Source organism: Vreelandella lionensis (assembly GCF_002087295.1).
Taxonomy (GTDB): Bacteria; Pseudomonadota; Gammaproteobacteria; order Pseudomonadales; family Halomonadaceae; genus Vreelandella; species Vreelandella lionensis.
In genome coordinates this window covers 1-93,512 of the sequence record NZ_MWVI01000083.1, presented here as the reverse complement: position 1 = coordinate 93,512, position 93,512 = coordinate 1, and the positions used below count along the sequence as shown (strand labels likewise).

68 protein-coding genes and 35 pseudogenes are annotated in these 93,512 nt (G+C 58.3%); 64 read left to right on the top strand and 39 right to left on the bottom strand.

Annotation, left to right across the window (positions count from 1 at the left end; all coding sequences use genetic code 11):
• Window positions 1-164: 164 nt before the first annotated feature.
• Both B4967_RS19565 and B4967_RS12085 read right to left on the bottom strand, forming a co-directional pair.
• Window positions 165-320, bottom strand: a complete 156-nt coding sequence (locus B4967_RS19565; RefSeq protein WP_243470553.1) for a hypothetical protein — start codon at window positions 318-320, stop codon at window positions 165-167.
• 43 nt (window positions 321-363) lie between these two features.
• On the bottom strand, window positions 364-750 hold the full coding sequence (locus B4967_RS12085) for a DUF1016 N-terminal domain-containing protein (RefSeq protein ID WP_243470552.1): 387 nt from the start codon (window positions 748-750) through the stop codon (window positions 364-366).
• A gap of 85 nt (window positions 751-835) precedes the next feature.
• Here B4967_RS12085 and B4967_RS12080 point away from each other — a divergent pair, with 85 nt between their 5' ends.
• Together B4967_RS12080 and B4967_RS12075 are read left to right on the top strand one after the other, a co-directional pair.
• The gene (locus B4967_RS12080; protein ID WP_083025420.1) at window positions 836-1,408 is read left to right on the top strand and encodes a histidine phosphatase family protein; all 573 of its coding nucleotides are present in this window, start codon (window positions 836-838) and stop codon (window positions 1,406-1,408) included.
• 98 nt (window positions 1,409-1,506) lie between these two features.
• A pseudogene (locus B4967_RS12075) lies at window positions 1,507-2,381 on the top strand (pirin family protein).
• A 27-nt stretch (window positions 2,382-2,408) separates the two neighbouring features.
• Here B4967_RS12075 and B4967_RS12070 read toward each other — a convergent pair.
• Window positions 2,409-3,034: pseudogene (locus tag B4967_RS12070) on the bottom strand (DNA-3-methyladenine glycosylase family protein).
• Between the two features lie 130 nt (window positions 3,035-3,164).
• On the opposite strand from B4967_RS12070, the gene B4967_RS12065 reads away from it, so the two are divergent.
• The 5 genes and pseudogenes from B4967_RS12065 to B4967_RS12050 all read left to right on the top strand — a co-directional run bounded on the left by B4967_RS12065 (window position 3,165) and on the right by B4967_RS12050 (window position 6,562).
• Window positions 3,165-4,124 carry a HipA N-terminal domain-containing protein gene (locus B4967_RS12065; protein WP_243470550.1) on the top strand — a complete coding sequence of 320 codons (960 nt, stop codon included), beginning with the start codon at window positions 3,165-3,167 and terminating at the stop codon, window positions 4,122-4,124.
• Window positions 4,121-4,510 carry a HipA domain-containing protein gene (locus B4967_RS21550; protein WP_243470549.1) on the top strand — a complete coding sequence of 130 codons (390 nt, stop codon included), beginning with the start codon at window positions 4,121-4,123 and terminating at the stop codon, window positions 4,508-4,510. The genes B4967_RS12065 and B4967_RS21550 overlap by 4 nt, the downstream gene beginning before the upstream one ends.
• Window positions 4,507-4,827 (top strand): helix-turn-helix transcriptional regulator, encoded by a 321-nt coding sequence (locus tag B4967_RS12060; protein ID WP_083025417.1) that lies wholly within the window; start codon window positions 4,507-4,509, stop codon window positions 4,825-4,827. Before B4967_RS21550 ends, B4967_RS12060 begins: the two co-directional genes overlap by 4 nt.
• Window positions 4,828-4,978: 151 nt before the next feature.
• Window positions 4,979-6,191, top strand: a pseudogene (locus B4967_RS12055) (MFS transporter).
• Between the two features lie 107 nt (window positions 6,192-6,298).
• Window positions 6,299-6,562 (top strand): hypothetical protein, encoded by a 264-nt coding sequence (locus B4967_RS12050; protein ID WP_083025415.1) that lies wholly within the window; start codon window positions 6,299-6,301, stop codon window positions 6,560-6,562.
• Between the two features lie 9 nt (window positions 6,563-6,571).
• On the opposite strand, the pseudogene B4967_RS12045 reads toward B4967_RS12050, so the two are convergent.
• Window positions 6,572-7,266 (bottom strand): annotated as a pseudogene (locus tag B4967_RS12045) (extensin-like domain-containing protein).
• A gap of 135 nt (window positions 7,267-7,401) precedes the next feature.
• On the opposite strand from B4967_RS12045, the gene gmk reads away from it, so the two are divergent.
• From gmk to B4967_RS12025, 4 genes and pseudogenes are all read left to right on the top strand, one after another.
• On the top strand, window positions 7,402-8,034 hold the full coding sequence (gene gmk / locus B4967_RS12040; protein ID WP_083025414.1) for a guanylate kinase: 633 nt from the start codon (window positions 7,402-7,404) through the stop codon (window positions 8,032-8,034).
• Between the two features lie 88 nt (window positions 8,035-8,122).
• Window positions 8,123-8,383, top strand: coding sequence for a DNA-directed RNA polymerase subunit omega (rpoZ, locus tag B4967_RS12035; protein ID WP_083025412.1), 261 nt, complete (start codon window positions 8,123-8,125; stop codon window positions 8,381-8,383).
• A gap of 26 nt (window positions 8,384-8,409) precedes the next feature.
• Window positions 8,410-10,541 (top strand): annotated as a pseudogene (locus B4967_RS12030) (RelA/SpoT family protein).
• Between the two features lie 93 nt (window positions 10,542-10,634).
• A complete protein-coding gene (locus tag B4967_RS12025) occupies window positions 10,635-11,024 on the top strand; it encodes a RidA family protein (protein ID WP_083025411.1) in 390 nt (129 codons plus the stop codon).
• Between the two features lie 96 nt (window positions 11,025-11,120).
• On the opposite strand, the gene B4967_RS12020 is transcribed toward B4967_RS12025, so the two are convergent.
• A complete protein-coding gene (locus B4967_RS12020) occupies window positions 11,121-12,002 on the bottom strand; it encodes an SDR family oxidoreductase (RefSeq protein ID WP_083025429.1) in 882 nt (293 codons plus the stop codon).
• Window positions 12,003-12,152: 150 nt separating this feature from the next.
• Between B4967_RS12020 and B4967_RS12015 the strand changes: the two genes are divergently transcribed.
• Both B4967_RS12015 and recG read left to right on the top strand, forming a co-directional pair.
• Window positions 12,153-13,082 carry a hydrogen peroxide-inducible genes activator gene (locus B4967_RS12015; RefSeq protein WP_083025427.1) on the top strand — a complete coding sequence of 310 codons (930 nt, stop codon included), beginning with the start codon at window positions 12,153-12,155 and terminating at the stop codon, window positions 13,080-13,082.
• A pseudogene (recG, locus tag B4967_RS12010) lies at window positions 13,079-15,157 on the top strand (ATP-dependent DNA helicase RecG). Before B4967_RS12015 ends, recG begins: the two are co-directional and overlap by 4 nt.
• Before the next feature lie 27 nt (window positions 15,158-15,184).
• On the opposite strand, the pseudogene yccS reads toward recG, so the two are convergent.
• From yccS to B4967_RS11990, 4 genes and pseudogenes are all read right to left on the bottom strand, one after another.
• Window positions 15,185-17,372, bottom strand: a pseudogene (gene yccS / locus B4967_RS12005) (YccS family putative transporter).
• 137 nt (window positions 17,373-17,509) lie between these two features.
• Window positions 17,510-17,866, bottom strand: coding sequence for a hypothetical protein (locus B4967_RS12000; protein WP_083025410.1), 357 nt, complete (start codon window positions 17,864-17,866; stop codon window positions 17,510-17,512).
• Window positions 17,866-18,139 (bottom strand): annotated as a pseudogene (locus tag B4967_RS11995) (HU family DNA-binding protein). Before B4967_RS11995 ends, B4967_RS12000 begins: the two are co-directional and overlap by 1 nt.
• Before the next feature lie 95 nt (window positions 18,140-18,234).
• Window positions 18,235-19,431 carry an NAD(P)/FAD-dependent oxidoreductase gene (locus tag B4967_RS11990; protein WP_083025426.1) on the bottom strand — a complete coding sequence of 399 codons (1,197 nt, stop codon included), beginning with the start codon at window positions 19,429-19,431 and terminating at the stop codon, window positions 18,235-18,237.
• A gap of 206 nt (window positions 19,432-19,637) precedes the next feature.
• On the opposite strand from B4967_RS11990, the gene B4967_RS11985 reads away from it, so the two are divergent.
• From B4967_RS11985 to B4967_RS11960, 6 genes and pseudogenes are all read left to right on the top strand, one after another.
• Complete coding sequence (locus B4967_RS11985) at window positions 19,638-20,093, top strand: chorismate--pyruvate lyase family protein (protein WP_243470548.1); 456 nt, start codon at window positions 19,638-19,640, stop codon at window positions 20,091-20,093.
• 33 nt (window positions 20,094-20,126) lie between these two features.
• Window positions 20,127-21,016: pseudogene (gene ubiA, locus B4967_RS11980) on the top strand (4-hydroxybenzoate octaprenyltransferase).
• A gap of 109 nt (window positions 21,017-21,125) precedes the next feature.
• Window positions 21,126-21,815 carry a phosphate regulon transcriptional regulator PhoB gene (gene phoB, locus B4967_RS11975; RefSeq protein WP_083025403.1) on the top strand — a complete coding sequence of 230 codons (690 nt, stop codon included), beginning with the start codon at window positions 21,126-21,128 and terminating at the stop codon, window positions 21,813-21,815.
• 2 nt (window positions 21,816-21,817) lie between these two features.
• Window positions 21,818-23,112 (top strand): annotated as a pseudogene (gene phoR / locus B4967_RS11970) (phosphate regulon sensor histidine kinase PhoR).
• Window positions 23,113-23,430: 318 nt separating this feature from the next.
• Window positions 23,431-23,730: a hypothetical protein gene (locus B4967_RS11965; protein ID WP_192859211.1), complete on the top strand. Its 300-nt coding sequence runs from the start codon at window positions 23,431-23,433 to the stop codon at window positions 23,728-23,730.
• Between the two features lie 574 nt (window positions 23,731-24,304).
• A complete protein-coding gene (locus B4967_RS11960) occupies window positions 24,305-24,625 on the top strand; it encodes a hypothetical protein (RefSeq protein WP_083025402.1) in 321 nt (106 codons plus the stop codon).
• 64 nt (window positions 24,626-24,689) lie between these two features.
• Here the strand turns inward: B4967_RS11960 and cysZ are convergent.
• The 6 genes and pseudogenes from cysZ to B4967_RS11930 all read right to left on the bottom strand — a co-directional run bounded on the left by cysZ (window position 24,690) and on the right by B4967_RS11930 (window position 30,639).
• Window positions 24,690-25,425 (bottom strand): annotated as a pseudogene (cysZ, locus tag B4967_RS11955) (sulfate transporter CysZ).
• Window positions 25,426-25,494: 69 nt separating this feature from the next.
• On the bottom strand, window positions 25,495-26,220 hold the full coding sequence (phoU, locus tag B4967_RS11950; RefSeq protein ID WP_074211261.1) for a phosphate signaling complex protein PhoU: 726 nt from the start codon (window positions 26,218-26,220) through the stop codon (window positions 25,495-25,497).
• A 30-nt stretch (window positions 26,221-26,250) separates the two neighbouring features.
• Window positions 26,251-27,063 (bottom strand): phosphate ABC transporter ATP-binding protein PstB, encoded by an 813-nt coding sequence (gene pstB / locus B4967_RS11945; RefSeq protein ID WP_074211262.1) that lies wholly within the window; start codon window positions 27,061-27,063, stop codon window positions 26,251-26,253.
• Window positions 27,057-28,469, bottom strand: coding sequence for a phosphate ABC transporter permease PstA (gene pstA, locus B4967_RS11940; protein WP_083025400.1), 1,413 nt, complete (start codon window positions 28,467-28,469; stop codon window positions 27,057-27,059). The genes pstB and pstA overlap by 7 nt, the downstream gene beginning before the upstream one ends.
• Window positions 28,469-29,587, bottom strand: coding sequence for an ABC transporter permease subunit (locus tag B4967_RS11935; RefSeq protein ID WP_083025398.1), 1,119 nt, complete (start codon window positions 29,585-29,587; stop codon window positions 28,469-28,471). Before B4967_RS11935 ends, pstA begins: the two co-directional genes overlap by 1 nt.
• 107 nt (window positions 29,588-29,694) lie before the next feature.
• A pseudogene (locus B4967_RS11930) lies at window positions 29,695-30,639 on the bottom strand (PstS family phosphate ABC transporter substrate-binding protein).
• 130 nt (window positions 30,640-30,769) lie between these two features.
• On the opposite strand from B4967_RS11930, the pseudogene B4967_RS11925 reads away from it, so the two are divergent.
• Window positions 30,770-31,149, top strand: a pseudogene (locus tag B4967_RS11925) (acyl-CoA thioesterase).
• An 80-nt stretch (window positions 31,150-31,229) separates the two neighbouring features.
• On the opposite strand, the gene B4967_RS11920 reads toward B4967_RS11925, so the two are convergent.
• From B4967_RS11920 to hexR, 3 genes and pseudogenes are all read right to left on the bottom strand, one after another.
• On the bottom strand, window positions 31,230-32,318 hold the full coding sequence (locus B4967_RS11920; protein WP_083025397.1) for a TRAP transporter substrate-binding protein: 1,089 nt from the start codon (window positions 32,316-32,318) through the stop codon (window positions 31,230-31,232).
• Between the two features lie 124 nt (window positions 32,319-32,442).
• Window positions 32,443-34,640: pseudogene (gene uvrD / locus B4967_RS11915) on the bottom strand (DNA helicase II).
• A 90-nt stretch (window positions 34,641-34,730) separates the two neighbouring features.
• Window positions 34,731-35,584: pseudogene (gene hexR, locus B4967_RS11910) on the bottom strand (transcriptional regulator HexR).
• A gap of 254 nt (window positions 35,585-35,838) precedes the next feature.
• On the opposite strand from hexR, the gene B4967_RS11905 reads away from it, so the two are divergent.
• The gene (locus B4967_RS11905) at window positions 35,839-36,057 is read left to right on the top strand and encodes a PA3496 family putative envelope integrity protein (protein WP_044629316.1); all 219 of its coding nucleotides are present in this window, start codon (window positions 35,839-35,841) and stop codon (window positions 36,055-36,057) included.
• Between the two features lie 49 nt (window positions 36,058-36,106).
• Here the strand turns inward: B4967_RS11905 and B4967_RS11900 are convergent.
• Both B4967_RS11900 and B4967_RS11895 read right to left on the bottom strand, forming a co-directional pair.
• Window positions 36,107-37,448, bottom strand: a pseudogene (locus B4967_RS11900) (sodium-dependent transporter).
• A gap of 155 nt (window positions 37,449-37,603) precedes the next feature.
• Window positions 37,604-38,473, bottom strand: a pseudogene (locus B4967_RS11895) (DUF72 domain-containing protein).
• A 195-nt stretch (window positions 38,474-38,668) separates the two neighbouring features.
• On the opposite strand from B4967_RS11895, the gene hglS reads away from it, so the two are divergent.
• The 3 genes and pseudogenes from hglS to mscL form a co-directional block, all read left to right on the top strand.
• A complete protein-coding gene (gene hglS / locus B4967_RS11890) occupies window positions 38,669-40,039 on the top strand; it encodes a 2-oxoadipate dioxygenase/decarboxylase HglS (protein WP_083025395.1) in 1,371 nt (456 codons plus the stop codon).
• 53 nt (window positions 40,040-40,092) lie between these two features.
• A pseudogene (gene aroQ / locus B4967_RS11885) lies at window positions 40,093-40,539 on the top strand (type II 3-dehydroquinate dehydratase).
• A 111-nt stretch (window positions 40,540-40,650) separates the two neighbouring features.
• Window positions 40,651-41,019: pseudogene (gene mscL / locus B4967_RS21360) on the top strand (large conductance mechanosensitive channel protein MscL); the annotation flags it as partial.
• A gap of 180 nt (window positions 41,020-41,199) precedes the next feature.
• On the opposite strand, the pseudogene B4967_RS11875 reads toward mscL, so the two are convergent.
• The 4 genes and pseudogenes from B4967_RS11875 to hemC all read right to left on the bottom strand — a co-directional run bounded on the left by B4967_RS11875 (window position 41,200) and on the right by hemC (window position 45,635).
• Window positions 41,200-42,463, bottom strand: a pseudogene (locus tag B4967_RS11875) (heme biosynthesis HemY N-terminal domain-containing protein).
• A complete protein-coding gene (locus tag B4967_RS11870; protein ID WP_192859210.1) occupies window positions 42,460-43,899 on the bottom strand; it encodes a uroporphyrinogen-III C-methyltransferase in 1,440 nt (479 codons plus the stop codon). The pseudogene B4967_RS11875 and the gene B4967_RS11870 overlap by 4 nt, the downstream one beginning before the upstream one ends.
• Window positions 43,900-43,942: 43 nt before the next feature.
• Window positions 43,943-44,695 (bottom strand): uroporphyrinogen-III synthase, encoded by a 753-nt coding sequence (locus B4967_RS11865; RefSeq protein WP_083025393.1) that lies wholly within the window; start codon window positions 44,693-44,695, stop codon window positions 43,943-43,945.
• A pseudogene (gene hemC, locus B4967_RS11860) lies at window positions 44,692-45,635 on the bottom strand (hydroxymethylbilane synthase). The gene B4967_RS11865 and the pseudogene hemC overlap by 4 nt, the downstream one beginning before the upstream one ends.
• Window positions 45,636-45,772: 137 nt before the next feature.
• Between hemC and B4967_RS20965 the strand changes: the two are divergent.
• The 11 genes and pseudogenes from B4967_RS20965 (at window position 45,773) to B4967_RS11820 (ending at window position 54,321) form a co-directional block, all read left to right on the top strand.
• On the top strand, window positions 45,773-46,354 hold the full coding sequence (locus B4967_RS20965) for a PAS domain-containing protein (protein ID WP_243470546.1): 582 nt from the start codon (window positions 45,773-45,775) through the stop codon (window positions 46,352-46,354).
• Window positions 46,257-46,754 (top strand): PAS domain-containing protein, encoded by a 498-nt coding sequence (locus B4967_RS20960; RefSeq protein ID WP_340638757.1) that lies wholly within the window; start codon window positions 46,257-46,259, stop codon window positions 46,752-46,754. Before B4967_RS20965 ends, B4967_RS20960 begins: the two co-directional genes overlap by 98 nt.
• Window positions 46,712-47,020: a PAS domain-containing protein gene (locus B4967_RS20955; RefSeq protein WP_340638756.1), complete on the top strand. Its 309-nt coding sequence runs from the start codon at window positions 46,712-46,714 to the stop codon at window positions 47,018-47,020. Before B4967_RS20960 ends, B4967_RS20955 begins: the two co-directional genes overlap by 43 nt.
• Before the next feature lie 43 nt (window positions 47,021-47,063).
• Window positions 47,064-48,221, top strand: coding sequence for a putative bifunctional diguanylate cyclase/phosphodiesterase (locus tag B4967_RS20950; RefSeq protein WP_243470545.1), 1,158 nt, complete (start codon window positions 47,064-47,066; stop codon window positions 48,219-48,221).
• Window positions 48,222-48,315: 94 nt separating this feature from the next.
• Window positions 48,316-49,719: pseudogene (gene argH, locus B4967_RS11850) on the top strand (argininosuccinate lyase).
• Window positions 49,716-49,844 (top strand): LPS translocon maturation chaperone LptM, encoded by a 129-nt coding sequence (gene lptM, locus B4967_RS11845; RefSeq protein WP_074211274.1) that lies wholly within the window; start codon window positions 49,716-49,718, stop codon window positions 49,842-49,844. Before argH ends, lptM begins: the two are co-directional and overlap by 4 nt.
• Window positions 49,844-51,115 (top strand): diaminopimelate decarboxylase, encoded by a 1,272-nt coding sequence (lysA, locus tag B4967_RS11840; protein WP_083025392.1) that lies wholly within the window; start codon window positions 49,844-49,846, stop codon window positions 51,113-51,115. Before lptM ends, lysA begins: the two co-directional genes overlap by 1 nt.
• Window positions 51,115-51,946, top strand: a pseudogene (gene dapF, locus B4967_RS11835) (diaminopimelate epimerase). Before lysA ends, dapF begins: the two are co-directional and overlap by 1 nt.
• A 16-nt stretch (window positions 51,947-51,962) precedes the next feature.
• A complete protein-coding gene (locus B4967_RS11830) occupies window positions 51,963-52,679 on the top strand; it encodes a DUF484 family protein (RefSeq protein WP_083025390.1) in 717 nt (238 codons plus the stop codon).
• Window positions 52,672-53,580 (top strand): tyrosine recombinase XerC, encoded by a 909-nt coding sequence (locus tag B4967_RS11825; protein WP_083025389.1) that lies wholly within the window; start codon window positions 52,672-52,674, stop codon window positions 53,578-53,580. Before B4967_RS11830 ends, B4967_RS11825 begins: the two co-directional genes overlap by 8 nt.
• 2 nt (window positions 53,581-53,582) lie before the next feature.
• Window positions 53,583-54,321 (top strand): annotated as a pseudogene (locus tag B4967_RS11820) (HAD family hydrolase).
• Between the two features lie 10 nt (window positions 54,322-54,331).
• Here the strand turns inward: B4967_RS11820 and yihA are convergent.
• Entirely contained in the window at window positions 54,332-54,976 is a 645-nt protein-coding gene (yihA, locus tag B4967_RS11815; protein ID WP_083025388.1) for a ribosome biogenesis GTP-binding protein YihA/YsxC, read from the bottom strand.
• A gap of 310 nt (window positions 54,977-55,286) precedes the next feature.
• Here yihA and B4967_RS21355 point away from each other — a divergent pair.
• The 10 genes and pseudogenes from B4967_RS21355 to dtd all read left to right on the top strand — a co-directional run bounded on the left by B4967_RS21355 (window position 55,287) and on the right by dtd (window position 64,024).
• Window positions 55,287-55,916: pseudogene (locus B4967_RS21355) on the top strand (c-type cytochrome).
• 116 nt (window positions 55,917-56,032) lie between these two features.
• Entirely contained in the window at window positions 56,033-56,665 is a 633-nt protein-coding gene (locus B4967_RS11805) for a thiol:disulfide interchange protein DsbA/DsbL (RefSeq protein ID WP_083025386.1), read from the top strand.
• Window positions 56,666-56,667: 2 nt separating this feature from the next.
• Window positions 56,668-57,509: pseudogene (locus B4967_RS11800) on the top strand (endonuclease/exonuclease/phosphatase family protein).
• A 102-nt stretch (window positions 57,510-57,611) separates the two neighbouring features.
• Window positions 57,612-58,172 carry a TRAP transporter small permease subunit gene (locus B4967_RS11795; RefSeq protein ID WP_083025384.1) on the top strand — a complete coding sequence of 187 codons (561 nt, stop codon included), beginning with the start codon at window positions 57,612-57,614 and terminating at the stop codon, window positions 58,170-58,172.
• Window positions 58,172-59,576, top strand: a pseudogene (locus B4967_RS11790) (TRAP transporter large permease). The gene B4967_RS11795 and the pseudogene B4967_RS11790 overlap by 1 nt, the downstream one beginning before the upstream one ends.
• A gap of 171 nt (window positions 59,577-59,747) precedes the next feature.
• Window positions 59,748-60,857, top strand: a pseudogene (locus B4967_RS11785) (TRAP transporter substrate-binding protein).
• A 142-nt stretch (window positions 60,858-60,999) separates the two neighbouring features.
• Complete coding sequence (gene thiD / locus B4967_RS11780) at window positions 61,000-61,830, top strand: bifunctional hydroxymethylpyrimidine kinase/phosphomethylpyrimidine kinase (RefSeq protein WP_083025382.1); 831 nt, start codon at window positions 61,000-61,002, stop codon at window positions 61,828-61,830.
• A gap of 120 nt (window positions 61,831-61,950) precedes the next feature.
• Entirely contained in the window at window positions 61,951-62,796 is an 846-nt protein-coding gene (locus B4967_RS11775; protein ID WP_083025380.1) for a universal stress protein, read from the top strand.
• A 78-nt stretch (window positions 62,797-62,874) separates the two neighbouring features.
• The gene (locus tag B4967_RS11770; protein WP_083025378.1) at window positions 62,875-63,492 is read left to right on the top strand and encodes a chalcone isomerase family protein; all 618 of its coding nucleotides are present in this window, start codon (window positions 62,875-62,877) and stop codon (window positions 63,490-63,492) included.
• Window positions 63,493-63,586: 94 nt separating this feature from the next.
• Window positions 63,587-64,024, top strand: coding sequence for a D-aminoacyl-tRNA deacylase (dtd, locus tag B4967_RS11765; protein WP_083025377.1), 438 nt, complete (start codon window positions 63,587-63,589; stop codon window positions 64,022-64,024).
• Between the two features lie 6 nt (window positions 64,025-64,030).
• On the opposite strand, the pseudogene B4967_RS11760 reads toward dtd, so the two are convergent.
• Window positions 64,031-65,975: pseudogene (locus B4967_RS11760) on the bottom strand (ATP-binding cassette domain-containing protein).
• Between the two features lie 29 nt (window positions 65,976-66,004).
• On the opposite strand from B4967_RS11760, the gene B4967_RS11755 reads away from it, so the two are divergent.
• From B4967_RS11755 to B4967_RS11725, 7 genes and pseudogenes are all read left to right on the top strand, one after another.
• Window positions 66,005-66,577, top strand: coding sequence for a TIGR02444 family protein (locus tag B4967_RS11755; RefSeq protein ID WP_083025375.1), 573 nt, complete (start codon window positions 66,005-66,007; stop codon window positions 66,575-66,577).
• Between the two features lie 185 nt (window positions 66,578-66,762).
• A complete protein-coding gene (locus B4967_RS11750) occupies window positions 66,763-67,821 on the top strand; it encodes a TRAP transporter substrate-binding protein (protein WP_083025373.1) in 1,059 nt (352 codons plus the stop codon).
• A 302-nt stretch (window positions 67,822-68,123) separates the two neighbouring features.
• Window positions 68,124-68,702 (top strand): TRAP transporter small permease, encoded by a 579-nt coding sequence (locus B4967_RS11745; protein WP_083025371.1) that lies wholly within the window; start codon window positions 68,124-68,126, stop codon window positions 68,700-68,702.
• A 28-nt stretch (window positions 68,703-68,730) separates the two neighbouring features.
• A complete protein-coding gene (locus B4967_RS11740) occupies window positions 68,731-70,014 on the top strand; it encodes a TRAP transporter large permease (protein WP_083025369.1) in 1,284 nt (427 codons plus the stop codon).
• A 21-nt stretch (window positions 70,015-70,035) separates the two neighbouring features.
• The gene (locus B4967_RS11735) at window positions 70,036-70,479 is read left to right on the top strand and encodes a universal stress protein (protein ID WP_054640748.1); all 444 of its coding nucleotides are present in this window, start codon (window positions 70,036-70,038) and stop codon (window positions 70,477-70,479) included.
• A gap of 151 nt (window positions 70,480-70,630) precedes the next feature.
• Window positions 70,631-71,312: pseudogene (locus tag B4967_RS11730) on the top strand (FKBP-type peptidyl-prolyl cis-trans isomerase N-terminal domain-containing protein).
• A 3-nt stretch (window positions 71,313-71,315) separates the two neighbouring features.
• On the top strand, window positions 71,316-72,383 hold the full coding sequence (locus tag B4967_RS11725; protein ID WP_083025367.1) for an alpha/beta hydrolase family protein: 1,068 nt from the start codon (window positions 71,316-71,318) through the stop codon (window positions 72,381-72,383).
• Window positions 72,384-72,422: 39 nt separating this feature from the next.
• Here the strand turns inward: B4967_RS11725 and B4967_RS11720 are convergent, their stop codons facing one another.
• Together B4967_RS11720 and B4967_RS11715 are read right to left on the bottom strand one after the other, a co-directional pair.
• Window positions 72,423-72,890, bottom strand: coding sequence for an SCO family protein (locus B4967_RS11720; RefSeq protein WP_243470544.1), 468 nt, complete (start codon window positions 72,888-72,890; stop codon window positions 72,423-72,425).
• Window positions 72,871-73,536 (bottom strand): hypothetical protein, encoded by a 666-nt coding sequence (locus B4967_RS11715; RefSeq protein ID WP_243470543.1) that lies wholly within the window; start codon window positions 73,534-73,536, stop codon window positions 72,871-72,873. Before B4967_RS11715 ends, B4967_RS11720 begins: the two co-directional genes overlap by 20 nt.
• Window positions 73,537-73,658: 122 nt before the next feature.
• On the opposite strand from B4967_RS11715, the pseudogene B4967_RS11710 reads away from it, so the two are divergent.
• From B4967_RS11710 to B4967_RS11700, 3 genes and pseudogenes are all read left to right on the top strand, one after another.
• Window positions 73,659-74,575 (top strand): annotated as a pseudogene (locus B4967_RS11710) (AEC family transporter).
• Window positions 74,576-74,881: 306 nt separating this feature from the next.
• A pseudogene (locus B4967_RS11705) lies at window positions 74,882-75,884 on the top strand (2-hydroxyacid dehydrogenase).
• A gap of 18 nt (window positions 75,885-75,902) precedes the next feature.
• Window positions 75,903-76,505: a glutathione S-transferase family protein gene (locus B4967_RS11700; RefSeq protein WP_083025363.1), complete on the top strand. Its 603-nt coding sequence runs from the start codon at window positions 75,903-75,905 to the stop codon at window positions 76,503-76,505.
• Between the two features lie 3 nt (window positions 76,506-76,508).
• Here B4967_RS11700 and trmB read toward each other — a convergent pair.
• The 3 genes and pseudogenes from trmB to thiS all read right to left on the bottom strand — a co-directional run bounded on the left by trmB (window position 76,509) and on the right by thiS (window position 78,315).
• Window positions 76,509-77,259: pseudogene (trmB, locus tag B4967_RS11695) on the bottom strand (tRNA (guanosine(46)-N7)-methyltransferase TrmB).
• A gap of 12 nt (window positions 77,260-77,271) precedes the next feature.
• Window positions 77,272-78,066: a thiazole synthase gene (locus B4967_RS11690; protein ID WP_083025362.1), complete on the bottom strand. Its 795-nt coding sequence runs from the start codon at window positions 78,064-78,066 to the stop codon at window positions 77,272-77,274.
• Between the two features lie 27 nt (window positions 78,067-78,093).
• On the bottom strand, window positions 78,094-78,315 hold the full coding sequence (thiS, locus tag B4967_RS11685; RefSeq protein ID WP_083025360.1) for a sulfur carrier protein ThiS: 222 nt from the start codon (window positions 78,313-78,315) through the stop codon (window positions 78,094-78,096).
• A gap of 142 nt (window positions 78,316-78,457) precedes the next feature.
• On the opposite strand from thiS, the gene B4967_RS11680 reads away from it, so the two are divergent.
• Window positions 78,458-78,838, top strand: coding sequence for a DUF423 domain-containing protein (locus tag B4967_RS11680; RefSeq protein ID WP_083025358.1), 381 nt, complete (start codon window positions 78,458-78,460; stop codon window positions 78,836-78,838).
• Between the two features lie 6 nt (window positions 78,839-78,844).
• Here the strand turns inward: B4967_RS11680 and B4967_RS11675 are convergent, their stop codons facing one another.
• Window positions 78,845-79,603, bottom strand: coding sequence for a glutaredoxin (locus B4967_RS11675; protein ID WP_083025356.1), 759 nt, complete (start codon window positions 79,601-79,603; stop codon window positions 78,845-78,847).
• A 159-nt stretch (window positions 79,604-79,762) separates the two neighbouring features.
• On the opposite strand from B4967_RS11675, the gene B4967_RS11670 reads away from it, so the two are divergent.
• Window positions 79,763-80,203 carry a DUF411 domain-containing protein gene (locus B4967_RS11670; protein ID WP_083025336.1) on the top strand — a complete coding sequence of 147 codons (441 nt, stop codon included), beginning with the start codon at window positions 79,763-79,765 and terminating at the stop codon, window positions 80,201-80,203.
• On the opposite strand, the gene B4967_RS19530 is transcribed toward B4967_RS11670, so the two are convergent.
• The 4 genes from B4967_RS19530 to B4967_RS11655 all read right to left on the bottom strand — a co-directional run bounded on the left by B4967_RS19530 (window position 80,190) and on the right by B4967_RS11655 (window position 84,361).
• Window positions 80,190-81,356: a putative bifunctional diguanylate cyclase/phosphodiesterase gene (locus B4967_RS19530; protein WP_243470542.1), complete on the bottom strand. Its 1,167-nt coding sequence runs from the start codon at window positions 81,354-81,356 to the stop codon at window positions 80,190-80,192. The two genes, B4967_RS11670 and B4967_RS19530, sit on opposite strands and share 14 nt — an antisense overlap.
• Before the next feature lie 40 nt (window positions 81,357-81,396).
• Window positions 81,397-82,710 (bottom strand): MHYT domain-containing protein, encoded by a 1,314-nt coding sequence (locus tag B4967_RS19525; RefSeq protein ID WP_243470541.1) that lies wholly within the window; start codon window positions 82,708-82,710, stop codon window positions 81,397-81,399.
• Between the two features lie 158 nt (window positions 82,711-82,868).
• The gene (locus B4967_RS11660; protein ID WP_243470540.1) at window positions 82,869-83,366 is read right to left on the bottom strand and encodes an NTP transferase domain-containing protein; all 498 of its coding nucleotides are present in this window, start codon (window positions 83,364-83,366) and stop codon (window positions 82,869-82,871) included.
• 5 nt (window positions 83,367-83,371) lie between these two features.
• A complete protein-coding gene (locus B4967_RS11655; RefSeq protein ID WP_083025335.1) occupies window positions 83,372-84,361 on the bottom strand; it encodes an XdhC family protein in 990 nt (329 codons plus the stop codon).
• Between the two features lie 168 nt (window positions 84,362-84,529).
• Between B4967_RS11655 and B4967_RS11650 the strand changes: the two genes are divergently transcribed.
• From B4967_RS11650 to B4967_RS11640, 6 genes are read left to right on the top strand one after another with little or no spacing between them, the layout of a single operon-like run.
• Window positions 84,530-85,096: a 2Fe-2S iron-sulfur cluster-binding protein gene (locus tag B4967_RS11650; protein WP_083025334.1), complete on the top strand. Its 567-nt coding sequence runs from the start codon at window positions 84,530-84,532 to the stop codon at window positions 85,094-85,096.
• Window positions 85,093-85,320: an FAD binding domain-containing protein gene (locus B4967_RS20420; RefSeq protein ID WP_279384709.1), complete on the top strand. Its 228-nt coding sequence runs from the start codon at window positions 85,093-85,095 to the stop codon at window positions 85,318-85,320. The genes B4967_RS11650 and B4967_RS20420 overlap by 4 nt, the downstream gene beginning before the upstream one ends.
• Window positions 85,244-85,564, top strand: a complete 321-nt coding sequence (locus tag B4967_RS20415) for an FAD binding domain-containing protein (protein ID WP_279384708.1) — start codon at window positions 85,244-85,246, stop codon at window positions 85,562-85,564. The genes B4967_RS20420 and B4967_RS20415 overlap by 77 nt, the downstream gene beginning before the upstream one ends.
• A 3-nt stretch (window positions 85,565-85,567) precedes the next feature.
• Window positions 85,568-86,044 (top strand): FAD binding domain-containing protein, encoded by a 477-nt coding sequence (locus tag B4967_RS20935; RefSeq protein ID WP_340638754.1) that lies wholly within the window; start codon window positions 85,568-85,570, stop codon window positions 86,042-86,044.
• A gap of 3 nt (window positions 86,045-86,047) precedes the next feature.
• A complete protein-coding gene (locus B4967_RS20400) occupies window positions 86,048-86,476 on the top strand; it encodes a hypothetical protein (protein WP_279384705.1) in 429 nt (142 codons plus the stop codon).
• Window positions 86,477-86,520: 44 nt separating this feature from the next.
• On the top strand, window positions 86,521-88,230 hold the full coding sequence (locus tag B4967_RS11640) for a molybdopterin cofactor-binding domain-containing protein (RefSeq protein WP_279384704.1): 1,710 nt from the start codon (window positions 86,521-86,523) through the stop codon (window positions 88,228-88,230).
• A gap of 37 nt (window positions 88,231-88,267) precedes the next feature.
• On the opposite strand, the gene B4967_RS11635 is transcribed toward B4967_RS11640, so the two are convergent.
• Both B4967_RS11635 and B4967_RS11630 read right to left on the bottom strand, forming a co-directional pair.
• Window positions 88,268-88,684 (bottom strand): PaaI family thioesterase, encoded by a 417-nt coding sequence (locus tag B4967_RS11635; RefSeq protein ID WP_083025333.1) that lies wholly within the window; start codon window positions 88,682-88,684, stop codon window positions 88,268-88,270.
• 171 nt (window positions 88,685-88,855) lie between these two features.
• A pseudogene (locus B4967_RS11630) lies at window positions 88,856-91,025 on the bottom strand (malate synthase G).
• Between the two features lie 218 nt (window positions 91,026-91,243).
• Between B4967_RS11630 and B4967_RS11625 the strand changes: the two are divergent.
• Window positions 91,244-92,211, top strand: a pseudogene (locus tag B4967_RS11625) (alpha/beta hydrolase).
• On the opposite strand, the gene B4967_RS11620 reads toward B4967_RS11625, so the two are convergent.
• Window positions 92,208-93,512: YifB family Mg chelatase-like AAA ATPase (locus B4967_RS11620; protein WP_083025332.1), on the bottom strand; the 1,305-nt coding region annotated here is incomplete at its 5' end. The pseudogene B4967_RS11625 and the gene B4967_RS11620 overlap by 4 nt on opposite strands.

Here is a 93,512-nt window from a genome sequence, read left to right as displayed (position 1 = left end):
AAGTGTCAATCTATTTCAGGACTAGACAAAGGCGATCTCCACGAACAGCTCTGGCTGGAGCCAGATAGCTACCGGGCGGGAGTACGTTAATAGCTTAAAAAAAAGAGGGAGCTGCTTCGAGAAATCAAAATTTCAGCCGCTGAGATTGTTCGTGAAGCTATCGTTCACTCATCGCCCCGCCCGTGCTGCTGAAGCTGTTCCACTGCCTGAGTTCGTTCGCGCTCTAGCTCACGTTTGAGTTCATCTTCAGAGGGCAGATACGGCATGTATTTCGCTGCAAACAGCTGTTTTTGTTCGGCCAGCACCGAGTACTTCACCACAGCTTCGCTTTTTTCACTGCACAGCACCAAGCCAATAGTGGGGTTATCGTCGCTGCAAATACCAGTCGCGGGCTTGGGCGTTTCCTATTCGCAGAAGGGTGCGGTAGTGAGTCCAGCTCAATTCGGTACGCACTGAGTTCCGCTTTGGAAAGCTTTGATAAAACTGGCGCATATTGCGTAAATTGTTGACATCAATGCCTTTCCCCAGCCGCTCGGTAAGCTGTTGTGAGAGCTGCTGTAGCTGCTGCTTACCATACTCAGCACGACGATTGCCTTGCTGTTCGTGTTCGACAATTAAACGGCCTATTTCCCAGTAGCTTTGTACCATAGCCGTATTCACGGCTTGGCGAACCTGCCCGCGTGCTTGCTCTATCTGTTGAGTCATTGCGCTAACGAGGCGGCTAAAAGCGGTTGGGTTCTGCTCCGGCATAGGCTTAACCCCTGGCGTTATAGAGTAATGTCAGCTGGCTTAGGCTTAACAATATCAAATTTTGCCTATTCAAGGACGTCTCTCCATGCCCACTCTACGCCACCTCACTTTAACCTTGTTGCTCGGTGTGTTGGGTATGTTCCCTATTGCTCAGGCAAACGAAACAACCTGGCAAGCACTTCAAAAGGGCGGTTTGGTCATCCTCATGCGCCACTCCCTGGCGCCCGGTATCGGCGACTCGCCGGGGTTTGTGTTGGAGGCGTGCGAGACCCAGCGCAACCTGTCCAGCGAAGGGCGTGCCCATGCGTTAGCAGCGGGGCAGGCGCTGCGGGAGCGGGGCGTGGTGATTGATGTGGTGTACAGCTCCCAGTGGTGCCGGGCGTTGGAAACCGCTGAGCTGATGGCGCTGGAGGCGGTGGTGCCTGCGCCGTGGCTGAATTCGTTCTTTCGCGGGCGTGGGGATCAGGTGGCCATTACCCAAGCGGCTCGTGAGCGTATTGCGGGGTGGCAGGGGCCGGGGAATATTCTGCTGGTGACGCATCAGGTGAATATCACGGCGCTGACCGGTGGGGGCGTTAGCTCCGGGGAAATGGTGGTCGTGCGCCCGCAAGAGGAGGGTTTCACGGTGGTGGGGCGGCTGAGCGTTCCCAGCCGTTAAGGTTTTCTATTCATTTCCTTCAATGAATCGGGGCAAATTATTCGCTCCTCATCGGTCAGCTGAGGTTTTACGCTGGGCGTATTGATAAGGAGAGCGTTATGTCATCAGCCAATACTCAATCCGTTCGCCGCGTGGTCGCTCAGTATCCTGCCCATCGGGATGATATCGGTGATCTGGTCACCCGCCGGCCGCTGCCAGGGCCGGGGCTGGATCAGCTCGATCCGTTTCTATTCTTGAATCATCACGGCCCGCAGGTTTACCCGGCCAACAACCGTGGGCTGCCCTTGGGGCCGCACCCGCACCGTGGGTTTGAAACGGTAACGTTTATTCTGGAAGGCTCGCTGGCCCATGCTGATAGCGCCAAGCACCAGAGCGTGATTCACGCAGGCGGCATGCAGTGGATGACCGCCGGTAGCGGCATCGTTCATGCGGAAATTTCGCCGGAGGAGTTTCTGCGCGAGGGTGGCCCGCTGGAAATCTTGCAGCTGTGGGTCAATTTGCCGTCACGGCTGAAGATGAGCGAGCCGCGCTACGTGGGCTTGCAGCAAGAGGGCATTCCCGCTGTTCAGCTGGCAGGCGGCGGTACGCTCAACCTGATTGCCGGGGAGTGGCAGGGGCAAACGGGCCCGATTGAATCGCTGACGGGCGTGTTCATGTCGACGCTGGCGCTGCCTGCGGGCGCGCATGAGCAGCTACCCGTGGCCCCTGGGCGGCAGGTGTTTCTTTATGTGGTGAGTGGCGACGTGGCGGTGGGCGGCGAGCCTGCCAAGGCGCACCATTTGATCGAAGTCGACCTGACGGTGAAAGCCTGAGCATTGAAGCAGCGAGCGATGCGCGCCTGCTGTTTGGCCATGGCGAAGTCATCGACGAGCCGGTTTATTCTCACGGCCCCTTTGTGATGACTAACCGCGATGAGATCGTCCAGGCGGTGGAGGATTACCAGAACGGTAAGTTTGGCGGGCTTACGCTTTAAAGACCGTTAATGCTCTAAACACCCGCGCTACACCGGCTCGCCGCGAAGTAGTGCCATAAAAATAGCGACCCCACGCTGCGCCAGGGTGCCCAGTGCTCCACCATCTGGCGCGCCTGTTTCGGCGTGGGTTTGACCTCCATGCCCTTCAAGCGGCCTAGCGCTACCCTTAAGGCGAGGTCGTCGGCGGGGAAAATATCGGGCCGCTGGAGCGAGAACATCAGGTAGATTTCGGCGCTCCAGCGGCCAAACCCGCGCAGTTGGGCAATCGCGGCAATGGCCTCGTCATCGCTAAGATGCGCTAAGCCATCGGCGCTAAACGTGCCCGCCAGCTCTGCGTCGGCCAGCCCTTTGGCATACTCGATTTTACGCCACGATAGCCCCGCATCGCGTAGCGCTTGGCCTTCCACCTCCATCACTGCCTTGGCATGTAGCTCCGGCAGCAGCGTATTCACCCGACCCATGATCGCCCGAGCAGCTTCGGTGGAGATCTGCTGGCTGACGATGGTCGAGAAGAAGGTGGCAAAGCCTGGGTCGCGCTGGCGCGGGTTGGGCGCGCCGACTAAGGGGTAAGCGCGGGCAATATCGGGGTCGGCATTGGCCAGTGCCTGCATGGCGCGTTCAATCATAGCAACGGACGTGTGATCAGACGGCATGATGTCTCCTGGGAAATGGGTAGAAAAATGCTCATTAATCGCATTTTGATCTTAATTTGAGTATTAAAATGCACATTATGGTGCCTTGGGCTACACTTTTGAGCATTAAACTACTCAATTAAGGTGAGCTGTGTTGCTAACCGTTCAAGCCTTCCATCAAGGGCAGTGGCACGATGCCGCCGAGCTGATCATCGAGCAGCCAGAGCGAGGCCGTCGGGGGCCTCCACGTTTGGTCTATCTGACAGATTATGCCCTTGAGTGGTTGGATCGCGACGATGAGCACGCCTGTAGCCTTCGTTTGCCTATTGAGTTGATGAACACCCATCAATCGCCACGCTGGTTCGCTTTTTTAGACGATATCATGCCGTCCGGGGCCAGCCGACGTTACTGGGTCACGCAGTTGGGAATAACGGCGCTTAGCGAAGCGGAGCAGGATGCCGCGCTATTGGCCAAGGGCACAATTGCGCCGGTGGGCAATTTGCGCATCAAAGAGGCTCTTCCTGAGCGCCCTGCTGGCAGCACGCTTGAGCACCAGCGCTTTGCTTTGGCTGACGTCGTCAATCGGGATAGTGATTTTCTTGCCTATGCGCAGCAGTTGGGGGCCGCTGGGGGCGGTGCGACCGGAGCAGGTGGCGAAGCGCCTAAGCTGCTGCTGCGCTGCTCGCCAGATGATCAGGTCTGGATTGATACCTACCAGGATGATCCGACAAATATCGATCAGCACTATTTGGTGAAATTTCCTCGCGGTCAGCGCACCGCGATCGATAACGACATTTTGCGTGCGGAGTATCATTTCTATCACGAGCTAGCGGCATTGGGTGTCGCGACCATCGATACCCAAGGGATGAGGTTGATAGAAGGTGAGCGTTATCCATCGCTATGGTTGCCCCGCTTTGACGTTGGTTATCAAGGGGGGGCGTGCACGCTTTATGGCTTGGAGTCTGTGTATTCATCCGTGGGGAAGGAACTGGGAAGCTTTTTGAATCATTTTGCCGTGATTGAGGCGTTGGTGGGTCTGTTGAGCCAACAATTCCGCGTGCGTGAGCCTGGTGGCATTTCGATACGGCGAGCTTTGTCAGTGAGTGGGTGAAACGCGATCTGCTCAATATTGCGTTTGCTAACAGCGATAACCACGGCCGTAATACGGCGCTGCTGAAAACGCCGCAAGGTATCTGGTGGGCTCCGGTGTACGATTTTGCGCCCATGAAGGCTGACCCAGAGGGAATTGTAAGAACTACCACTTGGGGAACACCGTTTGAGGAGGGGCGGGAGTTTAATTGGCCCGCCATTGCGGAACGCTTAAGCGTCTATATTCCCCCAGAACAACTGATGACAGAGTTAAAAGAGCTGGGAAGTCAGCTAGTTGGCCTGAAAGAGCGACTCGCTGCGCGGGGCGTGCCCGACGCCTTACTGACATCGAGTGCGGTGGGGTTTGATTACTTGGACACTAAGCTGCAGCGCTGGGGGTTGGTATGAAGCGCAAAGAACTCTCTAGCGTTGAGCGTGAGGCGCTGCTGACGACGCTCGCGACTCAACTGGTGCGTGAAGAAATCAGCTCGGGGCAGGTGTTGCGTCAGCTACGCCGGGACGTACTGGGTATGTCGCAGACGCAATATGCCGATCTGGTGGGTATCAGCCGTCGCACGTTGTCTGATTTGGAAGCCGGTAAAGCAAGTCCTACCGTGGCGCTGCTCAACCAAGTCTTTCGCCCGTTGGGCCTGCAAGTCGGCTTACTGCCGCGTAACCGTGAGTTGCGCGAGCGGTTGTTGTCAGTGGAATCTTCTACCGGTTGACCCCCAGGCGTTCATCGCTTGATGAATGAGTTTGCACGCTAACTTTTTTAGCGTCATATATTCCTACTTTCGTCTAATCCTGCCATTATTTGACGCAATCTAAGACCGTTTTGATAAGCAGGCGCTTTATTCAGCGCCTGGGGAGAGAGGTATGCAAGAGTCGTCATCGGGGCTGGCGCGTAACCCGCGATTGGCAGAGTTTGTTCTGGCGCTGGGCGGGTTTGGCATAGGCACCAGCGAGTTCGTCATTATGGGGTTGATGAACCGCGTGGCGGAAGATTTAGCCGTGACGGTGCCCCAAGTAGGCTATGCGATTAGTAGCTACGCCCTGGGCGTGGTAGTGGGTGCACCGCTGATTTCCGCGCTGGCTGCACGGGTACCCAGGCGGGCGCTGCTGATTGCGCTGATGCTGGTGTTTGCTGTGGGCAATATTGCCAGCGCCATGGCGCCGGGGTTTTGGTCGTTTGTGGGCCTGCGCTTTTTGGCGGGCCTGCCTCATGGTGCCTACTTCGGCATAGCGGCGCTGGTCGCGGCAGGAGCGGTGCCGATTGACCAGCGAGCGCGGGCTATTTCGCGGGTAATGTTGGGGCTCACGGTAGCCATTTTGATTGGTGCGCCGTTGGGTACCTGGGCGGGTAACGCTTTTGGTTGGCAAATCGCTTTTGCCGGGGTGGGGGTAATTGCGCTGTTAACGGCGCTGCTCATTCGGTTATGCGTGCCGGTGCAGCCATTTGATGCCCACGCGAGCCCATTAAGAGAGCTCTCTGCGCTGGTGAAGCAGCGGGTGCTGGTCACCATTGCGATTGCCTGTATTGGCTGCGGTGGTATGTTCTCGATCTTCAGCTATGTGATGCCGACATTGACCCAGCAGGCGGGCATGAGCGAAGCGCTGGGGCCGCTGGTGTTGGTGATTTTTGGCCTGGGCTCTATCGCCGGTAACCTGGTGGGCGGGCGTATGGCGGATAAAAACCTGATGCGGGCGATTCCCACCATCTTGGTGTGGTGTGCCGTGGTGCAGGGGCTCTTTTACTTTGCTGCCAACGAGGTGTGGACGGGGCTGCTGTTCGTGGGTTTGGTAGGGACTAGCATGGCGCTTGCGCCTTCGCTGCAAACCCGTTTGATGGATGTGGCTGAAGACGCTCAAACCATGGCGGCGTCCATGAACCATGGCGGCCTTTAACGGGGCGAACGCGCTGGGGGCGTGGCTGGCGGGCTTGGCGATTAGCGCCGGGTTTAGCTGGTCGAGCACGGGGCTGGTAGGGGCCGGGCTTGCGCTGTGTGGCCTAGTGATTTTCGCTTGGGGGCGCTGGCTGGAAAAACGCACCTATCCCGCGGAGCCGTCGGTGGCTCAGAGCTACAAATAAAGCGCTATAAATAAGTGATTGCTAAATAAATATTTAGAGCATTTAAAGTGGCAAAAAGCGCGTATCGTTCCTAGGGTGTAAAGGTGCAATCCATAAGGAGGTGACCTATGCATAACCTAGTGAAGACATCGCGCGTTGTAACCCCGCGACTCGTAACATTAAGTGCTATTGCCGCCATTACTCTGGCGCTGGCGGGCTGTGGAACGACCACCGGCGAGCGCGCTACCAGTGGTGCTGGCGTAGGGGCGGCTGTTGGTGCTGGGGCCGCTGCGGTCACTGGTGGTAGCGTCACCCAAGGTGCTGTGATTGGCGGTGGCGTGGGTGCTGCCACAGGGGCTGCCACCGATAAAGAGGATATTAACCTCGAATAACCCGCCTACCTAGCGGCACAGCCTGAAGCCGCGCATGCCTAAATGAAAGTGGTCGGCATGCGCGGCGTTGTACTCAGGCCCCAGTACATTGCCGAAGGTATCACACGCGCCATCTCGCGCTGCGCGTAAAAACTTCCCCGCGTTACCCGCGTCATCCCAGTCGTTAATCAGCGATATCTGCTGGCCGTTCTCAAACTGAAACCCCACCACATCCAGCGCTTCGGCGGTGGCGTGCTCGCTACGCCGTCCTGTCTCACGACATAAACATTACGGCAGGCAAAGCTGCCCACGTGATTCACCTGGGCGACCCTGCTGCCCATAATCGCTTGCGCCGCAGGCTGCAGCGCATGGCGTTCATACATCACCCACGCCAATGCCAGCGGGCACGACGCCACAAAGCTCTGGCTAAAACGCACGCTGCTGCTCTGCATGCGCACGATATTGCTAAGTGGGCAGCTTGCAGTCGGGGAGTAATCAGCCAACGGCGTGTAGCGCAGCTCGCCCTCTGGCACGGTGTCCAATGCCGCCAAGCAGGCGTCGCGGTCATCGTTTAATCGCTTGAGCTTCAACTGCGTGACTGGCGTGATGGGGTCATCCACATGTAGCGGAGCCCAGGGTGCCCAGTGGCGGGGGATCTCGATAATGCCTTTCTGAAGCGCGACCCCCAGCGCAATCAGGCATAAAATAATCACTGTGCTGCGCATGCTGACCTCCTTGTGGCACTTTGGAAACGCTACAGTCCCTGCCATGGGTGTGCGATACTGCGCTCCCCATAATGTCGGCGGTGGCCGGCCTGCGTGATGACGAACCACCATTTTGACTAACTAGGGAAGCGCTTCATGTCCCAGGGTACGCTGTTTATTGTTTCTGCCCCGTCGGGCGCGGGTAAAACCAGCCTCGTTCGTGAGCTGATCGAAAGCCTGGACGGCATTCAGGTGTCGGTGTCGCATACCACGCGTGCCAAACGCGAAGGTGAGGTCAATGGCGTCAACTACCACTTTACCCAAGTGCCTGACTTCGAAGCGATGATCGACCGCGGCGACTTCTTCGAGTATGCCAAGGTCTTCGACAATTACTATGGCACGTCGCGTCAGTCGGTCCAAACCTTGCTAGACGCGGGGCAAGACGTCATCCTAGAGATCGATTGGCAGGGCGCGCAGCAGGTACGCGAGCAGATGCCTTCTGCCGTGTCGATCTTCATCCTACCGCCATCGCGTAGCGAGCTGGAGCGACGTCTCTCCAGCCGTGGCACCGACGAACACGCGGTGATCGCTCGGCGCATGCGCGATGCGGTCAGCGAGATGTCTCATTACGATGAGTACGATTACTTAGTGATTAACGACGATTTCACCTCCGCCCTGCAAGAGCTGCAGTCGCTGGTGATCAGCCGCCGCCTCACGCGTGCTGCAATGCAAGAACGCCACGCCCCCTTGCTCGATGCGCTCTTGTCACAGGCGCCTAGCGTCGAGTAATCTATCAGGTCCTATCACCACTCTTTTCGCTGGGTCGGCGACGTTGTTCAACAACGCCGGCCCGGCGTCGTCATTACAGGAAGGCCCCATGGCCCGCGTAACCGTTGAAGATTGTCTGGAAAATGTAGAAAACCGCTTCAAACTGGTGATGATTTCCACCCATCGTGCTCGCCAGCTGGCCCGCGGCTCCCGCGATGCACTGCTGCCCTGGGAAAACGACAAGCCGACCGGGATGGCGTTGCGGGAAATCACCGCTGGCCTGATCGACCACACCGTTTTGGACGAGCCAGTTGAAGCTCCTGTGCGTGCGCGTCCTGCTATGACGCCTAGCGCTCAAATCGACGATTAAGCTAGCACCGATTAGAGGCGCGGTACATGTTCACCATTGATGACCTAGCTGACCGACTCGGCGGCTACTTACCCCCGGATGAGATCCAGCAGGTCAAGCGCGCCTTCTACTACGCTGAGCAGGCCCACGATGGCCAGCGCCGCCGCTCTGGCGAGCCGTACGTCACCCATCCGCTGGCGGTCGCTAATATTCTCGCTAACATGCACATGGACCATCAGAGCCTGATGGCCGCCATGCTGCATGATGTGATTGAAGACACCGGCGTCTCTAAAAAAGCCCTGGCGGCGCAGTTTGGCAAGCCTGTGGCTGAGTTGGTAGATGGCGTCTCCAAGCTGACCCAAATCACTTTTGAAGATAAAGCCGTCGCTCAGGCGGAGAATTTTCAAAAGATGGTGTTGGCAATGTCGCGGGACATCCGCGTCATCATCGTCAAGCTGGCCGACCGGCTGCACAACATGCGCACCTTGGGCGCACTGCGGCCCGATAAAAAACGCCGCATTGCCCGTGAAACGTTAGAAATCTACGCCCGTATTGCAGGGCGACTGGGGATCAACACCATTCGTGTGGAGCTGGAAGACCTCTCGTTCCAGGCGATTCACCCCATGCGGGCCGAGCGTATCAAGCGCGCAGTGGCCAGCGCGCGGGGCAATCGCCGCAGCGCCATGCGGGAAATCCAGGCCTCGCTGCAGCAGAGCCTGGACGACGAAGGCCTAAAAGGCACGGTGATTGGCCGCCAAAAACATCTGCTCTCGATTTATAAAAAGATGCGCGACCAGCGCAAGCCGTTTGCCGAGATTATGGATGTCTTCGGTTTTCGCATTATCACCGAAGACGTGGCCAGCTGTTATCGCATCCTTGGCGTCGTGCATAACCTCTATAAGCCGGTACCGGGGCGCTTTAAAGACTACATCGCGATTCCCAAGGCGAATGGTTACCAAAGTCTGCACACCACGCTGTTTGGCCAGCGCGGCATGCCCATCGAGGTGCAAATCCGCACCCGTGAAATGGAAGCCATGGCCAATAACGGAATTGCCGCGCACTGGCTCTACAAAGCCGGGCAGACGGCGCATCCGATTGCTGAAGGCAGCCATGCCCGCGCCCGTGCCTGGGTGAAAGGGCTGCTGGAGATGCAGCGCCACGCGGGGGATTCGTTGGAGTTTATCGAACACGTCAAAAACGACCTGTTCCCCGACGATGTCTACGTGTTCACCCCAAAAGGCGACATCATGGAGCTGCCCCAGGGCGCCACGGTGATCGACTTCGCCTACAGCGTACACACCGATATCGGCAATAACTGCATCGCCTGCCGCATCGATCGCCACCTCGCGCCGCTCTCCACGAGGCTGGAAAGCGGCCAGACGCTGGAGATTATCACCGCCCCCGGTGCGCGGCCGAACCTAGCGTGGCGAATTTCGTCACCACTGCCAAGGCGCGCTCCGCCATTCGCCATGCGTTGAAGCATCAGCAGCAGGCGGAGGCGGTGATGCTGGGCCGTCGACTGCTCAACAAGGCGCTGGCATCGTTCGAAACGAGCCTGGAAGAGCTCGACGAGAGTGTCTTCGAACAGGCGTTCAAAGAGTTGGATGTGTCGTCGCTGGACGCCTTGCTCGAATCGTTGGGGTTAGGCAACCGCATGGCCCACGTAGTGGCCCGCCGTTTGGTCGATGTTGCGCATGGCGATAGCTTTGATAAGACGCTTTCCGACAATAGCGATAAGGCTGTGGTGATTAGCGGAAGCGAAGGCATGGTGCTTAACTTTGCCCGCTGCTGCCACCCGTTACCCGGCGACCCGGTGGTAGGGCATCTGTCGGTCGGTAAAGGGCTGGTGGTACACCGTAGCGAGTGTAAAAACCTCGCTGACCGTAAAAACGATCCTGAAAAGCTGTTTGCCCTGGAGTGGTCCGAGCATATTGATGAGGACTTCCCTGTGGCGCTGCGCATCGAAATTGAAAGCCGCCGTGGCCTTGTTGCTGAACTGGCAGGCCTAGTGACCGATGCCGATGCCAATATCGAACGTATCGGCATTGAGGAGCGCGATGCTCGGCTTTCCACCGTCAATCTCACGCTGTCGGTGAAAGGACGGGTACACCTCGCCCGTATTATTAAACGCATTCGCAACCTGCCCAACGTTGGCAAAATTACCCGTACTGCAAACTAAACGCTTATGCGCCTAGCGCTGGCTTTTCAAGCTGGCAGCGTAGGCCATGGTGATAATAATCAACGTTTCATTAATACAGGAGCATGACACCCCATGAGCAATAAAGCGGTTATCAACACAGAAAAAGCCCCTGCCGCCATCGGCCCGTACTCCCAGGCTATCAAAGCGGGCAACACGGTTTACCTGTCGGGCCAGATCCCGCTTAATCCGGAAACCATGGAAATTGTCTCTGATGATTTCGAAGCTCAGGCGCGTCAGGTATTCACCAACCTACAGGCCGTGTGTGAAGAAGCCGCAGGCTCGCTGGGCGATATCGTCAAGCTCAACCTCTACCTGGTCGACTTGGACAACTTTGCGATCGTGAACAAGGTCATGGAAGAGTTCTTTTCGATGCCCTTCCCTGCTCGTGCGGCGGTGGGGGTTAAAGCGCTGCCTAAAGGCAGCCAGGTAGAAGCCGAAGCCGTGATGGTGATTGGCGACTAATCGCCATGCTCCGTTAGATGCGGTGTTTTCACCGCTGCATAAAAAAGAGCGAGCTGTGATCAGCTCGCTCTTTGCGTTTGGATAGCGCTAGAGTAGTTAGGCTTTTTGCAGCTCTAGAAATCCACCCTCTTTCAACACTTGGGCATACCCTTCTTTGTAAGTGGGGTAGCGGAAGGTATAGCCCGTCTCGAGAATGCGGCGGTTGTCGCAGCGCTTGCTGGTGCGTCGGCGCAGCGGCGATTGCATGGTCTCGGTAGATTCTACTTTCAACTGCTTGGCGAGCCACGCCATGACGTTGTGCAGGGTGACCGGTTCGCAGTCGCTGCCCAGATAAAGGTCTGCCAGCGGCGTACCGTTCTCCTGGCAGCGGATCAGGTGCGCCAGAATGCCGGTGCAGTCGTCCCGATGAATGCGGTTGGAGTAGCTCACCGGCGTCACCGCAGCAATGCGGCCTTCCGCCACTTGGTGAATCAAGCGGTCACGCCCTGGGCCATAAATCCCGGAGAAGCGCACCACGGTGCCGGGCAGCGGGTGATTGAGCAGCGCCTGTTCCGCCTCGCGCATCAGGTTGCCGGAGAAGCTGGTAGATTCCGTGGGGCTCTCTTCGTTAACGACTTCGCCCTCTTGCTGACCATAGACGCTAGTAGAGGAGACAAAGAAGACGCGCCGTTGCGGCGTTTCGTGCTGTTCCAAGACGCTGAGAACACGCTTTAGGCCATCCGGATAGGCGCTCTGGTAAGCACTCTCTTCAAAGCGGTCTGCGCTGACGGTGTAAATCACGTAGTCGGCTTGGGGCAGTGCGCTAGCGTCGGCCCCTTCCAAGGTGCTGAGATCAAGGGCTAACGGCTCAATGCCGGTATGCTCTAATGCCTTGGCTTGGCGGCGCACGCCAATCACCCGATGCCCCTCGTCCAGCAGCTCTTGTCCAAGCGTGACGCCGATGTCTCCACAGCCGATAATCAGTATCGTTAGCTTCAACTTGCTCACCCCTCTTGATTAATATTCCCTATCAGATACAAAGTCCCTATGAGATGTGCCATCTTCAATAGGGCTTGTCTGTCCTTTTCCGTCTCGCTAACACGATGACTAGTCACGAGCTGCAACGAGAGGATGCCACTGGCACCGCTAATGACTTTAACAGAACTTCGCTACATCGTTACCCTTGCCCAGGAGCGCCACTTTGGCCGCGCCGCTGAACGCTGCCATGTTTCTCAACCGACGCTCTCAGTCGCAGTGAAAAAGCTCGAAGATGAGCTGGAAATTCCCCTGTTTGAACGCTCTAAATCCACGGTGCAAGTTACGCCTTTGGGCGAAAAAATCGTCGCTCAGGCCCAGCGCGTACTGGAGCAGAGCGGGCTGATTTATGAGTTGGCTAGCGCTGGCAAAGACCAGCTGGCGAACCCGCTGCGTATTGGCGCGATTTACACCATCGGGCCTTACCTGTTCCCGCACCTGGTGCCCGCGCTGGCCAACGCCGCGCCGCAAATGCCGCTCTATATTGAAGAGGGCATGACCGGCACGCTGCGGGCCAAGCTGCGCAGCGGCGAGCTAGACGTGATTATCGTTGCGCTACCGTTTACTGAAACCGACGTGGTCACCAAGCCGATCTACGACGAGCACTTTGAAGTGTTAATGCCCGCCAGCCACCCGTGGGTCGAGCGCGAGGCGATCCATAAAGAAGACTTATTAGAAGAGCGGCTGCTGCTATTAGGGGAAGGGCACTGCTTCCGCGATCAAATTTTGGAAGCCTGCCCGGCGATTACCCAAAAGCTGAATAGCCCCAATAATACCCTGATCGCCGAAGGCGGCTCGCTTGAGACCATTCGCCATATGGTGGCCTCTAAGCTGGGGATTACCGTGCTGCCTCAGTCGGCACTTGGCACCGACCAGTACGAAAACGCCATGCTGGTCAGCCGCCCGTTTGTGGACCCGGCACCTTCCCGCACCGTGGCGATTGCCTGGCGGGCCAGCTTCCCGCGGCCCAAAGCCATTGATGCCTTGGCCAAGGCGATTAGCCAGTGCCCACAGCCGGTGCATAAGAAGAATGCTCCCTCATGAGTGAGCTGTCTGCACCGGTCACGGCGCTGAAGGGCGTGGGGGAAGCGCTGGCGATTAAGCTCGCCCGGCTCGGCGTGGAACGCATCAGCGACCTGTTGTTCCACTTGCCGCTGCGTTACCAGGACCGTACGCGACTCACCCCCATTGGCCTGCTGCGGGCGGGCCATGAAGCGGTAGTAGAGGGCGAGGTGACCGCCAGCGATATCGTTAAGGGGCGGCGGCGCAGCCTGCTGATTCGCCTGCGCGACGGTAGCGGCATTTTAAGCCTGCGGTTTTTTCACTTCTCGCCAGCCCAACAGCAGCAGCTTCGCCCCGGCGTCATCGTTCGGGCGTTTGGCGAAGCGCGGGCGGGCGCCACGGGGCTGGAGATTTATCATCCCGAGTATCGGCTTAGCGGCGGTAGCGAAACGCCGGTCGAGGAGTACTACACGCCGATTTATCCCACCACCGAGGGGCTTCACCAAACCCGTCTGCGAGCGCTGACCCAGCAAGCGTTGCGCCTGCTAGAGCAAGCCCCCGAAACGCTGCCCGATGTGATTCCCGATGCGCTGCGTCAGCGCTTCCAACTGCCGGGGCTGCACGCCAGCTTGCAGCTACTGCACCAGCCGCCGCCAGACGTAGATTTAGAGCAGCTTGCCCACGGCCTTCATCCCGCCACGCGGCGGCTCGCCTTGGAAGAGCTACTGGCTCATCAGCTTAGCCTGCGGGAAGTGCGCCTGCGTATTCAGGCAGACGGCGCGCCAGAGCTGCCTTCCGGGCGCAGCCTGCAAACGCGCTTTCTGGCGCAGCTACCGTTTGCGCTCACCGGTGCCCAGCGTCGGGTGCTGGAAGAGATCGCCCTCGACCTAGCACGCCCTGCACCCATGCTGCGGCTGGTGCAGGGGGATGTGGGCTCCGGAAAAACCGTGGTGGCCGCCATGGCGGCGCTATCGGCGCTGGCGGGCAATTGCCAAGCGGCCATGATGGCACCGACGGAAATCCTCGCTGAGCAGCACTATCGTTCGTTCAAGGCATGGTTTGAGCCGCTGGGCATCGAAGTCGCGTGGCTGGCGGGCAAGCTGAAGGGCAAGGCTCGGTTGGATGCCAAAGCCGCCATTGCCGATGGCCGAGCGCGTATGGTGGTGGGCACCCACGCGCTGTTTCAAGACGATGTGCACTTCCAGTGCCTGGGGCTGGCGATTATCGATGAGCAGCACCGCTTTGGCGTTCACCAACGCCTCGCCCTGCGTGAAAAGGGCGAAGCGGGTGGGTTAACCCCCCATCAGCTGATCATGACCGCCACGCCGATTCCCCGCACGCTGGCCATGAGCGCCTACGCGGATCTGGATGTGTCGGTGATTGATGAACTGCCGCCAGGGCGCACACCGGTGAAAACCGTGGTGGTCTCTGACGAGCGCCGCCCGGAAGTGGTCGAGCGCATCCGCAACGCCTGCAGCGATGGCCGCCAAGCGTATTGGGTGTGCACGCTGATTGAGGAATCCGAGGTGCTCCAATGTCAGGCCGCCGAGGTCACCCGGGAAGAACTGACCCAAGCGCTGCCGGAATTGGCCGTTGGGCTGATTCACGGGCGCATGAAAGCCGCGGAAAAGGCCGAGGTGATGGACGCCTTCAAGAGCGGCGAGCTGGATCTACTGGTGGCCACTACGGTGATTGAGGTGGGCGTAGATGTGCCTAACGCCAGCCTGATGATCATCGAAAACCCTGAACGCTTGGGGCTGTCGCAACTTCACCAGCTGCGCGGCCGGGTAGGGCGCGGCAGCACCGAAAGTTTCGGCGTGCTGTTTTAACCCCCCGCCACTCTCCAAAAGCTCCCGGGAGCGGCTCGGCGTGATGCGGGAAACCACCGATGGCTTCCGCATTGCCGAAAAAGATTTGGAAATTCGTGGCCCCGGCGAAGTGCTGGGCACGCCCCAAACCGGCCTTGCCCAAATGAAGATTGCCGATCTAGAGCGCGATGCCGACCAGCTAGAGCGGGTGACCGCCCGGCCCAGGCGTTGCAGGGCAACGCCGAGGTGACGGCCGTGTTGGTGCGCCGCTGGCTGGGTGAAGCGGCAGGCCGCTACGGGGAGGTGTAGCGGCAGGGCGGGGGTATGCGCGCGGTGTTAAACCGCTGCGTTAGGTTCGGGGAGCGTTTCGGCGCTTGGGCTTGTTAAGCGGTTGGCGGCATCGCTCAGCGGGCCCAGCTGGCCGGCAATTAAGCGCAGTTGGCGTTCAATGGGCCGATAGAGCGTGACGGCCTTCTCTTCCGCTGCGCCGCTTTGCTCCTCTAACTGGCTCAGCAGCTCGTTGGCAGGCTCGGTCAGTAGCGCCACGGGCAGGCGTTTATCCAACTGCTCGGCCAGTTGCTCTAACAGGGCGCTAATCCGCTTGGCGAGGGGCACGAAGGCGGCATCGTCCTCATCGTCTGCCAACCGGTGGCGGTGGGCACCCAGCGCGGAGAGGTGGCTTAACAGCGTGTTGGAGAGTACCAAAAAGCGCAGCCCGTTATCAGCATCCTGCTTACGATAGTGCCCCGGCTCGTGGCGCATGTTGGTGAGTAGCGTCGAGAGCGCCGCATCCGCATTATGGGCGTTACGCCGTGCTAAGCGGTAAGCCAGATCATCCTGCTTGCCCTCTTCATACTGGTGAACAATCTCGTCTAAATAGCGGCGGTGATTGGTCAGCACCTTGCCGCTTCCCGGTACAGGCGGCGGCCTTGCCAATCCGGCAGAATAAAAAACACCGCCAGCCCCGCAATCAGCGAGCCAATCAACGTATCAAACAGCCGCGGCCAGATCAGGTCAAAGCCATCGCCCACTTGGTTAAAGCTGCACAGCACCAGCAGGGTGATGGAGGCGGTGGCAACCACATAGTGCTTTTCTCGATTGGCAAAAAACGACACGCCTGCCGCCACCGCAATCATGCTCTGGATGAGTGGCTGGGGGAACAGGCTGATAGACGCCCAGCCTGCAATCAGCCCAAGCACCGTGCCCAGAATCCGCTGGGAGAGAAAGCGCCGGGTGGTGGCGAAGTTAGGGCGGCATACAAACAGCGTGGTAAGCAAAATCCAAAAGCCCTGCTGTGGGTCGAGCCACTGCAACAGCCCGTAACCCACCACCAGCGCGGTGGTTAAGCGTAACGCGTGGCGAAAGGTGGGCGAACCCAGCGTGAAGTTCAACCGCACCCGTTTCCAGGCTTCCAGCAGGCTAGAGGGCGAGCGGTCATAAAGCGCGCTGTCCCGGCGTTCGCTGCCGGTGTCCGGATTGTGGGCGCTGGCAATCTGCGCTTCTAGCGTGGAGAGGTTGTCCGTAACGCATCCAACGGGCGTATTAGCGGCCGCCACTCGGGCTTGCCACGCTCGCTGAGGTTATCAATCGAAGCGCGCAGGTCGGCCAGCGCCTGCTCGCTCTGCTCGTGACTGAAAGGGCGGTTGAGCAGTAGCGACTTGGCTAGCTGGCGGCAGGCACGGCCCTGCTGGTCCAGCAGTCGCTGGCAGCGAAACAGCACGTCGTGATGAAAAAAGGCTTCAGTAAGCGCGCTGTACGGGTAGTGGGTGGAGCTTGCCCGCTCGTGGATATCCTGAGCGATAAAGTAAATCTGCAGATAGCGGTTGAGCTTACGGCTGCCGCGCTGGCCTTCCAGGCGGCGAAAGATCATCTCTTTTGCCTGATTGAGCGCATCCACCACCTTGCCGGTCTGGCGGGCGAGCGCCACACGGCGGGCCTCTACATCAACGCCCCGCACCGGCTCAAACAGCGCCGGTTTTAAAATCAAGAATTCACCCAGGGCTTTATACACCCGCGCCATGCTCTGTTTTACCGGCTGGCGGGAGAACAGCGCGCACCATACTACCGAAATCGCCCCGTACCAGGCAGCTCCGGTCAGCAGCAGTAGCTGGCGCGAGGCGACGTGCTGCTCAATATTGATCATGGAGTAGATCGAAAGAATCAGCGTGCCGGAGGCAATGGTCGCGTAACGCTGGCCAATCGCTCCCAACATAATCAGCGTGAAGGTAGAGACCGCCAAGCCCACCGCAAACAGCCACGGCCAAGGAAATAACCACTGCACCACAAACGACGCCGAGGCAAAGCAGAGCAGCGTGACCACCAAGGCCTGCAAACGCCCCTGCCAGCTATCGTCGGTCTCTGAGAGCGCGCTGGCAATGATGCCCAGAAACAGCGGAATCACCAGCGCCACATCCCCCGCCAGCCCGCTAAACAGCAGCGCCCCGCTGAAGGCGATAAACACCCGCAGGCTGTAGGCGAACTTATCTAGGGTCCAAAGGCGGCGCAGGGAAAGGGAGAGGGGCATAGAGGCTCTTGTGAGTTTGCTGTTGTTAGACTTTAGTATAAATAGTATGCCGGTACGTGGCTATGGTGTGCCGTTAACGAAAAACCCCGCAGCGTTTGGCTGCGGGGAACAGGTTGCCTGCGGCTGGGCGTATGGCGCTACAAATACTTCAGCAATTTTTGCAGCTTGTTCATATCGGCGGAGTCGCCTACTAGGCGAACATCTCCCGCCACCATGCCATCTAAAAATGCCTGCTGGGTGGGTTTCTTGAGAATGCGCAGCGCGGTGTCTTGGTCGCGGAAACGTAGTTCAAGATCCAGGTCAACGGGCAACCCTTTTCCCGTGGTGATGCCGTGGGGCGCCATCCGGTAGTAGCGGGCAATGCTTAGGTCTTCCGTGGCAACACCCCAGTCGAGGCCGCGCATGCGTTCAAGCTGCTCACGAAAGCGCGGCTTGCGGCGCAGGGCTCGCTTGAGCATAAAGCCCAATAGCCACAGCGTCAGCGAAAGCTTCATTAGGAAACGGCGTCCTTGAGCGCTTTGCCTGGCTTAAACGCGACGTTTTTGCTGGCCGGGATCTGCAGTGGAGCGCCGGTTTGCGGGTTTTTACCGGTACGGGCAGCGCGCTCGCGAACGGTAAACGTACCAAAACCGATCAGCGGCTACATCTTCACCTTTGGCAACGCTGTTGGTGATTTCGTCCAGGATGACATTGAGGACTTGGCCAGCTTTGTCTTTGGAAAGGTCAGCACTTTCAGCGATGGCTGCAGCGAGTTCAGGTTTGCGCATAAAGGAATCTCCCTTGTGGAAAACAAACATCAATGTTGTTGGTAGCCTACCCAGCAGGCAGCGCTTCTTTAGCCTAGTCGTGAATGCGGCGAAAATCAGCCTAGCAGGCCTGGGGCAGCTCTGGAAAGCTCCACTTTCCTTCTCACGCAGCCGCCTGTCAACGCAAAACCAATCAAATGTCCGTCTTTATTTTCCGCTAACGCGGTGAAATCATTGCCGTCGCCCTCAATCCGCCAGCGCTCTGGGGGCTGAGTGGGTGGGTAGGCCACCACGGGTAGCAGCGGGGTTTTCACCACGACTGGCCAAGCGCCGAAGCTAACAGACGTTGGGGTGCCGCCAAGGGTAGCTGCCAGGGCTTTGACGCTTGCTTGCAGCGGCTGCACATACATGGCGTTCGCCCCATCAATACACGCGGCATCACCCAACGCATAAATATGCGGCTGGTTGGTGCGTAGCTGCCGGTCAACCTGAATGCCGCTGGGGCTGACGCTCAGCCCTGCCGCTTCAGCAAGCTGCGTGCGAGGTGCCAAACCGGTCGCGAATAGGATGATATCTACCGTATGGCGCTCGCCATTGTCGAGTTGCAGCGTCAAAGCGTTGTCTGCATCTTGGGATAATGTCTCTAAGGTGCGTCCAAGCGCTAAACGAATACCAGCCTCTTGAAACGTATCGGCCAGTGCGCTACCCAGCCGCTCAGGGAGTAGGCGCGGCAAAGGGGCGCTCTCTGGTGCAATCACAGTGACTTGGAGTCCACCTGCGTGTAGGTCGTTGGCGAATTCACCGCCGACTAATCCGGCGCCAATAATCGCGACGCGAGTAGGCTGGTTGAGTGCTCCGTGTAGGCGGCGGTAGTCATCCAAGTCGTTGACGGTAAAACAGCGCTCGGCCAGCTCGCTCGGTATGCGAAACGGCGTGTGAGGGGCCGCGCCGGTGGCGAGCACTAGCTCATCGTAGCCAAGCGGTGCTCCGCTGCTGAGTTGCAGCACGTGGTTATCCACATCCAGTTGCGTGACGTGGGTGCGGGTAACGATCTGTGCGTTTAATTCATCGGCGAGCGCTTCAGCGCTGCGCTGGGCGAGCTTGTCAGGGCTCAAGCGCTTGGCGAAGCCTGTCGACAGCAGCGGTTTGCTGTAATCATCACCGCTGTCAGCGCTGACCAGCGTGATTGTGCGCGTATCCCCTTGGCGTCGCAGCGCGCGAGCGAGGCCAACGCCTGCCATGCCGGTGCCCACAATCACCAGCGCGGCGTGGTGGTGAGGTGTTCTGGAAGATGTCGTGTGTGAGTCGGGCATACCGTCACCAAACGTCGGTGGACCAAAAGCCTGTAAAGCAACCATGTTACACTAGCCCGCTCTGAATTGACCGCCTTGGAGGCTTAGGTGACCGCCCCTGTGTTATCCACACCTGCGTTTTCGCTCTTCCCTCAGTGGCTGCCCGTGGCAGCCACTCAGCCAGCCATGAGTGCGCCTTGGTGGCAGTGGGTAGGGCCCACGGATTCTTGAGCCGCGCGCCTCAGAGCAGCGGGCGAGCCGGGAGCGTTTCGGGTGCGCTTGCTGCGCCAAACCATTGGCCTGCCCCAGCGGATGAAGCCTTGGCCCTAGGCATCGCGCCACGCCGCTACGCGTGGCTGCGCGAGGTGGCGCTGTGTGTTGATGAAACGCCGTGGGTGGTAGCGCGTTCGGTGGCCCCGCTTCACCAGCTACAGGGAAAAGGGTTAGGGAAGTTGGGCGAACGCTCGTTAGGCAGTTGGCTATTTCAGCAGCCCGATTTGGTTCGCGGGCCGCTGGAAGCCACGGCGACGCCGCCACGTTTTACCCACCAGCAGCCGGGGCTATCGGCCAATAGCTTATGGGGGCGGCGCTCTGTCTTTGAACATGGTGGGCTTTCGTTACTGGTCAGGAGTATTTTTTATCTACCATGGCGGATGCCTGGGCCTTCCGTCGCGCTAGGCTAACGCAGCAGCTTTTTTGACGAGGTAAGCATGAGCATGGACCGTTCTCTGTTGCGCCCGACCGGGTGGGCCCGTTTGGCAGATTTCTTACAGTTAATGCGCTTGGACCGGCCCATTGGCACTTGGCTGCTGATGTGGCCAACGCTGTGGGCGCTGTGGGTCGCGTCAGAGGGCGTGCCAGGCCGCGATGTACTGCTGATTTTTATTGCCGGGGTATATGTGATGCGCGCCGCAGGCTGCGTGGTGAACGACTACGCCGACCGCCACTTCGATGGCCATGTAAAGCGTACCAAGCAGCGGCCACTGGCCACCGGTCGGATCAGCGAAACCGAAGCGCAGCTGCTATTTGTGGCGCTGGTGGCCGCTGCCTTTATTTTAGTGCTGCTGACCAACTGGTTTACCGTGCTGCTCTCGCTTGGGGGTGTGCTGCTGGCATTTATTTATCCGTTTATGAAACGCTACACACACTTTCCCCAGGTGGTGCTCGGGGCGGCTTTCTCCTGGGCGATCCCAATGGCGTTTGGCGCGGTACTGGGGCATGTGCCGCTGGAAGGCTGGCTGCTATTTAGCGCTAACCTGCTGTGGACGGTGGCTTACGATACCCAATACGCCATGGTGGATCGTGACGATGATCTGAAAATCGGCATTAAATCCACCGCGGTGCTGTTTGGCAGCGCCGACCGTTTCATCATTGGCCTGCTGCAGCTTGCTACGCTGGCGTTGCTTACCTGGGTGGGGTTGCGGGTTGGGTTAGGCGGTTTTTTCTGGCTGGGCTTGGTAGGCATGGCAGCGACGTTTCCCCATCAGCAGCGGTTAATTTTTCACTGTGACGGCGACCCTGCTTCCAGGCGTTTCTGAATAACCACTGGTCAGGGCTCTTGGTATTTGCCGGAATTGTTCTGAGCTGGTGGCCTGCAGCTGGCTAATTATGCTGGGTGTCATAGAATTGTCATTAAGTCATGGTGTCATCGTCACAGACATGTCATTGAACTGTTTTGTATAAACGAGTTTTCATAGAACACCGTGAGGCCCTGGATGACCGCCAAGACCGTACTGATTGTCGATGACGAGGCACCCATTCGCGGGATGATCGCTGTGGCGCTGGAAATGGCTGACTATCGCGTGCTTGAAGCGGACAACGCCCAGGATGCCCATGCGATGGTCGTTGACCACCAGCCCGACCTGCTGCTGCTGGACTGGATGATGCCGGGCACCAGCGGCATCGAGCTGGCCCGTCGTCTCAAGCGCGAAGAGGCCACCGCTGAGCTGCCAATTATTATGCTGACCGCCAAAGGCGAAGAGGATAATAAAATTCAGGGCCTGGAGGCGGGGGCGGATGACTACATCACCAAGCCGGTTTCCCCCCGCGAGTTGGTGGCTCGTCTTAAAGCCGTGCTGCGCCGGGCGACCCCGCGCGGGGTGGAAGACCCCATCGAAATCAATGGATTGCTGCTGGACCCTGTGAGCCATCGCGTCAGCGCCCATGGCAAAGCGCTGGAGATCGGCCCTACCGAGTACCGCTTACTGCAATTCTTTATGACTCACCAAGAGCGCGCCTATACCCGTAGCCAGCTGCTTGATCAGGTGTGGGGCGGTAATGTGTATGTAGAAGAGCGCACGGTGGATGTGCATATTCGCCGGTTGCGCAAAGCGCTAGGTGAAGCGCATCAGAATCTGATTCAAACAGTGCGTGGCACTGGGTATCGTTTCTCTGCTCGGGTGTAATCGTGCGTTTGTGGAGCCGTGAACTGTGGCGAATTATCTGGCTGGCTTTCCTAGGGATGTGCCTGGGATGGCTGCTAGGTTATCCCGGTTTCGGGTTAGCTGCGGGTCTAACGCTCTGTTTGGTGTATCAACTCCGCCAGCTTAGGGCGCTGTTCAAGTGGCTAACGCTCAACCCGCACGATGAGCCTCCTGCGGCAACTGGCATGTGGGGCGAGCTATTCGATCGCCTTTACCGTTACCAAAAAAGCCAACGCATTACCCAAAGCCGGCTGCGAGCAACCCTCGCGCGTATTCAAGAATCCTCGGAAGCGATGCGTGATAGCGTCGTGATGCTGGATCGCCACGGTGATTTAGAGTGGTGGAACAGTGCCGCCACCGACATGCTCGGCCTGCAAACCGCCCATGACCGCGGTCAGCACATTACTAACCTGCTGCGCGACCCGCGTTTCATCAGCTACTTTAATGCCCGTGAGTACAGCGAGCCGCTCACGCTCACCTCGCCCATTGATGAGCGTCGCATTCTGCAGTATCAAATCACGCTCTATGGTGATGACGAGCGCTTGGTTATGGCGCGGGATATTACCCGCTTGCATCGCCTAGAGCAGATGCGCCGCGACTTCGTCGCTAACGTTTCCCATGAGCTGCGCAACCCCACTCACCGTTCTTTCCGGCTATCTGGAAACCTACGGCGATCTTAAAGAGATGCTGCCACCGCGCCTGAGTAAAGGCATTGGTCAGATGGAAGAGCAGACCAAGCGTATGCAGAGCTTGGTGAATGATCTACTGCTTTTGTCACGCCTGGAGATTGACCGAGGCGGCGAAGATCATCAGCCGCTTGAGGTTGGGTCGATGCTTGAGAGCATTCGCCGGGATGCGCTGGCGCTCTCGAACCAGCAGCATAGCGTTCAGGTGGCGTTGGAGTGCGAGGCGCGCCTGGTGGGCAGCGAGCAAGAACTACGCAGCGCCATCTCAAACCTAGCATTCAACGCAGTGCGCTATACGCCGGAGGGAAGTCAAATCACGCTCCGCTGGGTGGCTCTGTCCAATGGCAGTGCCTGCATTGAAGTGGACGACGACGGTGAAGGGATCGATCCGGTGCATATTCCGCGTCTCACCGAACGCTTCTACCGCGTTGATAAGGGCCGCAGTACCGCCACTGGCGGTACTGGTCTTGGCCTTGCCATTGTTAAACACGTTCTACTGCGCCATGATGCACAGCTTCAAGTGGAGTCGTTACCCCGGTGAGGGGGCGTTGTTCCGCTGTGTTTTCCCACCCTCCCGTGTCGTTAACAGCTAACACGGTGTCATACCACTCTCCGTCTTGGCTTGCATAACTTATGTATAAGTGTGCCATATTGGCATGCAATCATGGTCAAACACCGCGCATGTGTCATATGTAGCCAACTAATCATCTACTTAAGCCAGTGCTAGAGGGTTAATCGGCATAGTGGTTGTTTTTATAAGTGTCTGTATATAAATAGATTTTATTTCTATTGAGAGTTTTTGGCATATAGGCTGCTACATACTTGTCAAGGAAGATTATGCAGGAACTGGTAAGACAAGATGTCACTCTTCCTTAAATAGCGGTATTTCACAGCGATCGAGGAGGCGGAATATGATGTCCAAGGAACTACTCAAGAAAGCTGGTATTTTAGGTGTAGCGTTTGGTCTGGTAGCAAGCCCACTGACATTTGCTCAAGAGCCTGCAGATCCGGCAGACAACATTTCTCCAGATGAGCAGCCGGTCGAAGCTCAGTCTAACGACTCAGCTATGCCGTCTGATCATGACAAGAAAAATTTAACCCATGACGAGGGTGATAACGCCAGCGACATGGAACCAAACTCCATGAGTGATGACTCGGATGCTACCTATGACAGCACCGAAGAACTCCCAGAAGAAAATAGTGGTATGTAACAAGTAACATTTCTTTGCAAAGCTGTAAAAAACTCTTACGCTTAAGGAGTGAGCAACTAGAGAGGCAAGGATGTCTCATCGCAAGGATGCTCAATGATTCAAGGAATGAATCAAAAAGATCAATACACTGGTCAGGGTAAATTCCAAGGTTGGAGCCCCGCAAAAGGATTGGAAGCCAGATGTAAGTATCGTGTAAAAGTAAGAGTTCTCAAGACCCCGCCCTGCGGGGTCTAATTTTTTGTGCCTAACACATAAACCCCAGCGAATGGCATGGCTGCCCTCTTAGCGGGGATAATGAAGCGGTTGGGCAGCAAGGCAAGTGAGTCAATTTGCGCCACTTAACCGACGCATGTGCCATTATTGCACAATATATTTGTATGAATAATGATTTTGCAGCTTTATATTGCGCGCAATTAAAAATAAATAAGTTTATGTTTTTAAAAGATATTTAATTAATTTAGTATTTTTGGCATCACTTATGCAATGCCAAGATGTAAAGTTAGCCATTAGTCGTAGGCGCTTAATTGGTTTCCACCCTATGTCGACTGGCTCAATGTTAAAGGAGTAGTAATTTATGTTTTTCAAAGAGTTAGCTAAAAAATCTGCAGTGTTAGGTGTTGCTTTTGGTTTGGTAGCAAGTCCGATGGCATTTGCCCAAACATCCATTGAACTCAACAAAGACCGCTCTGCAGGACACGATGTGATTCAGCCTAGCTCGCACAATACGTCAGGCCCGGCTCAGTACTCTGCTAGTGACTTGACCCGTAATGAAGGCGATACGCTGGACTACTCCACTTCAAGCAGCGTCAGCGATTCCAACAGCGTGGCTACCAGTAAAGCTGGCTATGATGCTAGCGAGCTGAACCGTGATGAAGGTGATGATCTTCGTTGGTAAGCGTTGATATTAATTCCACAAAAAACCCCGCTCCGGCGGGGTTTTTTGCGTATGGCTGTGTGTTCTAACGACGTGCGACAACATCTTGGGTGTCACGGTAGTGACCATCCCACATCAGCACCGCCCCCGCTACGGCGCCAGGAATTAAAAACAGATTGGCAAGCGGGATCCAGGTGACCAGCATGATCAGCCCGCCGTAGGTGAGGCTTGGCCACCAGCGGTGCGAGAGACGGCTGCGCATATCGCGAAACGTGACCTTGTTGTTATCCATCGGGTAATCAAGGTAAGTGATGGCCATCACCCAGGCGGAAAACAGTGCCCACAAGATCGGTGCCAACAGATTGAGGCCTGGTATCCAGCTGAGAATAAACAGCGCCGCCATGCGCGGCAGAATATAGCCGAGCTTGACCAGTTCGCGACCCAGTGCATCGATGGCCGTTTTAGCTAGCCCGCGATCATCCAACGGTTCCCGTCCTGTGGCTTGACGCTCGACTTTAGCGGCTAAAAAGCCGGTAAAACGGCGCGGCAATCAGATGTGTCACCAGGGTGAAGGTAAAAAAGATCACCACCAAGAGGCTAACGAAGAAGAGCGGCCAGATAAGCCAAGAGAGCCACTCCAACCAGCTGGGGACCATGGTCATGGCACTGTCGAGCCAGCCATCAAAGCGGTTGAGCACCAAGCTTAGCATGCTGGCATACACGATGAGGTTGACCAGGATCGGCAGAAAAATGTAGCGCCGCAGCCCTTTTTGGTACACCAAACGTGTGCCTTGGCTCAGCGCCGTTATTGCATCCACCATGCTTGCTCCTTAAATAAAAACGCCCAGATGTGTCATCTGGGCGTATTGCAGGAGGAATTACCTGCTAGGTCAAGACTTTTTAAGCACCTTCTGATCTAAGGTGTCGGGGTCGCTGTGGCGAATATCCAGGCCCTTCACCAGGTAGACCACGTACTCTGCCAGGTTATTGGCGTGGTCGCCCACACGCTCTAGTGCCCGCAGTACCCACATGATGCTGAGGACGGAGCTAATAGAGCGGGAGTCTTCCATCATAAAGGTCATTAGAGAGCGCATGGCGCTGCCGTATTCGTCATCCACCGACTCATCTTCACGCACAACCTGCATGGCAAGTTCGGTATCGAAGCGGGCAAAAGCCGTCAGTGCATCGCGCAGCATTTTACGCACGTGTTCACTGATGTGACGCACTTCGACCAGGCCACGAATGCCGCCGCTGTTTTCACTCAGCAGTAGGGCGTTGCGGGCAATTTTGCTGGCCTCATCGCCAATCCGCTCAAGGTCTGAGGTGGCACGAATAACGGCCAGCACCAGACGAAGGTCCGAGGCGGCCGGCTGGCGGCGGGCCAGGACGCGAGTACACTCATCATCAATCTGCAGTTGCAGGTCGTTCACCTGGCGGTCGTTATCACGCACTTTTTCGGCCAGACGGCTGTCGCCTTCCAACAGGGCGTGAACGGCGTCTTGTACCTGTTTTTCCACCAGACCGCCCATGGCCATCAGGTGGGTTTTCAGCTCTTCCAGCTCCTGGTTGAACTGGCGAGAGATATGCTGGCTGTGGCTATCGCTCGTAATATCCATTGAGCACTCCTGACGTAACGTCGGTTGGGCCTAGGTCATGCGGCCGGTGATGTAGTTTTCAGTGCGTTGTAAACGCGGGTTGGTGAACACTTGATCCGTTGGCCCGTATTCAACGAGTTCACCTTGCTGCAAAAAAGCCGTGTAGTCGGATACCCGTGCGGCTTGCTGCATATTGTGGGTAACCAGTACCAGCGTGAGCTGGGATTTCAGGTTACGAATTAGCTCTTCAATTTTAAGCGTAGAAATAGGGTCGAGCGCCGAGGCAGGCTCATCCAATAGCAATACATCGGGCTGTACGGCCAGCGTGCGGGCAATCACTAAGCGCTGCTGCTGCCCACCGGATAACTGCCACGCGGAACGGTGCAGGCGATCTTTCACCTCATCCCACAGGGCGGCTGAGGTGAGCGCCCACTCTATAATATCGTCGCGTTTGCGCTTAGGCAGGCGCCCCTGCAGGCGCAGCCCAAACGCCACGTTTTCATAGATCGACATCGGAAACGGGTTGGGCGTTTGAAACACCATGCCCACACGGCGTCGCAGCTCGGTAACGTTCATCTGCGGGGCGTGGATGTCCTGATCTTCTAACTGGATTTGCCCATGGTGCGTCACCGACTCATTCAGGTCATGCAGCCGATTAATCGCACGCAGCAAAGTAGATTTGCCACAGCCCGACGGGCCGATGAACGCGGTGACTCGATGGCGAGGCACGTCAAGTGTTAGGTCGCGCAACGCCGTTTTCCCCGCATAAGCGAGGTGAAACTGGTTGATGCTCAAACAGCAGGTCTCGGCTGAAAATCGAGTTACCGGTGCTTGAGTTGGGTTGGCGGACGATAACGCTAGCATTCGTTCCCTCGTTGACGCCTTAAATAATGACGCAGAAATATGGCAGTTAGATTAAGCACCAGCACAATCAGCACTAACAGCAGAGCGGTGGCAAACACCAGTGGGATGGCGGCTTGGACATCTTCACCGTGAAAAGCGGTATCAAATAAATGATAGCCGAGGTGCATAAACTTGCGCTCTAGATGCAGATAGGGAAATTCGCCATCGACGGGCATTTGCGGGGCCAGTTTCGCCACGCCCACCAGCATCAGCGGGGCGACTTCCCCTGCGGCTCGAGCTACCGCCAAAATCACACCGGTGAGCATCGCGGGGGTAGCCATGGGCAGTACCACGCGGGTCAGCATCTCCAAACGGGTGGCACCCAGCGCCACTGCACCTTCCCGCTGGGCGTCGGGAATACGCGCCAGCCCCTCTTCGGTGGCTACGATGACGACCGGCAGCGTTAGCAGCGCCAGGGTCAACGATGCCCAGAGGAGGCCGCCGGTTCCAAAGGTGGGCGAGGGCAGCGCATCCTCAAAAAACCAGCTATCGATAGAGCCACCGATACCGTAAACGAAGACCCCAAGGCCAAACACCCCATAAACAATCGAGGGCACCCCCGCGAGATTGCGCACGCCGATGCGCACTAAGCGGGTTAGGCGGTTCTGGTGCGCGATTTCATTCAGATAAATGGCGGCCAGCACGCCAAACGGTGTCACGATGACCGACATTAGAATCACCATCAGCACCGTCCCGAAAATAGCAGGCCAAACGCCGCCTCCCGTATTGGCTGCACGTGGGCCTTCGCTGAGGAATTGCCAAATACGCTCACTCCAGGCGACGACTTTTTGCTCCCAGGACATGGCATTAGGCGCTTGGAAGCGCGTGATGCCTTCCAGCGGCTGGGTAATGATTTGGCCATTGGCCGCAGTGAGTCGGAGTTGTGCAATAGGGCGCTGGCTCTCGGGAAGCGTCATCGCATGAGCGACAAACGCCCAAGCGGCTTCGTCTTCAAAGCGCTGGCCCGCGCTCTCCACCTCGTCTAAGCGGCCAATAAAGTCGCCCCAGGGCGCGCGCTCTAACCGGATGAGGTCGTCGGGCACGGCGACGGTGTCGATATCGTCCAGGGCCACCCAGCGCCAGCTCTCACCGCCGATATCTCGATTGCCGGTAAAGTAGAGCCGTTCCACTCCCGCTGCATTGGGCAGTGGAGCTTCACGCACCGGTTGGCCGATTACCGTGTCACCGGAGTGCAGAGTGACCTCCTCCAGCTCCGCGGGCCAAAAGTGGCCAAGACCACGGGTGGCAAGCAGCGTCAGTAGGGTCGCCAACATCAGCAGCGACAACGCAACGCTCGCGGCACATAGCCAAGGCCACAGTAAGCTGCCCGTAGCGCGGGCACGCAGTGGACGAGATAGCCAAGCCATCAGCGGTTACCCCCTAGGCGCTGGTAGCGTTGCCGCAGCCGTTGGCGCACCACTTCGGCTAACGTATTAACCAAAAAGGTGAAGATAAACAGCGCCAGGGCGGCAAAAATCAGCAGGTGATACGTCATGCCGCCTGGGGAGGCTTCCGGTAGCTCAATGGCAATTGACGCCGACAGGGAGCGCAGCCCCTCAAAAGGGCTAGCACTGAAGAGCGCCGTATTACCGCTGGCCATCAGTACAATCATGGTTTCGCCCACGGCGCGCCCGGCACCAATCATGACCGCTGAAAAGACTCCAGGACCCGCGGTGGGGAGCGCTACTTTCCGCAGCGCTTGCCAGCGGCTGGCGCCCAGTGCCTGGGCACCCTCCCTCAAGTTGGCGGGCACATCAGCGAGGGCATCTTCTGCCAGCGAGGAAATGCTGGGAATCACCGCAAACCCCATGGCGATCCCCACGATCAGTGCGTTGCGGGTGGCGTAATCCAGGCCGTATTGCTGGTCGAGCATGCGGCGCAAGTCGCCGCCGAACCATGCCTGCTCCATGAGCGGTGCCAGCCATAGCGCCAGTGTGACCATGATCGCCAGCCATGGCATCAGCCGGACGCCCGCCCAGGAGAGCGGCAGCCACTGGCGCACCCTAGCGCTGGCAAGATACCAAAGCCCACCGGCCAGGCCAGCGCTCAGCGGTAGCCAAACAAGCACCAGCAGAGTGCTGGCGAGCTGCTGCTCCACCCAAGGTGCCAACAGAAGCCCGGCAATAAAGCCCACCACCACGCCGGGTATCGCTTCCATTAGCTCCAGGATAGGTTTGACTCGGCTGCGTAGTCGCTTCGACATAAATAGCGCTGAATACATGGCCGCGCCCAGTGCGATGGGCGTGGCGAACAGCATGGCGGCGAGCGCGGCTTTGAGGGTGCCCCAAGCCAATGGCGATAGCGTGTTGAGTGATAATGCGTCGCCAAACGTTAGCAGCGGCAGCGCTTCCCACACGAGAAACACGCCAATGGCAAGAATAGCTAACAGGACGCCAACACCGCCGGCAGTAATCAGTCCGGTAGCAATACGGTCGTGAATAAGGCGCAGCGGCTGACGCGAAAAAGGTAGCCGTGGGGGAGTCATGTCGACATCATAAAGAAACGAGTGCCGTAGTAAAAAGTACGTACATGGCCAGAGTTATCCACCCTACGGGAATGGTTATGACAGTTAGGTGACAGTTAGGTGACAGCTTAGTGATCCAGCAGAGGAGGTTGGCGCTGGGCCAGTGGCAGCGGCACAAAGCCAGCTGCTTGAACGATTTGCTGACCCTCCTCTGAGAAAATCAGTTCAATAAAGGCCTGCTCGGCAGGCGGCAGTGTGTCGCCGGGCGGCAGATTAACGTAAAGGTAGAGATCCCGTGAGAGCGGGTAGCTGTCATCTTGGATCGTTGCCACGCTTGGACTGATAGCGCTGCCTTCGTCGTTAATCAACGGCAGCGCGCGCACCATGGGGGTTACATGGTTATAGCCCGCTTAGCCCATGGCGTTGGGGGACTCCCCGACAGCAGCAATCACCGCTGAAGAACCCGGGTGCTCGCTAATATCGCGGCGAAACTCACCGTTGCACAGGGCGCGATCTTGAAAGAGCCCGTGGGTGCCCGAGGCCACGTTGCGACCATGCAGGGCAATCTTACCGTAAGGCCACTGCTCCTCAGGCAGTAAATCCTCCCAGCGGCGGATGGGGCGGAGGCCTCCGCAGTCTAGCGAAGTAGAGAAGATGGCATCGGCCTGCTCGCGGGTGAGCGATGCCAGTGGATTATGGCGGTGCACCACCAGTAGCAGTGCATCTCGGGCAACACTCAACTCGCGAGGCGGATAGCCATAACGTTCGATAAACTGCTGGCGCTCGGTGTCGGTCATGGGGGGCGGCATCGGGCCAAAACGCGTGGTGCCCGCCCCCAAGGCGGTCGGGGCGCTGGCGGAACCTCCGGCTTGAAACTGCAGGGTAATATCTGGGTAGCGGTGATTGAGCGCTTCCCCCCAGCGTAGCATCAGGCCCGCCATGGTGTCGGAACCAACGGCCCCTAGCGTTCCGCTGACTACGCTTGGCTGCCCCCACGCAAAAGAGCAACAAAGTAGCAGCCAGACAACCACCAAGAGGTGATGCGGCCGGTGAACCCCCCCGCCATAGCGCATCAAACGATTGCCCTTCAAACGTCACCCCTCTTATGATTAACTGTTGGTCATCTGTTGCGATGCAGCAACGTCACGACCCTTCATACCACCTTGTATCATCACAACAATAACCCTACAAAGCGACCACCTTATGACACCATTGGACACCGACTTGGACGACATCCCCGCTCCACAAGGACAGCTCACTTTAAAGTTACTGGCTTCTCGACAAGATACCAATTTCTATGGAGATATTCCTGGCGGCTGGCTAGTCAATCAAATGGATCAAGCGGCAGAGTTGGCCGCAGGGCGCGAGGCGGGTGGTCGTACTGCAACGGTTGCCATTGAGTCGATGGATTTTCTCAGCCCCGTTCGGGTGGGTTCGATGGTCAGCGTGTATACCCAGGTACAAGAAATTGGTCATAGACGCCTCACGGCCGCCATATTGAAGAGCGACAGAAAGTCACCGAAGCGCGCTTTGTGATGGTGGCATTGGATGACAATGGCCGCATTCGCGCGGTGCATAGCTAACGGCAATATTTGATTAACCGCTAAATCAGCAAAAAGGGTGCCGAAGCACCCTTTTTTATTAGCCGAGACGAGGAGAGTAGTTATGCACCTACGTTGTCGCGGCTCTTCAGGTAGGCGTATTCGCCTGCATCGCTAAACGGGCGCAGTATTTTCTGGAACGCCGAGTAGGATTCGTAAACGCGGCGAGACTCTTCATCGCTATCTACCTGGCGCTGAATGGCCTCTTTAGACGACTCGTACAGCGCGGCCATCACGTCTTCGGGGAAGGTGCGCAGCTGCACGCCGTGCTCTTCTACCAGCGTTTCCAGGGCCTGGGCGTTGCGGTAGGCAAATTCGCTGATCATCGCTAGGTTAGAAGCGCGTGCCGCTTCGCGGATCACGTCCTGCAGGTCTTCCGGCAGCGCATTCCACGCATCCAGGTTGATGGTGCCTTCAAGGACGGCAGAGGGCTCGTTCCACACTGACGTGTAGTAGTAGTCCGCCACTTGGTGCAGGCCAAAGGCTAGGTCGTTATACGGACCAACCCAGTCAGCGGCGTCTAGCGCACCGGTTTGCAGCGAGGTGAAGATTTCTGAACCGGCCATGTTCACGGTGCTCACACCGATGCCGTTCATGGCTTCACCGGCGAGACCCGGCAAGCGCAGCTTCAGGCCCTGCATATCGTCGAGGGAGTTGATCTCTTTTTTGAACCAGCCCGCCATCTGCGTGCCGGTGTTGCCCACAGCAAACGGCTTCAGATTGTGGTTGGCGTAGATCTCATCCCACAGCTCCTGGCCACCGCCGTGGTACAGCCACGCGTTCATTTCGGTGGTGGTCATGCCAAACGGCACGGCGGTAAAGAACTGGGAAGCCGCGACTTTGCCACGCCAGTAGTAAGAGGCGGAGTGACCCATCTCAGCAGTGCCAGCGGCGACGGCATCAAAGACTTCCAGTGCGGGTACCAGTTCGCCCGCACCGTGTACACGAATGCGCATACGGCCGTTGGAGAGTTGCTCCACACGACGAGCAAAGTCGTTAGCACCGGTACCGAGGGCGGGGAAATTCTTCGGCCAGGAGGTGACCATATCCCAGGTGTAGGTTTCGTTAGCGCTGGCGGTAGAAACAAAGGGGGCAGCAGCGACACCGGCGGCACCCAGGCCGGCGGTTTTCAAAAATTGGCGGCGTTGCATGGCGGGCATGACTCCGAAATTATAGGCTGTTTTTTTATAAGCGCAGTGAGCGCAGTGTCCGCCCGCCAGTATGCGCTAAGCAGCTTTTATAGGGCAAGTATCTGTCTTCCCTTGCCCTTTGTCGTTAACGCGGCGTGAGTTTGGCAAACCCGAGCACAAGCCACTTCACGCCTTCACCGTCGAAGCTCACCTGCACGCGAGCACGGGCACCTTCGCCCTCGGCGTTGAGAATAATCCCCTCACCAAACACCGGGTGCTCGACCCGCTGGCCGACATGCAGTGCGGGCAGCTCGCCGTCGCTCTCGATACTGGTTTGGGCGAAGCTCTGCCGCGATGCGGTCACTGGGCGGGAGATATGGCCCCTTAGGCGTACTTCTTCCAGCAGATGGGGCGGCAGTTCGCGCAGAAAGCGCGACGGACGTGGAAACACCTCTTTGCCATGCAGGCGGCGGGTTTCCGCGTGGGTCAGGTAGAGCTTCTGCATGGCGCGGGTAACGCCCACATAGCAAAGCCTGCGCTCCTCCTCGAGCCGCCCAGGCTCCTCCACCGACATCTTATGCGGGAACAGCCCCTCCTCCACACCGGCGATAAATACCACCGGAAACTCTAGCCCTTTCGCCGAGTGCAGCGTCATCAGCTGCACGCTGTCTTCGAACTCTTCGGCTTCGTGGTCGCCTGCGTTGAGGGCGGCTTCTGATAAAAATGCTTCCAGCGCCGCCATGCCGTCGCCCGCTTCCGGGGTTTCAAAGGCGTCGCCATGGGTGAAGGCGCGCGCGGCGGTGACCAGCTCTTCCAAGTTTTCGACCCGCGCCTGGCCTTTCTCGCCACGCTCGCTTTTGTGGTGCTCGATCAACCCGGTTTGCGCGGTGACATGGTCAATAATTTCATGCAGCGGTAACCCGGCGGCGTCGTTATCGAGCTGCTCAATCAGGTTGGCGAAGGCCTGCACGGCGTTGCCCGCCCGGCCTCTTAAGGTGCCATCCTGAATCGCGTCGTGGAGCGCCTGCCAGAGCGAAACGCCCTGTTCCCGTGCGCGGTGGCGGACGATTTCCACCGTGCGGGTGCCAATGCCTCGGGTGGGCACGTTGATGACGCGTTCAAGGGAGGCGTCGTCGTCCCGGTTGAGCAGCAGGCGAAGGTAGGCCAGGGCGTTTTTGATCTCCAGCCGCTCATAAAAGGCGGTGGCCGCCGTAGATGCGGTAGGGCATCCCTTGGCGAATCAGCGTCTCTTCCAGCAGCCGCGACTGGGCGTTAGAGCGTAAAGAATGGCACATCACGGCGGTTTAAACCCTCGTCGACCTTCTCTTTAATGGTGTCAACGATATAGCGGGCTTCTTCCAGGTCGTTTAACCCGGCGTATACCGAGATCGGGTCGCCCTCGATGCCATCGGTCCAGAGGTTTTTACCCAGCCGTTCGCTGTTATGGCTAATCAGCGTGTTAGCGGCTTCCAAGATTGCGCTGGAAGAGCGGTAGTTCTGTTCCAGACGCACCGTATGGGTATCGGTAAACTCCTCTTCAAAGCGGCGAATATTCTCCACTTTGGCGCCGCGCCAACCGTAAATCGACTGGTCATCATCGCCGACCGCTGTCATCGGCGTTTGTTGGCCGGTGAGCAGTTTCAGCCACGCATACTGGAGGGTGTTGGTGTCTTGGAACTCGTCTACCAGCACATGCCCAAAGCGCTCGCGGTAGTGGTTCAGCAGCGGTGGGTTATCGCGCAGAAGCTCCAGGCTGCGCAACAGCAGCTCGCCAAAATCCACCAGCCCGCCACGTTCACAGGTGAGCCGGTAGCGCTCGTACAGCTCGACCATTTGTGCCAAATAGCCATCACCGTTGACGTTGACCTGATGCGGGCGCAGCCCTTCCTCTTTGCAGCCAGACACAAACCCCTGTACCTGGCGGGGCGGGAAGCGCCCATCGTCAATCGAGTAATCTTTGAGCAGCCGTTTGATCAGACGGAGCTGGTCGTCGGAATCAATGATTTGGAAATGTTGCGGTAGGGGGGCATCCTGCCAATGGGTGCGCAGCAGCCGGTGGGCAATGGAGTGGAAGGTGCCGACCCACACATGGCGCATGGAAATGCCCAGCAGCGCTTCTAAGCGCGTGCGCATTTCCTCGCTGCTTTGTGGGAAAACCGTGACCGCCAGCAGCGCGTAAGGAGACAGCCCCTCGGCCTGCATCAGCCAGGCAATGCGGTGAACCAGCACGCGGGTTTTACCGGAGCCAGCCCCCGCCAGTACCAGTAGGTTGCCTTGGGGGGCGCTCACCGGCTCCCGCTGAGCGGGATTGAGCTGATCAAGTATCGCCGTGACGTCGTCCATATAAGCCGCTGCCGGTTCGAAAATGGGCGGTCAGTTTAGCACAGCCCGCCCACTGGCTGGGTATACAGCGTACGTCGCGTTAGCCCGCCGTTAGTGGTCGTCTGGGTAACGCAGCGTGGTCAGGCTCTTTTTCACCGCTTTAAGCTGCTCGGCGAGTTTGGGGCCGCGGGTTTTAGCGACACCAACGGCCAGCACGTCGATCAGCACCAGGTGGGCGATGCGCGAGCTGAGCGGCGTGTAAATCTCGGTATCTTCATGCACATCGATAAACAGCGGCAGGCTCACTTCATGGGCCAGCGCCGATTCGCTGGGGCACAGGCCAATCACCGTCGCCCCCGCTTCGCGGGCCAAGCGCACGCTGGCCCCCAGTGGCTTGGTACGCCCGGTTTGTGAAATCGCCACCACCACATCGCCCTCTTGCAGCGTCACCGCCGACATGTTCTGCATGTGCGGGTCGGCGTAGGCGGAGGTCGAGATCTGAGGCGGAAGAACTTGTGCTGGGCATCGAACGCCACGGCACCAGAGGCACCAAAGCCTTAAAGCTCCACCCGGTTGGCCATGGCCAGTGCATTCACTGCTCGCCCCAAGGCTTCATTGTCGAGCCGATCGCGTACCGACAGCAGTGTGCCGACGGTGGAGTCAAAAATGCTGTGAGAGAACTCCGCCACCGAGTCGCTATCGTTCATCGAGAACTGGGCGAACTGGCTGCCGCTGGCCAGCATCTGGGCGAGCTGAAGCTTGAAGTCCTGGAAACCGTTGCAGCCGAGCGCGCGGCAGAAGCGCACCACGGTGGGCTCGCTCACCTTCGCGTCAGTGGCCAGGTCCACGATCCGCATATGGATCACTTCATCGGGGTTACGCAGCACGAACCGCGCTACCTTTTGTTCGGAGCGACGGAAATGCTCCATGCGGCGTCTCATTTCATCGAACAGGGCGCGGCTCACGTTCAGCTCCTTAAATTCTTGATCGTGCTTATGCAGCCTAGGTGGCCACAGTATGCCTGAGTGACGCGAAGAGGGCAGCGGGAATCACCCGTAATGGCTGCCGTTTAAAGGGCGTTAACCCCTTTCTTCAAGAATCGTCATCATTTTGTCAAGTAGGTTATAGTAAGAAGTGACGTGCCGCACTGCATCATTTAAAAATCAGTCGTCACGGATGCAGGTGGACGTAGGCAACTTCACCTGGAGGAGCGTCGATCATGAGAAACGTCGAACGAATGACCTCGGTAAAAAGCGAATTGCTCGACATATTCATGAGTATGGAGGTCGATGAGCATGCCCAACGTCGGCGCAGCGCCGCCCAGCGTAGCCTAAGGGCACGCAGAGGGATTGAGCTGCATCGGGAGTTTCAGAAGCTATCGCGGGATATCGCTCCCATGCCGGACGATGACGAACCGCAAGAGAGCGAATTGCACTAAAAACAGCGTGTGATAGAACAGCCCCGCCAGCTAGCGGGGCCGTAACGGCTTAGAGTAAGCCTGTGACGAAGACAGCGATGACACCCGCGGGCGCTACATAGCGCGCGATGATGTTCCATACGCTTACGCCAGTGGCTGACAGCAAGCTCAGCCTCGACACTCTTGCGCTCTAAGCACCACGCAGCGAAGAGAATCGCGCCTAAACCGGTAAGCGGCAGCATGATTTTGCTGGTCAGCGTATCCAGTAGGTCGAACACGCCCATACCGAACATGAGCGGCTCGCTCCACACGTTGAAGGAGAGCAGAGCGGCAATACCCAGCGCCCAAGCGCCCACCCCGGCAACAACGGTCGCCATCACGCGAGACAGCGGCGTGCGCTCTTCAATAAACTCAACCACTGGCTCAAGCAGTGAAATGGCCGAGGTAAGGGCCGCGAAGGTGAGCAGCAGGAAGAACATCAACCCCAGGAGAGAGCCGCCGTCCATATTGCCAAATGCTAAGGGCAGCGTAACAAAGATCAGCCCAGGGCCTGAGGCTAGGTCAAGGTTGTTTGCAAATACGATGGGGAAGATCGCAAGCCCCGCCCCGAGTGCGATCACCGTATCCATAATAATGACGGTACGGGCGGTTTGGAGCAGGTTGATCTCTTTGCCCAAGTAAGAGCCATACGCCATCATAATGCCCATACCCAGCGAAAGGGTGAAAAAGGCGTGCCCTAACGCTGCCAGGACTGTCTCTGCGCTTAGCTTGCTCCAATCCGGGTTAAACATATACTCCAGCGCTTGGCCAAAATGGCCGGTCGACATGCCATAGCCGATCAGCACAACCAGCAGTAGCGCCAACACCGGCATCAAGATGCGCACAGCGCCTTCCAGACCCTTCGTGACACCCTGAGCCACAATGCCAATCACCAAGAGCATAAAGGCAGAGTGGCCTAGCAACAGCAACCCAGGATTGCTGAGCATGCCGTTAAACAGCGCGCCGATGCCGTCGGCATCTTGACCACTGAAGGTGCCAGTGACGGAGTTAAGGGTGTAGTAGAGCGACCAGCCGCCGATCACGCTATAGAACGACAGAATTAAAAACGCCCCAATGATGCCGCTGATGCCAACCACGGCCCACATACTGGATTTATTGGCTTGGCGTGCCAGCTCGGACATCGTGCTCGCAGGGTTTTTCTGCCCGCGCCGCCCGAAAAGCCAATCAGAAACAAGAATGGGCAAGCCAATGAGCCCAATACAGAGCAGGTAAACAAATACGAAAGCAGCCCCGCCGCTTTCACCTACCATATAAGGGAACTTCCAAATATTCCCTAAGCCAACCGCTGAACCCGCTGCGGCTAGCACAAAGGTCATACGAGATGACCACTGTGCATGTGCAAGTTTTGCCATAAATCACCTGTGTTACGTTCAATTATAATGAGTCGTTATCGGCGCAGTGCGCCGATTTTCGGAAATAGAGAAATTGCCAGCGTACTTTTCCGAAAGAACGCGCAATTTATCCGATCATGGTAGGGCTTGCCAGTCAGCTCATCTAAAAAGACGGCTTAAAACAGCTGGCTCTGCTTTTCATCGGCAAAGGGTTCAAGCTCAGGCAGTGCGATGTGCTGTTGAAGGGCGTGGTACAGGTGTCGAGCCATCTCAGGAGACTCACGGTTATCCGCTGTATGCACAAATAAGAAAGGGGTTTTCCCCTGACTTATCCACAGCTTTAGGCGCTCTATCCACGGAGCGAAGTAGCGAGTATTGATGGTTTTGTCAATATGGCCAATGAAGCGAATAATCGGTTGCTCCGCTGTGGAAAGCACGTGTAACGGGAGTTTCGGCTTTTCCTGTTGGGCATGAGCGAGGCCCGCATGGCCTTCGGCGGGGGTCGAGAACACCGGACGCACAGCCAGCATCACACGATTAACGCCATAAGTTATCAACAATCGGTTGAGGTCCTTCTCCTCCTTACCCTTGTGGAAAAAAACAGGGTGGCGCACCTCAACAGCACAGGGCAACTGACTGGCCAGTGGGCGAGCAATGCTTCGAGTGTAGGTAACTCTGAGGGGCCGAAATCACGCGGTAGTTGGACCATGGTTGGACCAAGCCGGTCATGGAGCGGCGTCAGTGCCTCTATAAACTCCCAGGCAGACGCTAAACTGCCGAGACGCTGGTCGTGCGTCACGCTGGCGGGCAGTTTAAAACAAAAACGGAAATGAGCAGGGGCCTGACGTGCCCAGGCAGCGATGATATCGGGCTTAAGGCGCACCGCTGTAAAACGTTGTATTGCCCTCCACGCTGGAAAACACCGCCGCGTAATCGCTGAGCAGGTCGGTCTTGGCTTGGCGCGGGTAGAGGCTGCCCTGCCAATCCTGATTGGCCCACATGGGCAAGCCCAGATAGAGCGGTAGCGGCGAGCGTGAGGCAGTCATCTAAGCGGTGGCCTTTGTCGAAACGTAGAATTGTCGAAACAGAAAGGCTTAGTGTAACCGGTAACACCATGTGCTGTGGCGGGGGCCAAGGCGTGTTAATGAAGATAACGGCCAAATTTATGCAATTTCCCCCGTCGCTGCAGCGCTACTATGGTAATCGTTATAACACTCACAAGATGACCAACAGGACGCCCCATGGATGCTGCTTATGTAAGCGCCGACGATATTCGCGATCAATTTTCCAAAGCGATGTCGGCGATGTATCAACAGGAAGTGCCGCAATATGGCACGCTGCTCTCGCTGGTGGAGAGCGTGAATCATAATGTGCTGGCAGAGGATGCCGCCTTAGCCCACACGCTCAAATCATCGGATGAGCTAGCGCGCCTTAGCGTTGAGCGCCATGGAGCGATCCGCGTTGGTTTGCCTGAAGAGCTGTCACTGTTACGGCGTATGTTTGCGGTGATGGGCATGCATCCCGTGGGGTATTACGACCTGGCTGCTGCCGGTGTGCCGGTGCACTCCACGGCGTTTCGCCCGGTGGATGATGACGCCTTGAAGCGCAATCCCTTCCGCGTATTTACTTCCTTGTTACGTCTTGAACTCATCGAGAACCCTCAACTGCGTGAGCAGGCCCGGGAAATTCTCTCTCGCCGTGAGATCGTCACGCCCGAGGCCCAGGCGCTAATCGCCCGCTGTGAAGAGCAAAGTGGCTTAAACGCAGCCGATGCCAAGGCATTCGTGCAGGCCGCGCTCGATACGTTCCGCTGGCACCACGATGCGACGGTGGATCGTGCCACCTATGACCGTTTACACCAGGAGCATCGGCTTATTGCTGACGTGGTGAGCTTTAGAGGCCCGCATATCAACCATCTTACCCCGCGCACCCTAGACATCGATGCGGTGCAGCAGCAGATGCCGAGTGTTGGCATCGACCCTAAGGCGGTGATCGAAGGCCCGCCCCGTCGCCGCTGCCCGATTCTACTGCGCCAAACCAGCTTCAAAGCGCTGGAAGAGACCATTACCTTTGCCGACAGCGTGGCGGGACACCATACCGCCCGCTTCGGTGAAATCGAGCAGCGCGGGGTTGCTCTCACTCAAAAAGGGCGCGCGCTATACGACCGCCTGCTGGCCGAGTCGCAGCAGCTGCCTCCTGCCAAAGATAACAACGTCCATCAGTCGCAGCTCGCCGAGGTGTTTCAGGCATTTCCTGACGACAACACAACCCTGCGCCGCGAAGAGGTGGCGTTTTTCCACTACGACGCCGTGCCGGGTGCCCATGTGTCGCTTCCCGAGCAGCTCCACGCGGCTACCCTTGAAGCGCTTATTGATCAAGGCGCATTGGCCTGCCAGCCCATGATTTATGAAGATTTCCTGCCGGTTAGCGCGGCGGGCAGCTTCCAGTCGAACCTGGGCGGCGAGCAGCGCGATGAATACGCAAGCCAAGCCAACCAAGCCCAATTCGAGCGTGACTTGGGTGCCTCCGTGATTGATGAAATTGCGCTGTATGAACAGCGCCAGCAGGCATCACTGGATAAGGCGCTGGCAGCGCTTGGGGGAAGGTGTTAGAACGTGCTGACTAACACAAGACATGGTTAACCACATCACCGCAGGAGAGCGCTATGCAGCAGGGCAAAGTATTGGTGTTACATGGGCCTAATCTCAATTTATTAGGCAGCGTCAGCCAGAGATTTATGGCTATGACACACTGGACGATGTGAATAACCTGCTGCGCGAAAAAGCGGTAATGGCAGGCTGGGACATCACCTGCCTGCAAAGTAACCATGAAGGCGCGCTCATCGACGCCATCCACGCAGCGAGGGGGGATGGCACGCAGGCCATTAATATCAACCCGGCGGCCTACACCCATACCTCAGTGGCCGATCCTCGATGCATTGCACGCCTTTGATGGCCAGGTCATCGAAGTCCATCTCTCCAACGTGCATAAGCGCGAGTCGTTTCGCCACCACTCCTATGTCTCGCTACGGGCCGATGGCGTGATTGCTGGCCTAGGCGTGCAGGGATATAAAGCGGCGCTAGAGGCGGTGATGGCTGCCTCCCATCAATAATATAACTCCCTTGTATCGTTAGCCCTTGCCGCACTTTTAACCGTGGCCCATCCTTCTCTCAGGGCAACTTAGCCCTTGGCGTTTCATTGGCTTGGTAAGGATGGGTAGGGTATGGCTAAATTTTTTCGGGAATTCCGCGAGTTTGCTGTTAAGGGCAACGTGATTGATATGGCGGTGGGTATCATCATTGGCGGGGCGTTTACGCTGATCGTGCAAAGCCTTGTCAAAGACGTGATGAATCCGCTGATTGGCCTGTTGGTGGGTGGGATCGATTTTTCGAATCTGTTCGTCGTATTGCGGGAAGGCGTGGCGGGAGCGCCCTATGCCACCTTGGCGGAAGCTCAAGCGGCGGGGGCGGTGACGCTGAACGTGGGGCTGTTTATCAACGCGGTGGTGAGTTTCTCCATCGTCGCGTTCGTGGTGTTTTTGCTGGTGCGTACCATCAACCGCTTAAAGCGCGAAGAGGCGGTGGCACCGGCAGACCCGACCGAAAAGCCCTGCCCTTACTGTTTTATGGTGGTGCCCATCAAGGCCGTTCGCTGCGGTCACTGTACTTCTGAACTGCAGGCGGCGGCCTCAGAGAAGCCTACCGATAGCGTGGAGCGAAGCGTCATTAAAAAAGGGTGCCCGCGGGCACCCTTTTTGCGTTGCAGAAGGCGGTTACGCCGTCTTTTTCGCTGCTTTCTTATCGCTCTGCGTGCTGTCACTGGCATCGCTGGGTTGTGGCAGCGATGGCAGAGATTTCGCCAGCATATCGACGCTATGGCGATAGTAGAGCTGGCTCTTGTTGTGCTCGCCTAGGCTTGCGTAGAGGCGGGCAAGCTCGGCACACACCTCCCCATTGGGGCGCTGGCGCTGGCTGGCTTTCCAAGTACTCCAGCGCTTTTTCCCACTGGCCCACACGCAGCGACAGGCGGCCACAGGCGAGCAGCAGGGCGGGGTCGTTGGGGCGCTCTTGTAGCCACTTTTCGGCCTTGGCGAGCTGGCGAGCGGCATCCACGTTGAGCAGGCCGTAGCGCTTCACTAAGCGGGCGTCCCAGTGGTTGTCCAGCGAGTGGTTCAGCAGACGCTCGGCAATCGGCTCTTCGTTGGCGTGCAGCAGTGCCTCGGTATAGAGCACGATCAGCTCGGTATTGCCGCGCAGGTAGTCGGGCATATCCGCCCACAGCCCGCGAACCCGTTCGATATTGGTGGGGTTCTTCGCTTCGAAGATGATCAGCTCGCGATACGCTTTGAGTTCCAGCTGTTCGCGCTCTTGCTGGGTAATCAGCCTCTGCGCAGCCAGTCGTGGAATTAGGCGGCGCAGGCCTTCCCAGTCGTTGACGCTCAGGTGTACCTGCTTCAAAAGCTTCAGTACCTGCGGGTGATTGGTGAGCTGCTTATCCAGGCGATTGAGAATTGCCAGAGCCTCTTCCGGCTGCTGACGGTCAATCATCAGCTGCGCCTGCATCAGGCCAATGGCGGTATCCGCGCCGTCGGTGGTCAGCTGGGCCTGGTTCAGATGCTCCTGGGACTTCTCGTGGTCGCCCTGATAGTGGGCTGCCAGCGCGGCCGATAGGTAGTTCACCAGCGGTGTGCTGGAGTCGTCGGCGGCGCGCACCAAGGTTTTCTCGGCTTTTTTCCAGCGGCCTTCGGTGAGTGCCACCAAACCACGAACGGTGCGTTTCATGGCGCGACGGTTACGGGCCCGGCTGTTCCAGGTACGGAAGCGACCAACCGGGCGCATAATGCCGGTAAGCAGGCGCAGCGCGAAGTGCAGCACAATAAAGGCACCAAGCAGCAGCACCAGACCAAACCAGAACGAGGTTTGAACCGAGGTGTCACCAACGCGGATCAGCCAGTAGCCGGGCACCGACATCATCAGGTGCCCAAAGAGCGCGCCAACCGCGAGGCCCGCAACGATCAGCAGGATGAGTTTTCTCATGCATCACCTCCATCCTGACGGCGCGACTCGAAGCGATTGTCGATGAAGCTGGCCAGCGCTTGTTGAGAGGCGCTGATGTCCGGCAGCTCAGGCTGTACCTGAACCTGCTTCAGCTCTTGCAGACGGGCAATCACGCTCTGGGTCTCTTCACGCTCGGTATCGTAGTAGCCGTTGAGCAGTTCCAGGGCTTTGTCGATGCTCGCTTCATATGGCTCCGGCTCCTCTTTGAGCAGCGCTAACTGAGACTGCTCGAGAATCAGGCGCAGGCTCTGACGCAGGTAAGACTCTTGCTCAGGCGTGATTAGGGCTTCCAGCGCTTCATCGTGCTGACGAATCACCACGAGATCTTTCAGCTCTTCACCAAAGCCGGCTAGCTGACGCTGGAAAGTGCCGGTAGGCGGCTGCTCGATACCTGAGGTCACGGCGCGCTCTTCAATTTCTTGAGACAGGCGCAGGCCTGCCACGCGCTCTTGCTGGGCATTCAGGGCCAGGTAAATACCGGTACGGTCTACTTGGGGTACGGCGTCTAGCGCAGCGAGCTCGTTGGCAATCTCGCGACGCACGGGCGTCAGTGACGGGTTATCAGCATCGGCTAGGCGGGCATCGGCGGTACGCAGCCGCGCGGCGGCACCTTCCACATCGCCTTCTAACTGTAGGCGCTGATTAGCCAGGCGCAGCAGGTAGGCGGCTTCGGCGTGTAGCCAGTCGCGCTCGTCGGTGTCCTGCTCTTGGGAGAGCTGAGCCAGAACGTCGTCCAGCGGGCCGCTCACTTCGCTGCGGTAACTATCCAGCTCGCTACGCAGTTCGCTCATGGTGCTGTCTAGCGCCTGGCCGCGCTCGGCTTCGCTCTCATCGATACGTGTTTCAAGGTCGCTAACGGCCTGCTGAGAAGCGCTATTCTGGGCTTGCTGAGCCCGCTCATCTAAGCGCTGCTGCTGACTATCCAGGCGCTGCCAGCCTTGCCACGCTACTAGACCCAGGGCAAGTGCCAGGATAATCACCCGGGCAATGGCTACGCCGCCACCTTTGCTGCTGCCGCCACCGGTAGAGGAGGGCGGAGTCGGCTTGCCTGGGCCTCCAGTAGCGGATGTACTGCCGCTTTTCGAGGAGGTGGACGCTGCAGGTGTTGCTGTGGCGGTCGGCTTGGTTTCTGCTGCCGTCGCTTTGGTATTTTTTGGGGCGTTGGCCTGCGCAGTGCTTGCCGTGCCGGCCGTGGGTGCACTGGCATTTGAAGCGCTGGTAGTCGAAGCGCTTGAGCCACCTTTATTGCGGCGGCGCGAGCGGCTGTTCTTAGCCGCGTAAGAGGAGGAGGCGCTGCCAGCAGTCGACTCGCTTTTCGCCGATGATGCCGTAGTATCGCTCGGTTGCGCGTTATCTTGGGATGCATCGGCAGACGTGTTGTTAACGCCTTCCTGCTCGTTTGGTTGTTTGCTCATCTGTCGCTAGCCCTTATTAAGTTCCTTGATCGACATCGGCACCCTATGGGTTGCAGGACCGATCCAACGCGGCCACCAGCGCAGCCGGCGTTGCTCCCGACGCCACCTTGAGGTCACAAAAACCCAGTTTACCGGCCAGTGTAGCTAAACGGTGACTGGAAACGATTAGCGGTTGGTTCAACGCTGCTGGACCACACCATTTTGGCAGATATTCAAGCAGTTCGCCGCTGGTGACGATCAGCGCCCGGTAGGCACCTGTGGCGAGGCGCTTTTGCATCGCTGGCGAAGGCGGCTGATAAACCCGCCGATAGACCGCCAGCCGGGTAATAGTGGCCCCGCGTGCCGCTAGAGTGTCGGCGATCAGCGTGCGGCCGCCTTCTCCTGCCACCAGCAGCACTCGTTGATGTGCTAGGTGGCGAAGCGACGCTAGCGAAAGCAGCGCTTCGCTGGTGTCTTCACCCTGCTGGGGCGGAGGAATACGTACCCGAACCCCAAGCTGATCGAACAGTATGCTGGCAGTGCCCCGTCCAACGCTATAGTAATCAATACCGATAGGTAGCTGCGGCCAGTAGCGATCCAGCGCCTCGCTTAAACAGTAAGCGGCAAAGGGGCTGACCACCACTATCTTATGGTACTGATCAATATCCAACCAGACTTGGCGCTGCGTAGCATCTTCAGGCAGCGCTTCCAGATGCATCACGTCAAGCGACTCCACCCAGCCTTCGCTTGCCCGCAGGGCATCGGCCAGCGCTTCGCCCCGCCCCCCTTGGCGGCAGATCAGTACCGGCTGGCTCATACGTTGCGGCCGTAAACCTCTGCCAAGATATCGCCAGCGCCTTGATCCAGCAGCTCTTCGGCAATACGAATGCCGAGCGCTTCCGGCTCGTGGATAGACCCACGGCCCTCGGCACGCAGTACCTCGGTGCCCTCTGGGTTGCCCACTAGCCCGCGCAGCCACAGGGTATCGTTGGCTTTATCCAGTACGGCGTGCCCGGCAATCGGCACTTGGCAGCCACCTTCCAGGCGCGTGTTCATGGCGCGCTCTGCTCGAACGCGAGTAGCGGTGTCCTGGTCGTCCAGCGGGGCAAGCAGCGTGATCAACTCGGGGTCGTGCAGGCGACACTCAATGCCCAGCGCCCCTTGACCGCAGGCGGGCAGGCAAATCTCAGGTGGCAGCGCCTGTGCAATACGGGCGTCGAGGCCTAAGCTCTGCAGGCCAGAGGTCGCCAGAATAATAGCGTCAAATTCACCATCGTCGAGCTTGCCAAGGCGAGTTTGTACATTGCCGCGTAGGTTGAGAATCTGTAGATCTGGGCGCGCTTCGCGCATCTGCAATCCGCGGCGCAGGCTGGCAGTGCCGATACGTGCGCCTTCGGGCAGTTCATCTATGCTGTTATAGTGATTGGACACAAACGCATCGGTGGGATCAGCACCTTCCAAAATCACCGAAAGCCCTAAGCCTTCCGGGAAGTGCATGGGCACATCTTTCATGGAGTGCACGGCAATATCGGCGCGTCCATCCAGCATGGCGTCTTCAAGCTCCTTGACGAATAGCCCTTTGCCACCAATTTTGGAGAGAGGCGTATCGAGAATTTTGTCGCCTTTGGTGGAGAGGGGGAAAGCTCAACTTCCAGACCGCTATGTGCCGCCATCAAGCGGTCGCGGACGTACTCGGCCTGCCACATGGCCAACTGACTTTTACGCGTGGCGATGCGCAATTTAGTGATGGATGACACCTGATTCTCCCTTTGCCGCTGACACGGCGCGTCGAACTGTGATAATTCTCATCATAAAGCACCCAGCCACACAGTAAAAATAACCGGCCGAATTTAGGGCCAGCGCTGAACGCGTTTAACGCCTGTTAGGAAATGCCATGCCCCCTGTTGAACCGCAAGGCAAGCTAGACCAATTCTTTCTGCTTTCGCAGGATTTGTTCTGCTGCATTGACTTTGCGGGCACGCTGCTCAGCATCAACCCAACCTTTGAGTCGCTACTGGGTTACCAAGCAGAAGCGCTGCTGGGTAGGCCCTGTGGTGTCGTGGTAGAGCCACGTGATCATCCCGTTATCGAAGCAGCGTTGGCAAGGGTATGCCGGGGTGAAAAAATTAATGCCTTCGATATTTGTGCGTTAGCGGTAGATGGCAGGCGCGTTTGGTTGGAAGTGTCCGCTTCTGCTGGTGAGCAGGTGATTTATGTGATCGCTAGAGATATCACCCGGCGAAAGGCGGTTGAAAAGCAGCTACGGCGCAATCAGCGGCTGTTTCGTATTGCGGTGAGACAGCACATATCGGCGGCTGGTATAGGATTTAGCGGTGGGGCTGCCGATCTGGTCGGAGGAGGTGTGCCGCCTTCACGATATGCCTGTTGGCCACCAGCCCACGCTGGAGGAGGCGATTGCTTTTTACACGCCAAGCTCTCGGTCGCGTATTCAAGCCGTGTTTACCAACTGCTGTGAGAAGGGGATAAGTTTTGACGAAGAGCTGGAGATTATTACCCAGCAGGGGCGACGGCGCTGGGTGCGAGTGATTGGCCGAGCGGTGCGCGATGAGCTAGGGAAAATTATTCAAGTTCAGGGCTCTACTCAGGATATTACCGAGCGCAAAGACACTGAACGGCAGTTGACGCTGCTGGAGCGCAGCGTGGAGTCCAGCACCAATGGCGTGGTCATTGTGGATGCTCAGCGTCCTGATCTGTCGATGGTGTATGTGAATGCGGCCTTTGAGCGCATCACCGGCTACTCGCGAGAGGCCGCGCTGGGCGCAACTGCCGTTTTCTACAAGGAATCGACACGGATCCTGCAACCCTGGCGCAATTGCGCAAAGGCATCAAAGAGCAGCGCGATGTGCACGTGGTGATTCGCAACTATCGCCGTAACGGCGCGCCTTTCTGGAACGATCTTTATATCTCCCCGGTGCGCGATGAAGCTGACGTAGTCACTCATTTTATCGGTGCGCAAAACGATATTACCGCCCAACGAGAGTATCAGGCCCAGCTGAGCCATAACGCCAATCACGATGCGCTGACCGGGCTGCCCAACCGGCTGCTGCTGGACCAGCGCCTTGCCCAAGGTTGTTTGTTAGCCAGACGCTACCAGCGTTATTTAGCAGTGCCTGTTCATTGATTTAGACGACTTTAAGCCAATCAATGACACCCTCGGCCATGAAGTGGGCGACTATATTTTGCTAGAGGTCGCCAAGCGCTTGGAGGAGGAGCTGCGCCCCTGGGACACCGTGGCCCGATTTGGCGGCGATGAGTTTATCGTACTGTTGCCGGATTTAGCCCACGAAGACGATGTATTACAGGTGGTCGAGCGGCTGCTGGCACGAGTTTCGGCACCTTACTGGTATCGCAGCAACGAGCTAAGAATTACTGCCAGTATTGGGATCGCCACCAACGATGGCACTATTCAAACGCCGCGTCAGCTCATTCAGCAGGCCGACCTTGCCATGTACAAGGCCAAACGCAGGGGGCGCAACACCTTTCAGTGGTATACCGACGAACTTAACCGCAAGGTCACCGAGCGGGTGAATTTGCGCCATGCCCTGCAGCAGGCCATTGAGCAGGAGCAGTTTGAGCTCCATTACCAGCCGCAAATTCACCATAGCGGGCGGGTCGCTGGGGTTGAAGCGCTGATCCGTTGGTACCACCCAGAGCGTGGCAACATCCCGCCAGGGCAGTTTATTCCTTTGGCTGAGGATACCGGGCAGATTATCCCCATCAGTGAGTGGGTGATGGAAACCGCCTGCCGCGATGCGGTGGTGCTCAATGCCGAAAGCGCGACCCCCATCACCATGGCGATTAACGTATCACCCATGCAGTTGCAGCGCCCAGGCTTTTTAGACTCCGTAAAGCAGGTGCTGGCGCGTAGTGGCTTGCCCCCCGCGCTATTAGAGCTGGAGCTGACCGAAGGTGTGTTAATGGATAGCGCCGAACACACCATTCAGGCCTTACAGGCCCTGCGCCAACTGGGCGTGCACATTGCTCTGGATGACTTTGGCACCGGTTTCTCAAGCCTTAGCTGTCTAAAACGCCTACCCATCAATAAGCTGAAGGTTGACCGCTCGTTTGTGGGCGATGAGGCCGTTGATTCCCGTGACGCCGCTATTGTAGAGGGCGTTGTCACCATGGCAGATAAGTTGGGACTCGAGGTGTTAATTGAAGGGGTTGAAACCGCCGAGCAGTTTCACTTCCTGCGTACCCTGCAGTGCGACCACTTCCAAGGCTACTACTTTGCTCGCCCCATGGCCTTGAGTGCGCTGAAGGCATATTTGAAAACGCCGCTAGTAGTCGTTGCTAGCCAAGAATCTCCTACCTCGTTATAAACACTGCCATAAAACGGCATGCCGCTCCACGTAGTGACTCTGGTACACTTTCCGGTAACGATTCCCTTAGTTTTGTCAGCAGGATATGTTTCCGATGAGCCAAGCTACGAACCAGTCTTGGGGCGGTCGCTTTAGCGAGCCCACCGATGCCTTTGTTGCACGCTTTACCGCGTCTGTGAACTTCGACCAGCGCCTGGCGCGCCAGGATATTCAGGGCTCAATTGCCCATGCCACCATGCTGGCGCGGGTGGGCGTGCTCACCGAAGAAGAGCGCGACGCCATTATTAACGGCCTGACCGAGATTCAGGGCGAAATTGAGCGCGGTGAGTTCCAGTGGTCGGTACCGCTGGAAGACGTGCACATGAACATCGAGGCGCGCCTGACCGATAAAATCGGCATTACTGGCAAGAAACTGCACACCGGCCGCTCTCGCAACGACCAAGTTGCCACCGATATTCGCCTGTTCATGCGCGATGAGATCGACGTGATTGAAGCGGAGCTGACACGCCTGCGCGACGGCATGATTGAGCTTGCCGAACGCGAGGCCGACACCATCATGCCCGGTTTTACTCACCTGCAAACGGCTCAGCCAGTCACCTTCGGCCACCACCTGCTGGCGTGGCAAGAGATGCTGGCCCGCGACCACGAGCGCCTGCTGGATTGCCGTAAACGGGTGAACGTGATGCCGCTGGGCTCCGCGGCGCTGGCGGGCACCCCCTCCCCATCGACCGCCACGTAACCGCCGAGTTGCTCGGCTTCCACCGCCCTGCTGAAAACTCCCTGGATGCGGTGTCGGATCGCGACTTCGCCATCGAATTCACCAGCTTTGGCAGCATTCTGCTGATGCACCTGTCGCGGATGAGTGAAGAGCTCGTGCTGTGGACCAGTGCGCAGTTTAACTTTATCGACCTGCCCGACCGCTTCTGCACCGGCTCCACCATCATTCCGCAGAAGAAAAACCCCGACGTGCCCGAGCTGGTGCGCGGTAAAACCCGGCCGTGTGTATGGCCATCTGATGGCGCTGCTGACGCTGATGAAGTCGCAGCCCCTGGCCTACAACATGGATAACCAGGAGGACAAAGAGCCGCTGTTTGATGCCGTCGATACCGTGCGCGACTTCCTAAAAGCCTTTGCGGACATGGTGCCCGCCATCGAGCCGAAAAAAGAGAGCATGTACGAAGCGGCGCGGCGCGGCTTCTCCACCGCCACCGACCTGGCGGATTACTTGGTGCGTAAAGGCGTGGCCTTCCGTGATGCTCACGAGATCGTGGGTCTCTCCGTGGCCTACGGCCTGAAAACCAAGAAAGATCTCTCTGAAATGACCCTCGAAGAGCTCCAGCAGTTCTCCGATATCATCGAGCAGGACGTATTTGAGGTGCTGACGCTGGAAGGTTCGGTTGCTGCCCGCAACCATATTGGCGGCACGGCGCCTGACCAAGTGCGCGCCGCTGCAAATCGTGCGCGAGAAGCGCTGGCAGCCCTGAAAGGTGCGTCATGAAACGCAGTGCAATCACACTTAGCGCGCTGCTAATGGCCGCACTGCTGCTTGTTGGCTGTGGTCAAAAGGGGCCACTTTATCTGCCTGACGATACCAATGATTCGGCCGCCGAGCAGGAGGGGTAATGGATCACTTTAACTACCGCGACGGCGTGCTCTACGCCGAAGATGTGCCGCTAACGCAGCTGGCCGCCGAGCTGGGCACGCCCTGCTATGTCTACTCAAAAGCGACCTTTGAGCGCCATTTCCGCGCCTACACCGAAGCCTTGGGTGGCCACTCGCACTTAATCTGCTACGCGGTGAAAGCCAACTCTAACCTTGCCGTGCTGGGCCTACTGGCCCGCATGGGGGCCGGGTTTGATATTGTCTCGGTAGGCGAGTTGGAGCGGGTGCTAAAAGCGGGCGGCGACCCCACCAAAGTGGTTTTTTCTGGGGTGGCTAAGCAGCCGCATGAAATGGCGCGGGCGCTAGAAGTCGGCATCAAATGCTTTAACGTCGAGTCGCGCCCAGAGCTTGAGCGCCTGAATGCCGTGGCAGGTGAGCTGGGGAAAATCGCTCCGGTCTCGCTGCGCGTCAATCCTGATGTGGATGCGGGCACTCACCCTTATATCTCTACCGGCTTAAAAGATAACAAGTTTGGCATTCCGGTGGATGACGCGCTGGAGGTGTACCAACTGGCTACCAGCTTGCCCAACCTTCGGGTGACCGGGCTTGATTGCCACATTGGCTCGCAGCTTACCGAAACGGCTCCGTTCCTAGATGCCCTGGAGCGCCTGCTGGTGCTGATGGAGCGACTACGCGAACGCGGCATCGAGATCGACCATCTGGATTTAGGCGGCGGCTTAGGCGTGCCCTACCGTGACGAGAAGCCACCCCAACCGTTCGATTACGCTAGCCAATTGCTGGCGCGCCTCTCCCGCTGGGAAGGCGGCGAAAAGCTCACGCTGCTGTTTGAGCCAGGTCGCTCTATTGCGGCCAACGCCGGACTGAGGCTCACCCGGGTAGGGTTCTTGAACCCCGGCGAGACCAAGAACTTTGCCATTGTCGATGCGGCCATGAACGACCTGATTCGTCCGGCGCTGTATCAGGCGTGGCAGGCGATTGTGCGGGTGGATACCCGCCAGCCTCGTGAGAACGCCACCTACGACGTGGTCGGCCCTGTGTGTGAAACCGGCGACTTCCTGGGTAAAGAGCGTGAGCTTGCTATCGCCGAAGGCGATCTGCTAGCGGTACGCTCGGCCGGGGCGTATGGCTTCGTCATGGCCTCGAACTACAACAGCCGCCCACGCCCGCCGGAGGTGATGGTGGATGGTGACACCTACCACGTGGTACGCGCTCGGGAAACGCTGGAAAGCTTGTGGGCCGGCGAGGCGCTGCTGCCGGAAGGGGCGCGCTGATGCTGCTCCACTTCACCAAAATGCGCGGCCTGGGCAACGACTTCATGGTGGTGGACCTGGTCACCCAGCGGGCGCGCCTGCGGGATGAGCAGATCCGCCAGTTGGCGGACCGGCGGTTTGGCATTGGCTTTGATCAACTGCTGATCGTCGAACCGCCCCGCGACCCGGATATGGACTTTCGCTACCGTATCTACACCGCCGACGGCACGAAGTAGAAAACTGCGGTAACGGCGCGCCCTGCTTTGCCCGCGTTGTGCGAGACCAGCGTTTAACCCACAAGCACGAAATCCATGTGGAAACCGCCGGTGGCCCGTTAGTGCTCAACGTTCAGCACGATGGCATGGTGCGGGTCGATATGGGTAGGCCGCGCTTCAACCCGGCGACGCTGCCGTTTGAAGCGCCGGGTGATCAACCGCTGCATGAGGTAGAAGTCGATGGCGAAACGCTGCAGCTTGGCGTGGTCTCCATGGGCAACCCTCATGCTGTCCTCCAGGTAGAGAACGTGGATAGTGCCCCGGTGGAGCGGTTGGGGCCGCTGCTGGAATCTCACCCACGCTTCCCCAAGCGCGTAAACGTGGGCTTTATGCAGGTGGTATCGCCCAGTGAGATTCGCCTGCGGGGTTTGAGCGCGGCAGCGGTGAAACCCTTGCCTGCGGCACCGGTGCCTGTGCGGCGGTGGCCAGTGGGATTCGTCAGGGGCTTCTGAAGAGCCCAGTGAAAGTGCACTTGCCCGGCGGGCAGCTCAGTATCGAGTGGCCTGACCCCGAAGCGTCACTCGTCATGGTGGGCCCTGCTACCCGGGTGTTTGATGGTCGGGTATCACTCAACTAATGCGAGGAGAACGGCGATGTCTCAAGCTCCTGAGCCGCGCAAAACGCTCGACCCTGACCAAGTAGCGTTTTGGCTGGCCCGTCACCCCGATTTTTTTATTGGCCGTGAAGGGCTGCTGCAGCAGCTCAAGGTTCCGCACCCAAATATCGACGGCGCTGTATCGCTGCTGGAGAGGTTGGTGATCGATCTGCGCCAGCGAGCTGAAACGGCGGAAGGGCGGCTTGAGCATTTGCTGGAAACCGCTCGTCATAACGAGGCTCAGTACCGTCGCCTGCGGGAAACGCTGCTCAGCTTAGTCGAAGCGGAAGACCGTGATGCCCTGGCCCAAGCGCTGGCGACTCAGCTTAGCGAGCGCTTTCAAACACCGGCGATGGCCCTATGGTGCCCCGCGTCGTTAAGCGATGCGGAGCCCACACCTCCCCAGCCGCCGCGCCATATTCTCGACCAGCACGCCAGCGCCCGCCTAGCGGCGCTGCTGGATGGCCGCACCAGTCGCTGCGCCAAGCTGAGCGTCAGCGATTGGAAGTGCCTACTGCCCCATACCAAAGCACCTCTTAAAGCGGGTTCCTGTGCGATTACACGCCTCTCAGCAGGCGAGCAGTTGGGTTATTTGCTGCTCGCTAGCCCCGACCCTGAATGTTACCGCGCCAGTATGGATACGCTGTTTACCGAGAATGTGGGCGATATTGTCGCGCGCCTACTGCTGCGGTTGGCGTCGGAGCCGCATGGATAGCGATAGCTTGCTGGCAGACACGGTCACTGACTACTTAGCGCAGCTAGCCAACCATGCCAGCCCGGCCACGGTGGCGGCCTATCGTCAGGATTTATCCGCCTTTTGCCAGTTTGCCGAACAGCGTGGCGTGACCCAGGCCAGCGCGCTGGACACGGCGCTGGCGAGGGCCTTTTTAGGCGCCGAAGGTAGCCGTGGGCTGGCGCCGAGAAGCCTGGCCCGCCGACGTGCGGCGCTATCTCGCTTTGCCGATGCGTTAGTGCAGCATCGCGTGTTGGCAGATAACCCGGTCAGCCTACTGCGCACCCCTAAGCAGCCCAGCCATCTGCCCAGACCGCTGGATGTGGATGCGCTGGCGCGCTTTCTGGATACGCCCCACGACGGCTCGCCGCTGGCGCTTCGCGACCAAGCCATGCTGGAGCTTTTCTACTCCAGCGGCCTGCGCTTAGCCGAGCTGGCGGCGCTGGATATGAGCCACTTAACGGCCAATCATGTGCGGGTGATGGGTAAGGGCAGCAAGCCCCGCCAAGTGCCGGTGGGGCGACGCGCCCAGCAGGCGCTGGAAGCGTGGCTCACCTGCCGGGCCAGTTTGGCGGCCAGCGCTGAAACGGCGCTGTTCGTCGGGCAGCGGGGGCAGCGGTTGGGGCATCGAGCGATCCAGAAACGCTTAGCGCAGCTCTCGGTGGTGCGCGGCCTGCCCGAACATCTTCACCCCCACCGCCTGCGCCACTCTTTTGCCAGCCATCTGCTGGAATCCAGCCAGGATCTGCGGGCCGTGCAGGAGCTGCTGGGTCATGCCAATCTATCCACTACTCAGGTGTATACGCGGCTGGATTGGCAGCACTTGGCAGAAAGTTACGATGCCGCCCACCCGCGCGCCAAACGCCGCCCCAGTGAGAGTTAATCATGGCCACGTTAGACGCCATCACCTTTGATGTAGACGACACCCTATGGGACAACCAGGGCGTGATGTTGAAAACCGAAGAGGGCCATTACCGCTGGCTGCTGGAAGCGCTGGCAGCGTGGCGTGCTGCCCGTCAAGAGGGGCCGCTGCCGTTAACGTATGAGGAGGGCGTGGCGGATTACCTGCAGCGCCGCCAGCAGTGGGCAAGCCAAGTGCCTGAACGGCGAGGTGACTTTACCTGGCTAAGGCTACGAGCGTTAGAGGCCCAGTTGGAAACCAGCGGTTTGCCTCGCAGTGCTGCACTGTTATGGGCAGCCGCGGCAATGAATGAGTTCCATCGCCTGCGAGTTCAGGTGACACCTCATCCAGAGGCAGCTGGGCTGCTGGCAGCGCTCGCTGAGCGTTATCGGCTCGCGGCGATCACCAACGGCAATATTCATCTTAAGCGCCAACCGGTGGCGGCGCATTTTCCAGTTGCGATTGCCGCTGGGGAGCTACTCGCGCCGAAGCCTGACCCCAAGCCTTTTTTGACCGCTCTAGAGCGACTGAAAACCGTGCCGCAGCGCGCCATGCACGTGGGCGACTCTTGGAAAGGAGGACGTGCTTCCCGCCCAGCAGTTGGGTATGCATGCCGCCTGGGTGGCTGAATGCGGCGACCAGATGCTGCCTGAACGGGTGCACCGCATAGCCCATGTCAAAGAGCTGCCGGAGCTGATTGCATGGCTGGAGAGGCGTGCCTAGACCACGCCTATTAACGGGCATCTTCTGGGGTGTGCAGCCACTGGTCTAGTTTTTGGGAAAGGGTATCGACGCCGTCGCGTTTTAGTGACGAGAAGAGCTGTACTGACACCAAATCTTCCCACTCTTTCAGGCGTGAGCGGACTTTTTGCAACGCCGCACTGGCCGGGCCTTTTTTCAGCTTGTCGGCCTTGGTGAGCAGGATATGCACCGGCATCCCACGCTGGTCCGCATAGTCGAGCATCATTTGGTCGAACTCGGTCAGCGGGTGGCGCACGTCCATTAGCAGCACAAGACCGCGTAGGCTAAAACGCCCGCGAAGGTAGTCTGAAAGGTGCTTTTGCCACTCAATTTTGACCGCTTCCGGCACCTTGGCGTAGCCGTAACCGGGTAGATCCACTAGGCGGCGCGACTCATCGTTCATCACAGTGAAGAAGTTGATGAGCTGGGTTCGGCCCGGGGTGCGCGAGGTGCGCGCCAGCGCATTTTGCTGGGTTAGCGCGTTAATGGCGCTGGATTTACCGGCATTTGAGCGTCCGGCAAACGCTACTTCTGCACCGGTATCGTCAGGACACAGTGCCAGGGTTGGCGCGCTGATCATAAAACGCGCCGTGGGGTAGTTCAGCCGAGGGACTGGGCTATCATGGGGGGTAGACATGGAATTAATCCTGAAAAACAAACGTATAACACGGCCCGCTGGCTAACCCTAGTGTGGGAGAGAGCGGTACCGCGACGAATTACCCCAAAAGCAGACCTGGACTTGCATTCCCGCCGCTAGGGTGATTCGTTATAATGCAAGCGGTTTATAACTGCGACCTGGGGCGCTAGTGTACCATCGCGCTTTAGCCAGCAGCGACCAACACGACATTGTTGTTCGTTTTGGCGGAGCTGACCCTGGTAATGTGCTGAACCTGGGCAGCGCCCAGGGTGCGTACCAGTCAATAATCAAACGGCATAGTGGATTAGCAATGAGAAAGTTACTGGCAAGCCTGGCAATTACCATGGGTGCCGTTGGCACCGCCCACGCCCAAGCGGACCTTCAAGCCGACGCTGACGCAGCGGCAGGACGTGAACTCGCCCAAACCTGTGCAGCCTGCCATGGCCAGCAAGGTATCAGCGCAGTGGGTACTTTCCCCAACCTGGCAGGGCAGCAAATGTCCTACCTCGCCAAGCAAATCATGGATATCCGTGATGGCAACCGCGTAGTTCCACAAATGGCTGGTCTAGTGGATAACTTCTCTGACCAAGACGCTTGGGACGCTGCCGCTCACTTTGCAGGCCAAGACGCCAACCTCGGCCAAACCAGCGATGAAGATGCTGAGCTGCGGGCCCGCGGTTGAAGAGCTTTACCGCGCGGGCGATATGTCTAAAGCATCCCCGCCTGTAGCGCTTGCCACACTCCCACCGGGGTAGGTATTGGTAGCGCTGTGTATCCGGCTCTTTCTGGTCAGCATGCGGAATATACCATCTCCACGCTGCAAGCATTTGCCTCGGGTGACCGCACCAATAGCCCGAACAACCTGATGGGCGATATCGCTTCCAAAATGAGCGACCAGGACATGGAAGCCGTGGCCAACTACGTGCTGGGCTTGAACTAATTTCCCCGCTGTTGGCCTCCCCATTCTGTGAAACATCCGCAGAATGGGGAACCTGCCTGACACACTAACGGTCACAGGTTCACTTTTGTTGGCCGCTTATTTGGAGAATGCTCGTTATGTTGAAAACGTTGATGGTCGCGCTGGCCGGTCTTGGCCTGTCTGCTGCGGTAAGTGCCCAGGAGCTGGTAGAAGGTCAGCACTACACGTTGCTTGAGTCGCCGGTAGCTACCCAGGTAGACGAAGATCAGATTGAAGTGACCGAAGCGTTCTGGTTTGGCTGCCCGCACTGCTACCGGCTGCAAACGCCAGTAAACGAGTGGTACGAAACCCTGGATGACGATGTCAGCATTGTCAAAATGCCAGCTACCATGGGCGGTGACTGGAACACCCATGCCACGGCCTTCTATGCGGCCAAATCGCTGGGTATTGAAGAGGAGCTGCATGCGGATTTCTTCGATGCGATTCACCAGGATGACCGTTCGCTGACCGACGCTGACAAGATTGCGGAATTCTTCTCTGATTACGGCGTTAGCGAAGAGGAAGCCAAACAGGCGCTCACCGCCTTTAGCGTACGTAGTGAGGTCAATAAGGCCAACAGCCGTATGCGTGAAATGCGCCTGATGGGGGTTCCTGCGCTGATCGTGGATGGCCGCTATGTAGTGTCACCGCAGTCGGCAGGCAGCTTGGAAAACATGCCGCAAATCGCTGACGCGTTGATCGAAAAAGTTCGCAGCGAGCGCACACAATAACGGTGCTTGAGCACGGCCACACAGGCGGGCAGACACGTTCGCCTGCGTCCCAGTCCACCTCCGCGCTGGTTGAGCGTGGTCATATCCGGCTGCTAACGTTTAATTTGCAGGTGGGCATTCAAACCTCAGCCTACCACCACTATCTCACGCGGAGCTGGCAGCACGTGCTGCCTAATCCTCAGCGGCTTAAGCGTTTAGCGCTGGTAGGTAGCGTATTAGAGCAGTTTGACGTGGTGGGGCTGCAGGAGGTGGATGGTGGAAGCTTTCGCTCCAGCCGTGTGAATCAGGTGGAGTACTTAGCCGCCCAGGCTAAGTTTCCTCACTACTTCCAGCAACTTAATCGTAACCTAGGCCATTTTGCACAGCATAGTAATGGTCTGCTTTCACGTTTAACCCCTAGCCATATTGAAGAGCACCGGCTGCCTGGGATGTTGCCTGGACGCGGTGCTATTCACGTGCGCTACGGCGAAGGCCCTGATGCCCTGCATATTTTTGTGGCGCATTTGGCGCTTAGCCACCGTGGCCGTGTGCGCCAGCTCAATTATTTAAGCGATATTATTGAGCCGTTGCGCCATGTGGTGGTGATGGCGATTTAAATTGTACGCCTGAGCAGCTCCATGCTCACGAGCGGTTTAGTACGTCATTGCCGCTACACCCGGTCAAGCCGCTGCTTAGCTACCCGTCGTGGCAGCCGAGCCGCGCGTTGGACCATATTCTACTCTCGCAAACCCTTGAAGCGGCCGATGTGCGCGTGCTGGATCACCTGTTCTCTGACCACCTGCCGATTGCAGTTGATTTGCCGCTGCCAGCGGCGTGTCTCGCGGCGATTCAACCAAGCGTTTAACAATAAGCTCGCAGAACGCTTGTCGGGCGCTGCATTGTCTGCGTATATGCGCTATTGTCTGGGGCGCTGACCCCCCTTAGTCGTTTTACGCGAGACACTTCCATGTCGGACACAACACAACTACCTGCGTTTATTGGTGACCTGGACCGCGCTTCTGAGTGGCTCGGGCGTACCCTTGCATGGCTGATCATCATTATGATGTTGATTCAGTTCGCGATTGTACTGCTTCGCTATATGTTCAGTGTGAATAGCATTTTTATGCAAGAGCTGGTGATGTACATGCACGCCAGCGTATTCATGCTTGCAGCTGCCTACACCTTTCGCCACGATGGCCACGTGCGCGTCGATATTTTTTATCGAGGCATGACACCCCGCCGACAAGCACTCGTGAATATCCTGGGCATCCTCCTGCTCTTGATTCCGGTGATGGTGTTTGTCATCGCGTCAAGCTATGGCTACGTCGCTAACTCCTGGCGCATCATGGAAACCTCCTCAGATTACGGTGGCATCCCCGCTGTATACGCACTGAAAACGCTCATGCCAGTCTTTGCCTTATTGATGATTATTCAAGGCCTGATTGAAGTAGTGCGCAATGGCTATATCTTCACCGGGCGGATAACGCCGCCAGCCGCCGATGAAAATCACCTTGAGGAGCGTGTTTGATGCTCGAATTTATGCCGCTTATTCTGTTTGCCGCCATCTGTATCGTGCTGATGTTCGGCTTTCCTGTGGCGCTTTCGCTAGCGGGAACCGCGCTGCTGTTTGCTGGCATGGGGCTAGGGCTAGAAGCCGTTGGTATTGATGCCAATTTTGATAGTGGCTACCTTGCCGCCCTGCCGAACCGGCTCTACGGCATTATGACCAACCAGACACTCCTGGCGGTGCCGCTGTTTGTGTTAATGGGCGTGCTGCTAGAGAAGTCAAAAGTGGCCGAAACGCTGCTGGATGCCATGGCACTGCTGTTTGGCTCCATGCGCGGTGGCTTAGGTATTTCGGTCACGCTGGTGGGCATGTTGATGGCCGCCTCCACAGGCATCGTGGGTGCCACCGTGGTGACCATGGGCCTGATGTCACTGCCTACCATGCTTAAGCGTGGCTACAGCACCTCTCTTGCCACCGGTACCATCTGCGCCACCGGCACGCTTGGGCACATTATTCCGCCTTCCATCGCCCTGGTACTGCTGGGCGATGTGCTCTCTTCTGCATATCAGCAAGCACAGCTGGATATGGGGATCTTCAGCCCGAAAACGGTCTCGGTTGGCGACCTGTTTATGGGCGCGGTGGTGCCGGGCCTGATTCTCTTCGTCATGTACATGATCTACGTGGGCTTGGTGGCGTTTTTCCGCCCCAGCATGGCGCCCGCGTCTGACCGCGAAGAGCTGATGGCAGAGCTTGGCCACACCTCGGGGTTAGGCATCCTGTTGCTCAAAGGCTTGGTACCGCCGGTGGTGCTGATTGTGGCGGTGCTGGGTTCTATCCTGAGTGGCTTTGCGACACCCACTGAAGCCTCGGCCGTAGGTGCCTTTGGTGCGCTGGTGCTGGCGTTGGCCTATCGCCAGTTGGACTGGGCCACCCTGAAAGAGGTGCTGCGCTCTACCACCCACGTCACCACGATGGTGTTTCTGATTCTGATCGGTGCGGCGCTATTCTCGTTGGTCTTCCGTGCCTACGGCGGTGAGCACATGGTCACCGAGCTGTTTGAAGGCATGCCTGGGGGCGGGGGGGGCGCGACGAGCATTTTCATGCTGGTATTCTTCCTGCTGGGCTTTATCCTCGACTTTATCGAAATCACCTTTGTGGTGGTGCCGATCGTCGGGCCCGATTCTGCTGGCTATGGGATTAGATCCTATCTGGCTGGGTATCATGATCGCCATTAACCTGCAGACCTCGTTCCTGACCCCGCCGTTCGGCTTCGCACTGTTTTATCTGCGCGGCGTGGCACCGCCATCGGTGCCTACCTCGGCGATTTATCGCGGTGTGGTGCCGTTTATCTTGATGCAGTTAGGCATGCTGTTGCTGCTAACGTTTTTCCCGCAGCTGGCAACATGGCTACCGACCCAGTTCTAATGTGTTCTGAGTTGAAAAATAACCCTGCTATCAACGCAAGGGGGTGGCAACCTTAACCAAAAGCAGCCAAGCTGCAGACACATAATGGCTTGTAACAACCCTCCTGGCGGCAAGCGTCAGGTGGGTATTCCCTACCCATAACAGCAATAAAATAAGCAAGAGGGTTCACGCATGAAAGCCAAAGCACTGCCTGTCGCCATTGCCATGACGACTGCTCTTTCTGCCAGCCTGCTGGTGGTTTCAAGCTTCGATAACCAAGCTCAGGCGCAAGAGACTTTCCGCTGGAAAATGGTCACTTCCTGGCCGAAAAACTTGCCCGGTGTGGGCCAAGGCCCTGAGCGGCTTTCCCAGCTGGTCGAAGAGATGTCAGACGGTCGTTTAACCATCGAAGTATTTGGTGCAGGCCAGCTAGTGCCTGGGCTTGAAGTCTTCGATGCTGTATCTGAGGGCACCGCTGAACTTGGCCACTCCGCCTCGTATTACTGGAAAGGTAAAGCGCCTGCGGCACAGTTCTTTGCCGCCGTACCGTTCGGTATGAACGCCCAGGAAATGAACGCATGGCTGAGCTACGGCGGCGGTATGGAGCTGTGGAACGAGCTATACGATGAGTTCGGTGTCGATGTACTGGCAGCCGGTTCTTCCGGTGTGCAGATGGGCGGCTGGTACAACAAAGAGATCAACTCGGTCGCTGACCTTGACGGCTTGAAGATGCGTATGCCGGGCCTTGGTGGTGAAGTCATGTGCCGTATGTGCGTGGCGATTGTGAACATGCCGGGCGGCGAGATTTTTACATCGCTGCAGTCTGGGTCGATTGATGCTACTGAGTGGATCGGCCCCTACAACGATTTAGCCTTTGGCCTGCACCAGGCGGCCGATTAGTACTATTACCCTGGCTGGCATGAGCCGACGGTGATGTTTGAGGCCATCATTAATGAAGAGGCCTGGGCAGAGCTACCCGCTGACCTGCAGGCAATTCTGCGTACCGCGATCAGTGATGTGAACCAAAGCGTCTTGGATGAGTATACCGCCCGTAACAACGACGCGCTGGAAACCTTGGTGAATGAGCATAACGTTGAGCTGCGTCGCATTCCTGACGACGTATTGGCCCAAGCCCGCGAACACTCAGCTGAGGTAGTGGGTGAACTGGCCGCCTCCAGCGAGCTAGCGACCCGGATCTACGACTCTTACCGCGCCTTCCAGGATAAAGTAGAAGATTACCACGCGATTTCCGAGCAGGCGTACTACAACGCCCGTAACCCGGAAGGTGACACCTCGCAGTAACAGGTGTAGCGCAGTACCCTTACCATGGCCGCCTTCGGGCGGCCATTTTGTTATAGGCAGGCTAGGGCTGCGATTAAAGCAGCGTAAGCGCCACCGCTTGGGTATCCTAGGGCAGATACTGTTCTGTCTCGTAAGGAGCGCTATGTCTACCGAATCCCGCCTTCGTAATGTGCTCACCATTGCAGGCTCCGACCCTTCCGGTGGTGCTGGGCTGCAGGGCGATTTGAAGACGTTTTCTGCCCTGGGTGTGTATGGCACAAATGTCATCACTGCGGTGATTGCCCAGAACACCTGTGGCGTGGCCTCGGTGTATCCGGTGTCCCCTCAGGCAATTCGTGAGCAGCTTGAACATCTGTTGAGCGATGTGGCCATTGATGCCGTGAAAATAGGCATGGTAGCCAGCCGCGATGTGGCCGAAGTGATTGCCGATGTACTGCGCCAGCAGCGCCCGCGTTGGATCGTGCTCGACCCGGTGATGGTGGCGAAGAGGGGTGACATCCTGGTGGATGACGCGGGTATTCGCGCCGTAAAAGAGATTTTAGTGCCGTTAGCGGATGTGATTACTCCTAACCTGCCGGAAGCCGCCGTGCTGCTCGAGTCCCCATCGCCCGCCATCCTGGACGAGATGGAAGCACTGCTGCCCAAACTGGTCGCGCTAGGCGCGCCCTATGTGGTGCTGAAAGGCGGCCACTTACGGGGTGATGCCTGCCCGGATCTGCTGGCGACCCCTAACGGTCATCAGTGGCTGCCCGCCTCACGCATTGCCACTGAGAACCTTCATGGCACGGGCTGCGCGCTCTCATCAGCCATTACGGCTTGCCTAGCCAAGGTGCCGGAAGATGCTAGCGCAGAGGCCCCAGAGCAGGCTATTACGGAGGCAAAGCAGTGGCTTCATTATGCTCTGGCCGCTAGCCATCGCTTAAGTGTTGGCAAAGGGCGTGGCCCGGTGCATCACTTTCATGCCTGGTGGTAAATCCATCGCTGACGTGTTGAGGGCGCAGAGTCTCCTTGCGGGATAGGCCAACGGGCACCATGCTGAAGGGTGCCCGTTTGTTTGCCTACTAGGCTGAGCTGTTCGGCCAAGGAGCTGCCCATGTCCCGCACGCTGCTGTTTGCCACCGACCTCTCCCAGGAAAACCGCGCGGCCTTTGCCCGCGCGCTGCGCTTAGCCCACCAGCAGGGCGCGCAGCTTGATACCCTTCACGTGCTTGACCCTTACCTTCCGCATCGCATGCTCCATGACCTGGAACTCGCGGTAAACGACGATATTAGCGCGACGCTCACCGACCTGCGCGAAGATTACGCCTTGGAACTGCCATCGCTGATGATTCAAACGGTGGTGGGGGAGCCTCATGTAGAAATCGTGAGGGAAGCCCACGAGCGTCAGGCGTCGCTCATCGTGCTGGGTATGCACCGCAAACGTGGTCAAAAAGACCTGCTTTACGGCACCACCATGATGCGTATTTTGCGTAGCGCGCCGTGCCCCGTGGTGGTGGCGTCTTACCTGCCTACTCAGCCGTGGCAACATATTGTGGTGCCTATCGACTTCTCGCTGACGGCTCGGCAGACCCTGAAAGAAGCGCTGATTCGCTTTCCTGAGGCCAAGCTAACGCTTCTACACGCCTGGAGCCTGCCCGGCGAATTGGCGCTGGGGAGACAAGCGTTCTACGCCCAGTGGCGTGACCGCGAGGTCAGTCGCCTGCGGGAAGCGCTGGATAACGAAGTCGAGAGCCTGCTGCGGGAGCTGGATGGCGTGCCGGACATTGAACTGGCGTTAGAGCCGGGCCAGCCATGCGATGTACTCCACGACTATGTTAAACGGCACTCGCCGGACTTGGTCATGTTAGGCAGCCGCAGCCGACCACATCAAACTAATCCGCTAACCGAAATGCTGCTTAGTGAGCCCCACTGCGATGTGATGCTCTGTCGGCCTTGGTAAAGGCTTTGTGGCGGCTCAATGACCCCCCAATGGAGGGGTTGTACGAAACCTTTATGAGTTGGTTGTGTATGTATAGCTATGCATAGTGTTACCCAAAACAAACAAAGGAGATGGTCACCGTGCAACGACCAAACAAAGAGTACGCTATGGCTAGCCGCGTTACTGGGCGCTCCGCTCGTCACGACCCGTGCCGCCGCTAGCAGCGTGACCGAGCGGGGCGAGCGATTTGAACGCGTGGTGGAAGAGAATGACCAACGCTATACGCTGCTGGGGGGCGGCGTGTTTCGCTACATGATCTGGACCGCCTATGCGGGGGCGTATTATCAGTTGGAAGGGGAGCGAGAGCCCCAGCCGTTAAGCGATGTACCCCGCCGTTTAGAGCTTGCCTACTTTCATGAGATTGCCGCCGAAGACTTTGCCGAAGCCACGGAGAAAACCCTCAACGATTCGCTGACGCTGTACGAATTTAATCAGGTGAAAGAGAGCATGGCGCAGTTAAACCAGCAGTACCGGGATGTGGTGCCCGGTGACCGCTACCTGCTGAGTTGGGACGGCGACCAACTGCCCCTCGCCTTGAACGGTGAAACGCTCTACGAAGACAGCAACGCCGAGTTTGCCAACGCGATGTTTGGGATCTGGCTGGGCGAACGCCCACTAGGCGAAGACTTTGGCGATGCCTTGCTTGGACAAAACTAGTCTGTAAAAAAGAGCGGATGACGTATTCGTTTGGGTCAGTATTTGCCTGCGTTTACACTCTGTTTTTCAAACAGCGTCGAATGAAGGGGCAAGCGTGAAAGCACTGATTCAACGGGTAAAACATGCCAGTGTCACGGTGGAAGGTAGTACGGTGGGTGCCATTGAGCATGGGCTGTTGGCGCTGGTGGGGGTAGAGAGAGGCGATAGCGAGGCGAATGCCGATAAACTACTGCATAAGCTGTTGCACTACCGGGTATTTAGCGACGAGTCGGGCAAGATGAACCATAACCTGCAGCAGGCCGAAGGCGGGCTGCTGCTAGTGTCACAGTTCCCCCTGGCCGCCGATACCCGCAAGGGGCTGCGCCCTGGTTTCTCAAGTGCCGCTCCGCCCGACGAAGGGGAGCGGCTGTTTAACTATCTGGTAAGTCAGGCCCGCGCCGCTTGGCCCCATATTGCGGAAGGGCAGTTCGGCGCGGACATGCAGGTTGCCCTGGTCAACGATGGGCCGGTCACCTTTTTGCTAGAAAGCTAGGGCTGATCAGGCGTTTTCGCTGGCCAGCAGCTCGGCTTCCATGGCCTCTAACGCCTCTTCTGCGGCGAGCCATGTCTGCTCGGCGGCATCCAGGCGCGCTTTAATCTCCGCCTGCTTGGCGAGTGCTTGGGTCAGCTCTGCCTTGCGGGTGCTGTCGGTGTAGAGCTCGGGGTCGGCGAGTACCGCTTCTACTTCCTCAAGTGCCTGCTGCGCTTTTTCCATGCTCTTTTCCGCCTGGTCGCGCTCTTTTTTCAGTGGGCGCAGCTTTTCGCGCAGCTCCGCTGCTGCTTTGCGGGCAGCTTTACGGTCACCGCTGGGCTGTTGGCTCTGGCGATCGCTCTTTTCGCTACGGGCGTCTCGGCGGTTCTCTTCCCGGCGCGCTTTGAGCCAAACCCGGTAATCCTCCAAGTCGCCGTCGAAGGGCTCAACCCGGTGGTCGGCCCCACGCCAAAACTCATCCACTGTGGCACGCAGCAGGTGCCGGTCGTGGATACCAAAATGACCGTGCCCTCAAAGCTTGCCAGCGCCCCGGTCAGCGCTTCGCGCATTTCCAGATCCAAGTGGTTAGTGAGCTCATCGAGCAGCAGCAGGTTGGGCTTTTGCCAGGCCACGAGTGCAAGTGCCAGGCGTGCTTTCTCACCGCCAGAGTAAGTGGCCACCTCGCAAAGGCGTCATCGCCTTTGAAGCCAAAGCCACCTAGGAAGTTGCGAATTTCTTGATCACTTGCTGTGGGAGAGAGGCGTTGTACATGCACAAAGGGCGTGGTGGTCACGTCCAGGCTTTCTAACTGATGCTGAGCAAAATAACCAATGGCTAAATGTTCACCGGGTACGCGTTTGCCTTCTAACAGCTCAAGCTCGCCCGTGAGTGACTTGATCAGGGTCGATTTACCCGCACCGTTCGGACCTAATAAGCCGATACGGCTCCCGGGGAGTAGCGTAATGTTGACCTTCTCTAACTGAGCGACATCGCCCGCTTCGGCGCGATAGCCAAGGGTGGCTTGGTCCAGCACCAGCAGCGGGTGCGACGTTTTATCAGCGGCAGGCAAGGTGAAGTGGAAAGGGGAGTCCGTGTGGGCGACGGCGATATCCCCCATGCGTTCTAGCATTTTTACCCGGCTTTGCGCCTGCTTGGCTTTTGTTGCCTGAGCGCGAAAGCGGGCAATAAAACGTTCAATCTCTTCACGGCGGGCCTGCTGCTTGGCCGCTTCAGCCTGTTGCAGCGCGAGCTTTTCGGCCCGCGTGCGCTCAAAGCGAGAGTAGTTGCCCCGGTAAAGCTCTAGCGTTTGGTGATGCATATGCACGATGTGGTCGCATACAGCATCCAGAAAGTCGCGGTCGTGAGAAATCAGCAGCAGCGTGCCGGGGTAGCGGGTGAGCCACTGCTCCAGCCAAAGCAGGGCGTCTAGGTCCAGGTGGTTGGTCGGCTCATCCAGCAGCAACAAGTCGGAAGGCATAAACAGCGTCCGGGCAAGATTTACCCGCATTCGCCAACCGCCGGAAAAGTCCGATAGAGGTCGCTTAAGGTCCGCCTGAACAAAGCCGAGCCCGACCAGGAGCTGTGATGCCCGAGACTCGGCAGTGTAACCATCCAGGGTTTCGATCAGCCCATGGAGCTCGGCCTCGCGATGCGCGTTATCGGCTTCGCGGGCGGCTAGCAGGTCGGCTTCAGCTTGGCGCAAGGCGTAATCGCCGTCTAACACATACTCCACAATGGGGCGATCCAGCGCCTCCACTTCCTGGGCCATGTGGGCAATTCGCTGGCCGCCGCTCATCTCCACATCGCCCTGATCGGGCCCCAGCTCGCCCAATAGGAGTTTAAACAGGCTCGACTTACCGGCACCGTTGGCCCCAATAATGCCGGCCTTCACGCCGTTATGTAGCGTAAGGTCGGCGCTTTCTAGGAGCGTTTGCGTGCCCCGTTGCAGGGCGACTTGGCGCAGTGCGATCATGTTTTCTCCCGAAAAAAGTGGGTAAACCAATGCGCGATTCTAACCGATTGCAGCGCTTGCAGCAGAGGCCGCTGTGGGATTTTGCCTTAGCGCTTTATGCAAAGCCTGGCGTAGAGGACGCCTGCCTCATCTTGCAAGATGAGGCAGGCGTGGATGTGTGCGAGCTGCTGTTTCACTGTTGGCTTTATGAGCATGGCTTAGCTGCTGAGCCCGGCCCACTGAAGGCGATACGTGAGGAGCGATGCCGCTGGCAGCAGCAGGTGACGGCCCCGCTGCGCCAACTGCGCCGAGGGTTAAAACCCCAAGCCGCACAGAGCGAATCCATCAGCACGCTGCGTAAAACGCTACAAACCGCTGAAATTCAAGCCGAACGTGAAAACCTTCAACGTTGGCAACAGTGGGCGTTACTCTCATCGGAGCAGGAAGTGAGTGTAATAAAAGGCAGCATAAACCAGCACAATATTGCACAGTGGCTGCAAGATACGCTGTTTTTGCTACCACTTGACAATTTTTCGTCGCAAGCCTCACGCGTGCGCGAAGACATACAATCAGCTTTTTTGGCCTTAGCAAGCCAGCTTGACCGCTGTGAGTCACCACGCTAGCCTGAAGTTAAGCAGTTTTTGATTAACCCGCGTTGACACCGCTTATTTCGCCCGCTAGCCCACAGCAATGAATGGTGTTTCTGCGTGTTAGCGGCTGAGCCTGAAAGTGAAGCAGCACGGGATAGACAAAAATTAGATTCTTGCGCTCTCATATGGCGCGCTTACCACTGCTAGGGGAACTCTGCATGAAGGCAAGCAAATTAGTTTCAACTCGTTCCGTTACCACCAAATTAATCACTACGGCAAGCGTAGGTGCTCTGCTGTTAGGCCTAAGCGCCACTGCCCAGGCGGATAACTGGCGTTATGCCCACGAAGAGTACGAAGGCGACGTGCAGGATGTGTTCGCTTACGCGTTTAAAGAGTATATCGAAGAGAACTCCGACCACTCTGTACAAGTTTACCGCTTTGGTGAGCTGGGTGAGTCTGATGACATCATGGAGCAGACTCAGAACGGCATTCTCCAGTTTGTTAACCAGTCGCCTGGTTTTACTGGTGCACTGATTCCAGAAGCCCAGATCTTTTTTATTCCTTACCTGCTGCCGACCGACGAAGAAACAGTCCTCACGTTCTTCGACGAGAGTAAAGCGATCAATGAAATGTTCCCGGAGCTTTATGCGGAACAGGGACTTGAGCTGCTGAAGATGTACCCAGAGGGTGAAATGGTAGTCACTACCGACGAGCCGATCAGCTCGCCGGAAGATATGGATAATAAGAAAATCCGTACCATGACCAACCCGCTGCTGTCGGAAACCTACGACGCCTTTGGTGCGACGCCGACGCCGCTGCCCTGGGGTGAAGTTTACGGTGGCCTGCAGACCGGCATTATCGATGGTCAGGAAAACCCGATTTTCTGGATCGAATCCGGCGGTCTGTATGAAGTATCTCCGCACCTGACCTTTACCGGTCATGGCTGGTTTACCACTGCCATGATGGCCAACCAGGACTTCTACGAAGGCCTGTCTGACGAAGATAAAGAGCTGGTGCAGGAAGCCTCCAACGCGGCTTACGACCACACCATTGAGCACATCAAAGGTCTGGCCGACGAAGCACTCGCCAAGATTCAGGAAGCATCTGATGAAGTCACCGTCACGCGCCTGAACGAAGAGCAGATCCAAGCGTTCCGTGAGCGTGCGCCGCAGGTTGAGGAAGCGTTCCTCGAAATGACGGGCGATCGCGGTGAAGAGCTGTTGCAGCAGTTCAAGGCGGACCTTGAAGCCGTTAACAGCGGACTCCTAATGGGTTAGCGCTTTTACGTTAATCAAGTAACGTCATAAGGGGCAGCCAGCGCTGCCCCTTTTTTGTTGCCAAAGTGCCCTGCAGGTGAGTGGGTTCATCGGCGCAGCTCGGCCCACCACGAAAAAATGTGTACCTCGGCGGCGTAACACAGAAAAATCTACGTACATTCCAGCGTTGAAGCGAAAAGAGTCATTACCCGTTACGCTACAAAATGAAGCAAGGCCGAACATACTCCGTTCGGTGGTCAGTGATGGGAGAGTCGCTACGCTGAGATAGCAAGCGACCACGCTGCGTTTAAAGGAGAACGGCCATGACCGAAGAAGAGTCCGAAAAGAACTACCGGTCCGGTTTGCCCGGGTTTTTGGGAGTGATCGACACTGCAATTAGCAAAATCGAGTCAGTGATACTGGCGATGGGGGTTTTGCTAATGGCGCTGAATACGGTCACCAACGTGGTTGCCCGCTTTGTATTCGGCAATAGCATTATGTTCTCAGGTGAGCTGAACCGTATCTTGATTATCATGATTACCTTTGCGGGCATTGGTTACGCTGCCCGCCACGGTCGTCATATTCGGATGTCGGCGATTTACGATGCGCTGCCGGTGGGTGGCCGTAAAGTATTGATGATCGGCATTGCGTTCTTCACTGCGCTGGTGATGTTTTTCCTACTTTATTACTCGGTGGTGTACATCCTCGACCTGTATAGCAAAGGGCGCGTGCTGCCGTCGCTAGGTTTGCCGGTATGGATTATTTATATCTGGGTGCCCATGGGCTTTTTGATTACCGGGATTCAGTACATGCTGACCGCGATTAAAAACCTGTCGACCCGAGACGTGTATCTCTCGACTGGGGTTGTGGACGGCTACAAAGATACCGAAACAGAAGTGTAAAGCAGGGATTGCACCCTAGGGGAACGCTATGACGACGATAATGGTAGTCACCATGATTGCCCTGCTGCTGCTGGGCTTTCCAATGATGATCCCGCTGATCACCGCCGCGGTGATTGGCTTCTATATGATGTTTAACGGCTTTGGCCAAATGGATACGCTGATTCAGCAGATGATGGCGGGCATTCGCCCTGCCTCGCTGATCGCCGTGCCGATGTTTATTCTGGCCGCCGATATTATGACTCGTGGGCAATCCGCGAACCGCCTGATTGATATGGTGATGTCGTTTATTGGCCATATTAAAGGCGGGCTGGCGGTGAGTACTGCCGCTTCTTGTACGCTGTTTGGGGCAGTATCTGGTTCTACTCAAGCCACCGTGGTGGCCGTGGGGTCTCCGCTGCGTCCGAAGATGTTAAAGGCGGGCTACTCTGATCCCTTTACGCTGGCGCTGATTATTAATGCCAGTGACATTGCCTTTTTGATCCCACCCAGCATCGGCATGATTATTTACGGGGTGATTTCCGGTACCTCGATTGGCGAGCTGTTTATCGCCGGGATTGGGCCGGGCCTGTTAATACTGTTTATGTTCTCTGCCTACTGCATCGTTTACGCCATCGTAAAAGATGTTCCTACCGAAGAGCGCGCCAGTTGGAAAGAGCGGGCCACCGCCGTGCAAAAAGCGCTCTGGCCGCTGGGTTTCCCGGTGATTATCGTGGGTGGTATTTACGGCGGTATTTTTAGCCCCACCGAAGCGGCGGCCGCCTGTGTGCTGTACGCGGTGCTGTTAGAGTTTGTGGTGTTCCGCTCGCTGAAAATGCACGATATCTACGCAATCGCCAAATCCACCGGCCTGATTACCGCCGTGGTATTTATACTGGTGGCCGTAGGCAATGGGTTCTCCTGGGTTATCTCTTTTGCGCAGATACCCCAGGCTATCCTGGAGGCCGTGGGCGTGAATGACGCCGGGCCAACGGGCGTACTGATCGCTATCTGTATTTCGTTCTTTGTGGCCTGTATGTTCGTTGACCCTATCGTGGTGATTCTGGTGCTGACACCTATCTTTGCACCGGCGATTGCGGCCACCGGGCTAGACCCCGTACTGGTGGGTATTCTGATTACCTTGCAGGTGGCGATAGGTTCGGCAACGCCACCGTTTGGCTGCGATATCTTTACCGCCATTGCAATCTTTAAGCGCCCCTACTGGGAGGTGATCAAAGGCACGCCACCGTTTATCTTTATGCTGATTTTGGCGGCGGCGCTGCTGATTATGTTCCCGCAAATTGCGCTGTTCCTGCGTGATGTTGCCTTCCGTTAAGCAGTCACAAGGAGAATGCGGATGTTTAATCGCATTTTGGTCCCGGTCGATGGCTCCAAGGGGGCCATCAAAGCGCTAGAGAAAGCCGTTGGCCTGCATATGCTCACTGGTGCAGAGCTGTACCTGCTGTGCGTATTTAAGCACCACAGCCTATTGGAAGCGTCGCTCTCTATGGTGCGCCCCAATAGGCTGGATATCCCCGATGATGCGCTCAAAGAGTACGCCACGGAAATTGCTGTACATGCTAAGTCCCACGCCATTGAGTTAGGGGCGGATAGCATGCGAGTACGTGCCTTTGTGAAAGGAGGACGACCCTCCCGCACAATTGTACGCTTTGCCCGTAAACGGGAGTGCGACCTGATTGTGATTGGCGCTCAGGGCACGAACGGTGAGAAAAATCTGCTGCTGGGCAGTGTGTCCCAGCGTGTTGCCGGGGCCGCCCACTGCCCAACGCTGGTGGTGTAACGTACGCGGTAGCACTGGCTAAACCTCTAGGCATCATTGTGGTCTGACTAACACCCGCCGTTTCAGGTAATGCAGCCTGAAGCGGCGGGTGTTAGTCTTTGAGGCACCCAAAAACATATGGCGCACTGCGCCGCTGGATAAGGTTTTTTCCATGAAAGCACTACTCTCTTCTACCGCGCTGACTGGCCTTCTGCTGGTAGCGCCGTTTGCCGCCGCCGCCCCGGAAACCGACGAGCAGCGCTTGGCTTACAGCCTGGGTGTTACGCTGGGCGAAAGCATGCAGGCAGATATTGAAGATCTCGCGATATTGATGCATTCACCGACGGTATGCGCGATGTCTTCGATGGCAACGAGCTGGCGATGAACGAAGAAGAGATGATGGAAGCGCTAATGGCTTTCCAAGAGAGTTCAATGGAAGCGCGTGAACAGCAAGCCGCCGAGCTGGCGCAGACGAATCTTGAAGAAGGACAAAACTTCCTGGCAGAAAACGCTGAGCGGGATGAAGTCGAAGTAACCGAGTCTGGCTTGCAGTACGAAGTGCTTGAGTCTGGCGACGGCGCAACGCCCGGCGCAGAAGACACGTAGAGGTGAACTACGAAGGCATGCTGCTCGACGGTACCGTATTTGATAGTTCCTTCGAGCGCGGTGAGTCGGTTAGCTTCCAGGTCAACCAAGTGATCGAAGGCTGGCAAGAAGCCCTGCAACTGATGAGCGTTGGCGATAGCTGGATGCTCTATATTCCTGCTGATCTTGCGTATGGCGAACGCGGCCAAGGCCCCATTGGCCCGAATGAAATGCTCACGTTCCGCGTTGAACTGCTAGGCATTGAATAAGCCATGGGCATAGCCGTTCATCAGCGCCGTCTCATGGCTGCGCTTATTCTTTTGGGCAGCGCCGCTGCCCACGCCCAGGAAGAGGCGCCCGGCCTACCTGCGCTGGGCGCTGCTAGCGACCAAGCCAGCGTGGTAGGAGTCTCTTCTGGCGGCTATATGGCCTCTCAGTTGGCAGTTGCTTGGCCTGAGCGCTTTAGCGGTGTGGGCGTGCTAGCCGCAGGCCCATGGGGGTGCGCTCAAGGGGCATTAAGCCTAGCCCTGAACCAGTGCATGATGACACGCCGCGGGCTCCCATCGCTGGATGAACTGGAACAGCGGCATGAGCGCTATCTTTCATTAGACCAAGTAGGCAGCCAAGACGCACTAAGCCAGCTACGAGCTTTTGTGTGGCATGGCGATGCGGACGAGACGGTGTCGCCTGCGTTAGGAGATCTGCTGGCTCAGCAGTGGCAGGGCTGGCTGGAAAGCCCTGAGCAGCAACTGCGCTACGTTCAGCGGGCAAACACCGGGCACGGCTGGCCGGTAGCGATGCCAAAAGACGCCCCTATTGACCCGCAGTCTTTGGGCGATTGTCACAACGGCGGCGGCAGTCATGTGCTGGCGTGTGGAGAAGACGTGGCCGGTGAGATGATGGCTTGGCTCTATCCCGAGCGTGAGACGAACGCCAGCGAAGGCGAGCTGTTAGCTTTTGACCAGTCCGACTTTGCAGCGAAGGGCTTTGCCGATACCGGTTATGTGTTCGTACCAGAGGCATGTGAGGCGGGCGGCTGCCCGGTAACGGTGGCGCTGCACGGCTGCCAGATGAACGCGGAGGCCATCGACGACACCTTTGTTCGCTACAGCGGCTTAAACCGCTGGGCGGCGGAACATGGTCAGGTGGTACTTTACCCACAGGCAGAGAGCAGCATGGCCAACCCGCAAGCGTGCTGGGACTGGTGGGGCTTTGCTGAGAGTACGTGGCAGATCAATCCGCTGCACGATACTCGCGATGGCACCCAGACACAGGCGCTGATGGCGATGTTGGATCAGCTACAATCGGCAACTGCTAACAAAGCCGCAACGGCTGAGTAACCACATGGCAGCTAACTTATTAAGGTTCCCCTTTTAGCGTTAGCTGCCAAGCTCGCTTTCCAGCGCCGATACTACCCCGTGGGGCTTTGGAGAGTAGAGCACCCGCTGCAATATTTCCCCTTCACGGTTGACCAAAAACAGCGAAGCGCTGTGGTCGATGGTATACGCCATGGCCGATTCCGGCGCTTCTACCCGCCGCCAAATCACCCCGTAACGCTCAGCCACATCGGTAAGCTGTTCTTGGCTTCCCACTAAGCCGATAAACTCACTGCCGAAGAATTGCATATATTCGCTCATCCGGTCGAGCGTATCGCGCTCTGGGTCGACCGTAATCATGACAGGCACAACCCGCTCACGTTGAGCATCGCTCAATTGAGCCAGGGCTTGGCGTTTGACCGCCTGATTCATGGGGCAGACATCGGGGCAGTAAGTGTAGCCAAAGGAGATAATGGCAATTTCATCATCGCCTAGCTGGGTAAGGGAGAAGTCACCCTGGGTAGAGGGCATTGCGATAGGGCCGCCCTGCGGTTCGTCGCTCTCCTGGCCGACGCCTAGCTGGTAAAGGCCCAGGGTGGCCGCCACCACTAGCACGCCTAACAGGGCTAGGCCAAGCCAAAGCGGCTTTGCGTTTTATGGAGGCTGCCATGCGCTTAACTCCTTTTAACATTGAAATCGAACCAGCTACCCAGCTTACCGCAGGCGTCTCCAGAATAACCCTAGCGCGCCACGGCATCACCTCTTGCGTGCAAACGCCCACTTGGCCCTGGCCATGAAAGTGTCCGGGCGCGGTGGTGGTAAGCGCAAAGCGGTTTAACCCCATATCCATATCGCGGCCAACAAAATCCACCGTCACTTGGCGGGGGGTGATGCCCTCCACCTCGACATCCAAGGGCAGCACTTCAAGCGCCTCGATACGGCCATCGGCATCAATGGCTAACGTAAGACGGCCTCTGTCCCCCAGCGTTGTCGAACAGGGGGTCATATGCAAGTTGCATTCGCCGCTAGGAGAGAACCACACGATATCGCTATCGGCACGAAGCCAGTTAGCGAACACATACCATGTGCACGCGGCCAGCGCGAGGCCAGTCACCAGGATAAACACTTTCAGCGCTGGAAAACCCGTAACATCGACAGGTTTAGGCAAATTCTTCATGGCAGAATAGTCGCTACGCAGGCCATAAGGCGGGGAAATTTATTACATGGTATGCGTTTCATGGTAACAGCTATCCCGTAGATGTCGCTGTGCTGGGATGTCGCACTTAATAAGGAAGAACAATGGAGAGCATTACCGGGGCATTAGGGCCGCTGTTTTTATTGATTTTATTGGGTGCAGCCATGGGGTATGGGCGCTGGCCTAGCCTCGATTTTTGGGCGCAAATGGAGCGGTTTATCTACTTTGTGCTGTTCCCTGCCATGCTGGTGGGCACGCTGGCGACAGCCGATGTGAGCCAAGTGCCCGTTGGCCGGTTGGCGCTGGCATTGCTGGGGGCAATGGCGCTGTTTGGCCTTGTACTGTGGCATTTTCGAGCCTGGTTACAGCTCAGCCCGGCGGCATTCACCTCGGTGTTTCAAGGTGCCGTGCGCTTTAATACCTATGTGGGCGTAGCGGGGGCCGCCGCGCTGCACGGCTCGCTGGGGGCCACAACGGCTGCGGTCGCCGTGGCGCTGATGGTGCCCGTGGTGAACGTTATGTGCGTGGCCAGCTTTGTGGCCGGCGGGCACGCTGGGTCGCGCAAGCCTGGGTAAAAGCGCGCTAGCGCTGGCGAAAAATCCGCTGATTTTGGCTTGCTTGGCAGGGATTTGGGCTGAATCTTAGCGGCGTTGGCCTGCCCGGCTGGAGCGAAGATACCGTCACGTTACTGGGACGCGCAGCACTACCGCTGGGACTGGTGGCCGTGGGGGTCGCGCTTAAGCCCATGGCGCTGCTGCGTATTGACCGAGGGGTGATTGCTACTAACGCCATTAAGCTACTGTGCATGCCAGCATGTGTACTGCTGTTAGCGTGGCTACTGGGGCTCGACCCCGTCAGCCGGGACGTCGCGCTGCTGTTTGCTGCGCTACCCACGGCCACCTCGGCATACATCCTTGCCCGCCAGCTGGGCGGCGATGCGGAATTAATGGCGGCCATTATCACCGGGCAAACACTGCTTGCCATGCTGACGCTGCCGTTTTGGCTCAAATTAGTCAGCTGATATAAAAATAAATAAAAAGTATTCGCATTTGTGTTGACGGGGTAAATGAGAATGATTATATTGTGTTTGTCAGCGTTTGATGAGCCGCTGGCAACCACGACAGCGACTAGGCAGTTCAGCGCCGGTACCCTGTCATGGCTTCTCCCTCTCATTGCTAGTCACGGTCTTTTGCCGCTCCCCTTGGAGCGGCTTTCTTTTTTCTAGAACGCCTTTTGTTGATTCCAGCCAAGTCTTACTCGCAATGTTTGTGCAGATAATAGGGGTTCTTCGCCTATCCTGATGACACCATTGCTAGGAGTCTTCGCCATGCGCATCGCTGTGTTTAGCGCTAAGCCTTACGACCAAACGTTTCTGACCCGCGCCAACGCCGCAGGGCGCCATACGCTGAGCTTTTTTGATGCGCGGCTCACCGTCGAGACCGCACCGCTCGCCGTCGGGTTTGAGTGCGTCTGCGCGTTTGTGAATGACCACCTGGATGCGGCGGTGATGGAGCAGCTTCATCAAGGCGGTACGCGGCTAGTGGCGCTGCGTTCGGCCGGGTTTAATCACGTGGATCTAGAAGCGGCGCAGCGGCTGGGGATGACGGTAGTACGGGTGCCTGCCTATTCGCCCCACGCCGTAGCAGAGCACGCAGTAGCGCTGGTGATGAGCCTGAATCGCATGACCTTTCGAGCTTATAACCGAGTGCGGGAAGGTAACTTTGCCCTTGATGGTTTGCTGGGGTTCGATCTACACGGCAAAACCGTGGGAGTCATTGGGAACGGGCCATATCGGTCTCATCTTTGCCGACATCATGCACGGTTTTGGCTGCCGCATTGTGGCCTACGACCCTTACCCAAACCCTGAAGCGAAAGCGTTTGTGGAGTATGTGCCGTTAGAAACGCTCTATGCCCACGCGGATATTATTTCCCTGCACTGCCCGCTCACGGCTGACACCCGCCACCTGATTAACGCGATCGCCATTGCCCAAATGAAGCGGGGAGTGATGCTTATTAACACCGGCCGTGGGCGGGTAGTGGATACCCAAGCCGTCATCGCCGGTCTCAAAAGTGGCCATATTGGCTACTTAGGGTTGGACGTATACGAAGAGGAGGAGCAACTCTTCTTTGAGGACCACTCCCATCAGGTGATCGACGATGACCGGTTCATGCGCCTAACAACCTTCCACAACGTGCTTATCACCGGCCATCAGGCTTTTTTCACCCAGGAGGCGCTAACCAATATTGCCGAGACGACTCTCGCCAATATCGATGCCTTCGAAAGTGGTAGCGGCAAGCTGCATCGGGTGGTTTACGATAAGCGCAAGTAACAGAGCAGTGAGGCCTCTATGCAGCTCTATCTCAATACTTCTTCACCTTACGCCCGCGTCGTGCGGGTATGCCTGTATGAAAAAGGGCTAATGGAGCGCACGGAGCTTTGCTGGTGCGACCCCTGGGCGGCGGATAGCGAGCTTTTAAAGATTACCCCGCTGAGTCGTATTCCGACGCTGGTGACGGAAGGAGGCGAGGTGCTGACCGAATCGCTGCTGATTGCCCACTATCTGGATGCCGTGGGCGAAGGCGCGAAGCTGCTACCGGCAGATGGTTTAGCGGAAACCCTGGCGCTGGCGGGGTTGGGGCAGGGCTTGATGGAGGCGGCGTTCAACGTGGTGATTGGCCGCAAGCATGGCGGGCCCGACGTGGATGAGACGCTGTTAGGAAGCCGACGGTTAAAAGCGATTGAGCGCACGCTGGTGACGCTGGAAGCGCACCCTAGCGTGCTGGCCGGTCATACCCAGCGCACGCTTGGGTCGATTGTGGTCGCTGTCGCCCTGGCGTACCTCAGCTTTCGCTTACCGGCCTTTGATTGGCCGAACCGCTTTCCACGGCTGCAGGCGTGGTGTGCGAAGGTGACCGAGTGCGACAGCTTTGCGCTAACGGCGTTTGAGTAAGCGTTACGCTTCCCGCCGGTAAATCAGATCCCACACGCCGTGGCCGAGCTTTTCACCGCGGGCTTCAAACTTGGTGAGCGGTCGGAAAGCCGGGCGGGGCACGTAAGGCGCGGTCTTCGGCGGTAGCGGTGTTGGCGTAGCCGGGGGCGGCTTCCATCACTTCCGCCATCCACTCGGCGTAGGCTTCCCAATCGGTGGCCATGTGGAACGTGCCGCCGGGCTTGAGGCGCGTGCGAATCAGCTCCACGAACGCAGGCTGGACAATGCGCCGCTTGTGGTGCTTCTTCTTCGGCCACGGGTCGGGGAAGAATAGCTGCAGTGTGGTCAGCGAGCCTTCGGGCAGACACTGCTCCAGTACCGCCAGGGCGTCTTCACGGTAAACGCGCAGGTTGGTCAGGCCGCGTTTATCCACTTCATCGAGCAGTTTACCAACGCCGGGGGCGTGCACTTCGATGCCGATAAAGTCGGTATCGGGATGAGTTTCAGCCTGCTCGATCAGCGAGTTACCCATACCAAAGCCAATTTCCACCACGCGGGGGGCTTGGCGGCCGAACAGGGCGTCTAAATCCTGGCGACCATCGGCAATGGTCAGCCCCAGGCGCGGCCATACGTCTTCCAGGCCGCTTTGTTGGGCTTGGGTCATGCGCCCGGCGCGAATCACATAGCTTTTAATGCCACGGCGGTGCAGCGGCGCATCGGCACTTTCGGGGCCGGTGGTGTTGCTCTCGGGCGCGGTGTCGTTCGTATCGGTCATGGTGTCTCTGTATCAGCCGTTGATTCGGCCTGCAAAAGGCGAAGAGGGGTCGGCGCTTTGGCGGCGCGGCATGCGGCCTGCCAAGAACGCATCGCGGCCAGCCTCGACGGCGAGCTTCATGGCGTTGGCCATGCGCAGCGGGTCGCGGGCGTGGGCAATGGCGCTGTTGAGCAGCACGCCGTCGCAGCCAAGCTCCATGGCCATGGCGGCATCGGAGGCCGTACCAATGCCTGCATCCACCAGGACCGGCACGCTGCTCTGCTCTACGATGAGGCGAACGTTATGCGGGTTTTGAATGCCGTGGCCCGAGCCAATCAATGAGCCCAGCGGCATGATGGCGCAGCAGCCCATGGCTTCCAGCTCGCGTGCCACAATCGGGTCATCGCTGGTGTACACCATCACGTCGAAACCGTCGGCCAGCAGGGTCTCGGCAGCTTTGAGCGTCTCGACCACGTTGGGGTAGAGCGTATGGTCATCGCCGAGCACTTCCAGCTTGACGAGGTTGTGGCCGTCCAGCAGTTCGCGGGCCAAGCGGCAGGTGCGCACGGCATCTTTCGCGTTGTAGCAGCCAGCGGTATTGGGCAACAGGGTGTACTGCCTGGGCGAGATGACGTCGAGCAGGTTCGGCGCATCGGCATCTTGGCCAAGGTTGGTACGGCGCACGGCAAAGGTGACGATTTCGGCACCGCTCTGGGCAATGGCAGCACCGGTTTCGGTAAAGTCTTTGTACTTGCCGGTACCCACTAACAGGCGGGAGCTAAAATCACGTCCGGCAATGGTGAACGGTGTATCAGTCAGTTGCGTCATAGCGATTCCTTGAAAAAGCACCGGCAGCTAGCCGCCGCCAATGGCGTGGACCACTTCGATCTGGTCGCCTGCGCCCAGCGGGGTCGCGGCCAGTTGGCTCTTGGGCACAATCTGTTCGTTGATTTCGACAGCGATACGACGCCCGCCCAGGCCAAGCTGCTCGACCAAGTCAGCAGCGGTGAGGCCAGCGGTCATGGCGTAGGGTTCGCCGTTGAGCGTAAGCTGTATCGACTCATTGGGGGTAGACATAAACAGTAAGCACCCTGGTGGATGAGGCAAAACGGCCTCTATTGTAGCGGTTTCGACCCGTGCAAGGTATGCAGCGGGGTGAATATCTCAATGATTAACGGGGTGGCGATGCGCCGCCAACATAGGTGAAAAGGAGTAGGGCGTGCAGCGAATCGACAAGCTGTGGTGGTGTGTGGTGGCGCTTTTAGGGGCAACCATGGTGATGCTGGGGGCTTACGCCGCCCACGGGTTAGCGGCACGCACCAGCGCTGCCATGGTGGATATCGTGGAAACCGGCGTGCGCTACCAAGCGTGGCACACGCTGGCCATGCTGGCGGTGCTTGCTTGGCGCAGCCACTACTCACACCCCGGCCAGCAGGTCGTACTCGCCTTATGGGCGTTAGGCGTACTGGCCTTTGCCGGTTCGCTCTACCTGATGGCGCTGGCCGGTTTGAGCGTAGGTATCGTGACGCCGATTGGCGGGCTGCTGCTGATGGCCGGCTGGCTGGCCTTGGGCGTCACGGCGCTGCTAAGCCGCTCTTAATCGACGCTAGCCCAGCAGTAGGCGCAATGGCATCCATAAGCCCATGCCGATCATCACCAGATTTTCAGTGAGCGACACAAAGCCGAGCGGTACGTTGCTGTTGCCTCCCACGCAGGCGCACTTGAGTTCGCGCTTATCGATGTAAACCGCTTTAAACACCGACACTGCGCCCACGGTGCCGACGAACAGTGCCAGCGGCGCGGCTACCCAAATCAGCGTGCCAGCCAGCATCAACAGCCCGGCGGCGGTTTCGGCGTAGGGGTAAACGTAGCTATAGGGCACGTAGCGTTGGGCGAGCAGGTCGTAGTTGAGGAACATGGTGCTGAAGCTTTCGATATCCTGCAGCTTCTGCAGGCCCAGCAGCACCATCGCGGTTGCCACGGCAAACTCTGGCATGCGCGCCGTGAGCAGCGTGCCCTGAGTTGCCCAGCTCATCGCCAGACCTATTAATAGCGCGACGGCAAAAATGGCCAGCACCGGGCGGTAGGTAGTCTCTTTGGCATTGGGAACGCTCATACCCAAGTGTTCGCGCACTTCTTCGTAGCCGCCGATACGCTCCCCATCGATATACACCTGCGGCGTGGTATCGACATCTTCTCGCGCCTTGAAGGTGTCGATTTCCTCGCGTGAGGTGAGGGTGTGGTCATCCACCGCGTAGCCTTTGCGCCTGAGCAGGTCGACGGTCTTCAAGCCGAACGGGCACATGTGCTCGGCGGTTTTCATCCGATACACCTGTGCGGTGTGGTGGGTCGTTGCTGCCATCATCAGCCTCCTTGTCGTCTTGCGATCAACGTCCAACCTTTAGCGTAGAACCCAGTGCCGCCCATAGGTCAAACGAGAGTGAGAGGCTGTTGTTTGGGTCTTGACCTATAGGTAGCCCCTAGGTTGTAAGCTTTGCAAAAGACGTTGTCATAGGAGAGCGATATGAAACGACATGCCACGACGCTGCTGGTCTCTGGTGCCTTGATGTTCGGCGTTGCGACGGCCCATGCTGCGCTGCCCGATGAGGCGACGCTGTATAAAAACCCGCAATGCGGCTGCTGCGATGAGTACGCGCGTCATCTTGAAGCGCTGGGCGTAGACGTCACCATTATTGATGATGTCGAGCTGGGTGATATCAAACAGCAGGCGGGCGTGCCTTACGGCATGGGCTCTTGCCACACCATTGAGATAGGCAACTATTGGATTGAAGGGCACGTGCCGATGGAAGCGGTTGAGGCACTGTTTGAACAGCAACCGGATGTCGATGGCATCGGCTTAGCCGGTATGCCGATTGGCACACCGGGCATGCCTGGGCCCCAAAGCGAGCCTTACAACGTTTACCTATTCAGCGATCAAGACGCCCAGCCGTTTATGACGCTGTAGGCGAAGAAGCGCCGTTGCGTCGCGCAAACTCTGCTGCGGGTGCTGGCTTGCCAAAATAGTAGCCTTGATACACATGGCATCCTAAGCGAGCTAGCACCGTGCACTGGTCGGCAGTTTCCGTGCCTTCGGCAATCACGTCTAATCCCAGGCTCTCTGCCAGGGCAATAATGGTGGCGGCTATCGGCGTTGCCTGCATATCCAAGGTTAAATCCTTGACGAAGGCAATGTCGATTTTGAGCGTGTCCAGCGGCAGTGATTTGAGATACGCCAGCGATGAGTAGCCGGTGCCAAAATCATCCAGCGCAAAGCGGATGCCCAGTTGCCGCAGGCGCAGCATCTTATCGATGGTGCCCTCTGGGTCGCTCATTAGCAGCGATTCAGTGAGCTCCAAGGTTAAGCGCTCAGGCGGGGCGGCGGTAGCATGCAGCGTGGTGGTGACCTGCTCGACAAAATCGGGCTGCTGGAACTGACGCACGCTCACGTTAAGCGAAAGCTTTAAATCTCTCAGGCGCGTGTCGTGCTGCCACTCGCCGAGCAGGCGGCAACCCTCTTTTAGTACCCAGGCCCCTAGGGGCAGAATCAGTCCGGTTTGTTCAGCGATGGGAATGAAGCGCCCTGGTGAAATCATGCCTTGCTGGGGGTGGTGCCAGCGTACCAGGGCTTCGGCACCGATGACCTCGTGCTGCGCTCCCACCTGTGGTTGAAGGTGCAGGCTAAGCGCACCGCTATCAATCGCCAGGCGCAGCTCACGCTCTAGCGTTATATCCTCTTCAAGCTTTTGCTCCAACACCGCGCAGAACCGTTTTGGCTCGCCGTCCCGCTGGCGCTTGGCTTCCAGTAGCGCAAGCCCTGCGCGCTTGAACAGCTGCCCGACGCTCTCAATCTCACGAGGGCAAAAAATCAGCATGCCCACGTTAATTTTGCACGGGTAGGTGTGCCCGTGAAGCTGGTAGTCGGCCACTAGGGACGCCAGCACGCTCTCGATATGCTGGTGCGCCTGTTGTTCAGCTGCCGTTTGATCGGTGGCGTTGAGCGTGTGGCACAGCGCAAACTCATTGCCATCCAAGCGGGCAGCGTACATTTGCTTTCCGGCCTGCTGTTGCAGGCGGCTGCCGAGCTGTCGTAACAGCTCGTCGCCGATATCTTGGCCCATACTTCGTTCAGCACTTTGAAACGGTTGACGTCCTTCAGTGCTAGCACTGAGTAGTGGCCCGATGGCGGCTATCCTGCAGGTGTGTCGTCAAGTACTCCTGAAGGGCCAAGCGATTTGGCAAGCCCGTGAGCATATCGTGATAAGCCAGGTAGCGAATCCGCTGCTGTGCGTTTTGCTCGTCGGTTCGGTCGCTGATCAGGGCCACGTAATCCTGATCTTTACTGTGGGCATAGTTCACGCGGCTGATGCTGAGCCATGCCGGGTACTCATCGCCATTGGAGCGCAGAGCGGTGACCATACCGCTCCATTCCCCTTGCGATACCAACGCACGGTGAATGGCAGGCGTGAGCGCCTGGCTATCTTTAGCGTAAGGCACTTGAGTGATATCCGTACCGATGAGCTGGGTGTGAGTCATCCCCGTTAATTGCTCAAAAGCGTTATTACACAGCCGGATGCGCGCTCCATCATCAAATAGCACCACGCCATCCTGCAGAGCGGCAATCACTTCCAGCAGACGCCGTTGAGTCATATGGCAGTGCCGCTCGCTGTCTTCCAGGCGGCGCTGGATTTTAATCGCCAGCACCGTCAGCAGCGCGGCAAAAACGGCCGCCCCGCTGATCACAAAAATAAGCCAGTGGGAGGCATCTATGTGGGCGTGATCGGCGGCATCGCTCATGGGCACGAACCAGGCAGCCTGCATGGCCACGTAGTGCATGCCGCTGACGGCGAGCGAGATACACAGCGCAGAGACAAAGGCGTATCGCTGATAGTGCGCTTTGCCATTTTCCATGCGGCATAAGCGGTAAGCATAGGCACTGAGAACGCCCAGCCCAACGGCAACGACCAGGGAGGCTAGGAGCAGATCCAGCGCGTAGTAGAGGGTTGCCGGCATACGCATGGCGGCCATGCCGCTATAGTGCATCACGCCAATACCCAGCCCTAAGCTGATACCTGCAAGGATCAGAGAGCGGTGCCTTAACTGCTCTCGGCAGAGCAGCGTCATGGCTACAAGGCTGCCTAAAATAGCGGGCAGTATTGAAAGCAGCGTGAGTAGATGGCTATGGCTGACATGAAAGTCCAACTGATAGGCGTGCATGCCGACAAAGTGCATGCTCCAGACGCCAGCGCCCATTACGCTGGCACCTGCGGTGAGCCATGTTCTGCGCCAGAGCGACGATGAGTGACTACCGACCAAGCGAATAATTTCTAGGCTGGCGTAAGACGCGGCCAGTGCAACTAGCCAGGATAAAATGACCAAGGGAACATCGTGCTTTCCTTGCAAAGCACTCAGCGCCTGCGGATCCAGTAACAGGTTGGGCAGTATCATTAATAAATCGCTGTGTGACAGTGGCATGCACACACTACTTTATAATGTTTGTTAAATCCTTTCTCTGATAATCGAAGTTGTGCTTAAACGCTAGAGGCTGGCGAGGGCGTCTGGCGTATCGATATCGAGCAGAATGCCTGCGTCGTCGACGTCATACGTATGGTAATGGGATGGGTGGCGTTGAATCAGCGACTTAGCGCCCGTTTCGCCTCGTAAGTGCTCCAGTTCCGGCCAAAAAGCCCGGCCAAACAGCACCGGGGGCCGGGCTGCCCGCCGTAGCGCGGCCGCCAGATGGTATCGCGGGCGGCCTGCTGCTGTAGTGCCCGCAGCGTCGCGGGGTGAATACGCGGCATATCGCCTAGCAGTACCGCCACCGCCTTGCTGTCGTTCAGGCGGCAATCACCGCCTAGCGCCGCCACCGCTTCGGCCAAACTGGCGCCCAGCCCCAGGTGCGCCTGACGTAGCCGGATCAGCGGCGTGCTGGCAGCCAAGCCAAGCTGAAACGCGTTGTCCTCCTCACGAATCGCGACCCGTACCTGGCTAAACGCCTGCTCGGTGTGCGCAACGGTGGTGGCCAACAGCGTTCGGCCATCGGCAAGACGCTCCTGGCGCTTATCGGCCTCGCCATAGCGCCGAGAGAAGCCTGCCGCCATCACTAGAGCGACGACGTGGTTAGCGTTCATGGCAATTAAAGCTCATCGACGGCCTTCCCGTTCTGCACCCGTACGATATCCGCCATGACCGCCAGGGCAATTTCCGCCGGAGTTTTACTGCCCAGCGCTAGGCCACTGGGCATATGCAGGCGCTTCACCTGCGCTTGGGTGAGCCCGCCGGAGCGTATCAGCCGCTCGGCCCGCGCGGTGGAGGTGCGCTGAGAGCCCATCACGCCAATATAGAATGCAGGTGTGCATACGGCTTCCATCATGGCCAAGTCATCGATGCGCGGGTCGTGGGTGAGCGCCACCACTGCCGTCGCCCCATGGCAAGCGCCGGAGGCGATGTACTGGGACGGCAGCGCTGCCTTAACCACCGCGCCGGGCACGGAGAACTGCGCGCAGGCGGTGGCGTCCGGGTCGCAGACGATCACCTCGAAACCGAGCGTGACGGCAAAGGCCGCACAGGGGGCGGTAATGGCGGAGATGCCCGCAATAATTAACCGCCTGGCGGGGGCAACGCGTAGGTAGATGCGCTCGGATTCCCCCTGCACTTGCTCACGGTAAACCCGTGGGCCAAGCGAGGCATCCTTGTGAAAGCCAAAGCGCCCACTGGGGAGGTCGACATGGCGCACCAGCGGCTGCTGGCCGTCTAGCGTCGCCAGCAGCGTGGTGAGATGTGCTTCGGTGGCTTGAGTCGCGTGCAGGAGCTCAATTAATACTTCTAAGATGCCACCGCAGGGCAGCGTCACGTTAGCTCCTTGAACGTCGTCCGGGTCGCCGTAGCGGATGACCGTCACCGGGCGCTCAAACGCCCCCTCTTTGACGCGCTGGAGAAAGTCCTCCTCTACACAGCCCCCGGACAGCGAACCAATGGCCTCGCCTGCTTCGTTCACTGCCATCCAGGAGCCCGGCTCGCGAGGAGAGGAGCCAAAGGTAGCCAGCACCGTGCAGAGCCAAAAAGGGCGGCCCTGCTGGCACCACGCCAGGGCGTGTTCAATCACCTGCCGATCCAAGTGTTGCATCAATATTGCGTCCTTTCGTCAGTCACCCTGCCCGCTTAGCGCGGGTCGTTGCGCTAAGCGTAGCGCAGCCGCTTGGCACGCGTCAGGTCGCTGCCGCCGATTTATGTCTATGCTGAAGGGGCGAGACCGTTGATAAGCAACAGCAATGAGCAGGGAAGGCACCGATTTATGAACGCTTCAAATAGCGCTGAACAGCGCCGCGATCAGGCACCGCAAGAAGTGCCGCGCTCGACCGTGACGCTGGTGGTGAATGGCACCCAGCACACCTTAACGCTCGATAACCGCACCACGCTGCTGGATACCCTGCGGGAACATCTAGCGCTCACCGGCTCCAAAAAAGGCTGTGAACACGGCCAGTGTGGCGCTTGCACCGTGTCGGTGAATGGCGAACGCATCAACGCGTGTCTCACCCTGGCAGTGATGCACGAAGGTGACGAGATCACCACCATCGAAGGCCTGGGTACGGTAGATCATCTAGACCCTATGCAGCAGGCGTTCGTGGATAACGACGCCTTCCAATGCGGCTACTGCACGACGGGGCAGATCTGTTCGGCCAACGCCGTATTGCAGGAGATCGCCGCCAATATTCCCAGCCATGTCACGGCGGATCTCACCGCGCCTATCGAGATCACCGATGCCGAGATTCGCGAGCGGATGTCGGGCAACCTCTGCCGCTGCGGCGCTTACGCCAACATCCTCAAGGCCATTCCCCAGGTTGCCAAGGAGCGCGCATGAGAGCCTTTTCCTACGAGCGGGCGTCTAGCCCCGCCGAAGCAGCGGCCCGCGCGGCCGAGGTGCCGGGCGCGAAATTCATTGCCGGCGGCACCAACCTGCTGGATTTAATGAAGCACGAGATCGAAAACCCCGCTGCACCTGATCGATGTGCGCGGCACCGGCTTAAACGACATTACCGCTACGGAAGAGGGTGGCCTGCGGGTGGGGGCGATGGTCAGCAATAGCACCCTGGCGGCCGACCCACGCGTGCGCAAAGCCTATGGCGTGTTGAGCCGGGCGCTGGTGGCTGGGGCGTCTGGCCAGCTGCGCAACAAAGCCACCACCGGCGGTAATCTGCTGCAGCGCACGCGCTGCCCCTATTTTTACGACACCGCCATGCCCTGCAATAAGCGCTCACCGGGCGCTGGCTGCGCGGCGCTGGGAAAAGGGCGCGACCACCCGGCAGCTCGGCGTAATTGGTACCTCTGATGTGTGCATTGCCACGCACCCCTCCGATATGGCGGTGGCGCTACAAGCGCTGGATGCCCGCGTGGAAACCGTTACCCCCGAGGGCGAGACCCGCAGCCTGACACTAGATCGTTCTACCAGCTGCCCGGCGATACCCCCGAGGTAGAAAACGTCCTGGCCAAGGGCGAGATGATTACCGGGGTGGCGCTGCCCGCGCCGATGGAAGGGCGCCATGCCTACTTCAAGGTGCGCGACCGCTCTTCGTACGCCTTTGCGCTGGTCTCAGTGGCGCTGATTCACGCCCCGGACGGCACGGGGCGCGTGGCGCTGGGCGGTGTGGCCCCACGGCCCTGGCGGCGCGATGCTGCGGATGCCGCGCTGCCCCAAGGCGCAGCCGCGGTGATGGCTGAGCTGCTGGATGGTGCCCGCCCGACCGAAGAGAACGCCTACAAGCTGACCCTGGCAGAGCGAACGCTCGCCGCGCTGCTGGCCGAGGAGTAACCGATGGATTTCAATCAATCGACCGACGATAACCTGTTTGACCGCGCCCGTATTGTCGGCAAGCCCCATGCGCGCATCGATGGCGCGCTCAAAGTGACCGGCCAAGCCCCCTACGCCTACGAGCGCCATGACGTAGCGGCCCACCAGCTGGTGGGCTACCCGCTATGTGCTACCATCGCCAAAGGGCGCATTACCCACATGGATGCCACAGCCGCCCGCGCCGCGCCTGGGGTGGCCACGGTGGTCACCACTCTAGAAATAGAACCGCTGGCGCAGGCCAAAAGCAACGTGGCGCGCCTGTTTGGTGGCGATACCGTTGCCCACTACCATCAAGCCATTGCCGTGGTGGTGGCCGACACTTTAGAGCAGGCGCGAAGTGCCGCCGCACTGATCGAGGTGCGCTACCAAGAAGAGCAAGGCGTGTTGATTTAGACGCCGCCTGGGAGCAGCAAACACCCGACGAGCCGCTCTCTGACGTGGGCGATGTGGATGCGGCCTTTAAAAACGCAGCGGTAACGTTGGATGAAGCCTACCGCACGGCTTCCCAAAGCCACGCCATGATGGAGCCTCACGCCTCTATCGTGGATTGGTCGGATGGCGGGAAAATGACGGTTTGGACCTCCAACCAGATGATAGCCTGGACCCGCAAAGCGCTGGCCAAGACCTTTGCTATCGACCTTGAGACCATTCGTCTAGAGAGCCCCTACGTGGGCGGCGGCTTTGGCGGCAAGCTCTGGCTGCGGGCAGATACCGTGCTGGCCGCGCTCGGCTCTCGGGCTGCTGGGCGGCCGGTTAAGCTCGCGCTACCGCGCCCGCTGGTGTTCAACAACGCCACCCACCGCTCCGGTACTGTTCAGCGCCTGCGTATTGCCGCCGATGCCGAGGGCCGGATTACCGCCTTCGACCACTCAGCGTTCTCCCATACGCTGCCCGGCGGCAGCGGCGAGAACCCGGTCAACCAAACCCGCGCCTTTTACGCCGGTGCAAGCCGCCGCGTGGCCCATACGGCTATCGAGATGGACCTGCCCGAGTCGGCGGATATGCGCGCCCCCGGCGAAGCCTCCGGCCTTGCCGCGTTGGAAATCGCCATGGACGAAATGGCCGAGAAGCTGGGCATGGACCCGGTAGAATTTCGCATCCTCAATGACACACAAGTCGACCCGGAAGACCCCAGCAAACCGTTTAGCGACCGCCACTACGTAGAGTGCCTGCAAAAAGGGGCCGAGGCGTTTGGCTGGGAGGCGCGCAACCACACCCCAGGCGGCCAGCGGGAAGGGCAGTGGCTGATCGGCCACGGCATGGCAGGGGCTTATCGCGGCGCGCCCACCATGGATTCCGGCGCTCGGGTGCGCTTGCAGGCTGGGCGCTTGGTGGTCGAGACCGATATGACCGATATCGGCACCGGTTCGTACACGATTATTGCTCAAACCGCCGCGGAAGCCATGGGGTTGGCGCTAGATGACGTGGAGGTGCGGTTGGGCAACAGCGACTACCCGGTCTCGTCGGGCTCCGGCGGGCAGTTCGGTGCCGCCAGCGCCACCGCCGGTGTTTACGTGGCCTGCTTGAAGCTTCAAGAGGAGATTGCTCAGCGCCTTGGTATGAACGCGCCGCGGTTTGAACAGGGCATGGTGATCGCAGGCACCACCGAGGTAGCGCTTGCGGAGGTGGCTGATGGCGAAGAGCTGGTGGCAGAAGACACCATCCACTTTGGAGACTTCAAAGGCACGCTGCAGATTGGCACCTTCGCCGCGCACTTTGTTGAAGTAGCCGTACACGCCCATACCGGCGAAACTCGAGTGCGCCGTATGCTGGCGGTGTGCGACGCGGGGCGGATCCTCAACCCGGTCACGGCGCGCAGCCAGGTGATTGGGGGGATGACCATGGGCGTGGGCAGCGCCTTGATGGAGGGACTCACCCCCGATGTGGAGCGCGGCTTTTTCGTCAATCACGACCTCGCCAGTTACGAGGTGGCGGTACATGCGGACATTCCCGAGCAGGAGGTGATTTTCCTGGATACCACCGACGCCGCCTCGACGCCGCTTAAAGCCAAGGGCGTGGGGGAGCTGGGCATCTGTGGCGTCGCGGCGGCCGTGGCGAATGCGATCTATAACGCCACCGGCATCCGCGTACGCGACTACCCGATGACGCTGGATCGGCTGATTGACCAGCTCCCCAAAGTGAGTTGAGCGCGTTAAGGCGTGAACGACGGCGCTGTTTGGCAGCTTAGGTGTTATCCGGCAGCGCATAGCTGGCGGTGACATGCACCACGGGGCGCGTGTCATCGCTGGCGGAGAAAATCTGCACTTCGCCCACCGCCAGGCGGCGGCCCAGCTTGATCAGCTTGGCGTGGGCAATAATGTCGTGGTCGCCGGAGGCTGCGCGTAGAAAGTGGCAGTTTAAATCGCTGGTCACGGCCATCGCTTCGGGGCCTATTTGGGCCAGTATCGCCACGTACAGCGCCACATCCGCAAAGCCCATCATGGTAGGGCCTGACACGCGGGGGCCAGGGCGCAGGTGCTCATGGCCAATGCTTAAACGCATGGTGGCGCACATATCTCCAACGCTCACTATCTTGCCCATCCGCTGGGGAAAGACTTCATCTAAAAAGTGCTCAATCTGCTCGGCGGTCATCACGGTCATTGTTGTTATTCCTCGCTATTTTCTTACAGGCACGGGGACTGATGCTGCGGGCAGGTCGTAGAGAGGAGGTTGTCCGCAGCGCCACTTTGCTTTTACGTCAACGTAAGCCAGCATAAATAAAAAAGCCCCAAGGCGCGAGCCTTGGGGCTGGGGGCTATTAAGCGATAGGGCTTATTTAGCCTTGTGTACCTGGCGCCATGCGTGCAGGAGCGGCTCGGTGTAGCCAGACGGCTGTACGCGACCTTTGAACACCAGGTCAGAGGCAGCTTTGAACGCGGTAGAGCCTTCAAAGTCGGCGCTCATGGGGGTGTAAGTCGGGCCAGCGTTCTGCTCATCAACCACTTTCGCCATGCGCTTGAGGGTTTCCTCAACGCTGGGCGCATCGACGATACCATGATGCAGCCAGTTGGCAATGTGCTGGCTGGAGATACGCAGCGTGGCGCGGTCTTCCATTAGGCCAACGTTGTGAATATCCGGCACTTTGGAGCAGCCGACGCCGTGTTCAACCCAGCGCACGACGTAACCCAGAATACCCTGGCAGTTATTATCCAGCTCTTGCTGAATCTCTTCATCCGACCAGTTGGGGTTTTCCGCTACCGGCACGGTGAGCAGGTCGTCCAGGAAGTCCGGCTCGCCCTGGGCTGCCAGCTCGCGCTGAACGTCGTTCACGTTTACCTGGTGGTAGTGCAGCGCGTGTAGGGTCGCCGCTGTGGGGGAAGGTACCCACGCGGTATTGGCACCGGCTTTCGGGTGGCCAATCTTCTGCTCCAACATGTTGTGCATCAGGTCCGGCATGGCCCACATGCCTTTACCAATCTGGGCGCGGCCACGCAGGCCACAGGCCAAACCAACCTGCACGTTGTTTTTCTCGTAGGCGGTGATCCACGCGGCGCTCTTCATATCGCCTTTGCGAACCATCGGGCCTGCTTCCATGGCGGTGTGCATCTCATCACCGGTGCGCTCCAGGAAGCCGGTGTTGATAAACACCACGCGGGAGGCGGCTTCGTCAATACATGCCTTGAGGTTAACCGTGGTGCGGCACTCCTCGACCATGATGCCCATTTTCAGGGTGTCACGGCTCATGCCCAGGATGTCTTCGACGCGGCCACACAGCTCGTTGGCGACGGCGACTTCTTTCGGGCCGTGCATCTTCGGCTTCACGATATACACCGAGCCTGCGCGGGAGTTGCGCGGCTGGTCGGCATCTTTCTTCAGGTCGTGCAGGGCCAGCAGCGAGGTGACCACCGCGTCCAGAATGCCTTCCGGCAGTTCGTTGCCGTTTTCGTCCAGCACCGCAGGCGTGGTCATCAGGTGGCCCACGTTGCGCACGAACATCAGCGAACGGCCCGGCAGCGTGACGGTGTTGCCGTCAGTGGTTTGCCAAGTGGGGTCGGCGTGCAGCTTGCGGGTGAAGGTTTTGCCGCTTTTTCGATGTTCTCTTCCAGGTCGCCCTTCATCAGGCCGAGCCAGTTGCTGTATACACCGACTTTGTCTGCAGAATCCACCGCCGCAACGGAGTCTTCGCAGTCCATGATGGCGGTCAGCGCGGCTTCAACGACTACGTCTTTGACGTGCGCCGGGTCGGTCTTACCGATCGAGTGGTTGGCATCGTCTGGATTTCCAGGTGCAGGCCGTTGTTGGCCAGCAGAATCGATTCGGGGGCGGAAGCATCACCGTTAAAACCAATCAGCTTACCGGAGTCTTTTAGACCGGTTTCACGGCCGCCTTCCAGACTGACGACCAAGTGGCCGTCGCGGATGGTGTACTTAACGGCATCCCGGTGAGAGCCAGTGGCCAGCGGGGCGGCACGGTCCAGCACGCCACGGGCGTAAGCGATGACTTTTTCGCCGCGTTTCGGGTTGAAGCTGGTGCCTTTTTCCGCGCCGTCTTCTTCAGAGATGGCGTCGGTGCCGTACAGTGCATCGTACAGGCTGCCCCAGCGGGCATTGGCAGCGTTCAGGGCGTAGCGGGCGTTGCTCACCGGTACCACCAACTGTGGGCCTGCTTGCGTGGCGACTTCGCGGTCAACATTGGCCGTGGTGGCTTTCACGCTATTCGGCGCGTCTACCAAATAGCCCGCTTCTTTCAGGAAGCTGCGGTAGGCGGGCATGTCGCTGACCGGGCCGGGGTTTTCACGGTGCCAAGCGTCCAGCTTCTCTTGCAGCGTGTCGCGCTCTTCGAGCAGCTGGCGGTTTTTCGGGGTCAAATCGTGAAACAGAGCATCGACACCGGCCCAGAAGGCGCTTTCGTCGACGCCGGTGCCCGGCAGAGCCTGCTCGTTGATGAAACGATCTAGGTCGGCTGCCACCTGTAAACGGTGACGCGTGATACGCTCGCTCATGGGGTTCTCCTGTGAAGGTGCCCGTGGTTGGTTTGACTGCCACGGTCAGGGTAAAATTTGAATTATGGAAAATACTTCCACATCTGCGTTGGCATGTAAACAGCCTAGACCCTAAAGCGGTAAAATGCTCGACCAAATGATAAGAGCGGGCGCCACCGCCGCTGTTATTTGTGCTGTTAATCAGCCCATGGAAGTGTGGTGTTCACGGAGAGACGTTAATGCATAATTTCCAACACTTGGAAGGTCTGTTTCGGCAGGCGCAAGGTGAGTCGTCGCTCTCCCGCTTAACCCCGGGCGATGCGCTAACGGAAGCTGTGCATGACTACTTTCGCCACTACGGCTTAGAGACGCTGCTCAACGACACCAGCGAAGTGCACGCCGGGTTTATTGATACCGGGCGGTTCGCGCTGTGGTGCCAAGTGTGGAGCCCACCTGCGCCCACCGGCACCGCGTTTGTTATTCATGGCTACTTTGACCACTTGGGCCTGTACCGCCATTTACTTAACTGCCTGCTGGCCAAAGGCTGGCGCGTGGTGCTGTGGGATTTGCCTGGTCACGGGCTTTCCAGCGGCCCCGGGCGGAAATCGAAGATTTCGACGATTACCAGCACTGCTTGGCGCACCGGAAAGAGACGCTGCAGACCCTCAGCATGGCACCGAAGCCGGGGCTGGGCGTGGGCCAAAGCCCCGGTGCGGCGATGCTCGCCACCGACGCGCTCACCCGCCGCGACACGGCCGGATGGGCAGGCATTGTGCTGCTGGCACCGCTAGTACGCCCCTGGCGCTGGAGCCAGGCCAGCTGGCTGCATTTAATCGCCAGCCCCTTTGTGAAAGAGTTGCCGCGCAAGTATCGCCCCAACTCCACCGACGAGCAGTTCACCGCCTTTCTACGCGACCAAGACCCGCTTCAGCCAGAACGGCTAAGCGTGGCCTGGATTACCGCTATGCGCCGCTGGATGCCACGCCTACTGGCGCGAGAGCCTAACCCGCTGCCGACGCTGATTCTGCAAGGCGAGCAGGATCTCACCGTGGATTGGGAGTGGAACCTCGCCATTTTGGCGAATAAATTTCCTAATGCAGAGATTCACCGCCACCCGGAGGCGCGCCACCACTTGGTGAACGAAGCAGAGCCGATTCGCCAAGTGTTGTTTGAAGCGCTCGATCACTTTGTCGAGAACGTGCATTAAGCTCCCTTCAATAGCCGATCCAGCTGCCGGTAGCCGATGGCTTCGATAAAGTGCGGCTGGGAGGGCTTGGGTTCGCCCTGTAAGTCAGCCAGCGTCAGCGCCACGCGCAGCACGCGGTGGTAGGCGCGGGCGGAGAGCTTGAGCTTTTCCAGCACGCCTGCCAGCCAGGCGCGCTCTTCATCATTAAGGGCGCAGGCGGCTTCCAGCGCTTTACCGCTGAGCTGGCTGTTGATCGCGCCCCGAGCCATTTGCCGCTCCCGAGCTGCCATCACCCGCTCGCGCACTGCGCTGGAGGGTTCGCCCTGAGTTTGTGCGGTGAGCTGCTCTGGTGGCAGCGCGGGCACTTCCACTTGTAGGTCAATACGATCCAACAGCGGGCCAGAGAGCCGTGCCTGATAGCGCTGAATTTGGCTGGCGCTGCACTGGCAGCGTTGGCGTGGGTCGCCCAGGTGCCCGCAGGGGCAAGGGTTCATCGCGGCAACGAGCTGAAATTGAGCAGGGTATCGGCGTTCATGGCTGGCGCGGGAGAGATGTATTTCCCCAGTTTCCAGCGGTTGGCGTAATACTTCCAAAACGTTGCGGGAGAACTCCGGCAGCTCATCCAAAAACAGCACGCCGTGGTGTGCGAGCGAGATTTCTCCCGGTTTGGGTTTTGAGCCGCCGCCGACCAGTGCAGCAGCGCTCGCGCTGTGGTGGGGTTGGCGAAAAGGTCGCTGGCCCCAGTCGGCTTCCAGCGCCAAGCCACATACCGAGCGCACTGCCGCCACCTGTAGTGCATCATCCTCTGACAGCGGCGGCAGAATGCCGGGTAAGCGGCTGGCCAGCATGGTTTTTCCGGTGCCGGGTGGGCCTGCGAGCAATAGGTTATGGCCTCCTGCGGCAGCGACTTCCAGCGCTCGGCGGGCCTGATGCTGGCCGCGCACGTCCGCTACGTCCGCCATGGGTGCGGTAGATTTGACGGAGGCGGAGAGCTGGTGGGGCGGAATTTTCTCCTGGCCCAGCAAGTGAGCCACCACTTGCCAGAGAGAGTCGGCGGGCAGCACCGGTAAATCGCCCGCGAGGGCAGCTTCATCGGCGCAGGCTCGGGGCACAATCAGCGCTTTGTTGGCGCGGCGGGTAGCTAGGGGAAATAGCAGCACACCGGGCACCGCCCGCAGTTTGCCATCCAGGGCCAGTTCCCCTGCGCACTCCATGCCTTCCAGCGCATCCACCGGGATTTGGCCGGAGGCCGCGAGGATGCCCAGTGCAATCGGCAAATCAAAGCGGCCACCCTCTTTGGGCAGGTCCGCCGGGGCGAGGTT

Excerpts from the sequence above, each read along its gene's own strand:
- B4967_RS12085 (WP_243470552.1), bottom strand. The coding sequence starts at position 750 with ATGCCGGAGCAGAACCCAACCGCTTTTAGCCGCCTCGTTAGCGCAATG.
- B4967_RS12080 (WP_083025420.1), top strand. The coding sequence starts at position 836 with ATGCCCACTCTACGCCACCTCACTTTAACCTTGTTGCTCGGTGTGTTG.
- B4967_RS12060 (WP_083025417.1), top strand. The coding sequence starts at position 4,507 with ATGAAGCGCAAAGAACTCTCTAGCGTTGAGCGTGAGGCGCTGCTGACG.
- B4967_RS12050 (WP_083025415.1), top strand. The coding sequence starts at position 6,299 with ATGCATAACCTAGTGAAGACATCGCGCGTTGTAACCCCGCGACTCGTA.
- gmk (WP_083025414.1), top strand. The coding sequence starts at position 7,402 with ATGTCCCAGGGTACGCTGTTTATTGTTTCTGCCCCGTCGGGCGCGGGT.
- rpoZ (WP_083025412.1), top strand. The coding sequence starts at position 8,123 with ATGGCCCGCGTAACCGTTGAAGATTGTCTGGAAAATGTAGAAAACCGC.
- B4967_RS12025 (WP_083025411.1), top strand. The coding sequence starts at position 10,635 with ATGAGCAATAAAGCGGTTATCAACACAGAAAAAGCCCCTGCCGCCATC.
- B4967_RS12015 (WP_083025427.1), top strand. The coding sequence starts at position 12,153 with ATGACTTTAACAGAACTTCGCTACATCGTTACCCTTGCCCAGGAGCGC.
- B4967_RS12000 (WP_083025410.1), bottom strand. The coding sequence starts at position 17,866 with ATGAAGCTTTCGCTGACGCTGTGGCTATTGGGCTTTATGCTCAAGCGA.
- B4967_RS11990 (WP_083025426.1), bottom strand. The coding sequence starts at position 19,431 with ATGCCCGACTCACACACGACATCTTCCAGAACACCTCACCACCACGCC.
- phoB (WP_083025403.1), top strand. The coding sequence starts at position 21,126 with ATGACCGCCAAGACCGTACTGATTGTCGATGACGAGGCACCCATTCGC.
- B4967_RS11965 (WP_192859211.1), top strand. The coding sequence starts at position 23,431 with ATGATGTCCAAGGAACTACTCAAGAAAGCTGGTATTTTAGGTGTAGCG.
- B4967_RS11960 (WP_083025402.1), top strand. The coding sequence starts at position 24,305 with ATGTTTTTCAAAGAGTTAGCTAAAAAATCTGCAGTGTTAGGTGTTGCT.
- phoU (WP_074211261.1), bottom strand. The coding sequence starts at position 26,220 with ATGGATATTACGAGCGATAGCCACAGCCAGCATATCTCTCGCCAGTTC.
- pstB (WP_074211262.1), bottom strand. The coding sequence starts at position 27,063 with ATGCTAGCGTTATCGTCCGCCAACCCAACTCAAGCACCGGTAACTCGA.
- pstA (WP_083025400.1), bottom strand. The coding sequence starts at position 28,469 with ATGGCTTGGCTATCTCGTCCACTGCGTGCCCGCGCTACGGGCAGCTTA.
- B4967_RS11935 (WP_083025398.1), bottom strand. The coding sequence starts at position 29,587 with ATGACTCCCCCACGGCTACCTTTTTCGCGTCAGCCGCTGCGCCTTATT.
- B4967_RS11920 (WP_083025397.1), bottom strand. The coding sequence starts at position 32,318 with ATGCAACGCCGCCAATTTTTGAAAACCGCCGGCCTGGGTGCCGCCGGT.
- B4967_RS11905 (WP_044629316.1), top strand. The coding sequence starts at position 35,839 with ATGAGAAACGTCGAACGAATGACCTCGGTAAAAAGCGAATTGCTCGAC.
- hglS (WP_083025395.1), top strand. The coding sequence starts at position 38,669 with ATGGATGCTGCTTATGTAAGCGCCGACGATATTCGCGATCAATTTTCC.
- B4967_RS11870 (WP_192859210.1), bottom strand. The coding sequence starts at position 43,899 with ATGAGCAAACAACCAAACGAGCAGGAAGGCGTTAACAACACGTCTGCC.
- B4967_RS11865 (WP_083025393.1), bottom strand. The coding sequence starts at position 44,695 with ATGAGCCAGCCGGTACTGATCTGCCGCCAAGGGGGGCGGGGCGAAGCG.
- B4967_RS20965 (WP_243470546.1), top strand. The coding sequence starts at position 45,773 with ATGCCCCCTGTTGAACCGCAAGGCAAGCTAGACCAATTCTTTCTGCTT.
- B4967_RS20960 (WP_340638757.1), top strand. The coding sequence starts at position 46,257 with ATGCCTGTTGGCCACCAGCCCACGCTGGAGGAGGCGATTGCTTTTTAC.
- lptM (WP_074211274.1), top strand. The coding sequence starts at position 49,716 with ATGAAACGCAGTGCAATCACACTTAGCGCGCTGCTAATGGCCGCACTG.
- lysA (WP_083025392.1), top strand. The coding sequence starts at position 49,844 with ATGGATCACTTTAACTACCGCGACGGCGTGCTCTACGCCGAAGATGTG.
- B4967_RS11830 (WP_083025390.1), top strand. The coding sequence starts at position 51,963 with ATGTCTCAAGCTCCTGAGCCGCGCAAAACGCTCGACCCTGACCAAGTA.
- B4967_RS11825 (WP_083025389.1), top strand. The coding sequence starts at position 52,672 with ATGGATAGCGATAGCTTGCTGGCAGACACGGTCACTGACTACTTAGCG.
- yihA (WP_083025388.1), bottom strand. The coding sequence starts at position 54,976 with ATGTCTACCCCCCATGATAGCCCAGTCCCTCGGCTGAACTACCCCACG.
- B4967_RS11805 (WP_083025386.1), top strand. The coding sequence starts at position 56,033 with ATGTTGAAAACGTTGATGGTCGCGCTGGCCGGTCTTGGCCTGTCTGCT.
- B4967_RS11795 (WP_083025384.1), top strand. The coding sequence starts at position 57,612 with ATGTCGGACACAACACAACTACCTGCGTTTATTGGTGACCTGGACCGC.
- thiD (WP_083025382.1), top strand. The coding sequence starts at position 61,000 with ATGTCTACCGAATCCCGCCTTCGTAATGTGCTCACCATTGCAGGCTCC.
- B4967_RS11775 (WP_083025380.1), top strand. The coding sequence starts at position 61,951 with ATGTCCCGCACGCTGCTGTTTGCCACCGACCTCTCCCAGGAAAACCGC.
- B4967_RS11770 (WP_083025378.1), top strand. The coding sequence starts at position 62,875 with ATGCATAGTGTTACCCAAAACAAACAAAGGAGATGGTCACCGTGCAAC.
- B4967_RS11755 (WP_083025375.1), top strand. The coding sequence starts at position 66,005 with ATGCGCGATTCTAACCGATTGCAGCGCTTGCAGCAGAGGCCGCTGTGG.
- B4967_RS11750 (WP_083025373.1), top strand. The coding sequence starts at position 66,763 with ATGAAGGCAAGCAAATTAGTTTCAACTCGTTCCGTTACCACCAAATTA.
- B4967_RS11745 (WP_083025371.1), top strand. The coding sequence starts at position 68,124 with ATGACCGAAGAAGAGTCCGAAAAGAACTACCGGTCCGGTTTGCCCGGG.
- B4967_RS11740 (WP_083025369.1), top strand. The coding sequence starts at position 68,731 with ATGACGACGATAATGGTAGTCACCATGATTGCCCTGCTGCTGCTGGGC.
- B4967_RS11735 (WP_054640748.1), top strand. The coding sequence starts at position 70,036 with ATGTTTAATCGCATTTTGGTCCCGGTCGATGGCTCCAAGGGGGCCATC.
- B4967_RS11725 (WP_083025367.1), top strand. The coding sequence starts at position 71,316 with ATGGGCATAGCCGTTCATCAGCGCCGTCTCATGGCTGCGCTTATTCTT.
- B4967_RS11720 (WP_243470544.1), bottom strand. The coding sequence starts at position 72,890 with ATGCCCTCTACCCAGGGTGACTTCTCCCTTACCCAGCTAGGCGATGAT.
- B4967_RS11715 (WP_243470543.1), bottom strand. The coding sequence starts at position 73,536 with ATGAAGAATTTGCCTAAACCTGTCGATGTTACGGGTTTTCCAGCGCTG.
- B4967_RS11700 (WP_083025363.1), top strand. The coding sequence starts at position 75,903 with ATGCAGCTCTATCTCAATACTTCTTCACCTTACGCCCGCGTCGTGCGG.
- B4967_RS11690 (WP_083025362.1), bottom strand. The coding sequence starts at position 78,066 with ATGACGCAACTGACTGATACACCGTTCACCATTGCCGGACGTGATTTT.
- thiS (WP_083025360.1), bottom strand. The coding sequence starts at position 78,315 with ATGTCTACCCCCAATGAGTCGATACAGCTTACGCTCAACGGCGAACCC.
- B4967_RS11675 (WP_083025356.1), bottom strand. The coding sequence starts at position 79,603 with ATGATGGCAGCAACGACCCACCACACCGCACAGGTGTATCGGATGAAA.
- B4967_RS11670 (WP_083025336.1), top strand. The coding sequence starts at position 79,763 with ATGAAACGACATGCCACGACGCTGCTGGTCTCTGGTGCCTTGATGTTC.
- B4967_RS19530 (WP_243470542.1), bottom strand. The coding sequence starts at position 81,356 with ATGGGCCAAGATATCGGCGACGAGCTGTTACGACAGCTCGGCAGCCGC.
- B4967_RS19525 (WP_243470541.1), bottom strand. The coding sequence starts at position 82,710 with ATGCCACTGTCACACAGCGATTTATTAATGATACTGCCCAACCTGTTA.
- B4967_RS11660 (WP_243470540.1), bottom strand. The coding sequence starts at position 83,366 with ATGAACGCTAACCACGTCGTCGCTCTAGTGATGGCGGCAGGCTTCTCT.
- B4967_RS11655 (WP_083025335.1), bottom strand. The coding sequence starts at position 84,361 with ATGCAACACTTGGATCGGCAGGTGATTGAACACGCCCTGGCGTGGTGC.
- B4967_RS11650 (WP_083025334.1), top strand. The coding sequence starts at position 84,530 with ATGAACGCTTCAAATAGCGCTGAACAGCGCCGCGATCAGGCACCGCAA.
- B4967_RS20420 (WP_279384709.1), top strand. The coding sequence starts at position 85,093 with ATGAGAGCCTTTTCCTACGAGCGGGCGTCTAGCCCCGCCGAAGCAGCG.
- B4967_RS20400 (WP_279384705.1), top strand. The coding sequence starts at position 86,048 with ATGGATTTCAATCAATCGACCGACGATAACCTGTTTGACCGCGCCCGT.
- B4967_RS11635 (WP_083025333.1), bottom strand. The coding sequence starts at position 88,684 with ATGACCGTGATGACCGCCGAGCAGATTGAGCACTTTTTAGATGAAGTC.